Below are 112553 nucleotides of genomic sequence, written 5' to 3' on the forward strand. Positions count from 1 at the left end.
GCCGGGCATTCCGGCCGAGCATGTCCCGCGACTGACCGAGCGTTTTTATCGTGTCAGCGTTGCTGACAGCCGCTCCAAAAAGGGGACCGGACTGGGGCTTGCCATCGTTAAGCATATCCTTACCCGCCACCGCGCCCGCCTCATTATCAAGTCCGAGCTGGACGTCGGAACCGACTTTACCGTCAGATTCTGACATAAAAGACGCCGTGATTGTAGTTTAATTCAAGAAAATCATTAAAATTCAAAAGCATAGCGTGTCACAAATCTTTTATGCAAATGACATAAAAGGATGTGGCTACGGTGGTTAAGAAGAGGTCGCCGAGCGCAAGCTACGAGCGAATGCCGCTATCGGCTGCGTCCACAAACAAGCCCACGATGGGAGAGACAAATGAATATCGTTAAATTTTCCGCAGCAGCCCTGGTGGCCTCTGTCGCCTTTGCTGGCGCCGCCGCTGCTCGCGACCAGATCCAGGTTGCTGGTTCTTCCACAGTTCTGCCCTACGCAAAGATCGTTGCTGAAACCTTCGCTGAAACCTTCCCGAACTTTAAGGCTCCGGTTGTTGAGTCTGGCGGTACGGGCGGTGGTCTCAAGGCATTCTGCTCGGGCGTTGGCGAAGGCACGATCGATATTGCCAATGCTTCGCGCGCCATCAAGGCTGACGAACTGGCTGCCTGCAAGGCAGCTGGCGTGACCGACGTTCAGGAAGTCAAGATCGGTTACGACGGCATCGTTTTCGCCATGGACAAGTCCAACCCGGACGTAAAGCTTGAGCCTAAGGACCTTTACCTCGGCCTCGCTGCGGAAGTTGTGAAGGACGGCAAGCTCGTTGCCAACCCTTACAAGAAGTGGTCTGAAATCAACAAGGAACTGCCGGATGTAGCGATCGCCGCTTACATCCCTGGCTCCAAGCACGGCACGCGCGAAGTCTTCGAAGAGAAGATCATGGCTGACGGCTGCAAGGAAGCTGGCGCAACCGACGTTATCAAGGGTCTGGTTTCCGACGCCAAGCAGGCTGCCGCCAAGTGCGTAGCTGTTCGTAAGGACGGCGCTGCTGTTGATATCGACGGCGACTACACCGAGACCCTCGCTCGCATCGACGCCAACAAGACCGGCCTCGGCGTATTTGGTCTGGCTTTCTACGAAAACAACGCTGACCGCCTCAAGGTTGCGACCGTAAGCGGTGTTGTTCCGTCAACCGAGACTGTTGCCAGCGGCAAGTATCCGGTTTCGCGCCCGCTGTTCTTCTACGTGAAGAAGGCTCACCTCGGCGTTATCCCTGGCCTCAAGGAATATGTTGAGTTCTTCGTTTCGGACGAGATGATCGGCCCTGACTCTCCGCTCGCCAACTATGGCCTGGTTGCAGCTCCGGACGCAGAGCGTGAAGAAATCCGCTCGAAGTTCGGCGCCGGCTCCACGATGTAATAAGGCTGAAGGGCGCGGCATGTCCGCGCCCTTCGCTTCGTTTGTCCTCGGTTGACAGTTCCTATTCATCATTGCGTGCATGATTTCAGATGGATAGGACGTATCAACCTTGACGTCTGTCCGGCTTTCCTAGAGGGAGGCGGCAGGCTTTCAAAGGATGATCCAGCAGTCTCCTTTTTGATGACTTTAAATTTGCCCGATATCGCACCGTGCCTTTGAGGCACGCCGAGGGAACTCTAATGAACACATCCATTCTTTTGCTGGTACTGGCGCTGATCGGCATCGGCAGTTATCTGCTTGGCAGTCGCCGGGCCGTTGCGCTTTCTGGGGGGCGTCCCTCCAGTATGCATTCCCGTGCTGGCTATCACGGTTCTTACGCTGTCGTCTGGGCTGTTTTGCCCGCAGCGCTCATCCTCGCAGTCTGGCTTGTGATCAGCCCATTGGTGGTCACGTCAGCCGTGCGCGGCGGATTTCCTGAAGATGTGCGTGCGCAGCCTGAAGCGCAGCAGAGCCTGACCTATGGCATGGTAACGTCGATTGCACGTGGTCTGCAGAGATTGAACACTGAGGAACTGGCGCAGGTCGAAGCGGATACTGCCGCTACCCGTCCGTTGCTGGCGTCCAAGGGTGTCGCGATTGCTGGCGACCCAGAGCGCTACATGATCGATGCCGCACACACACTCAATGGCATGACGTCGACCAGCCGGTTGGTGATGATCGTTGTGGTGCTGGCAGCAGCATTGGCTGGCGGCGCATATGCGCTTCGGTCCATCGCGCCGCGTTTCAGAGCGCGCAATCAGGTCGAGAAGGTCATTCTTGCCTCCTTGCTGGTTGCCTCTTCGATCGCCATCCTGACGACCATCGGCATCGTACTTTCGATGCTGACGGAAGCCATCCAGTTCTTCACCATGGTCCCGGCGCACGAATTTTTCTTCGGCACGGTCTGGGACCCGCGTTTTGCAGCAGCTGGTGCCACGGATAGTTCCGGTCAGTTCGGTCTGATCCCGCTGCTCGCAGGGACACTTTATATCGGCTTCGTCGCGATGCTTGTCGCCGTTCCGGTTGGCCTCTTCTCGGCAATCTACATGTCGGAATATGCCGGACCGAAGCTGCGTTCGGTCGCAAAGCCCTTGCTTGAGGTTCTCGCCGGCATTCCCACGATCGTTTACGGCTTTTTCGCCCTGACGACGGTCGGACCGTTCCTGCGCGATATTTCCGCGCAGATCAACGGCCTTGCCACCGGCAACTACACGAACTTCATTCAGGCGCAGAGCGTTCTGACGGCCGGTTTCGTCATGGGCATCATGCTGATCCCTTACGTCTCGTCCCTGTCGGACGATATCATCACCGCCGTGCCGCGTTCGCTCCGTGATGGTTCGCTGGGCCTCGGTGCGACCCGCTCGGAAACGGTCAAGAAGGTTATTCTTCCGGCTGCTCTTCCAGGTATCGTCGGCGCACTTCTGATGACGGCCTCTCGCGCCATCGGTGAAACCATGATCGTGGTTCTCGCCGCCGGTGTTGCTGCCCGCCTGCAGATCAATCCTCTTGAGCCGATGACCACCGTCACCGTGAAGATCGTCAGCCAGTTGACGGGCGACCTCGAGTTCACCTCGCCACAAACGCTGGTCGCCTTCGCGCTCGGCATCACGCTTTTTGCCATCACGCTATGCCTCAATATCTATGCGCTCTACATCGTGCGCAAATACCGGGAGCAGTATGAATGACCGACATCGTTTCTCCCGCAACCGGCGGTGCCACAAGTGTACCGGCCCGGCGTGATATCGGCATCAAGCGCCGTTATGCCGCAGAACGTCGCTTCCGTGCCTATGGAATGGCAGCAATTTCCTTCGGTCTGATCTTCCTGTTCCTGCTTCTTTGGTCGGTTGTCGGCAAGGGATACACGGCTTTCCAGCAGACGATGATCACTGTGCCGGTGGAATTCTCCGAGCAGATCATCGATCCCAAGAACGAGCGTGCGACCAATCCGACGAAGCTCATGACCGCCAACTACCCGGTGATCGCCCGTGATGCGGTTGCCAAGGTTCTTGGAGTGGCTCCGACGGACCGCGCGGGTCTGCGTGCTGTCAACGCCATGATTTCGGACAGCGTCCGCACCCAGTTGCGTGACATTGTCACCGCTGATCCCTCGATCATCGGCACGACGCGAAATGTGACGCTGCTCGCCTCTGGCGATGTCGACAGCGCCTTCAAGGGTCAGGTCGACCTGACGGTGGACGAAAACAACCGCCGCGTTTCGAACCAGCAGCTTGGCTGGATGAATCAGCTCGTTGAGAGCGGCCAGCTTGCCAAGCATTTCAACACGGGCATTTTCGTCAACGGCGCGTCGAGCCGTCCGGAAGCTGCCGGTGTCGGCGTGGCGCTGATCGGCTCTTTCTACATGATGATGATCGTTCTCGTGCTGTCGTTGCCGATTGGCGTTGCAGCCTCGATCTATCTCGAGGAGTTTGCACCGAAAAACCGCCTGACGGATCTTATCGAGGTGAACATCAACAACCTCGCGGCTGTTCCTTCGATCGTTTATGGTCTGCTTGGTCTCTCGGTCTTCATCAACTTCATGGGCTTTCCGCGCTCGGCCTCGCTGGTCGGCGGTCTCGTCCTGACATTGATGACGCTGCCAACCATCATTATCGCGACCCGCGCTGCCCTCAAGGCTGTGCCGCCGTCCATTCGCGCCGCTGCCCTTGGTCTTGGCGCATCGAAGATGCAGACGATCTTCCACCACGTGCTGCCGCTTGCCATGCCTGGCATTCTGACCGGCACGATCATCGGCCTCGCACACGCCCTTGGCGAAACGGCGCCGCTGCTTTTGATCGGCATGGTGGCCTTCGTTGCGAACTACCCGACGACGCCGCTCGATCCTTCGACGGCACTGCCGGTACAGATTTACATGTGGGCGAACGAAGCAGAGCGTGCCTTTGTCGAAAGAACATCTGGCGCTATCATCATCCTGCTCCTGTTCCTCATCGTCATGAATGTTGGCGCAATCCTGTTGCGTCGCCGCTTCGAACGGCGCTGGTAAAGGGAGCTAGAAAGCTATGAACATGTTGTCGGAAGCAGCAGTTGAAAAGGCGCTGGACAAGAAAATGAATGAAGTTTCGTACAAGATGATTGGCAAGGACGTTTCGGTTTTCTACGGCGAAAAGCGTGCGCTTTACGACGTGAACCTGAATGTCCGCGAAAATACCGTTACTGCGCTTATTGGTCCGTCCGGTTGCGGAAAATCCACCTTCCTGCGCACCCTGAACCGCATGAACGATACGATCGATGGCTGTAAGGTCACCGGCAAGATCACGCTCGATACGGATGATATCTACGATCCGGCAATCGACGTGGTGGAACTGCGTGCTCGTGTCGGCATGGTGTTCCAGAAGCCGAACCCGTTCCCGAAGTCGATCTACGAAAACATTGCTTACGGTCCGCGTATCCATGGCCTCGCCCGTAACAAGGCGGATATGGACCAGATCATCGAGTCCAGCCTGCAGAAGGCCGGTCTGTGGAATGAGGTGAAGGATCGTCTGCATGAATCCGGTACGGGTCTGTCCGGCGGTCAGCAGCAGCGCCTTTGCATCGCACGCGCAGTTGCCGTGTCCCCGGAAGTGATCCTCATGGACGAGCCTTGCTCGGCCCTCGACCCGATCGCTACCGCCAAGGTCGAGGAACTGATCCATGAGCTGCGTGCCAACTTCACGATCGTGATCGTGACCCACTCCATGCAGCAGGCCGCTCGCGTCTCGCAGCGCACCGCTATGTTCCATCTTGGCCATCTGGTCGAGGAGAACGAAACGGACAAGATGTTCACCAACCCGGATGACCAGCGCACGCAGGACTACATCATGGGCCGCTTCGGCTGATTGTCCGCCCAGCGCCTCAGAGAAACCGAACAAGTTTGGCGCCTCCGTTCTGCCACCCGCCATCGGCGGGTGAAAACGGAAGGCAAAGCCCAGGGACGAGATCATGACACAGACAACGACGCATTCGCATATCATGTCGGTTTACGACGACGAGTTGAAATTCCTCAGCCGCCGGATTGCCGAAATGGGCGGCCTGGCGGAGCAGATGTGCGCGGACGCCGTTCGCGCCCTTGTCAATTCCGATGCGGCATTGGCGCAGAAGGTGATTTCCGACGACGCGATCCTTGACCACGCCGAGCGTGAAATCGGCGACAAGGCCATCGTCACCATCGCCAAGCGTCAGCCAATGGCTGCCGACCTGCGCGAAATCATCGGTACGCTGCGCATTGCGGCGGATCTTGAGCGCGTCGGCGATCTCGGCAAAAACACCGCCAAGCGCGTGATTGCCGTTGCAGGAACCGGTGTTCCACGCAAGCTGGCTCGCGGCCTCGAACATCTCTCCGAGCTTGCCCTCGTGCAGCTCAAGGAAGTTCTCGATGTTTATTCGACACGTTCGGCTGAGAAGGCGCAGGCCATCCGCGAACGCGATGAAGAAATCGACGCGATGTACACCTCGCTCTTCCGCGAGCTGCTGACCTACATGATGGAAGATCCGCGCAACATCACGACCTGCACGCATCTTCTGTTCTGCGCCAAGAACATCGAACGTATCGGCGACCATGCGACCAATATCGCCGAGACGATCTACTACATGACCACCGGCAGCCAGCCGGAAGGTGAGCGTCCGAAGGACGATAGTTCCAACACTCTCGGTTCCGTGACCGAGTAACAGACCGGCAGACCTGCGGAGTTCAGTATGGTACCGAAGATTGCAGTTGTTGAAGATGAAGAGGCGCTGAGCGTTCTGCTTCGTTACAATCTTGAGGCTGAGGGTTACGACGTCGACACGATACCGCGTGGCGATGAGGCCGAGATCAGATTGCAGGAGCGGGTTCCCGACCTCCTGATCCTGGACTGGATGTTGCCTGGCGTCTCCGGTATCGAACTGTGCCGCCGGTTGAGGATGCGGGCGGAAACCGAACGTTTGCCGATCATCATGCTGACAGCGCGTGGCGAAGAAAGCGAACGCGTTCGCGGTCTCGCCACAGGCGCGGATGACTATGTGGTGAAACCCTTCTCCACGCCGGAACTGATGGCACGCGTCAAGGCGATGCTGCGTCGCGCCCGCCCAGAGGTTTTGTCGTCAGTCCTGAAATGCGGCGACATCGAACTGGATCGGGAAACGCACCGCGTGCATCGCAAGACGCGTGAAGTGCGCCTGGGACCGACCGAGTTCCGTCTTCTGGAATTCCTGATGACATCGCCGGGTCGTGTTTTCTCCCGTTCGCAGTTGCTGGATGGCGTCTGGGGTCACGATATCTATGTGGACGAACGGACCGTTGACGTCCACGTTGGCCGTCTGCGCAAGGCGCTCAATTTTTCGAACATGCAGGATGTCATCCGCACGGTACGTGGCGCCGGTTATTCCATGGAAGCGGCATAATCCAACATCACATACCAGAAACGAAAAACGGGCCGTAAGGCCCGTTTTTTTATTCCGTGTTGTTCCACTTATGCCTTGCGGCGTTCGCTGACAGGCTGGTAGGCGAGCTTCGCATGAAACTTGCAGTAGGGCGAAGATTCCAGGGCTTCGCAGCCACAGAAATGGAAGTCGTCCTTCAGCGGATCGCCAACCGGCCACTTGCAGGTGCGCTCGGTCAATTCCGTCAGCGTCAGGCGGCGCGAGGCCGGCGTAACGATATCGCGCGAAGGAACGTATTCGAGCACCTGAGCTGTCTCGATATCCATCTCTTCGTGAAGGGCTGTCGCAACGCTGGCGCGTGCCACGGTCCGAACCGGCGTGGTGTTGACGCGGGCGGTGTAGGTTGCCGTACGAGGTGCCGCTGGTGCCGTACGCTTCGGTGCAGAGCGCGCCGATGTTACGGTTCCGCCAGCCTTGGCGCGGCCCGGGAGATTGAGACGGTGAACCTTGCCGATAACGGCGTTACGGCTTACACCACCCAACTGTGCCGCTATCTGGCTGGCACTGAGGCCCTCGGACCAAAGTTTCTTGAGTTTTTCGACTCGTTCATCCGTCCAGTTCATGCCGCTTCTCCGCTCGTCGCGTCTATTTCGGCAGAATCCTTCTCCATCTCGCGAGCGCACTCCGAGTGTCAATTCCGCCGGATTTTTGGTGACTAGTTCCGCCGCAATGCAGTCTAGTAATTGACGATTAACCTAGTGTGAGGCTGACTCCGTGGCAAGAGTCGCGGGAATCATCTGGAATCGATTTTCCGGTTTTCCCCAACTTGCTGTTCAGGAGAGTCCGAAAGGCAACACCTTGTGGTTCGGTCACGTGTTCCCACTATGACTTGGGAACGCCGGAAAATGAGGACTTTTGTTGACATCGGCAGTTGAAGTGACAATAGTGCCCCAGCCGCCGCAAGGCGGCATTTTTGATTTTCAGGCAAGGCATAACCTTGTCCACCTATTGACAACGATATGAAAGCGCATTTGCGCAAGGAGTGATGCAGCCATGGCCGACGCCAACGCGCCATTGTTTGATACGTTTTCAAGAGCGCCGCTGCGTTTCGAACGCGGTGAGGGCGTCTGGCTGTTCACGGAAAGCGGCGAGCGATATCTCGATTTTGCGGCCGGTGTTGCTGTCAATTCCTTGGGGCATGCCCATCCGCATCTCGTCGAGGCTATCAAGACGCAGGCTGAAAAGGTCTGGCACGTTTCCAACCTTTATGAAGTGCCGGGACAGGAAAAGCTCGCAAAGCGCCTGACCGAAGCAACATTTGCTGACAAGGTGTTCTTCACCAACTCCGGTGCCGAAGCGCTGGAATGTGCCATCAAGACTGCACGCCGTTATCACTACTCCAAGGGCCACCCGGAAAAGTTCCGCATCGTCACCTTTGAGGGTGCGTTCCACGGCCGTACGCTGGCAACAATCGCTGCAGGCGGGCAGCAGAAATATCTCGAAGGTTTCGGCCCCAAGGTTGAAGGTTTCAATCAGGTACCGTTCGGTGATCTCGAGGCCTTGAAAGCCGTTATCACCAATGAGACGGCAGCCTTGCTGATCGAACCGATCCAGGGCGAGGGCGGCATTCGCGCGCCCAGCAAGGAACTCCTGCAGACGCTTCGTGATCTGTGCAACGAACACGGCATGCTTCTGATCTTTGATGAGGTTCAGACGGGTGTTGGACGTACCGGCAAACTGTTTGCCTACGAGTGGACTGGCGTTGCGCCTGACATCATGGCTGTTGCAAAGGGTATTGGGGGCGGCTTCCCGCTCGGCGCTTGCCTTGCGACGGCTGATGCGGCTTCCGGCATGACCGCAGGCGTGCACGGCACGACCTATGGCGGCAATCCGCTCGCCATGGCCGTCGGCAATGCTGTACTGGACGTTGTTCTTGCAGACGGCTTCCTTGAACGCGTGCGTGATGTCGCGCTGGTGTTCCGTCAGGGGCTTGCTTCGCTCAAGGATCGCTTCCCCGACGTGATCGAGGAAATCCGTGGCGAAGGTTTGCTTCTCGGCATCAAGGCGCGCGTACCATCAGGCGAATTGCTGCAGGCGATGCGAGCAGAGCATCTGCTCGGCGTGCCTGCGGGCGACAACGTGGTGCGCCTTCTGCCGCCGCTTGTTACCACGGCGGAAGAAGCGCGAGAGGGTCTTTCGCGTATCGAAACGGCTGCCGCCTCTCTGACAGCGGCAAAGCAGGCGAAGATCGCCTGACAAGGGTTAAGGCGGACCTGCTTTGACAGGTCCGCAAGCATTGGGACAGGGTAGCATGGCTTCACCAAAACATTTTCTCGACCTCTCTGCCGTCGGCTCAGAGGATTTGCGGACAATTCTCGACGATGCGCGGGTGCGCAAGATCGCCACGAAAAACGGTACGGCAGAAAAGCCGCTTGCCGGCAAAATGCTGGCGATGATTTTCGAAAAGCCCTCTACCCGAACCCGTGTTTCCTTTGACGTAGGCATGCGCCAGCTCGGTGGCGAAACGCTTTTCCTCTCCGGTACAGAGATGCAGCTTGGCCGCGCCGAGACCATCGGCGACACTGCCAAGGTGTTGTCGCGTTATGTGGACGCGATCATGATCCGCACCACGGATCACACCCGCCTGCTCGAACTTGCTGAACACGCAACCGTTCCTGTCATCAACGGCCTCACAGATGACACCCATCCCTGCCAGATCATGGCCGATATCCTGACGTTCGAAGAACATCGTGGTCCGGTGAAGGGCAAGACGATTGCCTGGACAGGCGACGGCAACAATGTGCTGCATTCCTTCGTGGAAGGCTCCGCACGCTTTGGCTACCGGATGAACATGGCCGTGCCGATGGGCTCTGAGCCACACGACAAGTTCCTGAACTGGGCCCGCAACAATGGTGGTGACATCATGCTCTGCCACGATGCCGACAAGGCCGTTGCCGGTGCGGATTGCGTGGTCACCGATACCTGGGTCTCGATGAACCAGGAACACAAGGCGCGCGGCCACAACATCTTCCAGCCCTATCAGGTCAATGAAGCCCTGATGGCGAAGGCCGACAAGGATGCAGTCTTCATGCATTGCCTGCCGGCTCACCGTGGTGAGGAAGTGACCGACGCAGTCATCGACGGATCGCAATCGGTCGTTTTCGATGAAGCCGAAAACCGCCTGCATGCGCAGAAGTCCGTCATTGCATGGTGCATGGGCGTCATCTGACGTTCTCCGCACCGCTTGCATGCGGTATCGCAGCAGGTTCTTGAACTTTGCTGCGCCTATAACCATCTGAGGGACTTCAAAGGGCTCGCCGGAAATTACCTGGCGGGCCATCGTCACGTTTTGCACGATTTTGTCTGGCAGTGGTTTCTCTCTCCGGCAACGTGTGCGACAAGCAAAAAAACGAAAGTCGGAACGCCGGGCATTGTCCGGTTGCGGCGCATTTGGCTGCGCCAAGGAGTATGGATATGGCAGACGCAACAGTTGAACTGGATGATCTCGATTTTGCCGGCGACGATAAGGTCGTGCCGTTTCAGGTCGAAGGTCTGGACGTGCGCGGTCGCGCCGTTCAGGTTGGGCCGCTGCTGAATGCTATTCTTGAGCGCCATAATTACCCCGAGCCGGTTGCCCGCTTGTTGGCAGAGGCAACGGTCCTGACGGCTTTGATCGGCACCTCGCTGAAGTTTTCCGGCAAGCTGACGGTTCAGACGAAGGGTGATGGCCCCGTCGATCTGCTTGTCGCGGATTTCTCTGCGCCTGAGAGCATGCGCGCCTATGCGCGGTTTGATGATGAGCGGCTGGCCGAAGCTACGGCTGCTGGCGCAACCTCGCCGGAGCAGTTGCTGGGAACGGGCATTCTGGCCTTCACCATCGATCAGGGCGCGGGCATGCAGCCTTATCAGGGTATCGTGCCGCTCGACGGTTCGTCGCTTGAAGAGATTGCCGGTGTCTACTTCCGTCAGTCGGAACAGCTTCCCACACGGGTGCGGCTCGGTGTGGCGGAGTTCTTTGACCGTGATGCCAACGGCAAGCCACGCCACGGATGGCGGGCAGGGGGCGTGATTGCCCAGTTCCTGCCGCAGGCCCCGGAACGGCTCCGTTCGCGTGATCTTCATGGCGGTGATGGCGACGAGAACGGTCATGGTCATGTCGAAGACGATGCATGGACGGAAGCGGTGACCTTGCTGGATACGGTGGACACCGACGAACTCACCGACCCGCAGGTGCCGGTTGAGCGACTGTTGTATCGTCTTTTCCATGAGCGCGGCGTGCGCATCTACGAACCGCAATCGGTCGTCGATCGCTGCAATTGTTCTCGCGAAAAGATCAAGGGCGTGTTGAGCGGCTTTACGGCCGAGGAGATTGAGGTAAGCCAGGAAGACGGTGCGATTGCCGTGACCTGCGAGTTCTGCTCCACCACCTATCGGTACGACGTCAGCGAACTCGAGAACGCCTGACAAAAACAGCGAAGCCGCACCGGTCCTCTGGTGCGGCCTTTTTCAAATCTTAGTTCAGCACACGCAGAAGTCCTGGCGAATCCAGCGAAAACGCAGGTATCGTTACAGTGAACACTTCGCCGCTGTCTGCTTCCATTTCATAATGGCCAAACATCAGTCCCGATGGTGTGTCCAGCGGACAACCGGATGAATATTCGTAGGTGTCGCCCGGTTTCAGATGCGGCTTTTCACCAACGACGCCAGGTCCGTAGACCTCATCCACCTGTCCATTCTGATCGGTAATGTGCCAGTATCGGTTCACGAGCGTCACTGACAGGTCTGAGTTGTTGGAGATCACGACTTTGTAACCCCAAACATAGCGGTCGTCATCCGGATCGGATTGTTCTTCGAGATAATACGGATCAACCGTCACCTCGATGTCCCTTGTCAGAGCACGGTACATACGCGCCACCTCGAATATTATGCCTTGTGCCTGCATTCTACACTATAGGAGCTGCTTATCGTCAAGAAAATGAACGACTTGCGGAGGTCTTGGGGCTCCAGCCGCTCGGGTTTCGTCCATTAGGGATAACGATAAAGGTAAATTTCGGTTGCCCGAACCAGGCAGTTAAAATCTGAAACCCAATATGTGGACCCTGGCCTGACGTTGTCGCCGGGCCAGGGCAGGAGCTTAAGCGGAGACCGCTTCGAGAGCTTTCGCGAAGTCTTCCAGCAGATCGTCGGTGTCCTCGATGCCGCAAGAAAGACGCAGCGTGCCGCCGGAAATGCCGAGTTCAGCGCGCGCCTCGTCGGTCAGGTTCTTGTGCGTCGTTGTGCCCGGATGCGTGATCAGGCTCTTTGCATCGCCGAGATTGTTGGAAATCTTGACGACCTCCAGCGCGTTCTGCAGTGCGAAGGCCGCATCCTTGCCGCCCTTCAGTTCAAACGCCACCAGCGTCGAGCCGCCGGTCATCTGCTTTGCAATGATGTCAGCTTGCGGGTGATCGGCACGGCCTGGATAGATGACCTTCGCAACCTTGCTGTTGCCAGCCAGGAAATCGGCGATCTTGCCTGCGTTCGCCGTCTGTTGGCGTACGCGCAGCGGCAGGGTTTCGATACCCTTCAGCAGCGTCCAGGCGTTAAACGGCGACATCGCCGGGCCTGTATGGCGGAAGTAATCCTGCAGTTCCTCTTCGATCCACTTCTTGTCGGAAAGGATGACGCCGCCGAGGCAGCGGCCCTGGCCGTCAATGTGCTTCGTCGCGGAATAGACAACGATATGTGCGCCGAGTTCCAGCGGCTTCTGGAAAAGCGGTGTGGCAAATACGTTGTCGACGACAACCTTCGCGCCAATCTGGTTGGCAAGCTTGGCAACACCGGCGATGTCGACCACCTCAAGTGTCGGGTTGGTCGGGCTTTCGAGGAAGAACAGCTTGGTGTTCGGCTGGATCGCCTGTTCCCAGTTGGCCAGATCGCGGCCGTCGATCAGGGTGCACTCGATGCCGTATTTCGGGGCAAGTGTTTCCACCACCCAGCGGCACGAACCAAACAGTGCGCGCGCTGCAACGATATGATCGCCGGCGCGAAGCTGGCACATGATTGCTGCGGTGACGGCAGCCATGCCGGAGGCAAGCGCGCGGGCGTCTTCGGCACCTTCCAGCAGGCACATGCGCTTTTCGAACATGTCGTTGGTCGGGCTTGCGTAACGTGCGTAGATGAAGCCGTCAGTCTCACCCTTGAAGCGTGCTTCCGCAGCCTCGGAGTTTTCATAGACGAAACCCTGCGTCAGATAGATCGCCTCAGACGTCTCACCGTACGGGGAGCGTAGCGTACCGCCGTGAACCAGTTGGGTTGCCGGGCGCCATTTATTGCTCATGTGATCACCTTCAAAACAAAAAAACCGGCCGCAAAAGCAGACCGGTTACAAGCACCCGGTCTTTTTAGCCACTTGTTTAACGTGGCTGCAAGCCGACCGGCCAAATCACCACGGGATAAGCTTGCCTTACTGCCGTTACTGGCTTGCGTCAATGCTTTCCTTTTGGTTTTGTCGCCACAAAAGGGATGATGAAAATGACGAGAACGACAGGCATACTGGCAGATGGCGCAATCAAGGCATTGTTTGCCAGCGGTAAGCTGAAAAGCGAAGCGCCTCTGGATGCCGATCAGGTGCAGCCTGCCAGTCTCGATCTCAGATTGGGTTCGAAGGCTTATCGCGTTCGCGCCAGCTTCATGCCTGGCCCCGGCACACCGGTACTCGACAAGCTTAATCGCCTGAGATTGCACGAAGTCGACCTCAGTGAGGGGGCGGTACTGGAAACCGGCTGCGTCTATATCGTTCCCCTGATGGAGAGCCTCGCTTTGCCTGCCGACATGTCGGCATCGGCCAATCCGAAAAGTTCGACAGGCCGTCTCGATATCTTCACGCGCGTCATCACCGACAATGCGCAGGAATTCGACAAGATCCCGGCTGGCTACACTGGCCCTCTCTACCTCGAAATCAGCCCGCGCACGTTCCCGATCGTCGTGCGCCGCGGTTCGCGCCTGTCGCAGATCCGCTTCCGCATGGGGCAGTCCCTGCTCAACGAAAGCGAATTGCTCGGCCTTCATGCCGCAGAAACGCTGGTTGCCAGTGAAACCCCGAATGTTACGGGTGGCGGTATCGCGCTTTCCATCGACCTCAAAGGTTTCGGGGATGATGGCCTGATCGGTTATCGCGGCAAACACCATACCGCGGTTATCGATGTCGACAAGAAAGCCCAGCACGACGTTCTGGATTTCTGGGAGCCGCTTTATGCACGTGGCCGTGCCGAACTGATCCTTGACCCCGATGAATTCTACATTCTCGTGTCACGCGAAGCAGTGCATGTGCCGCCGCTTTTCGCGGCAGAAATGACACCGTTCGATCCCCTGGTCGGCGAATTCCGCGTTCACTATGCCGGCTTCTTCGATCCGGGCTTTGGTCATGCACAGGCGGGCGGCACGGGTAGCCGCGCCGTTCTGGAAGTGCGCAGCCATGAAGTCCCGTTCATTCTTGAACATGGCCAGATTGTTGGACGCCTTGTCTATGAACATATGCTGGAGAAGCCGGAAGGCCTCTACGGTTCCGGCCTCGGCTCGAACTATCAGGCACAGGGCCTGAAGCTCTCCAAGCATTTCCGGGCCGCCTAAATAGATCCAGTACCGCTTGACAGTTTTTACGAACTGTCGGAATTGTTGTGCAGCAGGCGGGTGTAGCTCAATGGTAGAGCAGCAGCTTCCCAAGCTGAATACGAGGGTTCGATTCCCTTCACCCGCTCCAGCTTATTTCTCAGGGCTTTCCGCTGTTTTTGGCCCTCAGAACAAACCGTGAGTTTTACAGCTAGTTTTACAACCAGTGTTCGCGTTTCGTGCGAAGCAATTCGCTGCCTGTTTTGCTGACCGTGAACCCGCGCGCACCTTGGTGTTATTCTTTCGTCATAATCTGCGCATTCAGGTTGAATGACTGACGAGACATAACCTATACAGGTGAGCTGATCAGCTAGTCCTTCGCGATGCTGCAAATATACAGATGGGGTGCAGTGTGCCGGACTGGTGGGAAAGAGCGGGATACACGAAGCAAGAAGCGTCGCTCCTTCAGCGCGCGTTACTGCGATTGGAGTTGCGATATCGAAGCCCGCATCGGTTTGCAAAAAAAAGCGGCGTTTCGGCAAAATTCAACCGGACTCGATTTGCCGCTCAGAAAAGGAGAAAGGTTCTCAAGTCTCTCCAGAGACCTTTGCCGAGAAATCTGCCTAAGGAGCTTTTGATAGCAAAACCGAGGGTAAACGACAGCCTCGGTTCACTCTGTCCTGACCGGCTCATGAGATGGGTTCCGATCCTGTCTAGGACCAAGGTGATTGACGTCGATCTGACCCACTTTTCCTTTCTAGATAATCCTATTGCGACTATGGAAGCCTTCGCGGAGATCGCCAGGGCTGAGCTAGAGGGAATAAACGTCAGCTTGAATTTCAAGGATCAGAATTGCCTAGACGTCGGGGCGATGTTACTTCTTGAAGAAATCTGGCCTCACCTTTGTCCCGTCTTCAACGGTGGGCAGATTCAGCCGATGGTCGCTCAAATGTTTGAGGCTGTTGGCCTGAGGAAGGTGATGGGATGGAAGCCGCTCACAGCGTCAGAGCGCAACATTGATATTTTCCCCTTTCCCTTCAGACGTCAAAACCGTAGCGGGCGCCCTACGTCCAAGGGCGTAGAACCGCAGACGTCTGCGATCGTAGCTACGCTGGTTGTCCGCTTTATTGATCAATCTCTTCGGCAGACCTCGCGAGTTTCCCTTACGCGGAAGGCACGGCAGAATTTTCATGGACTGATTGGTGAGATTTTAGATAACGCCGGTGCGCATTCCTCGCCAGACCAGAAGGGTGGTTACAGCATTTGTGGATTTCTTGAGCGTAGAGAGGGCGAGGATGGAGATATTTTTCGCTTCAACCTGAGCTTTTTAAGTATGGGCCAGACAATTGCTGACGGCCTTGCCAAGGCGCCGGCAGGGATTAGCAAGGGAATGACTGAATATGTCGATCTGCATAAGAGTGCCCCCGGCCTTACGGAGGAAAATCTTAGGACCGTTTATGCACTAAGGGATGGGGTGACAAGGCTTCCAGAAAAGCTCAATGTGGTAGGAAATAAGTCGCTTGGTGGAACCGGCCTCGCAGACATACTTGATTTTTTTGCTGGACTAGCGCTACTTGCTGATCCTAAGGACAGTCCAAAGCTCGCAATCGTAAGCGGCAACACCTACGTGCAAGCTTCAGGACGCTATTCTAGGGCCAAACGTTTTACTCCTGCGGGTATGACGGAGGTGAGTTCGGTAGTACCGCGTGAACTATGGTTTAACGAAATGAACGTAAAATCGGAACCGCCCGATGTTCGACACGTTTATTCGCTTCCTGGAAGGCTGCAGGGTACACTGGTTACGCTTGGGTTCAATCTTGACCCACATCTGGTAGAGAAGTTGAAAGATGCAAAGAATGGATCAAACGATGACAAAGGTTGATCTTCAGAGGCTTACAAAAGGTGAAGTTGCTGTTCTCTTGGGATTCGAGTACGGCAAGCGCGCCCGTGGGCACTTTAATCTTGATGCATTGGACGATGATGTCGAACCGGTCGAACTCGTCCTGCCTGAGGACTTGGACACCATTGCTCCGTCTTTTGTGCAAGGCTTCTTTGGGAAGAGTGCGCTGAAGTTTGGCAACAAGGAGCGGTTTTACCAGCATTATCTCTTCAGAGGCTGGCCTGAAGACATGCTTCTTCAAATCGATACTGGCCTGTCACGTGCGCTGATGGATCGTTCATCGGCAGTCTCTCATTGACCCAAGCAGACTTGTGGTCATGGCTGGAGACCTTTTGGTCTTGGATCGTGATCGCTGGAGAATATGTTAAGACTCTAGCGGTCGGGTTTTGGGAGCTGGAGCTCAAAGACAAACTGACAATCGGCGGCTTGGGGGTGACGTTCGGTTTCAGTTGCCTGAACTTCAGGCGTACATCACAAGCGCTGAAGGGTACAAAAGCCAACAACCGTGCGGCCAGCTTCGAGCGCGTCAACGGGCCGGCGCTCAATGAGTTTTTCAAAGAGATAAATGAAATCGGTCGTGAAATTTCGGTGGGCGTTAAAGGCTTCGACGATTTAGCTTCCGCTCAGACATTTTTCAAAGAAAAGGTAAAAACTCGCGTCATCAAGGCAGAGCATATGCTCGTCACCGAGATTTATCGAATTTCAGACAGTGCACTCGTGAAAGACGGCACGCCATGGAAGGCTGTGTCCAAAAGCGATAATTGGGAAGAGATTAATAGGGTCACTACGACCTTTATGTCCGCGTCTGATTTGGATGTTGCGATCGCTCATTTTGAGGTCATTAGACGAAATCTCAATGAAATTGCGAAAAGCTTGGAAAAGGTGCGGGGTGACGAAAATAATCTCTAACTATTTTTTTGAGCATTCAGGAGTCTGATCATTTCCTTCGTGGCGGACTGACGGCCAACGTAACGGCGAATAATCTTCTCAACCTCTTCTTCTTTCCAAGCCATGATTTCGGCGATCACGCGAATGGATAGTCCTGCCGTATAGAACTTGGTTGCAGCTGTTCCTCGCAGATCATGAAAGTGGAGATCGTGGTCGAGCATCTCCGCCTTTTCCTTTGCCCGCCAGAACGCCGTGTTGTAGCCGTCTTGTTTCCACGGCTTCTTCTTCGTGCTGGTTAGAACGATGGGAGATCTCTTTGGGATCTTGGCCAGGATCTCATTCAGTGCGTCGTAGCGCGGAATGATAGCCTGCCTGCGGTGCTTGCTCTTGCCGGTCGAGATCACGATGGCATCCGGCCCTATATGCGACCATGACAATTTGAGCAGGTCGCCAATTCGCAAGCCGGTATGGGCTGCGAGGTCGATCACCCACCTCGCTTCGTCTGATGAGCATCCCGCCTTCACCTGGTTGATGTCGGCATCTGTCCAGATAATCTCCGAACGATCAGAACTATATAGGTGTTTGATGCCCTCGGCAGGATTGGAGCTGAGTTTGCCCATGGGGTCGACGCCGTGCGACAGGATGCGAGACAGAACCTGCAAGCCTGTGTCCGCTGCGCGCGGGGTTTCGCTGTACTGGCCTCTCCACTGCCTGATACGAGGCCGGATTTTTTCGGATCTGTTGAACTGCGTTATGCTCAGATTGCCGAAATGATCCGTGATCTTGTCGATCCAAGGACTCCAAACACGCTTAGTGCTGTCGGCCAACTTTTTAAACTCGGTCGCTTTGTAGTTCGTGATGATTGATCGGAAGCGCCCGCTATCGGGCTCCAATCTATTGGCTACGGCTTCATTGTAGGAAGCCATGAAGCGCGTCGTTCCCGGCTCCCCGTCGAGCCTTGGGCCACCGCGCCACGCATAGTAGTAAACATTCCCTTTGACCCTGACGGTGTGGATGCCTTTGAGTTCAACTGTAACCATGCTTCTTGTCAAACTCCGCCAGCTCTCGGTCTAGTTCGTCTTCATCTGCTGCAGCAGGAGGGGTAAAATGCCACCGAAACGTGCCGTCTGGCAATGTGTCGAGTGCAGTGGGTATCAGGCCGTTCTTTTTGAGCGCTTCCAGCGTTGCGTTCACGTCGCTGGTGCGGACTGCTGGTCGACGGGGTTTCTTCTTTGAGGCTTCAAGGGCTGTCATCTTCCGTCCTTCCATGCGTAGAAATCCCCGCGAAGCTTTTTCCACCTCGCCGTGGCGTCCGGATCCGTGTTGAGATCGGCGCGGGAATTGATGTTGAGGATGTTCCGGACGCGGGTTTTTACGCGTTCGTCGTCTGATGCTTCGGCCAGAGCGTGGTTCTGGATGAGATAGCGGCGGAAGTCCTGCTTACCGCACAGCATGGCGCACTCTGCGGCGTGGTCCTTTTTCTTCTCCTGTCGCGCCGGCTGATGCTGTGCTTCAAGTCGGTGGATCTTCGTTGCCGCTGCCTCGATCAACATCACCATGGCGCGAATGTAGGTCAGCGATTTCTCGATGAGCTGGCCGTCGTGATATGGGCATGCGGGGCGGATGATGACGATCGGCGAGATCTCGCCCGTCATGTGGTCGCGCTGGCAGATTTCCGCTTGGGATTCCGCTGAATTGTAAACCCGTTCCCATCCATCTGACACGAGTGGTAATAAATCGCGTGCCTCACGATAGGCGGATTTAGCTTCATCGAAGTTCACTCGTCACCGCCTTTCCGGGAGTCACTTACGGAGTGCCCGATCCCCTCCATCGCGGCGGCCTCTCGGATCGCTGCAACCTCAGATTCAAAAAGCCTTGGTGAATGCCAATCAGGTATGTAGAAGATCGTGTCTGGTCCGGGGTAATTCTGCCTGAAGTATGCCGCGAATGACTGTTCAGTAGCTTGATAGCGAGGACTGTTTTGGCTGAAGATTTGGAAATCGATCTCGGTCGCGATGCCGGAGCAGAGCTCTTTGAGTACCTGGTTGAAGTTGCTGGTGCGCAGGCCGTCGTGACACACATCGGAGGTAGCCACCGTTTCATCAAAATAAAACTCGTGACCGATGATGCTGACGAGCGAGAGAGTCTCGTGAGTTCCATCGAAGTTGTGTGTTACATGAACTCCCTTACTTTTAAGTACCAAAAGTAAACCCGCCACCCTGATAGGGTAGACGCGCTTGTCGTGATCTGTCTTTTTCCTGCATGTGCGGCAAAAGTTCTGGACACTCATCGTCAACCTCAAACCCTCATCGGCATGACAAGGCGGGTCATTTCCGGATCTTGATCGGAGAGCGAAATCGGATGGCCTTTGTCGCTGAGTTTCAGGGTGATCGATCCCTGGCAGCGCTTCACCATGTCGGCCATGTAACGGCAATTGACGCCGATCTCGTCGAGGCCGTCTGGCCAGACTGACGAGGTAGATACCTTTGCCATTCCAAGCTCGGCGTTTTTCACCTCGACGTTAAGTCTGCCTGCAATGCCGTGAAGGCGGATAGCAGATCCTCGCCAGCCTCCGATGGCGGTCGCCTGTCGGATGGCTGACAGCATTTATTCCGTCCGGATCTCGACTTCATGCTGGAGATTTTTGGGAAGAACGCGCTCAATGTCGGGGTACGTTCCGTCGATTAGCTTGCTGCGAAGTGTGATGCCTGGCGCCTTGAAGTCGAGAACCGTGTCGACGATCTGGTTGCCCTTGGCGACGGAAAAGATCTCGATGTCGGCATTAGCAAGAAACTGCGAGATGACCGTCACAGTCTTGCGCGGGATGATGTAGGAGAACTGTGCGCCGTCTTCATTCTTGGCGTAACGGCACAGCGCAAGGCGATGTCCATCGGTGGCGGCCATACGCTTGCCATCTTCGGTTGACGCCCAGTTGACGCCGTTGAGGTAGTATCGTGTCTCCTCGGTCGAAATGCAGCCCGAGACCTTCTTCAATGCCTGGGCGAAATGGCCGTTGGTGAATTTCTCGACGATGCCTGCGCGATCACCGTGAATAACCGGGAAATCAGCGGCGTCGATTGTCTGGATCTCGTAAGACGCGACGCCGGCTGTGATGATGGCGCTGTGCTTGATGCTCGTTGCGCCCGTTTTCGGATTGGTCTCATCCGATTTGGTTGGCTCGATACGAACGCAACCGGTTCCAGCAGCGCCAGCGATCGCGGCGAGGTGACGAGCTGGGACGCAAAGCGCCCATTTACCTGCGCCGTCTATGTCGTCAACATTGATGATGGCGTGCAGATCAAGATCGGTCGCTTCGACAAGCAGTCCCTTGTTGCTGTAGGTCAGGCGCACGTCGTTCAACACGGGGATGGTGTTGCGGACTTCAATGATCGCGTTGGCCAATTTAAGCGCCGACGTAAGAGCCTTGGCTTCGACTTCAACGAAATTTACGGTTTCCATCTTCTCGAACCTTCGCAGTGATTGGTTAAAGGGCTTCGTTGCCGCATTCTGAGGAGCGATCGTGTTCGATTGCCCTCGCAGGATCGGTCGTGCGCCAATCGGGCCAGATGCGGGCCTCGTTGACCTCGTGCTTGCCGTGGATCTCGGCAATAATCTGAGCGGGTGTATGTCCTTGGCGAACAAGCCCGTTGATGCCGAGGAGGATGATGTCGACCCACTCTTTCGGGTCGTTCGGATTTGCCTCGATCTCACGGCATTCCTTGCGAATGTGATCGAGCGTTCCGGCTGTCCGCATTCCCGGTCCGAAGGTGCGAAGGTTCCATTCCGCAAAACCGGCGATCCAATCTTCGTCGATCGACGGCGTCGCGGCTGCGAGTTTTCCTGCCTTGAAGCCTTTTTTGTAAGCCAGCTCGCGCCGCTCTCTGTCTCTCATGCCCATCATGCTGCCCTTTCGATTTCGGGGAATGCGTTGTGCTCGACGCCGTCGAGGGTGCGGCCTGATTTGCGCTTGCCGACGCGGACAGCGCCGCAACCGCTCGGCCATTCGCTCTCGTCGAACCAGTGCGTATCGGGATTGCGGCGCAGTGAAACTTTCACGCTCGGCTCGTCAGGCTCGAACAGCGTCATGTCGCCGTGATCTTCAAAAATACCGGTCGCCCATTCGCCGTTCTGCTTGTGGTGAAACGGTCGGTCGGCGTCGGCTGCGGCGTCGCGGATCATCCGAAACCATTCCGGATGGGTAGGGCGGGCCTTGTGTGCGCCCTGGTCGGTTTCGCCGCCGGTAATGAGCCAATCCGGCAGGACGCAATGGTCAAAACGGATTGGTCCCAGCAAAGGCTCAAAGCTGACGAATGTGAAAATCGGACGTGTTGCGACCTTCGCAAGCTCCAGCTTGGACCAGTCACGACGCCATTCCTGCTGATTGCAGACGGTCGCGCCAATGGCGACGTTGCGAGGCAGTGCCGTGCCGCCATGTGCGGGGTTGGTCATTCTCTCCACGTTGCCAATGCGCTTGGTTAGCAACAACCAGATCAGGAACGGGGTGTCGTCTATCAGTCGGAAAAAGCGCTCCCGCCACGCGGCAGGAACGAAGTTGTCGAACGGATCGCAAAGCGACGGAAACACGAAAGGCGGTCGCTGCGCGTCAGCTTTCGCGGCCTTACGGTTCCAGCCAAGCGGCTTCTTCCAATAGCTTTCCGACATGAGGCTACGCGTGCCTTCACCATATCCCGGCGCGCCCCACTCGGCGCGATGCATGCGCGTGTCCATGAGCTGCGCGGCATAACATCCGTCGCATGCGGGGCTGATGCGTGTGCAGCCGGTCCACGGCGACCAGGTGTAGTCGGTCCAAGAGATCGCGGTCGTTTCAGCCATGGGGATTTTCCAACGCCAATGCGTAGATCTTCGGGCACGGCAGGGTGATGCTGCTTGCGTGCTTTCGGATGACGATCGTTCCGAAGTTGAACCGTGCCTCACGGTAGGTCTTGCCGGTCATCGGAACTTTGACCCTCAGACGGGTAAAGCGCGCGGTCACCTGTTTGACGTTGACGCCGTAGTAGTCGGCGATCTGGACGCGCCCCATGCCGGTGTTGGCGCACTGCAGAAGCCCGACGTTGTTTGGCAGCTTGGCGCGACCTGGTGCGTTGTTCTGCTTCATGTCACGCACCCCAGATCAGGAGGCCAGCCAGCAGCGCGACGGCGAAGAACATACCGACGCAGGTCTGAATGGTGCGCGCCTCGTGTACGATTGCGGCCTTAGTCATTGTTCATGCTCCCGTTGACCTGGAGCCACTGACGCAGGGCGCGCATAAGATCGCGGTCGCGGTTGCTGGCTCCGGAAATGTTGATGATGGGCAAGGCGGCGCGCAGGATGGATTCCAGCGTATCGCCAACCATGGTTGCGTCGTGGTCCGGCAGGTTTCGGCCTATGGTCACGACCTCGAAGGCGTGGGCGATATCGGCCTGTGCGCCGATAAGCTGTGTGTTCGCCTTTGCGAGTTGACGCTCGATGTAGGCGTCGCCTTCCGACTTGGTTGCGGTCGCATTTGAAAACACGAGGCGTACGGGCGGGCGGCGCTGCTGCAGGATGTTGATCTCCGCGCTCATTGCCAGATCCCTCCCTGATTGCGCAGGTCGACGACTTGCACAGCGGGTGCCGTGGGACGGAAGTGCGCGAGGGTGATAACCACGATCTCGATTGCGCAAAGCGCCTCGATGTCGGAGCGCATTGCCTCACTGGCGGCATCCATGCGGAAGCGGACAAAGAGAATACGGATCATGTGCGCGCGTCCTTCGCCAGGTGGCGCTCGTATTCGACGACGCGGGAACCGCAGATCGACGCGGCCATGAACAACGCAAGAAAGGCAACAGCAGTCACGCTGATGACAATCGTGCGGCACAGTGGCATCGGCTGCGCCTTGTGAAAGGTGCCGAGGTTTTTACAGGTTAGCGGGTAAGTGGGGGATATCTGGGTCACGTTGGCCTCCATCCGTTCGGGAAACCGCCTCCGCAGAGACGGAAACCGGAACGGGTGATTCAGGCCGCTTCCAAATGCGCGTCGTCGTTCGCCTTCATGCGTGCCTTTTCGTGCAGGCGGTCGATATCGGCGGTCGGAAAATAGAGATTGAGCTGCTCACGGGTGCAGCCTTCGCCAAACCGGCGCATCGCTGCGGCCATGGCGTTGATCTTTTCATTGTCGTTCATCGCACTGACGTTCATGTCGGTCTCCATCCGTTGAGGGGTGGACCGGACGGCGCGAGGCTGGTGGGGGTAGGGGTCGCCGTCCGGTCTTCTTCCAGATTGTCCAAGCCGTTAGGTTTTCGGCTTGAATGGAGCGTAAAATAATACGTATTAAATTACGTCGTCAATGGGGGTGCGTATAAAAATACGCCATAGCGGGCGTGACAATACGCATCGCCTCCCTGGGGAGCGATGTTTTCGTTGGGGTTTTAGGCCGAATCGATTGGTTGTTTTATTTTACGGAGAGGTCGCCAGCGTTCCACTGTGCAAGCAGTTTCTTTGATTTGTGGCTTCTGAACTGAATGTCAACGAGGACTTTGTTCGGGCCAACGATCGCGCACTGCAGATTCTTGGCGATTCCAACCTTCGCGTCATAGCTGCTGTTGGAGTACGCGTTTTCGTCGACGATCACGACGATAGCTCCGCCATCGTTTGCGAGTGTCTTAATAAGACCGAGGCGCTGCCCTTCGACAATCTTCTCCTGACACGCTTCCTGTTCCAGCGCAAAGGCAGGATGCGCGAAAGCGCATAGGGTTAGGAAGGCTGCGATGGTGTGCTTCATTGCCGTTGTGACCCGCTAGACTCCAAACAATTCGTTTGTCGTGAGTACTTTGTGAACGCTGACAATTGTCTCGCGAGATATTTGCACCTCTGCGAGTGGATTGTGCTTCTTGATGATGACGAATTTTTCTGTGCGCTTCAGGTAGATGCCAAGCGTGCCTTCGAACCCGTCTTCTTCGATGTTGCGGCACTGAATAATGACCGCATCGCCTGCTCTTGGCGGCTTATTTGGGTGGACGTAAATCAGATCCCCTGGGAAATACTGTGGTTCCATCGAAGTTCCCTCGACAAAGAGAGAGTAAATCCCTTTCGCTCCCATTAGGGCGGGAGGTCGTCTTACGTAATCAACCGGTCCAGGCATTAACTGAAAAGCACCCCTTGAGTGAGATCCTGCGGCCGTTCCCATGACCGGAACGTCGTTTGGCATAAAATCCCTTCTAGGGACAGGGATGTCTGTTTCGGATGTGTTCGGAACAGCGCGAGCAACTTGAGAATCGGATTGGCCTGTTAGCCATTCTGGAGTTGTCTCAAGTGCGATTGCAAGCTTAGCGATTGTGTCTATGCGGGGATTTTTCGTGCTTCCGTCTAGGATCTTTCTCAACGTCTCTTTGGCGCCCGTAGCCTCAAGAGAGACGCGCTGCACGGCTTTCCCCAGCTCGGAAAGTCTCTGATTAATTCGGTTTATCAATACGTTGCTCATGTTGCGTATTATATGACGCGCAAAGCGCCACCCAAAGAGTAATAAAATACGTTGACAAGGCGTAATTAAATACGCATTTTCCGCGTATGACCTTACGAGAACAGTTGATCACACTCGCTGACTGCTACTGCCGCTTCACTGGCAGATCGGAATCGCGCGTCTCGACGCAAGTTTTCTCGGGGGGCAAGCGCCTTCAGCAGATCCGTGAGGGGGGAGACATAGGCACTGTTGGTTTTGAGCGCGCAATGCAGTGGTTCTCGACCAACTGGCCAAAGGAGTCTGGCTGGCCGGACAATATCCCACGGCCTAACACTAATGACGATTTGGAGGCCGTTTGATGCTTGGCCTCTCACATTTTCAACGCAGCGTGGGGAAGTGGTCATCCCGCGTGGTTCATACCCACGATGTCGCAGGTTCAAATCCTGCCGCTGCAACCAATCCCGCCGTTCAAAGGCCAGAACACGAGCGGGAAACCGGACGGAAGAAATGCACGCCTGGCGCGGGTTCTTTCGTCCGGAACGTTTCAAGTGCTGCGCGCTGGGTCGTCCCCTTGTTGCCGCGCACCCGCCGTGACGCTCCTCCTCCCGGCTCCGGCGGCCTTTTTCTTTCGTTGTCATCATCGCTTCTGTTCCTTGTTGCGCCGTCGCTCAGATGGCGGGGCTACGGTTGATCTGATGAGCAACGAATAAGCCGCGCCCGCGCGGGCTTCACCGAATCCTTTTCCGATTTTCTTTCCTTGACGCGTTTTCAGGGGTGTTTTCGTGCGCACTATTTCCGAAGAAGAGATCCGCAGCCTGAAGGGCGCGACCGAGGCAAGCTACAAGCTGGGCGGTGGCGTCACTGATTTTCCGCTGCTGACACGCGTCAACGTTTCGACGCTCTCAAAGTATGCCAGCTTCAATGATGAGAACCGGGAAGCGCTTATCCCGATTGACGTAGCCATCGAATCCGACCGCCGCGCCAAAAGTCCGGTGATCGTTGGCGCGATGGCGCGAAAACTTGGCTTCAAGCTGGTTGTCGATGACGAACTGCAGCCTGAGGCGCGGCCCATCAATGAGGCCGACATGATGGACCTGATGTCCGAGTTTGCGGACGTCATCAAGGTTGTGCAGGAAGCCAAGATTACCGGCACACTGGGCACTGCTGCTGTTACGAAGCGCATCACCAAAGAAGTTCATGAACTGATCCGTGAACTGAAAGAGCTAATGGTCAACGCGCCGCAAAGGCCTGACCGATGACGCTTTTCATGGCCGAAACCAGCCGCTCAAAGCTCGTTAAGGACGCCCGCACCGCACGGGTTCTTGAGCTTTGGGAAAGCGGCAAATCCACCCACGAAATCGCAACCGAACTGGACCTTGCCGAGAGCGAGGTTTGCCGCATTCTTGAGGAGGCAGGACATTGAAACCCAACGAAAGCGTTATCGATTTTCCGTCTGTCTCCGACGCTGCTCGCGCGTTGCTGCGCGAGGTTCGTTTCGCAGGGCACAGGATGAGTATTTCCGGCGAGGCAAAGCCCCGCGCGCTCGCGCTCGAACTATGTGGGGCCGGTTATGTCCGCACCGGCGAAACTGAGTGCGATCTTCGTTTAACCGGCTTCGGTGAAGCGTACCTCGATCAACTGATGAGGGCGCACTAATGGCGGACGAATACGATCCTTACGCAATCCACGGTCAAGCGCCGGAAGAGAAACGGCGCGCTGGCGAACGTCCTGGCGACAAACTTGGCACTGAGACCGTCGCTGCCTCGCACCTTCGGTCTTTCGTCGAGAGAATGGAGCGCCTGGCCGAAGAGAAGGAAGTCATCAAGGATGACGAAAAGGCGGTGATGGCCGAAGCGAAAGCGATGGGCTTTGACAACAAAGCTATCCGCAACATTCTTCGCATCCGCAAGAAAGATCCACAGAAGCTGGCTGAGGAACTTTCGATACTCGACATCTACCTCGTTGCTCTCGGTATGGATGAGGGCTTGCGATGACGGTGGTTGGTGAGAGAAAGCGGGCGATTCTTGCCCATGCGTGCGAACATGGTCGTTTCGATGCAGAGAACCAGAGTGATGGTAAGTCTGCGGGTATTCTCCATATGGCAGGCTATTTGGCACGCGATCCGAAAGTCTCGGGACGATTTTATCCAACGACTGCCGCATTTGAAGAAGGAGGCGTAACGCCAAGCCGTCGCTTCGATGTCGAGCGAAAGATCTCATCAATCGTCGTTGGCAAGCGGTTGCGGACACTCGACGAGGACAAGGTCGCAGCGCTCATGGCTTCCATCCCTGAGCATGGCTTGCGTAATCCTGTTTCCGTTTACGGTAACGAGGCAGACGAGACAGTCGAGCTGTCTGCTGGAGAGCATCGACTTGAGGCGATGCGGCGACTTGGCAGGGAAACTATCCCGTGTGTTCATTATCAGGGTGATGCGCTTGATCGCGAGCTTTGGGAAATCGATGAAAACCTGATCCGAAGCGACCTCACGCCCGCTGATAGGGCACTGTTCGTCTTTCGGCGCAAGGAAATTTATCTCCTTAAGCACCCTGAAACCGCAAACGGTGGAGACCGCCGATCAGATCGCCAACTTGGCGAACTGAAATCCACTGATGCCAAGAGGTTCACTGCAGCAACCGCTGAGGCCACAGGGCAATCGGAGCGCGCTGTACAGAGAGACGCCGAGCGTGGTGAGAAAGTCTGCGAACGTGCCTTGCGAATGCTTTCTGGCACGCCGCTGAATACCGGCGCTACACTTGATCGTCTAAAGCGTCTCTCGCCCGAAGAGCAGGTTGTATGGATCGATGGCTCACTGCGTGAGCGTCGGCGGGTGCAGGATGAAGCCAAGCAGATCCGCACCGAGACCATGAAGATCAACAGGACTGTCCGGAATGAGATCGTCAGTGCCATTGCCTCAAAGGGGCGCACGTCGGTTGGCGAAATGCCGCGTGCCGCGTTTCCGGTTGGTTATGTCGATGCGCCTTGGCAGCAGGAAGCATGGTCGGATGTAACGGGGCAGGACAAGGGGCTGTTGTACCCCTCCATGCCCCTTGAAGAAATCATGGCCCTGTGCGCTGGCGAAAGATCGCCGTTTACGCCGGATGCTGTGCTGTTCTTCTGGGTGCCGATGAATCGGATCGATGACGGTATTGCTGTCATGCGCGCGTGGGGCTTTGAGTTCGTCACCGCCATCGTTTGGGACAAGGTAGACATAGGGATGGGCCGTTGGGTCCGTGACCGTGCAGAGCTGCTGTTGATCGGGAAGCGAGGCAAGATTTCTCTCGCGCCCGAAATGGGAACACAGCCTCCCAGCCTCTATGCCGAGAAGAAAACTGAACATAGCCGAAAGCCAGTATGGTTTGCTGAGCAGATTGACCGGCTCTATCCTTCTTTGCCGAAACTCGAAATGTTCCAGCGCAAGGAAAGTCTTGCCGATGGCGATATCAGGCTGACCGGAAACTGGTCGTTCTGGGGCAACCAGGCTGGCACGCCGGAAGGCGGTGCAGCATGAACGCCTACGCCGGAAACCTCTTCGACCTTCGCCAATCTGTTGCCGTTCCTGCTCTCGGTCCACATGGTCCATTCATCGTCGATAGCTTCGCTGGTGGCGGTGGCGCGTCTACCGGTATTGAACAGGCGCTTGGCCGGTCGCCTGACTTCGCCATCAATCACAACGCGGCGGCTCTGGCGCTGCACGAGGCAAATCATCCCGAGACAATCCACCTCTCGGAAAACGTCTACAAGATCGATCCGCTCGATCACTTGCGCGGCAAGCATATTGGCCTCGCCTGGTTCTCCCCCGATTGCAAGCATTTCAGCAAGGCGAAGGGCGGCAAGCCGGTTGAGCGCAACATTCGCGACCTGTGCTGGATCATTCCTGGCTGGATAGAGCGCATCCAGCAGAGCGGTGGCAAAGTCGATGTCGTCATCATGGAAAATGTCGAGGAGTTCAAGGATTACGGCCCGCTGATCCAGACCGACAAGGGATTGCGGCCAGATCCGGAGCGCAAAGGTCAGGCTTACCAGAAATGGTGCAAGAAGCTGCGGCAGCTCGGCGCGAAAATGGAGAGCCGCGAGATCCGTGGGCGCGATTACGGTGCCACGACCATCCGCAAGCGGCTCTTTGTCATCATGCGTTTCGACGGCCAGCCGATTGTTTGGCCGGAGAAAACGCACGGCGCGCCCGATGACGCTGACGTTATCGCCGGTCGTAAGTTACCGTGGCCAATCATGGCCGATGAGATCGACTGGAGCCTGCCGTGCCCGTCGATCTTCGACACCTCTGCCGAGATCTGGGAAAAATTCGGTGTTCGCTCGGTGCGGCCAATTGCCGAAGCCTCACAGGCTCGCGTTGCGCGTGGGTTTGACCGGTTTGTCCTGAAGGCAAAGCGGCCTTTCCTCGTCAATTTGACGCATGGTGGAAGGATCGAAGATCTCGACGACAGTCTGAAGACAATCACGGGGGCGCATCGTGGTGAGAAAGCGCTGATTTCTCCGTCCGTCCAGCGTTTCAATACTGGTGCGACCGGCGTTGCCATGGACGATCAGCTTCCGACGATCACGGCAAACAGCTACATCAAGCGTCCCGGTGGCGCAGCACCTCTCGGCTTGCTGGCGCCGGTTCTGACCTATGCTCAGCAGGGCGGCGCTTGCCGTTCCGTATATGGGCAGTCGCATACCATCACCGCCAGCAAGAAAGATCAGAATTCCGTTCTGGTCGGCTACATGGCTCAGGCCAATAATGACAGCCGGCGTGTCGGCGGCGTAAATCCGGGCCGTCCGCTGGATGAGGCGTTGTCGACCGTAACGCAGACCGGCAGTCAGCAGCAGCTCGTCTCCGCCTATATCGCGCGCGATTTCGGAACCTCAACCGGTCACAGCGTCACAGAACCTTCTGCGACGATCATGCCGGAAGGGCAGGGCAAGAGCCGCCTGATCATGCCGTACCTGCAATCTTACTACGGGACCGGCGAAGGCGCCCGTGAGGACGACGCCTGCCGCACGATCACGACGCGTGATCGCTTCGGGCACATCGAAGCGACCGTGGACGTTCCGCCCTTCACGGAAGCACAGGCCGCGCGGGCGCGGCAGGTTGCAGACTTCCTGCGGGCGCATGGCGTCTGGGATGAGCGTGAGTTCGTCACCATTGAAATCGACGGCGTAGTGTTCGTCGTTGTCGACATCGGCATGCGCATGCTGTCGCCGCGTGAGCTTTTCAATGCTCAGGGCTTCCCGCGTGACTATCAGATCGACGGTTATTTTGACCGTTCGCAGGGCGATGCGCCGGTATGGATGCCGTTCTCGAAGGAGGTGCAGGTCTCCTGCGTCGGCAACAGCGTTTGCCCACCTGTCGCAAAGGCTCTGGTCGCCGCAAACTGCGGCTACCTCGCAGTCACGGCGGTGGCGGCATGAACCTGCTCATTCCACGCATTGAACGGCTTGAGGCGGCGCGGACACGCGAGGAGCGGGCGGCGTGGCTGCTGACGTGCCCGCTCGACGTTCTTCTCTCCTGCGAAATGACCATCCGGAACCGGCTGCTCAATGCCCATTTCCGCGAGGGCCTCGACTATCTCGACATCGAACTGACAGATCTGCGGCGCGAGCGCGGCGCAGACGGGGACAAATCATTGCGCATGGAAGTCGGTGCAGCACGAGGGCGTCTGGAACGCATCGCGCTCGGCATTCCTGTGGTACGGTATTAAGGGGGACGGGCAGATGAATGAGCCCAGACTATCCATCATTCCCGGCTGGATCATCGCAGATCCGCGCCTGAAAGGGAAAGACCTGCAAGTGCTCTGCATGCTTGGCCGGAACGCGAACACGCGCCACGGGTGGTGTAGGCGTAGCCAGGTGAAGCTTGCGCAGGCGCTGAGCTGCTCGCGTTCGACGGTGCAGGCTTCCATTACGCGGCTCGTCGAAATCGGCGCGTTAGAACGACGTGAGGTTCTCAGCTCCAGTGGCCGCGACAGCGCACACTGGTATCGCGTGATCTACGATTCTGCCGTCGATAGCTCTGCGTTTGATGCATGGGACGAGGACGATCAAAAGGAATTTGATCCTAATTCTGAGGGTGATCATTCCGCACCCCCTGCCGGTATATCGGCACCCCCTGCCTACCCAGAGTCGGCACCCCCTGCCGACTCTAGACCGGCACCTATTAACGCCTATCCTTTAACGCCTGATGCTGAACGAAAAGAGAGAGACGCGCCTGCGGGCGGTGTTTTGAGGAATGAGGAAGAAAATCCGAAATTGATCGAAACGGCGTTCAAGCGGTTCTTCGTTGGTTGGAAAACCGCCATCAGCGACAGCGAGCCGGATGCACGCCGGGAATGGGCATTGCTCACGCCGGAGGAGAGGGCGCAGGCTCTGGAGCATTCCGACGCCTACCAGGCAGCAGCGTTGTCGATCGGACGCAAGCATCTCTGCTCCGCAGCAAAATACCTCAAGGAGCAGCGCTGGACGAAGCTTTCCGCCCAAAAGGTCGTATCTCCGCAGGCAGAGAGCAAGGAGGTCTTCACGGTGTTCTCTCGCGCTGGCCGCGCCCTGCTGACCTCAAAGCTTCTGCAGCCGGTCCGGGCATTGTCGTTGACGACGCTGGAGCAGCACATCATCGACAATAACCCGGAGAAGAGCGACCTCATCTGGCGGGACAAGAACGAGAAGCAAGGCTGGCCAGAGGCTGTGCAGCTCATCGAACGCAAGCGCTTCACTGTCGTCAACCGCATCGTTGAGATCAGCAAGGACTTTGAAAGGGTCTCTGTGGGTGGTGAGGTCTGGGAGGCTTGGAAGCGCGCCTATGCGGAGCGTTGCTGGCCTTGGCCTTCTGCTCCTGAAGTCTTGGAGTTCGCGCAGTTCCCACGTTTGCCACCTGATGTGAGCGACCTGGACGCTGCTGTCGCTGTGGCCATCGACAACTTCAATGCAAGACTGAACGAGGGACGGAACGATGATGCAGCATAAGTTTGGTGATATCTCGCATGTCTCTCTGATGGGTATAATGAAGCTTGAGCGCATTGCGAGGGACACAGCGCGGATCGCTCACGAGCGCGAATCGGCATCGAAAGTGAGGGCGCATAATTCAACCGAATCGGCGTGGGTGATCGCCCGAGTGGGCTATGGGCGAGAAAAGTCTGTTGAAAGTGCCATGATCGAGGCCGGTATTGAGGCTTGCGTCATCATGAGAATGGGGCCGGAAAGAAAGCGTCATGGACGGCGGTTGCCAGCCTCTAGCCTGCCTGTCTTCAACGGAATTGTGTTCGTTTACTGCCTGCCTGATAACCATGCTTTGCGCGGTATCCTGTCTTTTGAGGGTGTGAAAAACATCGTTATGGGCAGCGACAAAGCCATTCGAGTTAGTTGTGAAACTATCAATGAGTTCAAGGAATTGGCGCACAGCGGTGCTTATGACTTCAGCCGGAGCGCTGGCGCTATCAGGAAGGGCGACAAGGTCAGGATAACGAGTGGCCCGTTCGTTGGTTATGAAGTGTCGGTGGACGCATTCGGAGAGGGTGGGCATGGCGATGCTGTTGTCACCGTCGTGATCTTTGGAAAGCCAACAGTGTTCAATATGCCGCTTGCAATGCTTGAGAAGTTGTGAGTACAAATCTGCTCACGGTCGATGCGGTTCTTAGTGGCGATTACGTTTCACGCCCGCACCCAGTCCTGACAGTCTCCCAAGCGAGACACCGATTCAGGGCCAGTGCTACAGCTATGCGACCATGACGATGAGGCGACCAGCAGGTCGCCTTTTTGCATTGTGGGTATGGGCAGACTTACCACTCTCAAATCACGGATCGGCAAGCTGCCGCCTCGTCTTGGTCCAATGCCGGGCGATGAGCAGGATAGAAACCGTCAGCGCGACAACAGTCTTGCATACCGATCTTGGTACAAGACAAGCCGATGGCAGAAGCTTCGAATGTCAGTGCTGATCCGAGACCTCTTCACTTGCCAGATGGTTGGCTGCGGTCGCGTTGATGGCAATACGTCGAGATTGGTAGCTGACCACAAGATGCCGCATCGCGGTGATGAGCAATTGTTCTGGAATGAGAACAATCTGCAGTGCCTTTGCAAGCCTTGTCACGACCGATTGAAGCAAAAGCAGGAACGAGCCGCTGGTCGGTAGGGGGGGGCGGTCAAAAGTCTCGAAAGCCCTTCGCCTCTAGACCCGCGCCCCCCACATTCGGAGATTTTTTTTACCGTGGCAGACGATTTTTCCGGCAAGGATGTCGAATACGATCTGTTCGGCAAGCCGATCATGCCAATCAAGGATCGGCGCGGACGGCCATCGTTTGCGAAAAACCAAGAAAATCAGGAGCTTGTATGCCTCCTTCGGGCCGCAGGTTGGACACAGGCGCGGATTGCCGGTTACCTTGGATGCGATGAGAAGACTTTAAGAAAGAATTTTTCCCGAGAGCTTCAGGACGGCGCTGACCAGATCGAGGGTATGGCCCTTGAGGTCACGCTCAAAAAAATGAAGTCCGGTAATTCGGTCGCGATATCGCGGATCTTCGACATCATCGAAAAACAGGGCGCGCCCGCTGTACCGATCCCGAGAGCCCCGGAAAAGAAGCCGGATGAGAAGCTTGGGAAGAAGGAGGCCGCCGACAGAGACGCCCAAACGGCGCATGAAGGCACACCATGGGCTTCGCTTCTGCAATAAAGGCAGATTGGACCTTCTCTTGTCCGGATTGGGCGGATCGTCTGCGTGATGGAAGATCTATCGTTCCAGATCTTCCCATTGATCTGGAGGAGGGAAACAGAGCGGTCGGGATTTTCAACAATCTCCGGCTTCCGGACGTTCCTGGTCAGCCTTACATGGCCGACGCAGCTGGAGACTGGTTCCGCGACATAGTGAGAGCGATCTTCGGATCCATTGATGAGAACGGCGAGCGCCATGTGCGCAAGGTGTTCGGTCTAGTTCCGAAGAAGAATTCAAAAACGACCGGTGGCGCAGGTGTCATGGTCACCGCGCTTCTCATGAACAAGCGACCGCGTGCCGAGTTCCTTCTCATTGGTCCAACGCAGGATGTTGCAGATACTGCCTACCAGCAAGCGGCAGGGATGATTGAAGCTGATCCGTATCTCGACAAGAGATTTCACGCGATCGAACACAAGAAGATGATTGTTGATCGCCTGAACAAGGCGAAACTGCGTATCAAAACCTTTGACATGAAGGTGCTTACCGGCACCAAACCAGCCGGCGTTCTGCTTGATGAGCTTCATGTCATGTCGGCTTACTCTTACGCTTCTCGTGTTTTGGGGCAGATCAGCGGTGGCTTGATCCCGAACAAAGAGTCTTTCCTGATCATCATTACGACGCAAAGTGATGAACCGCCATCGGGGGTGTTTAAGTCTGAACTGCAATACGCTCGGGGGGTGCGAGACGGCACCATCACAGGCAGCACAACCCTTCCGGTGTTGTATGAATTTCCCGAGAAGATGCAGATCTCCAAGGAAAAGCCGTGGAAGGATCCGCAATACTGGCACATGGTACTGCCGAACCTTGGGTTATCCATCACCATCGACCGATTGATGGAAGAATGGTTGGAGGCTCAAAGGAAAGGGGAGGAGGAAGAGCGCCGCTGGGCCAGTCAGCATCTCAATGTGGAAATTGGCCTTGCGCTTCACTCTGATCGATGGATCGGCGCCGATTATTGGGAGGCTGCTGCCGACAGGCGAATAACGCTCGATTACCTCAAAGCCAATTGCGATGTGATTGTAGTCGGAGGTGACGTTGGCGGTTTGCTGGATCTCTGGGGATTGGCGACCATAGGACGGCATAAGGTTACAAGACGGTGGCTGCTTTGGGTCAAGGCTTGGGCGCAACCAACCGTTTTGAAGCGACATCCGGAAATCGTCGAAAAGCTCAATGACTTCCAGCGTGATGGCGATCTGGTTATCTGTGAGCGAGTGACACAGGACGTTGAAGAGGCCGCAGCAATCATTGCGGATCTGCGCAACTCGGGCATGCTCCCTGAAGTTGGGGCGGTAGGTCTGGATCCAAACGGCGTCACGGCCTTGCTTGAAGAGCTGGCGACCTACGAGATCGTTGACCCAATGGTGAAGGCAGTATCGCAGGGTTACAAGCTTTCGGCATCCATCTTCGGCATCGAGCGCAAGCTCGCCGATGGAACAATGAAGCATTGCGGGTCGGCTTTGCTGTCCTGGTGTGTGCAGAACGCAAGTGCGGAGCTGCGTGGCAGCAACGTCTATATCGACAAGAAAACAGCAAGTTCGAAAATCGACCCACTTGTCGCAGCGTTCAACGCTGGCGAGTTGATGAGCCGCAACCCTGAAGCCTCGGGGAGCGCGGGCATGGACGATTATTTCCGAGAGATGGCAGGTGGCTAGTGAACCCTATTCGCAGACTTGCGTTCAAGGCGGCTTCGACGATGGCGCGAATGCTGTCGATCGAAAACACGGACGGCTGGTATGCGTCAGGTATGGGCGATGCCGGGGAGCCGGTGAATGACACAAGTGTGCTGTCGATTTCATCGGCATGGGCATGCGTCAATCTCCTGGCGGGCACCATCGCCAGCCTACCGTTGATGGTTTACCGGCGCGATGCAAAGGGTGTGAGGGAGGTCTTTTCCGAGCACCCGCTCTATCGACTTCTGCATGACAGCCCGAACTATGATCAGACAGCGGTCGATTTCTGGGAATTCATCGCGGCGTCGATTGAAATGCGTGGCAATGGTTACGCTAGAATAGAGCGGGGAAGCCGTGGCGTTGCTTCATTGACGCCTGTTAATCCCGCTTTGATGGGGGTGCGTCGACTCCCGAACGGAACCTTGGAGTACCGGTGGTCGCAGGACGGCAAGCACTACATCGAGACCGACAAAACCATGCTGCATATTCGTGGCTTCGGTGGAAACCCTCTCGGTGGAATGTCGACGCTTCATTTCGGGCGGCACACATTCAGCCTGGCGCGCGCCATCGACAAATCGGCGGGCTCGACCTTTAAAAACGGCATGCGGCCCTCGGGCGTACTGACGTTCGACAAGTGGTTGTCTTCTGAGCAGCGCAAGCTGGCCGAAGAGAAGATGGCTACCAAGTTTCAGACAGCAGCCGATACCGGCAAGCCAATGATCCTTGAAGGTGGCACCAAGTGGGAGCAGCTGACGCTCGCACCTGAAGATGCCCAGATGCTGGAGTCGCGTAGCTTTTCCGTCGAGGAGGTTTGCCGATTCTTCGGTGTCCCGCCTTTCATGGTCGGTCATACTGAGAAAACGACAAGCTGGGGATCCGGCATCGAGCAGCAGACGCTGGGTTTTCAGAAATTCACCCTCCGTCGTCGTTTGAAGCGGATCGAGCAGGCGATTGAAAAGCAGCTATTGACCGCTGCGGATCGTGCAGCTGGTATTTCGGTCGAATTCAATCTTGAAGGATTGTTGCGTGCCGACAGTGCGGGTCGTGCCCGCTTCTACCAGCAGATGACGCAGATCGGCGCCATGACCATCAACGAGGTTCGCGACCTCGAAAACCTGCCGCCGGTCGACGGCGGCGACATCCCGCGCATGCAGATGCAGAACAGACCGATTTCCGAGATCGATCAGGAGGCCATCCGGCAACTGATCGCGCAAGAGAGGGAGCAATCGCAATGAACATGCTGATGAAGTTCGGCACAGCCTGCCTCTCAATCAAGGATATGAAAGAGAGCGGCGAAATCGAGGGCTACGGCTCAACGTTCGGCGGCGAACCGGACAGCTACGGTGATGTGATCGCGCCTGGTGCCTACAGCGACTCCCTTGCAGCCCATAAGGCTGCCGGAACGACACCGAAAATGTTCTGGCAGCATGACTCTCGCGAGCCCATCGGCAAATGGTTCGAAGCGAAAGAGGATGACAAGGGCCTCTTCCTTCGCGGAAAGCTGAACATGGGCGTTCAGCGCGCCAGAGAAGCCTACGAGCTTCTCAAGGCCAAAGATATCGACGGATTGTCGATCGGCTACCGGATCAAGGAATACTCGGTCGACACTGAAACCGGCATCTGGACCTTGGAAAAGATCGACCTGAGAGAGGTTTCTGTCGTGTCGATCGGTGCCAACGACAATGCAACCGTTGCCAGCGTCAAAGCCGCCAAGGCAGCACATGAATTATCAGATCGTCTGAAGGCCGGGGACCGGCTGACAGAGCGGGAATTCGAAATGTGGCTCAAGGGATTGGGCTTTTCGAATTCACAGGCGGAGCGTGCCGCGCGCGTCCACCTGAAAGGGCAGGGAGATCCTGCCGTTGCGGACCCCGGAACCGCGTTCATGCAAGCATTGCTGAGCGCGTAATCTTCAAGGCCACGAAAGGCAGATCCATGAAAAAGAAAACCTATATGCTGGCATCGTCCAGTATTCTCGGTGCCATGACCGCGAATGAACGCGCTGCGGGCCGCTACCTGCGTGATGGTGGCGGTCATCCCGACAGCAAGACTGCAGAGCAGCTTGCCAACCAGGTGAAAAAGCAGTTCGATGATGCCATCGATAAGGTCAAGCAGATTGCTGAAGAAGCAATCGGCAAAGCCAAGTCTGGCGAGGAGTTGTCGAAATCCCTGAAGGAAAAGGCTGACGAGGCGCTGCTCAAGATGAACGGCCTCAGTGAGCAGGTCGCCGAGATGGAGCAGAAACTTGCTCGTGCGGATTTCGGCGGTCGCGATGGCGAAAAGTCTTTCGGTCAGCAGTTCGTCGAAACCGAAGACCTGAAGGCTCTTGCTTCCGCACCACGCAGCGGGGCGTCTGCCAGCATGCCGGTGAAAGCTGACATCACCACGGCGCGAACCGACGCCGCCGGATCTGCCGGTGCGGCAATTACCGCAAACCGCCTGCCTGGCGTTCTGGAGCTTCCGCAGCGTCGCTTGACGGTGCGTGATCTCCTCACGCCGGGCAATACCGATAGCCCGGTCATCGAGTACCTTCAGGAAACAGGCTTTGCCAACAACGCCGCCCCGGTTGCGGAAGGCGCTCTGAAGCCGAATTCTGATATCAAGCTTGCTGACAAGACCGTCTCCACAAGGGTCATCGCACACTGGTTCCGTGCATCGAAGCAGATCCTGTCTGACTTCCCGCAGATCCGCTCGATGATCGACGGTCGTTTGCTGTACGGTCTGGCGATCAAGGAAGAAGGCCAGCTTCTGAACGGCGATGGCACGGGTGAAAACCTTCTCGGCCTGATTCCTCAGGCGACCGACTTCGCTATCCCGGCCGGCTATACCGGCCCCACACCGATGACGTCGATCGATGTCCTCCGTATCGCGATGCTGCAGGCTGCCCTGTCGGAATTCCCGGCAACTGGTCATGTTCTGAACGACATCGACTGGGCGTCGATCGAGACCCTGAAGGACGGCGAGGGCCGTTACATCATCGGCAATCCGCAGGGCACACTGCGTCCCACCTTGTGGGGTTTGCCGGTTGTTGCCACGCAGTCGATCGCGGTCGGCAAGTTCCTGACCGGAGCATTCCGTCTGGCAGCGCAGATTTTCGACCAGTGGCAGTCCCGGATCGAAGTCGGCTTCCAGAATGACGACTTCGTGCGCAACAAGGTGACCATCCTCGGCGAAGAGCGCCTGGCGCTGGCTGTCTACCGCCCTGAAGGCCTGATCTACGGTGACGTAGCTCCGCCTTCCGGTCCGTAACTTCAAGGCCCTGTCTTTTCGGCTGACTACAGAGGGCGGCGAGATCCGCCCTCTTCGTGAACCGAAGGAGTGAAGTCATGAGCAAAACGGTGAAATACGACGTGCTGCGAGAGCATGAGGGCGACCGGTTTTACCGGAAGGGCGAAAGCCGCGAACTGAAGGCAGATGAAGCCAAACAGCTCGTCGGTCTTGGCGTTCTCGCGGAACATGATCCGGATCGTTGGAAGAACACGAAATCTTCGACCGCGCTTCAGGCCGTCGAAAGTCGGAAAACGGAAATCGACAAGCTCATCGAAGTGGAAGATCAGCGTCTTGCTGACGCCCGGAAAACCGCTGACGAAGCTCTGGAGGCCATCGAAGACGAGGTGGCAAAAGCGAAAGCCGATGCGGACAACGAAACACTCGGCATCACACAGGCGGTCGCAGACGCCAAGGCAAAGGCTGATGAAGATCTGAAGGAGATCGAAGCCATGGTTGACAAGGCGCGCACCGACGCCGCTGCGGAGATCGACAAGGTTAAGGCCGAAGTCGAGAAGGTGAAGGCTGAACCTAAGGTTGCCAACAAGGCAGAACAGGTTCCGAGCAACAAGGCAGGCTAAAATGCATCGTCCAGTCCTTGTGACGCCCGCTGATGGATTGCCAGTTACCCTCAACGAAATGAAGATCGCACTTCGGATCGTCGAGCGTGACGGTGACGGCACCATTTTGTCGCACGAAGATGATGATTTGATCTCGGATGAGATCCGCTCGGCGGTGACGCATTACGAGGGCTGGACGGGCATACTCGGGATCGTTCTTTCGGAGCAGACCTGGCGGCAGTCATTTGACGGGTTCTCTGGCTGCCTCAGGCTTCCGTTGGGACCTGTGTCGAGTATCTCAGCGGCACGCTATCGTAATGCGGCGGGGCAGATCTCGACAATTGCGGCCAGCGAATATGCGCTGGATGTCTCCGCATCCGGCGAGGCCTCGATCTATTTTCGAAAATCGTATGAGCGTCCGTCAGATCTTTACGAGCGAGCGGCATTGCAGATTGATTATGCGGCTGGATGGCCTGTGATTGATCAGAAAAGCACTGTGCCTGCCGACATAAAGACGGCGATCAAGATCCGTGTGCAGCTTGCCTATGACGAGAGTGCACGCGCCGGTGCAGACAAGCTGGCTCAGGTCGAGGAAGCTCTTGTCGGCAAGTATCGCAGGTTTTCACTATGACGACGGCACAGGAACTGGATCGCTCGATCACTATTGAACGTCTCGGCGCCGAAGTCGGGCGCAATGAAATGAATGAGCCTGTCTATGACAAGGTTGTCACGAAATATCGCGCCAAGCGCGTCGATGTCTCGGACGGGGAGAAGTTTCAGGCGGGAGGCGTCGGCGGGTTTCTGTCGGCACGTTTTACGATCCGCTCCAGCGATCGCAGTCGAACCATCGTTGCCAGCGACCAGATGTTTCATGATGGCAAACGTTGGAACATCGTCGGCATTAAGGAAACGCAGGACGGTCGCAATCGCTTTCGCGAAATCACGGCGACGGCGGAGAATGATTGATGCGCAGCTCCACGACCAAAATCACAGGCCTGAAGGAACTTGACCGGGCTCTTGGTCAACTGCCTGAGGCCGTTGCAAAGCAAACGCTGCGACGCGTCCTTAAAGAGGCGGCGGAGCCATTGGCGCGACGAGCCCGACAGCTCGCTCCTCGTGACGAGTTCCATCTCTATGACAGCGTCGACGTGTCGACGAGACTGAGCAAGCGACAGTCTGCCCTTCACAAGAAGGAAGGTGGTCAGTCGTTTCAGGAAATGTTCGTCGGCACCAACAATCCTGCTGGCGTCCAGCAGGAGTTCGGAAACGACCGGCATGCTGCGCAACCTTTCATGCGGCCTGCATGGGACGGTGAGCAGGTGCCGACGCTGGACCGCATTGCGAATTCTCTCTGGACTGAGATTGAAAAGTCTGCACGGCGGAACGCCAAGAGAGGCTGACCCATGGAAGAGAAGCTTCTTGCGATACTGCTGGGCAATCCGGCGGTAGCGCTCCACTTTGGCCTCAATGTCTATTGGGTGGCGGTTCCTCAAAAGGAAAAGACCAAACCGAACTGCGTTCTGCAGGTTGTCGGCAATCAGCAGAACTACAGTTTTTCCGGTCAATCCAACCTGACGCGAACGCGTGTCCAGATCGATGTCAGGGCCAAGACATATCTTGCCTCGAAGGCAGCGGCACGTGCCGTTTCCAAGGCGCTGTCTGGATACCGGAGCGGCGCCATCAAAGGGATTTTTCTGGACACTGCGCGCGACCTGCCGGACACGGATGCAGGTGATGTGAACCAGCTTTTCCGTGTGTCGATCGATATCTTCATTTACCATCAGGAGAGCAGCAATGGCTGATACTGAAGTTTCCATTGGCTACGGCACGGTGCTTGAAATCGCGCTTGTGTCGACGCCGGATGAATTCACCTACATTCGTGAGGTGTACGCCCTGACGCCACCATCCGATACGGACGACAGCATCGAAGCAACTCACATGCAGTCTCCGAACAAGACGCGCGAGTACATTCCCGGCTTGACCGATTCTGGTGAAGCGTCTGCGGAAATGAACTACGTTCCAGGCTCTGTCACCGATCGCTTCATCCAGTCGATCAAGGGCAAGAAGCTGATCAATCGCGTCACTTTCGAGAACGGTATTCAGGTGATCTTTCGCGGAAACCGGCAGGGCTACGAAAAAGATATTCCTGTCGATGATCGAAAGACTGCAACGCTTACGCTCCGCGTTTCCGGCGATCCGATCATGACTGGCGTCACAGCGCCCCGAAACATCGATCTTCCGCTGATCGAAGGCGTCGCAAAGGTCGGCGCACCGCTCACTGTCGATTGGGGCATCTGGGCAGGTGCTGAGGATCTCTCCTATCAATGGAAGGTCGGTGGTGATCCCGTCCTCAATGCCAACACGTCGTCTTACGTGCCGGTCACGGCAGATATTGGCGAGGTCATCACCGTGGATGTGACGGGCGCGAATACGCTCTACAGCACCACCGTCTCCAGCGCGGCCACCACCGCCGTCGTTGCCTGAGGTTCAATATGGCAAACCCAAATCTCGGCCAGGTTCACCTGCAGGCTGGCGACGAGGAATACCGCATCAGCTTTGGTATCAATGCCTTGTGCGAACTCGAAGACGTGTTCGGCAAAAGTGTCCAGAAAATCGTCGAAGAAGATCTGAATGGCGATGATATCACCATGAAGGCCGTCCGGAATGTCGTCTGGGCTGGGCTTCTCGACCAGCATCCAGAGATTACGGTCAAGGAAGCTGGCAACGTCGTCAGCAAAGCGGGCATGCAGAACTGCATGGATGCAATCAGCAAAGCTTTCGCCCTGGCGTTTCCGGAGGCGAAGGGTTCGAAAAACCCTCGGAGGGGGAGAGGTTAGACCCTCTCCCACTGCTGAAGTCTTGGGTGGAGGCGGGGCAGGATGAGTCTCGCTTCTGGACGTTGACATTCCGTGTCGTCAATGCCGTGCTTGATGGAGCGACAGCGAGGCTTCGTCACCAGCATAACGAGAATGCTTGGCTGGCATGGCACATCGAAGCGCTGGCGCGAACTGAACGGCTGCCCTCGCTCAAGTCCATGCAGCATCAAATCGTGCGGACTAAGGCAAGCCCAGATCAAAACAATTCAAAACGAGAATTCAACGCGTGGTCCGCGTGGGTGGGGTCTCGGCAAAAGGGGTAGTGTCTCATGGGCTCAGCTGTCATCGGCGCGCTGCGCGTCAATCTCGGGATCGACACTGCACAATTTAAAAATGGCCTGACCGGTGTTCGCAAAGCGATGGATCAAGCTGGTCGCGCTATGCAGAACTGGGGGGCGTCGCTTTCGAAGTATGTCTCCGCTCCGATTACTGCCGCCGGGATTGCCGTCACTGCTGCCGTGACATCCATGGCGAAGGACGTTCAAGATCTGCAAAAGGCGGCGCAGATTTCGAATACTGCATTCGAGGAGTTTCAGCGTCTGGCATTTGCGGCAAAGTCCGTGGGTATCGAGAGCGACAAGCTTTCCGATATCTATAAGGATGTGAATGATCGCGTTGGTGATTTCGTCGCGACTGGTGGTGGCCCGATGGCGGACTTCTTCGAGAAGATCGCGCCAAAGGTTGGTATCACGGCCGACGCCTTCAAGAACCTGTCCGGCCCTCAGGCATTGCAGCTCTACTACGACAGCCTCGTCAAAGCCGGCGCTTCGCAGCAGGATCTGACTTTTTATCTGGAGGCGATGGCTTCGGATGCAACGGCGCTTATCCCATTGCTTGCGAAAGGGGGTGAGGGTTTCCGCAAACTCGGCGAAGGTGCTGCGGTTATTTCGGACGAACAGGCGCAGGGATTGAAGGCGTACAATGATGGCATGCGCGCGCTTGGCGAAGCCATCCGAGCAGTCACGATTGCCATTGCGACGAGCGGCCTTCTTGAGTGGGTAACAAGCATAGTCACGAAACTGGCCGAGTTGATCCGTTGGGTCGCGCAGACAAATCCGGAACTGCTGAAATGGGGAACTGTGGTCGCTGGTGTCGCGACCATCATCGGACCTGTCGTTGCTTCGATCGGGCTTTTCATTACGGTTCTTGCGGGGATCTCCGCTCCGGTTCTAGCTGCGGTCGCAGCAATTGCAGCGCTCGCGGCGGGTGCTCTCTACCTTTACGAAAATTGGGAACGGATCCGGGAGAGTTTCCCGCTTGTGGGTCAGGTTGTCGACGCCGCCGTGGCCGTCATGAGCGCAAGTCTCAGTGGGTTCCTCGAAAACGCCCGATTGCTTGCGACCGGTATCGCGCAGCTTCTGACCGGCGATTTTGCTGGTGCATGGAGGTCCGCGCAGGAGCTGGTGCATAACTTCTGGCAAACGCTCGCGACTGTCGTGGAGACGATCTTTCCTGGATTGATTGCCTCCATTCAAACGAAGGTGGTTGAGATCGTTACCACAGTTCAGCAAGTGTCGAGCGAGGTGCTTGCGGCTTTTCAGGCTCTGCCTGCACAAATGGTACAGGTCGGAACGGATCTGATGATGGGGCTTCTCAATGGCATCACCAGCGCTGCTTCCAGTGTCGTTGAGGGTGTAAAGGGCGTTGCGTCTAGCGTCGTGGATGGCGTGAAGTCCGTCTTTGATATTCATTCGCCTTCGCGCGTGATGCACGACATCGGCACCAACGTGATGCAGGGTCTGAATAACGGGATAACCAACTTCTCCGGAACGGTGGTGAATACGGCGACCGGCGTCGCTTCCAATGTCACTGGTGCATTTTCACAGATGGAAAGCATCGGCGATAAGCTCTCCAGCAGTCTGTCGAGCGCATTCAAAGGTGTGATCGATGGCTCGAAAAGCGTCAAGGAAGCCATTGCCGACGTTCTCGGAAGTCTCGCGGATATGTGGATGAACCAGGCCTTTCAGGCGCTGTTTGGTGGCGGTGTCGCAGGTAGCACTGGTGGCATTTTTGGAAGCATCTTCGGCGGTATCGGTAAACTGCTCGGATTTCAGAATGGTGGTTCGTTTCAGGTTGGTGGCGCCGGTGGCGTCGACAGCCAGCTCGTCGCATTCAAGGCAAGCCCAAATGAGCGAGTCACCATTACCAAGCCGGGGCAGGAGGGCCACAATGGTCGGGGTGGCGGCACTATGCGGGTGATCGTTGGCGTCGACCCAAAGAATGGTAGCATCCAGCCTTACGTGGACTCGAGCATTCAGCAGGCCGCCCCCGGGATTCAGTCTGGCGCTGTGGGGCAGGCTAATCGAATGGCACCTGGTGCCATGGCAAATTACCAGGCAACCCGTGCTGGGGGCGATTACAGAAATGGCTGATATCATTGTTTGGCCAAGGGATGTCCTTACTCCCTTGGCTTGTTATGCAAACATAGTGCCGTTCTCGCGTTCTGGTGGCCGATCGCTCGGCGGCCTCGACCCGGCTGTACGCACTGATCTCGGATTCTGGTCTGTGGAGCATGCTGATGTGCCCGTTTCTTCGGTCGCTCAGCGTCGTAGCTGGCTAGCAATCCGAAGCGCGCTTGGTGGTCGGTCGGGGCTGATTGCCGTTCCTGTCTGGTCACAGGATGTCGCGCCTTACGCATCGGGAGGTTATGAGGAGGGGTCGCTTGTTCCGCACAGTGATCTCTCAACCTTTTCAGATGGGACGGAGTATTCTCAGGGGGCGATGTCGATCAAGACGGTGGGCGTTTCCGCTATTGGTCAGACGACAATCCGACTCCGTGTAATTTCTGGGTCATCCGATCTTTCAGGTGTGCGCTTTTCGTATGAGCATGCGCTCTACGAGACCGGTCGGATTATTCAGGAAGAAGACGGAGTGATCACCGTCTCGATATCGCCGACGGTGCGCTCTCTGATACCGTCCGATGCAGACCTGGAATTTGATGAGCCAACTTGTCTTTGCCACCTATCGTCTGACGATCAGATGGGGGCTGGGGTCGATCCGGTCCCCTTCGAGCGACGTTCGGTGTCTTTCGTTGAGGCGACCGACTACTGGAATAAGCTCGCGTTGGGGCTGGTGTAATGGCAATTCAATCGCTGCGGGTATTGTGCCAGGTGGACCTTCCCTCCGGGGTCATCCGCTTGTGGGATGGTTCCGGTGGACCGTTCGTTGATGATGCGGGAGAAATCTGGAGAGCTTGCGTTCTCACGGAAGATGCCCTCAATCAGATCGAGATGGCAATCAACGCCGAGGCGTTCACTCTGGCGTTGGTTCTGTCGGGTATTGATGAGAAAACGTCTAACCAAATCTGGCAAGACTATCAGTCTGAGGCGATCAAGGGTTCTCGCTTTCGAATTCTTCTTCAGGAGTGCGATGAATTTGAGCAGCCTGCGGGCAACCCAGATGTGAAGTTCACCGGCAGGGTGGACAACCTCCTGTTCTCGGATACCGCGAATTCTTCGGGGATTCAGTCCACAGTGACTGTCGAAGTGACCAACCGCTTTACGCTTCGTACTCTCGCGAATGGTTCTGTGCTTTCCGATGTGGACCAGAAGGCTCGAGCGAAGGTACTCAACCCGTCAGCTCCGCTGGACAGGTTCGCTGAGCGCGTGAATACATTGCGAGACAAAACTATCAGGTGGCCGAACTGGTGATGGATCAAACGCTGGCTGCATTTCTTCACTCCTATAGAGATAAGCCATGGATGCCAGGTCGCGTTGACTGCTGCATGTTTCTGGCTTCTTGGGCAATCTGGTTGGGGCATAGCGACCCTGCCGAGCACTTACGTGGCACTTACGACAGCGACGAGGGTTTCCGTCGCCACATTAGTGAAGCCGGAAACGTTGCGCTGCTGGTTGGCGCTTGCGCTGCCAAGATCAATGCCAAGACCATCGAGACACCGGTGTGTGGGAGTATTGGTGTAATCGGAAGCAGCCGGAACATAGATCACCAGTTCGGCGCGATTTTTGATGGAGGTCGATGGTTGGTCCGCTTCATCAATGGAGTGGCGCCAATGAGCGCGAAATCCTTGGCAATCTGGGCGATTTAAAACAATGACAGGTCTGATCGAACTTGGCGCGTTGATTGTATCATCGCTCGCAACAACGACGCTTGCTGCAAACGCTCTGTATCTAGGCACTCTTGCCTTGGCGTACGGAGGGCTGGCCTATGGCGCCGCGCTCTTGCAAGGTTTGTTCGTCGATAAGCCGAGCGTACCGAAACCGGAGGACGGAAGCTACAACCTAAAGCAGAACGTCCCGTCTCTGGCCTATGTTTTGGGTCGAGTAAAAAAGGGGGGCGACTACGCTTTTCTGGAGGAAATCAACGGTTATGCCTTCCACATTATCGTCATGGCAGCGCACCAAATCCAAGGATACGTGCAGCATTATCTTCATGATGAGAAGGCCACACTCGATGGCCTGGGAAGAGTAACGTCGCCGTCGCATTTTGTTACCAGTGGGACGGATTACTATGTCATCTACAATACCAGGCTTGGCCTCAATGCAGAGACGGCTTATCCCGACATCGTGAGTAATTTCCCTACAATCTGGTCGAACGATCATCGAGGGGACGGATTAGCCACAATCCGGATGAGTTGCGCCACGGCTGGCAGTGAAAGCTACTTGTCGGTTTACCCAAACCAAATGCCAGTGCCTTCAGCTGTTATTGACGGTGCTCTGCTTTATGATCCTCGGATTGGTGATGTCGTTTTCCGAACAAACATAGCGCTGATGCGATTGTGGCACCTCACAAATCCAGTCGGCGGGAAGCTCAGCTTGGCTGATATGTATCTGCCGGACTGGTCTCATGCGGCCAATGTTTGTGACCAGATCGTCATTAACCGGTCCGGTGGAAGCGAAAATCGCTATCACGGTGGCATGTGGTTTCGGGCAGATAATGATCCTGTGCAAGTCGGCAGGATGATGGATCAGGCGGCGGAACTTGTTGTCTTTGAGCGCCCGGACGGCCTGATTGGTGTTCATGCTGGAGAATTCGTTGAGCCTGATGTCAGGCTTGTCAGAGAAGATGTTATCAGCTTTCAGCTGGATGGGAACACGAGAGATAGCTCAACGGTTCTCGCCGTTCGTGGTCGTTATACAGACCCAGGCAACGACTATAATTCTGCTGACGCGGCCATCTATGGAAATCCTTACATTGGTGAGGATACGGAACGCACTAAGACCTTGGATAACACGGCAATCCAGAGTCACAATCACGTCCAGCGCCTTCAGAAAATAACATACATCAGGGCGAATGCACCTAAGGTTTCAATCCTTGCTCACTATGAGCCTGCGAAAAAAGTGCCCTACAGACGCTTCGTTCGAGTGCATCTGCCGCCAAAAATGAATGAGGTCTTGGTGGAGATAACAGCGACACCAAAGTTGTCTCTTCGCAACATGACTGTCGAGTTTTCGGGGATAGTCGTTCCTGACAATATTTATGACTTCAATGCCTCAACGGAAGAGGGTGAGCCCGGCACGAATGTTGAACCTCTGCCGCGAGGTGGTGTACCACTGCCGGTGAACTTCAACGTCACTATACAAAACGAAACGTTGGCCGGCGGTCAAACGGCTGCCTATGCTCTCGCAACGTGGGACCTTGTATCGAACGCATTGATTTATGAATTGGAGTGGGAGACCGTATCAGGCTCGGAGCCTGCGAGGTCGACCAACTCTAAGTCGGGCGACGTACAAGTTCGTTCCAACTATCTCTCAGACGGCGCTCAATACCGTTTTAGGTTGAAGGCGTGGTCGAATGGCGCCAGTTCGGACTGGACAGACTACGAGATAAGGACGGCGACAGCCGATCCTTCACCGCCAGCTGCAGTCATCGGAGCTTCGGCTGCCGGCGGGAGTGGGCAAGTCAGTTTCTCTTGGACGGCGCCAAACAGCCCCAACTACGCAGGTGTCCGCCTATACCTCAACACCAGTAACACCTTTGTCGGCGCTTCGCTTGTGGCGACCGAATATGGCCCCGCAAACATCGCTGATGGCCGTGTTGTGACAGGCGTCACCGCTGGCACAAAATATGGCTTCATCGTTTCCATCAATGCGTCTGGAACTGCTGCAACTCCCGTAGCGACTGGCGTAATAATCGTAACTTGATAACGGAGAGCATCGCATGCCGCTAACAGCTGCCGAGGTATTTCGCGACTTCGAAACTGAGGGTGTCCCGTCGTCTGGACCGCATCAGCCGCGAAAGCCTGAAATTCGTACTCTTTTAAAGCAGTATGAGACGATCATTTCCGCATTCACCGCTTCTGGAGGGTTCGTTTTTGTCACGAAGGCCGCACTGGATGCGGATTTGACCCACGTAGCAAATAGCTCCGCATGGGTGATCGGTGATGCGGTTGTTGCGAACAACGGTGTATATCGGAAGATTGGAGCGCCTGGTTCCGGCTCATGGTCGCGCGTTGCCGATCTGCCGTATAGCTTCATCTTTGCATCTAACACTGGCGACGGCGACCCGAATGCGATTGAAGCGACCACGAGCATTCCTGTCAGCGCGTCCGCACTTGTCCTGCTGCCTGTATCAGAGACAAACACTGCGTCTCCGGTAACCGTAAGCTTCAATGACGGCGCAGTACTTACCATTAAGACCAACAGCGCAAACGATGTTGCTGTGGGTGGATTGGTCTCTGGCATGTTGGTTATGGGCGTCGTTACGGGTGCGTTTTTCAGGATCGTCACTGATCAGGTTGCGACCGCGATCGTTGCTGCCGCAGAAGCAGCACTTCAGGGCGCTCTAGATGCGCGCGACGCGGCCTTGACTGCAGTGCCCAACGTATTTCCTGCGACCGTTCCGGAGATGGCTGCGCTTGACCCTTCCAACAAGCTGGCCGCTTATCTTCTTGCCGCCGGCAGGGAGGGGCAGTTTAAAAAGGTGAACTGGTCTGATGTCTCGACTGTTGGTGCGGTTGATACGGCCAATGGTATGGTGGTTCGCTCGACCTCGGACAACACGAAGGCTTGGGCGCGCGTCAACACTGAGGGATGGCTTAATCCTTTATGGTTTGGTGCAAAAGGGAATGGCGTCGACAATGATAGTGCAGCGATCGAAGCGGCAATGGCGACCGTTGGAGATGGGCAGAGGGCGACCATTCTTTTGCCTCCCGGAAAGAACTTCCGTCTGACTGATGATGTCGATGTGCCTCCCGGTAAGATCATCAAGTTCATGGGACTGGGGGCGGAGACCTCTTTGGTTACCGTCAATGGCGCAATTGATGGATTCATTCAGGACAACACTGCGGGAACGACACTTACCTCTGGTATCGAATTTTCAAATTTCAGGCTGGCTGGTAGCGGCGGCGCTTTACGTGGCATCTGCGCAAAAGGAGGGGGTGTGCCTGGTGGCACGGATGCCCGCTGCCACCTCATCCATATCAACAATATGCACATCAGCGGCTTTGGGGAGGCGATCAGGCTTGAGAAGGCAACGAACTTCCTGCTCACGGACATGTTCCTGTTTGGGAATGGCTTCGGCGTCAGGACGTTGAATGCTGGTGATGGCAAGGTAACGGGCGTAAAGACCGGCTCCAACACCCTTGGCGCGTTTTACATCGAGGGCGGTGCAGGAGGGGCGTGGGACGAAGGTTTCAACATTCACGGATGCCACCTTAATGGCGACGTTGTGGGTGTTGTTTTTAAAAACATGTTCTACTGCTGGCTGGTGTCGACGCAAGTTGGATCTACGACAAACGGAACAGTGCAGATTGACAACGCCGACAACTGCACACTCATCGGGAACGAAATATCAAACACCCTTGGCAATGCTGATGGATTGGTATTTTTGAACAGCCCCGACCGCGCAATTGTGAAGGGTAACTTTATCAATGGCTGCAGGAACTACGGCGCGGTAATAACGGGCTCTCGGCACGTGATCAGCGGCAATATTTTCAATGGGAACGGGGCCAACTCCGGTCGTGACTTGCAGCTGAGTAATGTCGCTGGCGCGATCATTGATGGAAATCGCCTCCTCTCAACGCCCCTGGCTGCAAACTCCATCGAAGAAGCTGGGGCTAGCGATTACAACATCATCTCTCTGAATAACTGCGCCAAGGCTATTGTTAAGGTGGGTGCAAACACCATTACCCCCAATAATATCCAAAACGCTCCCTAGCGCGCCGCATCACCGTCGATATACTGCCGCCCGATTTCAAATCAAACGCCGGGGGGCGCAATGTATATCGACGGGTATGAGTTCGTGGCAGACACGGTCTCGAAATTTCATCATGCACTTTATATCTCGGGGTGGTTTCATCATCCCGAAGATGTCTTGAAATCGGTCGTCTTGCACAATGCTGGTGATCTTAAGTCGCTTTCCGACGTGCGGCAGCCGCATGGAGGCGTTTCGGCAACGCTCGGAGAGAACAAGGGTTTTTGGCTGCATGCATTCAGGGGGGATACGACGTTTCCGCAAGCTGCGGAAATCGAGTTCATCACCAAGAAGGGGAAGAGGATACGCGTCAACCTCGGCGAGCTGGCAAAGGACAGGGCTCAGAGGTATTTGACGGTGGACATGAGCAAACGGTTTGTTGAGACCGTGTCTGCAACATCTGGTGCCAAAGTCTTGGATATCGGAGGCCGGGCAAGAAGCAAGCTCGATCGCAGCAAGTCCTTTCCAAACTCGGAAGTGACGGTATTTGACGTCATGGCTGGAGACAACGTTGATGTGGTCGGTGACGCTCACGATCTGTCTCAGTATTTCGAGCCGGAAACGTTCGATGTTGTCTATTCAGTATCCGTTTTTGAGCACTTGCTCATGCCGTGGCGTGTCGTCACGGAAATGAATAAGGTTCTTAAGGTTGGCGGTATCGGTTACGTGCACACCCATCAGACGCTGGGCATGCACGACGCGCCTTGGGACTTCTGGCGCTTCTCAGACACGTCGTGGGACGCCCTGTTCAACGTTAAAACCGGGTTTGAAATCACCGAGCGCGCGCTGGACAGTGAGCAGTTTGTAATCCCCTTCGTTTACCGCCCATCGAAAGAGCATGCCGAAAAATCTGCCGGCTTTGAGGGGTCTGCGGTCGTGTTCCGTAAGACCGGGCCAAGCCAGGTAGAGTGGGCAACGACCTTGAGCGAATTGGTCGATACGACTTACCCTGACAATGACGATGGCAGAACGGGTGGAACGGACTACATCTGAGTCGTCAGTTCATCTTTACCCCGTCGGGAGAGCGAAGCATCGCGCCAATCTTGGTCGCGCTATCAGTGAAATGTAGCGCGGCCTCACGTTCGAAAACGAAATCGAACGCACCCGCCGTTGATACTACCCTCAATATGGCTGACTGCTTGTCTCTAGCGGCGGCGAGGCGAAACGCTGTCGCTTGAGCTGCCGGAAAGGACGCGACCTCTTCCTTCGCGGAATTCTCGCCCCACTTCATGACTTGGGCTTTACTTGCAGAGCGCATCAAGGCCTTGAGAGCACGTTCCATCTCTTCAGACGGGATTGAGATAGATTGTTGTTCGCCGGTCTCGCTCGTAGACGTCAGCGTGATTGTTTTGCCGTCAGTTTCTGACGACCATTCCTGTTTCTTGTTGCTCATCAAGTCCCTCGTGGATCAAACGACATCCCCCGTTTCAATAGCGAAGATGGAATGCCGCACAAGACTTCGTCTAGGCTTGAGAGTCAATAAAACGGATATCGAGTAGAAAGAGGCCCATCGCGTGCGGTTGGGATACGACGGGCCTCAGTACTGCGCGCCAGACCAACGCAGCGCTATTTTAATCAATTATGATGGAATTGGTTCCTTGTTAGGAGGCCCGGTCGTGCTACCGCCCCGGACCTCCTGAGTGGGTACGCGTGTAGCAGATACGCGGGCCGCACTGCCCTGGTATTTGGAGAAACCCAAGGCAGTAGACCAACCAACCGGCTTTGAAATTGTTCCACTTACAGGAGAAGCCTCATGACGGCTGTAACTGCCGCGCAGGTACGCGCGGCTGCGAAAACGCGCGTGAATGAAAGCAACCTCAACTCGGTGATGATTGTGCTGCAGAAGTACGGGCGTGATTTCGGTCTCGATCTTCCTCACCGCGCTGTACCGCTCCTCGCGCAGCTCATGCACGAAAGCGGCAACTTCCGGTATGATCGCGAAATCTGGGGTCCGACGCCAGCGCAGGAGCGTTACGATACCCGCACGGATCTCGGCAACACGCCGGAGAAAGATGGCGACGGTTACAAGAACCGTGGGCGTGGACCTATTCAGGTTACCGGCGGATACAACATCCGCAAGTTCTATGAATGGTGCAAGCGCAAGGATTTGAACCCGCCTAACTTCGTCGACAATCCGGACCGGATCAACACAGATCCGTGGGAAGGCCTTTCTGCAGTCTGGTACTGGGACGAAGGCAATCCGGACGGACGAAGCCTGAATGTCTATGCAGATCGCAATGATGCTGAGATGATCACCCGAAAGATCAATGGTGGTCTGAACGGTTACGCAGAACGCCTCGAATACTACACCCGTCTGGGGCTTGTGGTTCTTGGCTATGGCGTGACAGACATCCTGCCGTTCCAGGTGGCGTCTCGAAAAGCCGGTCACTACAAGGGCAAACTCGACGGACTGGATGGTCCGCAGACGCGCTCTGCGATCCATTTGACCTTGGTGGGCCTCGCTCCGCAGGCACGGGTTTCCTTTGTGAAGGCTGCTCCGGTCACCGAAGAAAAGCCGGTGCCAGTCACGCCACCGAGCCTCGACGCGCCCTGGTGGAAGTCGAAAGAGGTGCTTGTACCAGCTTTCACCGGCGGCACGGTCACGTCTTCGCTCGCTGCGGTTGGCAGTATTCCCTGGCAGAACCTTGCTATCATACTGCTTGCACTCGGTCTCGCCGGCGCATTCCTGCTCTGGCGGAAGAAGGTCGACGCCAAGGCGGTCAATGCTCAAGTGCGGGAGCTTTCCTGATGTGGGCCGTCATTCCCGATTGGCTGAAAGTCGGCGCTGGCGCTCTCGCGGGCGCAGCGCTTCTTGCTCTCGGATCTTTCTATCTCGGCAAGAGCGAAGGCCGCAGCGAGGGGCGCGCAGAGATGCAGGTCGAGGCGGCGAAAGAAGCCCTCGAACGGATTACCAAACTGGAGAAGAACAATGCGGCGTTCATGGATCTATCGGCTCGCCATCGTTGCCTTGTGTTCATGCGCGATAGCAGGCTGCCAGACAGCGCCTGCGACTAGCGGTTCCGGATATCAGGCCGTCACATTTTCAGATGCGGAAGCCGCACGCTTAGCGTCACAAGACGAAACGGCTGGTCCGGCCATCTATTCGAACAATCGCCAATGCAGCCTTGATGCTGCCTGCCGGAAATAAGGAGAAGCAGGATGACGGACACATTTCATGTTGCCGGATCTGACGAGTATCAGCTTGCCGTCGATGGAGCGAACTTCAGTCGCTTCGGTCTGCAGGTGGAATTTGGCGCGACGGCACGCGTCTTCATCGGGGCGGCTGCGCCTCTGAAAACAACAGCCAACTACGTGACTCTTTCCTACATCGGTTCGCGGGAGTTGGCGGCAAGTCTGGCGTCAACAGACAAGGTCTATGTTCGGTCGATGGAACAGCTTGCAAAAGGGGTGCGAGGCTTCAGGGAGAGCCGCACATGAGCGGCTTCTCGTTTAACTCCGTGCCTGATTCCGGGTTCCCGCCAGGGGTGAAAGCCTTCCCATTATCTCGCGCTCTTCGCGTGGGTGTCATCACAGACAGCCAAGGGAGTCGTGGTTGCGGCACTGGTCCATACAGCATGGATGGTGCACGTGCTCTTTCATATCCAACCCGGCTTGCCGCCTGGTTGCGCAAAATGGGCTTCCAGGCGTCGTCCGAAAGTCTGTCGGAATACAACAACAACGAGGCAGGAGCGGCAGCTCTGCCTTTGTATGATCCGCGCTATTCGGCGGGCACTTTTTCCGTGGCGGCCGGGACGGGCCTTGGTGGCTTGCTCATCACAAAAACAGCTGCTGCGGCATCCGGCGTCGGTCGGTTCGCTCCATCTACGCCGATCAATACATTCGAGGTATGGACCCCCGTTAACACATACGGGACTTTGAACTGCCGAATTGACACTGAGGCAGTCGTTCCCGTTGCCCAGAACGGGACGCCAGCATTCAAGAAAACACTTATCACCTCCACGGCGGGTGTCGGTCAGCATGCACTGACGATCGAGAAGCAGGGAGGGGCTGGGGCAACTGCTGTTTTCCTGAACACGATCATCGCCTACAATTCATTGATCAACGACATCCGCATTATCAATCTGGGCGCGCGCGGTTGGTCTACGACCGATTGGCTGGTGGCTGATCAGCCTTGGCGAGCCTTCCCCGGTTTGGCCGCCATGCAGTTCGATATCGTGATCGTGATGTTGGGAACCAACGATCGCCGGGTCGGAGGCTCAGGCAACAGCCTGGCCACTTACCTTGCCAACCTGCAATCCATTATAACGCAGTGCGCAGCGGCGAAGGTCATTCTTGCTATGCCAATGCCGATCAATCCTGCGAACGTTTCGACCTTCACGGATGCGCAGATGCTGGCTGGATTGAAGACCTTGGCAAGCGACAACAAAGCGGCGCTCTTCCGCTCTGATCTGTTCCTTGGTCCGTGGGTTGCAGAAAAAACTGCTGATGCGTTGCATTGGAAGGCGCCGGCATCGGACCTGGTCGGGGCTGGGTTGGCAACGATCGTGGCGCAGGCGGCAATAGATCTTGCGGCATGACGCCGTCGCGCCTTAGTCGTGGTTTGTTCCGTCTGGGATCGCGGGCGCTCTTGCAAAGACCGGGTGATAAGAGATCGCCCATTTCTGGCTCAGCGTCTGAAAGATCTTTGCGGCGATCTCTGCAGCGGCTGGCTGTGAATTGATGCCAAGCTTGTCTGCATATTTGAGGCGCAATTCCATCGGCACGGCGCTCATGGTGCCGTGGATCTCCGCTAGTAGTTCTTCTCCACCTACGCGCCTTCCGGCCTCATGGAAATGGTAGCTGCGATAAACTCGCTTGCTCACGTCTTCGGCTATCGTCTTCGTGGAGAACGCTGTGTCTCCGCGAGAGCCCGGAGATCTTCCTGCGTAACCATTGCGCATAGGCCTGCTTGGCAAGGCAAGGCTGACGCGGATATCCTTCTCTAAATCGTCGAACATGTCACGGTTCCTTGTGCGGATAGTGTTCCCAGCAGTGCCATGTGGATTTTTCAGCCTTGCTTCGGCTGAAGCCAAAGCCGCCCCACTGCTTGCAGCCGGGATGCTCGCACCAATGCTGGTCGATGACGCCATCTCCGGATTTGGTTTTCTGGTCCGTCACGCGTCTGCACCTCGTAGGCGTTCAAGGTTCCATCCACCAGCGGGCGGCGTCACGAAGAACTTGGCTGCTCTGTCCGTGAGTTTTTCTGCGGCCAAAATCTCTGCCTCTCGCATGGTCTCAGCCCGCACGGTGACGACAGATCGTCCCGTCTGAAATCGATAGGTTTCCATGTTGTCGTTGATCTTTCGCTTACCGATGTTCCTAATATGTTCTCATTCGGGGCGGAGTCAATGATGTTGTTCAACGCCCCATGATGAGGGTCCAACGCCTATGAAATCCAGCATCGCAAATCCCGGCTATAAAGGTGCGGCCATGTGGGTGCGTATTCGCCATCGCTTTGGGCCGCGCATGATGGAGTGGTTTCTTTCAGGTCACATGATCCTGTTTGGATACGTTCTCCTGCTTCCGTCGCAAACCTTCAATCAGCCGGCATTCTCAGCCTTTGCTGCCCTGCCGTCTTCCGAGACGGCCTTGGGCTGGACACTCTCGTTTATCGGATGCCTTCGTGTGGTGGGCCTTGCAGTCAACGGCGCACGAAAGGATGTAACCCCTCAGATCCGGCAAGTATCGGCTTTCGTCGGCTGCATGATGTGGGCAGGTATTTCGTATGGCTTCGCATCCTCTGGCGTCATCAGTACCTGGCTCGCCATTTATCCGCTCTTTGCGATAGGCGAGCTGGTCAACATTCATCGCGCCGCACATGACCAAGGGGAAGCTCGGAATGGAACAAATCGAACTGCTCAGTAAGCTTCCGCTTCCTGCGGTGCTGATGTTCGGGGCAACTCTGGCTGTCATCTTCTACGTAAGACACTACGGGATGGAGGCAGGGAAAAAATCATCTGGAAATGATAAGCAGTCCAAGGCTGAAGTCGCGGCGATGATTGTCGACCCGACAGCATTAAATCACGCGACGGATGCATTGAGGGCTCACACGGCTGAGGCCGTCAACATGAGAAAGTCATTTGAGCGGGGGACGGAAAAGATCTGCGATGCGGTCGATCGCCTGAGTGACCAGATCGACGAACTCGAAAAAGAAATGATCCGCCGAAAGGCGTAATAGGAAAAGCCGTCCGGTTTGCGCCGGGCGGCTTTTTGCGTTTAGAGCTGCTCGCGCTTATGGTTATAAAGAATCTCAGAAATTGAACGCAGGCTTGATGACGGAGATTCGCTCAAGGCTTGCCTTCACTTCAGGCGTCCCTCCTCTCGACGCAAGCCACTGCCTAACCCCTTCTGATATCTCTAGGCAAAACAGATCCACCTGCACCTGAAGGCATCCGTCATCTTTCATATTCAGATGCATGCTGCCCTTGCTCGGTGGCTCAGAAATATGGAACCTCGTCAGTATTCCTTTGGCGTTGTGATTCTCTAACTCGTGACTGTATTCATGACAGTAAGCGCATCGCAAAGCGTAGAGGTCACCAGCCGTCATAAGGCAGGTCTTCACCCTCGGCCCTGAAGCTAGGCTTTTCATTTTTCTCATGAAGTCACGCGGTGCATTTTGATTGGTTCGATCTCGAAGCGTTTCATACATCTCGCGCATGATGGCTGGAGGCTTTGTCGGCGCTTCTCTCAGATATGTTGGTTCAATCCATTCTTTCGCCCATGATACATAGCGCTCACCAACCTTTCCTTTGCGACCGTCTACCTTTGCTGAAACATCAGGCAGAGTGAGAGCGATCAACAAGGCGGCATACCAGTTTTTCTGATCAACAGCTTGTTCTACTGATCTTAGCAAATGTTCCATACTGCCACCTCAACCCCAGCTTACGCATCTTAAGTATCTAGCATACGAAATTGTTTTACAGCGCTATTGAAAACAATGTCGGATTTCCTTCGCGAAAAAGCGAGTTTTACAGGCAAGACTTTGAAACTCATACGATAGACGGAGCTTCCCAAGCTGAATACGAGGGTTCGATTCCCTTCACCCGCTCCAGCATCTTTTCACTGAAATCAACAAGCAAAAAAGCGCTGATTTCTCAGCGCTTTTGTTTGTCCGCGGTCACCCGGAATGGCAACCAGATGCCATTCCGAGTTTCGCGTTCTGGCTTCGGAGCACCCTGGCCGTCAGATCAGGTCGCGAGCGAAGCGCTCGTCCCACGCTTTCGTTTTAACGGCAACGCCATTTTCGAATGCCGACAGTTCCCCCGTCAGGTAGAAGTTGTCTTTGTCCGAGCGCATTTCGGTCCGGCTCTCGATCCTGATGCGCCATCCATCCCGGCCCATTTCATAGGTCTGGGTCAGAACGTATTTTGCGGAGAGTGGGTCGTTGTCGCGGATGGTCAGTTCCCGGCGCAGGCTGTGGCTGAGTTCGGTATCGATTTCGTCGAACCGCAGCACGCCCTCGCCGAACAGTCCCCCCACGCCTTCCGTGACATAGGTGTTGATACCCGTCTCGTGATCCTGTTCGGTCCAACGGCGGACCGAGCCGGGATCAACCTGCGTGATGGGTGTTGAGGGACCATGGGCGGGCGCCTCAAACCGGACGGGCATACCGTCTCCTGCAGCCCGCACCGGCAGGTCGAGCGCGCTTTCCGCAACGGAAACGCTCAGTGTGGCGTCGAAAGGCGATGTCCAGACCATCGGCCAGTAAGCAGTTGCGATGGCAAGCTGCAACTTGTGACCCTTCGCAAAGCGATATCCGCAGTCATTGAGCTTGATCGCGACATCATAAAATCTGCCGGGCTCGAGCGCTTCCGGATTTTCGTGGCTGTCGCGGTGCGTCAGATTGAACACCTGATAGCTGACGCGCGTGACACGTCCATCCGGCAAGACATCGTTCAGGCGCAGGGAAATCTGCGCAACGGGGCTATCGGCGGAAATGCGCAGCCGTGCAATCGGTGCACCGAGAATGTCGAGGTCGTCTTCGAGGCACGTTGTTTCGAAAACCAGTGCACCACCATTGTCCAGCCGTTGATCGGTCGGATGTTCACCCGGGCAGCCGGTTGCCATCCATTCGCCGCCGGCCTTGCCGTGGCTTTGGGGCGAACGGATGTTGAGAACCGCAGGTTTGCCTGCGGCGTTGCCGAGTTCCTTGCCGGCACCAAGATACAGTGACCTGGTGGAGATTTGCGGTGAAGGCCATGCTGTTTCGCCCACCCAACGGCCTTGTGTCGTCGTTCGTGTCCCGGTCGGCTCGATCGTATCGCTTACGAAAGCGCGCATCATCGGCTCGTCCATGACGCCGGTGTCCTTGCCCTTCAGCCAATGATCCCACCAGCGTGTTGCTTCCTGCAAGAAACCGATCGCCGGACCGGGAACACCGTCCTGCGGATAGATGTGGCCCCATGGACCGATGATGCCGCGTCGCGGAACCTGAAGGTTTTCGAGAAGCCTGGAGACGGGGTTGGTGTAGCTGTCTGCCCAGGCGCCAATGGCAAGGACCGGGCACTGGATCGCGCTCCAGTCCTCGCAGACCGAGCCGTGTTTCCAGTACTCGTCGTAACGCTGATGTTCGAGCCACAGCGCAGGGAAGAAAGGCAGTTTTTCCAGCCTCTCGATCCAGCGGTCACGCCATGCGTCGCCAACGATCTTCGGGTCGAGCGGGCGGCTCTGATAGGCAAGCATGATGGTTCCCCACCACAGATTGTCGTTCAGCAACAAGCCACCCATGTAGTGGATGTCGTCGGTATAGCGGTTGTCGGTCGAGTAGGCGGTAATGATGGCCTTCAGGGCCGGTGGACGTCGCGCGGCAATCTGCAGGCTGTTGAAACCGCCCCAGCTCTTTCCCATCATGCCGACATTGCCACTGCACCAGGGCTGGCGGGAAATCCAGTCGATGACTTCCAGAGCATCGTCCTGTTCCTGCTTCAGATATTCATCGGCCATGTGGCCATCGGATTCACCTGTGCCGCGCATGTCCACACGGATGGCGGCGTAGCCATGGCTGGCAAAATAACCATGCATCGGCTCGTCACGTCCGCGCGTTCCGTCACGCTTGCGGTAAGGGATATATTCGAGAACGGCAGGCACCGGCGATTGCTCGGCGTCTTCTGGCAGCCACAGGCGCGCACCAAGGCGCACGCCATCGCTCATGGTAATCCAGATGTGTTCTTCAACATGCACGGTCATTTGGGAGCTTCCAGTCAGGTCATTCGGTGCGGGTATCACCGCACGGGGCATTAACAACAAGGAGGAGGTGGCTCACATGCAGCGATGAGCCACCATGGAGATCAGGCGGAAATACCGCGCTTTGCCAGCACGCCATCCAGCCAGTCGCGGCGCAGTTCCGGAACCGAGGTGATGAGCTGTTCGGTATAGGGTTGGTAAGGCGGCGCAAAAACCTGCTCGGTCGTACCGGTTTCGACAATACGGCCGTGCTGCATCACCATTGTCCTGTCAGCAAGCCTGCGCACCACGCCGAGATCGTGGGTGATGAACAGGTAGGAAACACCGAGTTCATTCTGCAAGGAGCGCAAAAGCTTGAGAATTTCCTCCGCCACCAGAGGATCAAGTGCGGATGTCACCTCATCGCATATGATCAGGTCGGGTCGGGCGGCAAGTGCGCGGGCAATACAGACGCGTTGCTTCTGTCCGCCGGAGAGCGCTTTTGGCAGGCGCTCTGCAAACTCCCGTGGCAGGCCAATGAGGTCCAGCAATCGATTGACTTCGGACGCGCGTTCGTCGTCGTTCATTCCGAAATAGAACGACATCGGACGGCCGATGATCTCGCCCACGGTATGACGTGGATTGAGTGCCACATCGGGAAGCTGATAGACAAGCTGGATGCGTCGCAACTCCTCGCGGGAGCGCTTGGTGTAACTATCGGCAAGCCGGTGCCCGGTGAGTGAGATGACGCCGGACGAGTGTGGCGGCAGGCCGGCAATGACGCGGGCCAGCGTGGATTTTCCGGAACCGGATTCCCCCACAACAGCCAGTGTTTCGCCCTTGCGAATTTCGCACTGAATGTTGTCCAGCACCTTCTTGCGGCCGTAGTAAGCTGTGACGTCGCGCGCCTCAAGCAAAACTTCTCCACCCTTGCGATGAACGCCTTCACCCGACATGCTGGCTTCGCGTTCGGATACGAGACGGCGTGTATAGTCTTCCTGCGGCTGCTCTAGAACCTGCTCCGCAGAGCCAGCCTCTACCTTTTTTCCATGACGCAAAACCATGATGCTGTCGGCAATCTGCGCGACGACGGCAAGGTCATGTGTAATGTAAAGCGCGGCTGTATCATAACGCTGGATGAGGCTGCGCAGCAGCGCGAGCACCTCGATCTGCGTTGTGACATCAAGCGCCGTGGTCGGCTCGTCCAGCACGAGAATGTCAGGCCGGCAAGACATCGCCATCGCCACCATCGCACGCTGCAATTGACCACCCGATACCTGATGCGGATAACGGCTGCCAAAGTTCTGGTAGTCGGGAAGCTGCAACGCCTGCAACAATTCCAGCATCCAGGCCTGAGCTTCCTGCCTGTTCATGATGCCGTGATAGAGCGGCCCTTCCATGATCTGTTCGCCGATCTTCATGGCTGGGTTGAAGGCAGCGGCAGCACTTTGTGCCACATAGGCAATACGTGCGCCACGTACCGCTTCGCGACCGGCACGGTCGACCGTCATCAGGGATACGCCGTTGACGATGATTTCGCCCCCGACGATGCGGCAGCCATTGCGGCCATATCCCATTGCGGCAAGGCCGATTGTGGATTTTCCGGCGCCGGATTCGCCGATCAGACCTTTGACCTCGCCGCGTTTGAGGTCGAGATCGACACCGTCAACCAGGATGGCGCCATTGGGAGCGGCAACTTTCAGGCCGCGAATTTGCAAAACCTTGTTTTCGCTCATCGGTCGGCTCCCTGAATTGCACTGCGGCCAGCAAGCAGCCAGTCCACGACAAGATTGACGCCGATGGTGAGAATGGCGATGGCGGCGGCCGGGTAAAGCGGAGCATAGAGGCCGTACAGAATGGCTTGCTGGTTATCCTTCACCATGCCGCCCCAGTCGGCGAACGGGGGCTGAATGCCAAGGCCCAGGAACGACAGGCCGGCCACGAACAGGAAGGTGAAGCAGAAGCGCAGGCCGAATTCCGCAATCAGCGGCGGAAGGGCGTTGGGGAGTATTTCCTTGAACACCAGCCAGAACAGGCCTTCGCCGCGCAGACGCGCCGTCTCGGCATATTCCAGAACATTGATGCCCTGGGCCACGATACGCGCCAGACGAAACACGCGCGTGGAGTCCAGAAGCGCAATCGTCACGATCAGGACGGGAATGGACGAGCCAAGCGCCTGAAGCACAACCAGCGCCGAAATCAGCACCGGTATGCACATTACCGTGTCGACGATGCGCGAAAGGACCATATCCAGCCAGCCGCCGAAAATCGCGGCGATGAAACCGAGCGTGATGCCGATGCTGAAGGACAGCAGCGAAGCGGCCAGCGACACGCCGATGGACATTTGTGCGCCAGCCAAGAGACGCGAAAGCATATCGCGACCGTTCTGATCGAGGCCGAACCAATGGGCGGCGGACGGTGGATCGAACGGCGATCCAACAATTTCCTCCTGTCCGAATGGCGCAATATGCGGGCCAGCGACAAACAGGATGATGTTGAGCGAGATGATGAAAAGACCGACCCATGCGGTCGGGGTGATGGAACGCAGCATTTTCATCGGGGATGCCTCAAGCGCGGATTGAGCGCGATTGCCGAAACATCGGCGATGATGTTCAAAATGACATAGGCTGCGCCGAACACGAGGGCTGCGGCCTGAACCAGTGGAAGGTCACGTTTTGAAACGGCGTCGACCATGAAGCGGCCAAGGCCGTTATAGTTGAAGATGGCCTCCACCAGCACGACGCCGGTAATAAGATAGGCGATGTTGAACGAGACAACGTTGACGATCGGTGCTGCGGCATTGGGAAGCGCATGGCGAAGAACCGCACGTTTTGTCCGCAATCCCTTGAGATAGGCTGTTTCGACATAGGCCTGATCCATGACCGCGAGAACTGCGGTGCGGGTCATACGCAGCATTTGTGCTACCGTGACCAGGACCAGGGTAAGGGCCGGAAGCGTGGTAGCTTTGAGCCAATCCGCAAAGCCCATGCCCGGATAGGTGTCTGCGAGACTTGGCAAGAGATTGTAGTGAACGGAAACGAAGAGGATCAGCAGAAGCCCAAGAAAATATTCCGGGAGAGAGACAAAGCCGAGAGCCGCGATATTGATGGCACGATCAAACAGGCTGCCACGCCAGATGGCGCTGAACAAACCGAGGAGAACGGCGATCGGAACGGAAACGGCTGCGGCATAAAGCGCCAACGCCATCGTGTTCCAGAACCGTGGCCAGAGAAGATCGGCGACGGGCTGACGGTTTGCGAGTGAGTTGCCGAGGTCGCCGGTTACGAAACCGCCAAGCCAGGAGAGATAGCGTTGCAGAATGGGCTGGTCGAGACCGAGATCGGCGCGCAACACGGCGAGGGATTCAGGCGTCGCATTTTGTCCGAGTATTGCTGACGCCACATCACCGGGAAGAAGCTGTGTGCCGGCGAAAATAAGCGCCGACACCAGCAGAAGCGTCAAAATACCCAAAGCAACGCGCTTCAGGATAAGCTTAGTCATTATGCGTCCAACCACACCTTTTCAGCGAGACGGGCACCCATGAAGTTGAACATCGGATGCGTGGTCACGCCCTTCAGTTTTTTGGATGTTGCATCGAGGTAATCGCCGAACATCGGGATCATGGCGCCGCCCTCATTGGAGATGAGTGCCTGAAGCTCGGCGTAGATTTCCTTGCGCTTTGCATCGTCGAGCAGCGCACGTGCCTCGGTGAGTTTCTTGTCGAAGGTCTCGTTCTTCCAGTGCGTATCGTTCTGCGCTGAGGTTGACTGGTAGGCGATGGTCAGCATCTGGTCGGCTGTCGGGCGGCCGCCCCAGTACGACATGCAGAATGGTGCCTTCATCCATACATTGTCCCAATAGCCGTCGGCGGGTTCGCGCTTGATCGAAACGTCGATACCGCCCTTTGCCGCGCTCGTCCTGAAGATCGCTGCGGCATCCACCGCGCCAGAAAAGGCGGCGTCAGAAGAGGAAATTTCGATTTTCAGCGTGTCGAGACCAGCCTGCTTCAGATAAAACTTGGCTTTCTCTGGATCATAGGGACGCTGCGGCAAATCTGCTGCGTGGAAACGATCGGAGCTTGGTATCGGATGGTCGTTGCCGATGCGGCCGTAGCCACGCAGAGCGGTCTTCAAAAGCTGTTCGCGATCGATGGCATGCTTGATGGCGAGACGGATATTGTTGTCCGTATAGGGTGCCTGCGTGCAATCCATCAGGAACGTGAAGTGCTGGCCGCTGGCCGACTGTACGATGTTGAGATTGGGGTTGCGGCGCAGCAGATCGACTGTCTTGAAGTCGAGCTGGTTGATGGCGTGAACCTGTCCCGACATCATGGCATTCGTACGTGCGGCAATGTCGTTGATGACGATCACTTCAACAGCGTCAACGTGAGCGGCATTGGCCTTCCAGTAGTTCGGATTGCGGGTAAAGCGTGAGCGGACGCCGGGGTCATAGCTTTCGAACACGAAGGGTCCGGTACCGACTGGCTTGTTGAAATCCGTCCAACCTTCCGGAACGATAAGGAAGTGATAGTCGGAAAGAATGTAGGGGAGGTCGGCGTTGCCGCTTTCCAGCACAATCTTGATCTCGCTATCGGAGACTTTCTCGATGGCCTTGAGAGCAGAGGCAACGGAGCGTGCTGCAGATGTGGTGTCTCCACGGTGCAGGTTGATGGAGTAGATGACGTCTTCCACCGTCAGCGTCTTGCCATTGTGGAACGTAACACCTTGGCGCAGCTTGAAGGTCCACTCCACCGCACCCGGCTGGGCTTCCCAGCTTTCGAACAGTTCCGGCACGGCGTTATTGTTCGCGTCGATCTCGACAAGGCCGTTCATGATCATGAACGCCTGATTGACGGGAACCCAATCCTTCAGAATGCGCGGGTCCAGATTGTCTGTCGTGCTGCCGCCGCCAATACCAAGCTTCAGGACGCCACCCTTTTTCGGAGTTTCCGCGCTTTGCGCATTGGCGGTGGTGATGAAGCCGGCGGAAAGTGCCGTCAGGCTGGCCGCGCCAGCAAGGAAACGTCGCCGATCAAGCGAAAAGGAAAAGGGGGAGGATGTCATATTGGGGGTTCCCTGTTTTTATCGGGGCCAGAGGAGGCTCGGCTGGGGGACTGGCCTATCGTACTCGGCGGTTCGGCACTAGGTCTCGAGCGCGATACAGGGGTATGATTTTTGTGCATGGGGCCATGAAATCTGAGCGCGTCCGCTTGTTCGAGAAGCGGAGTAAAGGGGCGTGGCCGGACCAGATCCGGTTTACCCAAGCCCGCCGAGCGGGCGCGTTTATGGAGTGAACACAAATGGGGCTTGCGGACATTGTCGGCCTTGCGGGAGCCTTTTTTTATCTCTTTGCCTATGCCCTGTTGCAGTTACGCGTTCTAACCATTGATGACGGGCGCTACACGCTTCTTAACGTTCTGGGCGGCGTATCGCTGATCTATTCGCTGATATGGAATTTTAATCTTGGCTCCCTGATCTCGCAGGTCGCCTGGCTTCTGTTCACCATCATCGGTTATGCGCGCTTCATGCTGGATCGCCGTCGCAAGGCGCCTCCGGCACAGGCCTGACGATTGTCAGCGCGCGGTTTGCTGATTGTTGGCAATGAGCCAGTCTGAAACCTCGCGCACAATCCTTCGCTGGTGGCGATCGGCTGGCCGCATCAGGTAAAATTTGCCTTCTGAGCGCATCGTATGGGAATGGACCGGGACGAGGACCCCACTATCAAGCTGATCGCGGATCAGCCATGTCCATCCAAGCGTTGCGCCAAGCCCTTGCGACGCCGCCGCAACACAGAGACCGTAGTCTCCCAGCTTCCACTGAATTGCGTCCTGCGGTGGCGACAATTGTGATGACCGCCACCAGTCGCGCCAGTCCTGCCATTCTCGCATGGAATCTTCGATCGAGATCAGAACCGGCGCTTTCTGCTCCATGAGGTTGGCCATGCCTGCCGCTGACACGGGAATGACCTCTTCCTGGCCGAGTTCGGAAAGCCAGACGCCAATTGGTCGTTCCCTGCGATAGAAGATAGCAAGATCGAATTCGTCCAGACGCAAATGGGCCACGTCATCGGTGACGCGCAACCGCAGTTCGATGCCGGGGATGTCGCGTTTCAGCGTCTGAAGGCGCGGCATGAACCATTGATCGGCAATCCCGCGCGAACAGGCGATGGTGATCTGGCTGGGGCCGGTCCAGGAGCGTACGCCGTCCGTGACGCTTGCGATGTCGAGGATGAGCCGCGAAACGTCGATCGAGTAGTTCTCTCCGATGGTTGTTAGTCGCACACCTGTCGGCACACGCTCGAAGAGTTTGGAGCCGATAAACGCTTCGAGTTTGCTGATCTGGCGGCTGACAGCGCTTTGCGTCAGACCAAGCTCATTACCCGCCCTGGAGAAGCTGCCCAGCCGCGATGCAGCTTCGAAAACAACAAGCGCCTCCAATGGCGGCAATCTAAATGACGGTTGCATCCCGGTTCCCACAAAACAGTCTGCGCTCCGATACACCGACGCCATAAACTCTTCAATTTTTTTGGAATTCGATGCTGTGGTAATCACGCAATTTCCTCGTCCAAAAGGGTCGTCGGACATGATTCTCGTGTATAGTCGCCGACAAATTTGCATCCTGCCGCTATCATCATGGTAGCGCTGCCGTGACCTAAGCGGATAATTGAGATGAGAATGCCGGTTATGAGATCAAACCCTGGACGACTTTGCATCGCGGCAATTTTCGCGATTCTGGCTGGCGGCACGGGTGTTTCACCGGCACAGGGCCTGTCGGATGGTGGCAAGATGCCGGTGCTTTTCGATGCGCAGGAGCGGTTTGCCGGCGGCGATCTGTCTTCGGTGCCGCGTATCCGGTTCTTGATGTCTGTCGATTTTCCGCCCTTCAATTTTACCGATCAGGAAGGGCGGCTCGCAGGTTTTCATGTCGATCTGGTGCGGGAAATCTGCGCGCAATTGAAGGTCGAGAGCAAATGCCAGGTTCAGGCATTGCCGTTTGATGAGCTGGAAGCTGCGCTGGAAATGGGGGAGGGCGAGGCTGTCATTTCCGGTATTGCGTCATCATCGGACTTACGAAAGAGCTTCACCTTCTCACGTCCTTACCTTCTGTTGCCGGCACGCTTTGCAGTCAACAAGGCGGTCAAGCTCGAAGGGACGACGATCAATGCTCTCTCCGGCAAGAAGGTCGGGGTTCTGACCGGTTCGCGCCATGAGCAGATGCTCAAGGCATTTTTTCCGAAAGTGGCGGCCAACGGCTTTGATGGCTATGACGCCATGTATGATGCCCTGAAGACCGGCAAGGTGGATGCCGTTTTCGCAGATGGCCTGCGTCTGCCGTTCTGGGTGTCGGGCACTGCCTCCGAAGGCTGCTGCGCGTTGTTCGGTGGACCTTATATGTCTGATCGTTTTCTTGGCGAAGGCCTGACGATCATGGCCGTCGACCCGGACAACGTTCTCGTTCCGGCTTTCGATCAGGCGCTTGCGGCTCTGTCACGCAATGGCCGGCTAGAGGAAATCTACCGCCGCTATTTTCCTTATGGATTATACTGAACGGTGTTATTGGCTTGCCCAGATAATCCGGGCAATCCATTCCACCTCTGCCATGTCGAAACTGCGGTTGGGATGTTCCGGATTGAGGGAGAGCAACTCGATGTTCTTGGGGCTTTGCCGCGCCAGAACTTTTGCCATGACCTCACCATCCCGGCTTTTCACCACCACGCGATCGCCTCGGCGTACCTGTGCGCCGGGCTCGACGATGAGAATGTCGCCATCACGATAAAGTGGCATCATGCTTTCGCCCTGCACCTCTAGCGCATAGACACCCTGCTTGCGGTCCGGGGAGGACGGAAATTCGATAACGTCCCACCCTTGGCCGGCCGGAAAGCCGCCGTCATCGAAAAAGCCACCGGAGCCGGCCTGAGCGAAACCGAGCAGCGGAATGGCATTGTGCGCATCGGCAGGCTGGGTCGCCTGTCCGGTTTTTCCGAACGCATAGCCAAAAAATTGGTCGATACTCGCGCCGGTCGCCTCCAGGACTTTCGAGACGGATTCTGTGGAGGGCCAGCGTTTGCGACCGTCCGGACCGAACCGCTTCGACTTGTTGAACGATGTCGGATCGAGGCCTGCGCGCTTGGCCAGCGCCGAAGGCGTCAACTGGTGACGTTCTGCAAGCGTATCGATCGCGATCCAGATCGTTTCGTGTGAAAGCATGATTAAAAGCCCGCAGGTGGAGCCCGTGGAGGAAAAAGCTCCTGTCAGTAGAGGCTGTAATCTAGACTATATTCAGCCTGGAGTAAAGAAATAAGGAATAAAATCCTCTTCCTCAGGCCACCATTGCCGGACTGTTGATCTTGGAAAGCTGGATGACCGCCTGTGTGCGGCTATCGACCTTGAGTTTCAGCAGGATTGCCGACACATGCGCCTTCACGGTGGCTTCGGAGACATTCAGTTCATAGGCGATCTGCTTGTTCAGAAGGCCTTCGGCCAGCATGCCGAGAACGCGGCTCTGTTGTGGCGTAAGGGTCCTCAACCGCTGAATAAGATCGGCTACATCAGGATCTTGTTCCTTTGCGCCTCTGTGGCTGGCCGGTACCCAGACATCGCCTTCTAGAACGGCACGGATGCCGTCGCGAATATCGTCGATGCCTGACGATTTGGAGATGAAGCCGGAAGCACCCAGTTCTATTGCGCGGCGCACCGTGGTGGCGTCATCAGTGGCAGAGACAATGACGATAGGCAGGCTGGCGAATTCCGCCCGTAGCGCCATCAGCCCTGAAAATCCGCTGACACCAGGCATGGAAAGATCGAGAAGCATCAGATCCGCATCGTTCCGCTCAGCGGCGGCCTTGCGGGCGGCTTCGAAATCCCCGGCCTCTATGATGGTCTGCTGGCCCTCAATGCCGGATACGGCCTGCTTCAGGGCTCCACGAAAAAGCGGGTGATCGTCTGCGATGATGATGGCAAGTTCCGACATTGTGGCCCCCTCCCAAGGGCGTTGATGCGGTTCTTTTCTATTTTCTTACGTCTGCCTGCCGCTTGTCGAAAACGACTCCAGCGCCTCCATTGCCAAAAGTGCGCCAATCGATTGCGCATTACAAGGGAAAGCTTTTCACAGAAACAGCCTGAGACCATCCGAGGGCAAAAAAACCGGCAGAAACTGTGGACAATCGCACGGCTTTGCTGCAAACCCCGCTCTCAGAACACCCGTCGGAGACGCCTATGCAGGAACAGCCCGCGATCATTTATAAAATCGTCCCGGAGACGCTCTGGGCTGCCGCTAAGGTCAAAGGCGTTTTTGAAGGCGCGCCGATCGATCTGGCCGACGGTTTCGTTCACTTCTCGACAGCCAAACAGGCAATGGAAACCGCATCGCGGCATTTTGCCGGACAGGCCGGTTTGTTACTTGTTGCCGTGAGTGGAGAGGCTCTCGGCGAAAAGCTGGTTTATGAGCCTTCGAGAGGCGGCGATCTCTTTCCGCATCTCTATGCCTCCCTCCCCATGACCGCCGTGCTCTGGGAAAAACCTCTTGTCTTGGGCGAGGACGGTCGCCATCAGTTTCCGGAGAACCTGTCATGAACGGATTTTTTTCCTCTCTCGGCCGTAAAGGCGTGTTCTTGATCGATCCGGAAAAGGCGCATGGACTATCGATTACGGCGTTGAAGAGCGGCTTTTTGCCAACCTGCATGGTGCCGCACGATCCGCGCTTGCAGCAGACGGTGGCCGGGCTCGTGTTCCCCAACCCGCTCGGCTTGGCGGCTGGTTACGACAAGAACGCCGAGGTGCCTGGACCGGTCTTACGGCTCGGCTTCGGTTTCACCGAAATCGGTACTGTCACACCACGCGCGCAGGCGGGCAATCCCAAGCCGCGCATTTTCCGGCTCGTGGAAGATGAGGGTGTTATCAACCGCCTCGGTTTTAACAATGAGGGGCACGCCGCTGCACTTGAACGCATGAAGGCTGCCTCGCTGCGCGGCATCGTCGGCGTCAATATCGGTGCGAACAAGGACAGCGAAGACCGCATTGCCGACTATGTGAAGGGCATCGAGACCTTCTATTCGGTCGCGTCCTACTTTACCGTCAACATCTCGTCGCCTAACACGCCGGGACTGCGTGATCTGCAGGCACGTGAAAGCCTCGCCGCCTTGCTGGCAGCCGTACTGGAAAGCCGTGAGGCGGAGGCCTCCCGTTCCGGTAAACGTATCCCGGTATTCCTGAAGATCGCTCCGGATCTGACTGAAGAAGGGTTGGATGACGTTGCCGAGGAGGCGCTGGCGCACGATCTCGATGGTCTGATCGTCTCGAACACCACGCTCTCCCGCGATGGTTTGCGGGCTGGTCCGAATAAGAGTGAGTCCGGCGGGCTTTCAGGAAAGCCGATTTTCGAGCTGTCGACCACGGTTCTTGCCAAGATGCGCAAGCGCGTTGGCGCAAACCTGCCGATCATCGGTGTCGGTGGTGTCTCATCGGCAGAAACGGCGATGGAGAAGATAAAGGCGGGCGCCGATCTCGTGCAGCTTTACTCCTGCATGGTCTATGAAGGTCCGGGGCTGCCGTCTGCCGTGGTCAAGGGAATGTCCAAGATCGTGGAGCGCGAGCGCGTGGACAACATCCGCGATCTGCGCGACAGCACGGTCGACCGTTGGGCCGACCGTAAGCTCGGCTGATCGGTTCAGGCGCAGAGTACCATCGCCCAATAGGGGCGGTTTCGGTTTGCTGCATCGTAAGCGACGGCCACGCCAAGTCCGTTATATGACCCCAGCATGTTCTCGAGATGGTGGGGAGAGGTGATCCAGGCCTTGACGACGCGTTCAACGCTATCCTGACCGCTTGCGACGTTTTCTGCTGCGGGCAGAGGAACCTTGCCGTCTTTCATACGAATGAGGAAGCTGTCGGTCAGGCCGATCAGATGCGCCATCTTCTGCGCCTTGACCATGCGATCCGCCTGATAGGCGGCGGCGGTACTGGCTGCGCTGTTGACGGAGAGAGATGAAAGCCCTTTGGAGCGCCGCAGCTCATTGACCATCGGCAGCGCCGCAGCGGTTTCATCCTTGGTGCCCGAAGGGACGCCCTTGTTGGTTGGCATGGAAACGCAGGCAGATAGCAATGAGCCAGCGGAAACCAGCACGAAACCGCGCCGGGAAAACGTAATAAGCGATGTTTCGGTCATATCAGCGGCGGTAGCTCAGGAGGCGCAGGATGATGAAGACGGGAATGACGATCGTTGCGCCAAGGATCAGGTAGTCGCCGATTGCGCCAAGCGCGTGGAAACCGCTGCGCCACAGATCAACCACGAAATCGCGCGCACCATAGATGATGTTCCACGGCGTCAAGCCGAAGATCGCCATCAGAAAGCCGACGAGCAATGAAACCACCAGCAGTTTCACAACCGTACGGGCCACCGTATCACCCAGCATTTTGTTGACCTCACCGGCCATCAGCAAGTCTCCTGTTTCCTCTCACATATGAAGCAGGCTGCTTCGATGCAAGTTTCGGTGCACTATATCGCGCTATAGTCGCCGGTGCCATGAAATAGGACTTGAGTTTTTTTATGGCTTGATAAATGAGAGCCGACATCTTCTCAGGAAATCATGAATGGCATCAAACCAGTTTTCTTCCGGTGACGTGATCGCTGACCGCAGGGCAGATTATGCTCGCATGTTGGCCGAGAGCGGCGATCATGCGGCGGCTGCCGAACTGATCGAGCAGGCGCTCGAATTGACGCCATCATGGGCAGCGGGCTGGTTTCGTCTCGGTGAGTATGCCGAGAAGGCAGGTGATGAGGAAAAGGCTGTTGCCGCTTTCGAGAAAGTTGCCGGGCTGGATTCCGAAGGTATCTTCGCTGCCGAGTTGAAGCTTGCGATCTTGGGGGCTGCCGAAACCCCTGAGCAGCCACCAAGCCGCTATGTCGAAGGATTGTTCGACGACTATGCCGAGCGTTTTGAAACCTCATTGGTGAAGAAGCTTGGCTACAGCGTGCCGCAAAAATTGGCGGCGCTGATCGAAAAAGCTCGTCCGGCAAATGGCAAGTTTTGCTGCGTCGTTGATATAGGCTGCGGTACGGGCCTGCTGGGAGCGGAAATCAGCGACTGGTCAGAACGGTTGGAAGGTTTCGATATCTCCACCAACATGCTGGCCAAGGCTGAAGAGAAGGGCGTCTATCACCATCTGGCCCAGGCTGACTTGTCACTGGATGTTGCAGCCTCCGGTCTTTTTGACGGTCGTCTTGCTCAAGGCCGCGCCGATCTGGTGGCTGCGGCCGATGTCATGATGTATCTCGGCAGCCTGGAGACGGTGATGCCCCTGGTTGACGCGCTCCTGGCGCCGGGAGGTCTGTTCGCCTTCTCGGTCGAGGATGCGGGCGAGGAGGACGGCTTTGTGCTGCAGCCGTCATTGCGCTACGCTCATTCCGAACGCTACATCCGTGGTCTGCTCGCTGCGCATGGCATGGATGTGCTGGACATCGTCAAAACCACCATTCGCAAGGATGCCGGAAAACCCCTTTCCGGCATTCTTTTTCTTTCCAGGAAAGAAGGCTGATCTTTTCGTTTCTTGCCATTTTGCCAATAGGTCAGCCCTGCTTACATATCCGTATTGAAACGCTGTCTTTTGCAGTGCAAAATATGCTCGTAAAGCCGAACCACGATGAGACGTCGTCGGAAACCGGCGAAGCATTTTCACGACAATTCTGGCAGATCTCTTCGGGGGTACGGACATGGCATTCACGAGAAGCGTCTATGGCATGTGGAGTGCCGATCCGGCAAAACATGCACCGGTGGAAGATGTGCAGGGCATTGTTACTGGCGCGATCGTTTCTGCGCTCGGTTTTTACCTGCTGAACAAGGTGGGCCTTCTGACCGGGGGCACGGCGGGCGTTGCGTTCCTTATCCACTACGCCTTCGGCATCAGCTTTGGCCTTCTGTTCTTCCTTGTTAACCTGCCATTTTATTATCTCTCTTTCCGCCGTCTTGGTCTCGCATTCTCGCTCAAGACCTTTATCGCCATCGGCCTTGTCTCCGTGCTGACCGAACTGGAATCCCGCTGGATGGTGGTCGACAGCATCAATCCGCTCTGGGCGGCGTTGCTGGGTGGCCTGTTGCTGGGATATGGGCTTCTGGCGCTTTATCGCCACCGTGCCAGCCTCGGCGGTATCGGTATTCTGGCCATTTACATCCAGGATCGCTTTGGCGTCCGAGCGGGCCTTATCCAGCTTGCCTTTGACGCCTGTGTCATGGTTGCCGCCTTCGCGGTCATCGACCCCGAAACTGTCCTCTATTCGATTGTCGGCGCGTTCGTCCTCAACATGTTCCTCGCCATCAATCATCGCTCCGACCGTTATATCGTCGTGCGCTAACGCTTGAATTTTCAGGCGCTGAGGCGCAGAGAATGAGCCGGGAAAAACGGGAAACGACCATGAGCGAAGTTGCCGAACGCAAGCTGACCAGATTTTGGGCTTCCACGCCGGATCGGCATTCGCTGCTGGAAGACATTCAGGGCGTATTGGCAGGCAGCATGCTGGTCTCGCTGGGTGTGACGCTGTTTTCATCCGCCGGGCTTTTGACGGGTGGTACGGTCGGTTTGGCCTTCCTTGTCCATTACGCCACGGATGTGCGCTTCGGCGCGGTGTTCTTTCTCGTCAATCTGCCTTTCTATTATCTCGCGTTTCGACGCCTCGGACTGGCCTTTACGGTAAAAACCTTCTGCGCCATCGCCATGACTGCGGTCCTGTCGGATTACATGCCTGGGCTGTTTGCATTCGAGAGCATCAATCCCGTTGCCGCCGCACTGTTTGGAGGGCTGACGGTCGCAGCGGGTATGCTGGCACTGTTTCGCCACCGTACCAGTCTTGGCGGTTTCGGCATTCTGGCGCTTTATCTGCAGGACCGTTTCGGCTGGCGCGCCGGATTGGTGCAACTCGCCTTCGACGGCATGGTGCTCGTTGCATCCTGTTTCATTGCCACGCCTTTCGTCATCATCTGCTCTGTTCTCGGCGCATTGGTGATGAACCTGACATTGGCGATCAATCACCGCAACGACCGCTACATAGCGATGTAACGGTCGCTCGGCCAAGGTGGATCGAGATCACGCTGCCTTGGCGGTGGCGTCGACAGGATGTTGCGAGCGGAAGCCGACGGCAATGCGGTTCCAGGTGTTGATCGTGCCAATCGCAACCGTCACCTTGACGATATCCTCATCGCTGAAATGCGCCTTCAGCGCCTCATAGGCATCATCCGGTGCGCCGGTCTCGGCAATCTTCGTCACCGCATCGACCCAGCCGAGCAAGGCCCGCTCCTGCTCGGAATAGACGGTCGATTCCCGCCAGACACTCATCAGGTTAATCCACTGTTCCGACAGGCCGTCCTTGCGGCTTTCCTTGACGTGCATGTCGACGCAGAAAGCACAGCCATTGATGATGGAGGCACGAAGCTTGATGAGGTGAATGAAGCGGTGCTCCAGTCCGCTGTTTTGAACGTAGGTCTCCAGAGCCATCACGGCTTTGAAGGCTTCGGGAGATGCTTTGGCGTAATTCAAACGGGTTTTCATCGGTGTTTTCCTTTTTCGGATAGGTATCAGGGCATGCGTCATCGATCCGAAAAGCCATGTGGCTTTCCGGTGTCGTATCGGAATGTCGTCAGTTCAGCGTGCGGACTTGCGCTCGTTCATTTCAAGAAACGCGCAACCACGCGCGGCAATGCCGCCGTCGTCATTGGCGGCGAGATCTCCCAGAACATCGGCTATGGTGGTTTTGGCGAGTTCTGCCCGATAGGCTTTTTCGGCTTTCAGCATCGCTGCATTGATGCCGCAAGGTTTGGTAAAATAGCGTTTTGGCAAAGGATTTGGTCCCCGCTGGCGGATTTCCGCACAGCGAAAAGCAGGCTCTGGTCCCTCTACCGCCAGAACGATATCGAGCAATGTGATCTTGTCGGTCGGTTTCGCAAGTCGATAACCGCCCTTCGGTCCGGGAACGGTGGCGAGAATACCGGCACCGGAAAGAAGTTGCAGGTGTTTCAGGAGGTAGCTGGTGGAAACACCATGAAACTCCGCCAGCGCGGCGGCCGAAAGTACGCCACCATCGGAAAGCCCCGCCAGCATTCCCACGCTGTGAATGGCCTGTTCCACGCCGTCGCCCAGTTTCATTGTATCAGCTCCTTTATCGTGGATTAAAAATATCCATGATTAGGATTGCTGTCAAGACGAGCCTTCATGCCCTTCTTTTTCGCAGCTTTTTCACTACCTTGAAGAGATGAAACTCGCCGAGTCGTCCATTTCCGGCATTCAAGTCGGCGCCTTGCCTCTGCCGTTCCAGAAATGGTTTGCGCAAAAGGGGTGGCAGCCGCGCGCCCATCAGCTCGAGCTTGCCGCCCGCGCGCATGGCGGCGAAAACATGCTTCTCATCGCGCCAACCGGTGCGGGCAAGACGCTTGGCGGCTTCATGGCATCGCTGACAGACCTGGCGGAGCGCGGCAAGGTACCGCCCGGCTCGGGTTTTGTCGGTGTGCACACCCTGTACATCTCACCTCTCAAAGCGCTCGCCGTCGATATCGAGCGCAATCTGATGAAGCCTGTTTCGGAAATGGGACTGCCGATTTCCGTTGAAACCCGCACGGGCGATACGCCACAGGGCAAGCGACAGCGCCAGCGAATAAAGCCACCGGATATCCTGTTGACGACTCCAGAACAGGTCTCTCTTCTTTTGGCCAACAAGGAAGCCGAGCGGTTTTTTCGCGACCTGAAATATGTGGTGCTGGATGAGTTGCATTCACTGGTCACCTCCAAGCGAGGCCATCTGCTGTCGCTGGCTTTGGCCCGCATCCGCAAACATGCTCCTGCTATGCGAACGATAGGCCTTTCCGCAACGGTTGCGGAACCGATGGATTTGCGTCGTTACCTCGCACCGCAGGTGGAAGGTTCCAAACCTGCCGGTGTCATCACCGTTGAGGGCGGTGCAAAGCCTGACATTTCCATTCTGCAGACGGATGAGCGTATCCCGTGGTCTGGTCATTCGGCACGTTATGCCATGCAGGATCTTTATAAGGCGCTGAAAGAGCATCAGACGACGCTGATCTTCGTCAACACCCGCTCGCAGGCGGAGCTGATCTTCCAGGAACTCTGGACCATCAATGATGATAATCTGCCGATCGCGCTGCATCACGGCTCACTGGATGCCGGGCAGCGGCGGAAGGTGGAAGCCGCCATGGCGGAAAACAAGCTGCGCGCTGTGGTCGCCACATCCACACTCGATCTCGGTATCGACTGGGGTGATGTCGATCTGGTCGTCCATGTCGGCGCGCCGAAAGGTGCAAGTCGCCTGGCGCAACGCATTGGTCGCGCCAATCACCGTATGGACGAGCCATCAAAGGCCATTCTCGTGCCCGCCAACCGTTTCGAGGTGATGGAATGTCGTGCCGCGCTCGATGCGAATTATATCGGTGCACAGGATACGCCGCCGATCGCCGAAGGTGCGCTGGACGTATTGGCGCAACATGTTTTGGGCATGGCCTGCGCCGAACCGTTCGATGCGGATGAGCTTTACCAGGAAGTCACAAGCGCTTCGCCTTACGCGACCCTCTCACGCCACACCTTTGACCGGGTGGTGGATTTTACCGCGACCGGTGGCTATGCGTTGCGAACCTATGAGCGCTATGCCCGTATCCGCCAGATGAAGGACGGTCGCTGGCGTGTCTCAAACCCACAGGTCGCCCAGCAATATCGACTGAATCTCGGCACCATTGTCGAAGCCGCTGAACTGAACGTTCGAATGGTCAAGCGCAACGCCAAGGGAACCTTGGGCCGCGGTGGCATGTCGCTTGGCAAGGTCGAGGAATATTTCCTCGAACAGCTCGTGCAGGGCGATACCTTTCTGTTTTCCGGAAAAGTGTTGCGATTTGAAGGGATCAGGGAAAACGAATGCCTCGTTTCCCAAGCTTTCTCGATGGACCCCAAAATTCCATCTTACGCCGGCGGGAAGTTTCCGCTTTCGACCTATCTAGCCGATCAGGTGCGCTCGATGCTGGCCGATCCGCAGCGTTGGCACGCGTTGCCGGATCAGGTGCGTGACTGGCTGGCAATCCAGAAAGAGAAGTCGATCATTCCCAAACAGGATGAGTTGCTGGTGGAGACCTTTCCCTTCCGGAAGCGTTTCTTCATGGTCATGTATCCGTTTGAGGGCCGCCTGGCACATCAGACACTCGGCATGCTTTTGACGCGGCGGCTGGAAAGAGCGGGCGCCAAACCCATGGGCTTTGTCGCCACAGACTATTCCTTGGCCATCTGGGCCATGGAGGATATCGGCAGACGCCTGAAATCTCGTCGTCTCTCGCTGGCAGACCTTCTCGACGAGGACATGTTGGGTGACGATCTGGAGGCGTGGTTGGACGAGTCATTCATGCTGAAACGCACCTTTCGCAATTGTGCGGTCATTTCCGGCCTGATTGAGCGCCGCCATCCAGGCAAGGAAAAGACCGGGCGACAGGTGACCGTCTCGGCCGACCTTATTTATGACGTTCTTCGCAGCCATGAGCCGGACCATATCCTGCTGGAAGCGACCCGTCGCGATGCGGCTGCAGGGCTTTTGGACATTGGCCGACTTGGGGATATGCTGAGAAGGATCAAGGGCCACACCACCCATTGCGCATTGGAGCATGTCTCGCCGCTTGCCGTGCCGGTAATGCTGGAAATTGGACGCGAAACGGTAGCAGGCGAGGCGCAGGACGATGTCCTTGCTGAAGCCGCAGACGAACTCATCGCCGACGCGATGTCTTGACGAGGGAAATGAACGTGCTGAGCCGCCTTGCCCTGAGCGAGAGATTCTCAACCGGCTTCGAGTGCCTTGGCTCGGAGATTGACGTCAACGGTGTTGCCGCCTGGTGCGATCCCCTGGGTGGGCTGTTTTTGCCCGATCTGTCGTTATTGGTCGTGTCCGATCTGCATCTCGAAAAGGGCGCGGCTTTTGCTCGGCGGGGAAGACTGCTGCCGCCTTATGACACCATTGCCACGTTGAAAATCCTCGCTTCGCTGGTCGCCCGTTACGATCCCAAGATCGTCGTCAGTCTGGGCGACAATTTTCACGACCGCGTTGGCTCTGAATTCCTGCCGCTGCCCTTGCGCGAAATCATCAAGGAGATGGCGGCGGGCCGCGAATGGATATGGATCAACGGCAACCATGATCCTGATGGCACAGTCGATCTTCCTGGCTCCTCGGTGGATGAGATGTTTTTCGGAAACCTCGTTTTCCGACATGAGCCCAAAGCCAGGGCTGCGGACGCAATTGGGGAAATTGCCGGCCATCTCCATCCTGCGGCAACGGTTCGTCGCCGCGAAAAGACGGTTCGCCGTCCATGTTTTGCGACTGATGGCGCGCGCCTGCTGATGCCGGCTTTTGGGGTCATGAGCGGCGGTCTGGATTTGCGACATAAGGCAATTGCAGGCCTCTTCGATCGGAATGCACTGGTTGCGCATCTCCTTGGTCGGGATCGAATTTACGCCGTAAGGTTCTCGAACCTTCTGGGGTGAGCGCTGCTCTATTGCCGATAGACCAGAACCGGAATCTTCGAGTTTTTCAGCACTCTTGCGGTGACGCTGCCGAGCAGCATTTCCAGAAAACTTTTGCGACGATGTGAGGCCATGGCGATCAGGTCGCAGCCGCTCCTGTTTGCTGTTTCGATGATTGCTTCGTCAGGGCGGCCCGCTCTTGCCAGGAGGGCGTCGCATTCCAGCCCCATCGACACGGCGCGTTCTCGCGTGTTCTTGAGCAGGTGCTCGGCTTCCTCGCAGCGGTGGAATTCCTCTTCGGCAATGGCGGCGATGTCGTCGACATCGCTGGCGATCACATGAAAAGGTTCGGAGACCGTGACCACAGTCACTTTCGCGCCTGCGTCCTTTGCAAGGGCAAAGCCATTATCGACCGCAATCTGCGCCAGCGGCGAACCGTCGGTGGGAATGAGAATGTGCTTGAACATGACATTTCTCCTTTTCATCCCGGTTACAGCCGACGACGCGACACCACGTGTCACTGCAGCCGTAACGCTTTGAATTTTACTGCAAAGCGATAAAGGAAGCGAATGCTATCTTTGCGGCCGAAGCCTGATCAGTCCTTGCGGAAGATGATGCTGGCACCCCAGCCGGTGATGACGGCAAGCAGGACGCACAATGTACCGTAGGCCAAAGGTGTTTCATGCGCGGCATTGGTGATGGCCTGCTCCATGCCTGTCTTGACGACGCGCAGTTTCAACTCGCGTTGGGCAATGAAACGCCCGCTCTTGAAGAGGTAGGCATGGGCGGTATGTACACCATTCGGCACATTGGCGGGAAGGCGAAGGGTTGCCCAGAAAAGTCCTGTCCGCTCCAGACGCACACCCGTCGCGTCGTTGCGATAGATACCGCTGGTGAGCTTGAGCCGCCGGTAAGCCTCCTGGAAATCGAACACATTGTCAGGCACGCCGGAAAAGGCGGCGCTTTTGAGCGGCAGGTGATCGACGCCGAGCCCCATCGCCCGTAGCGTGCCTGCAGAGGCGATGGAATTAATGTCGCGCGTGCTCGCCATCGAATAGGATTCTGGCAGAGGCGTGAAGGTAATTGCACTGGTGTTGATCCATATGCCCGCAACGCGATCCTTCTTGCGCACGGTCATGTAGTCGTTCGGCCCCTCAAGCGTGACGATGATATCGTATTGACCGATCGCCAGCAGCAACTGGTCGGTGTTGTTCAACGCGCCAAAAAGCGTGAAATCCGCGCCGCGAAAATCCGATGTGATGGGAATTTCCGTTGTCGATGCGCCGATTTCTATGTTTTCCTGCAATGGCCCCTGCTGCGGAGCTATCGGGATTGCAAGTGGCGGCGTCTGGGCCAGAGCTGTGCCGGCAAACAGGGGTAAAAGCAGGCCAAGTATCGCTGCAACAGGGAGACGGCAAGTCAATAGCCCAACCCTCCCACGGCAACGGAAAACAGATCGTCGGGACGGACGACCAGCGAGACGGCAAGGCGAAGCGCCACCGCGAGCACCAGCAATGCCAACAATGCGCGCAACTGTTCGCCACGCAGCTTCTGCCCGACGCGTACGCCATATTGCGCGCCAATAACGCCGGCAACCATCAGAATGAAGGCGAGAACGACATCGACCGAATAGTTGGTCGCAGCCTGCACGATCGTCGTATATGCCGTGACGAAAATGATCTGAAACAGCGACGTTCCGACGACAACATTGGTCGGAATACGCAGGAGATAGATCATTGCCGGGACCATGATAAAGCCGCCGCCCACACCCATGATTGAGGTGAGGACGCCGATACCAAAGCCGAGCGTTATCACGGGGATGACGCTCAAGTAGATCTTCGATTTCTTGAACCGCATTTTCAGCGGCAGCCGGTGCACCCAATTGTGCTGGCCAGGTCTGCGCAGCACCACGCTTTCGTTGCGGGCGCTGCGGCGAAGCGCCGAAATGCTCTCTTTCAGCATCAAACTACCGACCGTGCCAAGCAGGATGACATAAAGCAGCGATACGATGAGGTCGAGCTGTCCGATGCTCCGCAGGAATGAGAATACCCAGACACCGACCGTCGCGCCTGCCAGACCCCCGACCAGCAACACACTGCCGAGTTTCACGTCCAGCGTTCCGCGCCTGAAATGGGTGATGGAGCCGGATACCGATGAGGCAACGACCTGGTTCGCGCCGGTGGCGACTGCGACGACAGGAGGAATGTTGTAGAAGATCAACAGCGGGGTGATCAGAAATCCACCGCCCACACCGAACATGCCGGACAGAAAACCGACAGCCGCACCCATGCCGAGAATGATGAAAATATTCACCGACAGTTCTGCGATCGGCAGGTAGACAGTCACGGCTCGGACCTCGGGCGCATGGTTCCGGGGCGGCATCGTCTGTCCGGGTGGGCAGCCGCGCCGCGATTTACATTTTCTGTCTGAAAAGGCCGCATGTAACGACCTTCTCACCTCATGCCCGCGAGGACTTGAGGTGTCAACATTCAACGGGAAATACGTTGATATTTTGGAAAGATAGAGGAGGTGTGAAGGCGCAATGACAAACAGTCATCCGCAAAACAGGGAAAGCGGCCTACAAGGCCGCTTTCTGTTGTTCGCTCGTCTTACTTGTTGCGTTCCAGCAAAGCCGTCACCAGTTCGTTAGTGATGCGACCATCGGGTGACTGCCCGACTGACTTCTGGAAGTCCTTGATGGCGGTAACCGTGTTCTTGCCGAGCTTGCCATCGGGCGTACCGGCATTGAAGCCATTGTTGTTCAAAATGGCCTGAATGTTGCGGATTGCCTTTTCCATGTCGACGGATGCTGTTTTGACGCCTTCTTTTCCAGCCCATTCATCGGGCGGATTAACACCATTCGCATCTTCATTCAGCGGGGTGGCCTTCCAGGCGTCAACCTTTGCCTGAGCACTTTTAAGCTGCTCAGGGCTCAGAGCCCTTGCCACTTCATCGCGTTTCTGGCCGGCGTCAGCATCGCCATCCTTGGCGGCAATCGCGAACCACTTGTAAGATTCCTCGATGTCCTGCTTCACGCCGCTACCGCGGGCGTAAAGGATGGCCAGGTTGAACTGGCTGTCGCGAACGCCGAGTTCCGAAGCCTTGATGAACCATTGCGTCGCAGCGGCGAAATCCGGCTGACCGGCGGCATCGGAGGCGAGCAGAACGGCGAGATTATGCATTGCGCCGGCGTTCCCCTGTTCCGACGCCATGGTGTAGTAGCGCTTCGCTTCAACAAGGTTACGCTCAACACCGTTCGCCTTTTCGTACATGTTGGCGAGGCGGTATTGCGCGGGTGCAAGGCCGCGATCTGCGGAAAGTTTGTACCATTTTGCCGCCTCAGCACGGTCTGCGGTAACGCCGCGGCCATCTGTGAAGCGTACGGCAACCTCAAACAGCGCGGTTGCATCACCTTTCGCGGCGGCATCGGCAAGCGAGGCTGGCTCGATACCGGCAGGAACGGCGATCGCCTCCTGTGCCTGGGGGGGCGCCACAACAGGTGTTTCGGTTTGCTGTGGTTGTGCTTCCGCGACCGTGTCGGCGGTTGCGGCATCGACGGTTGGCTTCTCGGCAACAGGGGCCTCTTCCGGCAGCGGTGCGCCGCCGACCACGCGTTCATCGATGACGTTTTCCGGCTGACCAGCGTTTTCAAGGCTGTCTGCGGCTGTCGCCTCTTTCTGGTCGATGACGAGGTCGGATGGAATGGTCACGCTCTGTTCGGCGCCATCAGGCAATGCGGAAACCGGAGCTTCGCCGGTCTTCTGTTCGATTGCTGCGGGAGCGGGAGCCTCTCCACCGCCGATCATCGACTTGACAAGCGGCATCGCCATCATCGCGAGAAGAATGGCACCGATACCAAGCAGGAGCGGACGACGATAACGGGAAAGTGCCGAAGCACCCGACTTGCCCGCTTTTTTGCCAGTCTCATTCTTTTCCGGGGCCGTTTCCATGGCGGCAGCCTGGGCGGCGCGGCGGGCGGCGGCAATGAAGTCTGTACGGCTATCGGCATCAACCGGCTTGCCGCTGGCGGCGATCTGATTTGCCCGTACCCGCTCAAGGATCTTCTTGATATCGGGTGCGCCGGAACCCGGCTCCAGCAGTTCGTTTTCCTGACCGGCTGGAAGAACATCGATCGGGTCGAGCGACGGTGCCGGTTCGACCTGCGTGCGGCCGGAGGTAGCAGGTACTGCCTCCTCTGAAGCGGTCGGAGCCTTCGCCGTGCCGGAGCGGAAGCGCTTCGTCAGACCGGCAAGCAGGCTCGTTTTTTCCTTCTTGGCGGGCTTGGCAGCCACTGGCGGCGCAATCGTTGCCGTCTCTGCGTCGGTATCGGCAAATGCTCGCGTATCGTTGAGGATCGCCTGTTCTTCGGCGATATAGCCCTCCTCGGGGAAGACTGCCGCGGGCATTTTCACATCGTCGCGAGCCGCCTGCGGCTCGGCAACAGGCGACATCATCTGCTGCGCAATGCTGCGAACAGGGTTTTCCTCGGCATAGACGGGCGAGGGCGCAGCCCTGCGGCCGAAATCACGCCCATTGTCACGACCCAGATCATGATTGTCGAGATTGTCCAGGCGCCCGGCGATCTGCACCAGAGTCTCGTGCAGCGCCTCGAACGTCCGGTGCGTCCGCTCCTCAGTGTTTCGGCTCAGTTCTTCCAGACTGCGCAGGTCATTTGCGAGGTCGTTCAGAGCCGTCACGTCGGTCAGGCTGGTGCTCGAACCGAGATTGTTTCGCGTATAGGCTTCCAGCACGGCCTCGGCCGCCTGTCGTGCTGCCTCGATGATATATTCGTCGTTCGACGACATGTAGTCTTCGATCGCTGCCATGCGCGCGTCGAGTTCCGGCGAAAGTCCAATTGCTTCCGTGCGGCTGGGCTGGCTGACCAGAGAAGACAGATGTGCGATCTGGCTTTCAAGGCTGAGCAGCGCATTGTTGTCGGTCGGTGCAGCGTAGGAGCTTTCGTCCAGACGGGCGGCAATGTCGCCAAGTCGCTCTTCCAGGCGCAGGAAGGCGCTGTCATCAAAAGCCGCTGCCGGCTGCTGCTGGCTGTAACGATAATCGAGGTCGTCGATCCGGCGGGCGATCCCGTCGAGCCGCTCCGCCAGTCCGTCATTGACGGCGCCGTGGTCAAGCGCATCGATCTTGCGGGAAATGTCGTTCAGGAAAGACGTCAGTTCGGCCTGCTGTGACGGGCGCTGCGAATGCTCCAGCAGCAGGGAAAGCTGATCCAGTCGCTCATGCAATTCGGTGGCTTCGCGTGCTCCGCCCAGTTCGTCGATCTTGCCGGCCAGTGTTTCGAGGCGAGCCGTCAGTTCGGAGGTCGGGTCAGGTCTTGCCGCGAGGCGATTGATATCGTCAAGTTGCTCGGCGAGGCTGCTCAGCCGGGTTTCCAGGCGCTGCGCCAGCGCAGTGTCCATGGCCTGTGTGTTGGAACGGTTGCCAGCGGCGGCAATGGCACGGCTGATTTCGTCGAGCCGTTGGTCGAGGCCTGAAAACTGCTCGGTAAACGCCGCCTCATTCGGCCGCATATGTTTGCCAAGTTGTTCGACTGCACCGGCAATGGCAATCAGCTTGTCTTCGAGAACGCGGACGGCAGGATTGTTGCTCATGCTGCCGAGTTGCGTCTTGATGTCGTCCAGACGATAGGCAAGCGACACGATCTCGTCCTGGAGGGATGCAGCATCGAAACCGCGCAGGCTGTCTTCGACGTTGTTCCAGCGGCTTTCGATCCGGTGAACGCTGTCTTCACGGGCGAGCTGATCCATCAGCAGGCGCAGTTCCTCGAACTCGCCTCTCAGTTCCTGCGCATCCGTCGGTGCGAGGCCGCCCAGTTGGTCGATACTGCTTGCCAGTCGCGAAATGTCGTCACGCAGATCGCCTGCAAATTGCTGGTCTTCCGCAAAGGAGCGAATGTTGCGGATTTCAGCACGAAGGCTGTGCATTTCGCGGGCTACACCCTCGGAAATGTCGTTTTTCAGTTCATGGCGCAAGTTGACCAGGGCCTGCGCAATATCCTGCAAGGCACGGTCATTCTGCTGCGGCTGCGGTTCAGCCAACGGGCGCTGACGGGGTGCTGGGCGAGCTGTATCGGAAGATGCGTCCTGTCGCTGGGATGCCTGGACAAGCGGTCGGCTGATCGTGCGCTCGGGACGTGCAACGGGCTCTTGCGCGCGTTGAAAACGTGCCTCCAGCAAGCGCTGGCGCTGGCGGATTTCGTTAACGGGATCGAGCTGCGGCGGCTCGACTGGGAGGCGCTGCTCTGCTTGTGTCGGATGTACTTCGTTTCTTGCTTCCAGGGGCGCGCTGCCGGCCCGCTGTTCGCGCGGAAACTTCTGGCTCATCAATCCTTCGATGCGGGCTTCCAGACCCTCAATGGTGCGATTGAGCGCATCAAGAGACGATCTGTCGCTTGGCTGTGGAGTTTTTGATCGCAATCCGTTCATCTTCTCGCTCGCTTCGCTTACCGTCCGGCGTATCCTGCTGGATGTCGTGATGGTGACCCATTGGCCGCGCCATCGCAGTGACATCAAGGAGTTTTCAAGCCGAGTCCGCCTATTTGGGGGTAAATGCACCGATTCACGAAGCAGTCACCTTTCGGGGAACAATTCACGAAACGTGGTAAAGAAGTAGTTAACTATGGTGAGAATTTTTTAACTTTTGCGGCAGAGCCGTGTCCTTCGGCCAAGCGCATACCTGAGGTAGAATTTTCGAGCTCGAATAAAGCAACCAAAATTATTTGACGTTTACGCGCACGTCAAATAATGTGCGTGCATTGCGCCGGATTGTCTCCGGCTTTCACGATGCGGAGGAACATCGGTAATGCCTGTTTACAAGGCCCCTGTCAAAGACACGCTTTTTATCCTGAACGACGTGCTCGGCCTGGAGCGATACAACAATCTGCCGGGCTTTGAGGATGCGACGCCTGACATGATCGAGGCAATTACCGGCGAGGCTGCCAAGCTTGCAGAGGAACAGCTTTTCCCTCTCAATCTTTCCGGCGACCAGCAGGGTTGCAAGCGTGCAGACGATGGGTCCGTTTCCGTTCCCGATGGCTTCAAGCAGGCCTATGACGCCTATTGCGAAGGTGGCTGGACAGGTCTTGCCGTCCCGGCGGAATTTGGCGGTCAGGGGCTTCCCTATACGCTGCATGCGGCGATCGGCGAATACATGTCGTCTGCAAACCTCTCACTGATGATGTATCCGGGCCTCACGCAGGGCGCGATTGCTGCCATTCTCGTTCATGGCACCGATGAGCAGAAGAAGACCTATCTGCCGAAGATGGTTGAAGGCACATGGTCCGGCACGATGAACCTGACGGAGCCGCATTGTGGCACCGATCTTGGTCTGTTGCGGACGAAAGCCGTTCCGCAGGGCGACGGTTCCTACAAGATTTCCGGTCAGAAGATCTTCATCTCGGCTGGCGAGCATCCGATGACGGACAATATCGTTCACCTGGTTCTCGCCCGCATCGAGGGCGCTCCGGAAGGCACCAAGGGTATTTCGCTGTTCATCGTGCCGAAGTTCCTTGTCAACGGCGACGGTTCGCTTGGTACCCGCAACGGTGTTGTCTGTGGTGCGATTGAGCACAAGATGGGTATTCACGGCAATTCCACCTGCGTCATGAACTATGATGACGCGACCGGGTATCTGATCGGCGCGGAGAACAAGGGCCTTTCGGCCATGTTCGTGATGATGAACGAGGCTCGCCTTGGCGTTGGCCTGCAAGGGCTTTCGATCGGTGAAATCGCCTATCAGAACGCTGCCGAATATGCCCGCGACCGCATCCAGGGCCGTTCGCTCACCGGTGCGAAAAACCCGGACAAGAAGGCCGATCCGATCATCGTTCATCCGGATGTGCGCCGTACGTTGATGACGATCCGGGCCTTTAACGAGGCAGGTCGCGCTTTCCTTCTTTGGACGGCGTTGCAGTCGGATATCGCCCATCGCTCACCGGACGACAAGGAGCGGCAGACGGCGGACGATTTGCTCGGTCTGGTCACGCCGATCCTGAAGGGTGTGTTGACCGACAAGGGCTTCGATCACGCAGTTGCAGCACAGCAGGTCTTTGGTGGCCACGGATACATCGAAGAACATGGCATGAGCCAATATGTTCGCGATGCGCGTATCACCATGATCTACGAAGGTGCCAACGGCATTCAGGCGCTCGATCTGGTTGGCCGCAAGCTCGGTCTCAACGGTGGCCGTGCCGTCATGGCGCTCTTCAAGGAGATCGGCGATTTCTGCGAGGAGAACCGTGCGGATGAAAACCTGGTGCTTTACACCAAGGGTCTCAAGAAAGGCTTGAACGACCTTCAGGCTGCAACCATGTGGTTCATGCAGAACGCCATGGCCAAGCCGGACAATGCCGGGGCCGGTTCGACCGACTACATGCACCTCTTTGGCCTTGTGGTTCTGGGCTATATGCACGCCCGCATGGCAAAGGCTGCGCAGGCTGCGCTCGCGTCCGGTGCCGCATCGGACGAGCAATATCTCAAGAACAAGCTTGTCACAGCGAAGTTCTTCATGGAGCGTATCCTGCCGGAAACGGTACTGCGCAAGGCCCGCATTGAAACCGGTGCCGATACGACGATGGAACTGGCTGCCGAAGCATTCTGATAAAGCTGGCGCCTGTGCGCCGCAGGGAGATTGAGAAATGACCGAGGTTTATATTTACGATCACGTCCGCACACCGCGCGGACGCGGCAAGAAGGATGGTAGCCTGCACGAAGTGCCGTCCGTTCGCCTTGCCGCCAAGACGCTCGAAGCCATCCGCGACCGTAATGGACTGGACACGACCACCGTCGATGACATCATCATGGGCTGTGTTGATCCAGTCATGGATGCCGGCGCCGTCATTCCGAAAGCCGCAGCTTTCGAGGCTGGCTATTCGACCAGGGCACCCGGCATGCAGATCTCGCGCTTCTGCGCGTCGGGTCTGGACGCCATCAACTTTGCTGCTGGAAAGGTTGCGGCCGGTTCCGACGATATCGTCATTGCTGGCGGCGTCGAAAGCATGTCGCGCGTTGGCATGGGCATGTCTGGTGGCGCCTGGTACATGGACCCGTCGGTCAACTTCCCGGCCTTCTTCATGCCGCAGGGCGTTTCCGCTGATCTCATCGCCACCAAATACGGTTTCAACCGTGATGACGTGGACGCCTATGCGGTGGAAAGCCAGAAGCGCGCCGCCCACGCCTGGGAAAACGGCTACTTCAAAAATTCCGTCGTTCCTGTGAAAGACCAGAACGGCATCGTCATTCTCGACCGGGATGAGCATATGCGCCCGGGCACGGATATGCAGGCGCTTGCTTCGCTCAATGCATCCTTCCAGATGCCGGGTGAAATGGGTGGCTTCGAAGCTGTGGGCATCATGGCGCATCCGGAAGTCGAGCGGATCAACTACGTCCACCACGCTGGTAATTCTTCCGGCATCGTCGATGGCGCAGCGGCAGTGCTGGTCGGTTCGAAGGCCGGTGGTGAATCCATGAGCCTGAAGCCGCGAGCACGGATCAAGGCGTTCGCAAATATCGGCTCCGATCCTGCTTTGATGTTAACAGGTCCTGTGGACGTGACGGAAAAGCTGCTGAAGAAGACCGGCATGTCGCTATCGGATATCGACCTGTTCGAACTTAATGAGGCCTTTGCGGCTGTCGTGCTGCGCTACATGCAGGCCTTCGATATCAGCCACGACAAGATGAACGTCAACGGTGGTGCAATCGCAATGGGTCACCCGCTGGGTGCCACGGGTGCGATGATCCTGGGCACGGTGCTGGATGAACTGGAACGCCGTGATCTCAACACGGCGCTGGTCACGCTCTGCATCGGTGCAGGCATGGGCACGGCAACCGTCATTGAGCGCGTTTGATTTCGGGAGGAAACCGATGAGCTATACCAATTTCACCGTCGAAACCGACGCAGACGGCATTGCCCTTGTTACCTGGGACATGCCGGAAAAATCCATGAACGTCTTTACGGCGCAGGTCATGGAAGAGTTGAATGCAATCGTTGACGCAACGGTCGCGGACACTACCGTAAAGGCCGTTGTCTTCACCTCCGGTAAGAGCACCTTCTCCGGTGGCGCTGACCTTTCGATGATCAAGTCAATGTTCTCCTTCTACCATGAGGAAAAGGCCAAGAACCCGGATCAGGCAGCGCAGAAGCTTTTTGATCTCGTCGGCAAGATGAACGGACTGTTCCGCAAGATCGAGACAAACGGCAAACCCTGGGTTTCTGCCATCAATGGCACCTGCATGGGCGGCGCATTTGAACTGTCGCTGGCCTGCCATGGCCGTGTGGCTTCGAACGCCAAAAGCGTCAAGATTGCCCTGCCGGAAGTCAAGGTTGGCATCTTCCCCGGTGCTGGTGGCACCCAGCGTGTTCCCCGTCTGACAGATGCACAATCCGCCCTGCAGATGATGACGACAGGCCAGTCCTTGACCGCGCAGCGAGCCAAGGCCATGAACCTCGTGCATCAGGTCGTGGAACCGGATCAGTTGATCGTTGCCGCCAAGCAGTTGATCAAGGACGGTCTGAAGCCTGTTGCTCCGTGGGACGAAAAGGGTTTCAAAGCCCCCGGCGGCGGCATCTGGACACCGGCAGCAGCGCAGCTTTGGCCGGCAGCCCCAGCCATCCTGCGGCGTGAAAGCGCCGGCAATTATCCGGCAGCGCTTGCCATCCTCAAATGCGTCTATGAAGGCCTGCAATTGCCGTTCGATACGGCACTGAAGGTCGAGCAACGTTATTTCACGGAAATTCTTCGTTCCAACGAAGCCTTTGCGATGATCCGCTCGCTGTTCATCTCCATGCAGGAGCTTGGTAAGGGCGCGCGTCGCCCGGCAGGCCAGCCGAAGAGCGACTTGAAACACGTTGGTGTTGTTGGCGCGGGTTTCATGGGAGCATCGATTGCTTATGTCACAGCCGTTGCCGGTCTCGATGTCACATTGATTGACCGTGACGACGAAGCGGCGGCCAAGGGCAAGGTGACTTGCGAGGGACTGGTCAAGGACAGCATCGGAAAGGGCCGCATGACACAGGAGGAGGGTGCTGCCATCCTCGCTCGCATCACGCCGACCTCTGATTACGCCGCGCTGAAAACCGCAAACCTGGTGATCGAAGCTGTGTTCGAAGACCGCGATGTGAAAAAGGCGGTGATCGAGCAGGTGGAAGCAGTACTGCCGGAAGGGGCAATCTTTGCCTCCAATACGTCAACCCTGCCGATCACCGGTCTTGCAAAGAATTCCAGGCGTCCGCTTGATTTTATCGGTATCCACTTCTTCTCGCCCGTTGAGAAGATGATGCTTACGGAGGTTATCCTTGGCAAGGAGACTGGCGACAAGGCTCTGGCTGTCGCGCTGGACTACGTTTCGAAAATCAAAAAGACACCGATCGTGGTCAACGATACGCGTGGCTTCTTTGTCAATCGCTGCGTTCTGCGTTACATGGCCGAAAGCTATGACATGCTGATCGAAGGCGTTCCTGCCGCAATGATCGAGAACGCCGCGAAGTTCGCGGGCATGCCGGTCGGTCCGCTGGCGTTGAACGACGAGGTGGCCATCGACCTCTCCTACAAGATCCTCAAGGCCACCGTTGCCGATCTGGGTGAAAAGGCTGTCGATCCGCGTCATATGGAGCTGGTCAGGAAGCTGGTGGAAGACGAAGGGCGTTTTGGGCGCAAGAATGCCAAGGGCTTCTACGACTATCCGCCGAAGCCTGCGAAGAAATCTCTCTGGCCGGACCTGAAGACGCTTTACCCGCAAAAGAAGCCGGAAGACGTGGACATGGACGTGCTGAAACAGCGTTTCCTGGTCACGGTTGCGCTTGAAGCGGCGAGAACGGTCGAAGAAGGCATCGTCACCGATCCGCGTGAAGCCGATGTTGGCTCGATCCTCGGTTTCGGTTTCGCACCCTATACCGGTGGCGCTTTGTCCTACATCGACGGAATGGGCGTGAAGACGTTCGTGGTTCTTGCTGAGAAGCTGGCGGTCATCTATGGCCCGCGCTTCCAGCCAACGCCTCTCCTGAAGGACATGGCGGCGAAAGGCGAGACCTTCTACGGCCGGTTTGACCCCTACGCCGATGCCGCCAAGGCAGCGTAATAAGATTGCTGATAAAACACACAGGCCCCTCGGGGCCTGTTTCTTTTTCAGGATGCTGCACAAACGCGCGATGAACAAAGTCTGAGAGCCTTGGGCGCGTTGTTCATTGCAAGTGGCTGGTTTGATTTATGTTCGGGGATTTCGCGGAAGCGATTTCCCAAAGAAAGACAGCTTTTTTCAGCCGTGAGCAGGCTCTCCGGGGCGGATATTATGGTCATCCACAGGCTGAATAAAAAAACTGTCAAAAAAGTTCGAAGGGGTGCTTGCCATGTTCGAACAAGATGTTATAACCCCGCTCACTTTCGGGGCAGCGAGCTGCTTCAAGTCGCGAAAGCGAAGGTTCTTCAAGAGCCTAAAGTGCCCGGATAGCTCAGTTGGTAGAGCAGCGGATTGAAAATCCGCGTGTCGGTGGTTCAAATCCGCCTCCGGGCACCATTATTATCGCATTAAGCGTATCTTCCTTATTTTCTGGTGACATAAAGCTATCGGTTGTAATTTCAACCGGTGCGGATAAGAAGCAAGAAAACTTGTCTGTACTTTATTGATTCTTATTCCGCTTCAGAACTGAAACATGTCTGAACTGTCCAGAGGGTGTCTGCCTGGCAATGGGACAGGGTTTCGCCAGCAATCACTCATTCAAAACCGCGAGGTGTTCGTGTCGCACGTCGAATCGCATAATCTGGAAGACGCAATCCGTCTTGATCAGTTGTATGCCGTGCGTAAAACGGTTTCGATTTCGATACCGGTCAACATCGTTCTCGGCATCGCTGCCGTTGTCATTGCAATCAACTCCGGCCGGACGACAACCGGTTTGGGCTGGTTTTTTGTCTCTTCTCTCGTCAATGTGTTCCGCTTCGGGTTTTGTCGTTATCCGATCAACACCGATAACGCCGGTCGTGCGCGCCTGCCGCAACTGAGCGTCAATCAACACCTGGTAATGCATGCTGTTTTCGCGCTGGCGTCGGGCATCGTTTGGGCCTCCATCCCCATTCTGTCTGACGGATACACCACCACGGAAAGCTTGTTTTATTTGATCCTCGGCTGCGGTATCACGGCTGGTGCGGTGACCTACGGTTATTCCTTCGCCCCTATCGCGATCTCCTTCATCACACCTCCGATCCTGTCGGCTGTTGGCTGCTTTATCTGGGCGGGCGGGCTGGAGAGGAACTTGCTTGCCGCGACGATGTTGCTCTATCTCGCCGCGCTAATTCGCGGGGCTATCGTCGGCCAGCGGCTTGTCAGAAGTGACAGTCGTCTGAAGCACGAGGCGACGCTTCTGTCTCGTTCGCTGGAAGTCGCCAATGCCAATGCGATCAGTTTTGCCAGCCTCATGCAGCAGAGGGCTGTCCACGACCAGCTGACCGGTCTTCTGAACCGCAGAGGATTTTCGGAAGCGCTTGAGCTTTTCGTTCCGGGCAAAGAGCGTGCGTGTTTGATGCTGCTCGATCTGGACGGCTTCAAATCGGTCAATGACGCCTTCGGACACAAGGCGGGAGACCGTGTTCTGATCGAAGTCGCAAGACGATTACGCGCTACGGTCCCGGATGACATTCTTGTCGCCAGATTGGGCGGAGATGAATTTGCGATCCTCCACGATGACAGGAGCGTTGAAGAAGAGCCGGAAATTCTGGCGACACGATTGATCGCTGCCATCTCCATTCCCTTTTCGCAGCTCGATGCTGGCCGCGTCGGTGTGAGTATTGGCATTTATCAAGGTCGGACGCAGGATATCGACGAGATGCTGATCTATGCCGATACAGCGCTCTATTCGGCGAAGAAGGAGGGGCGAAACCGCTTCCGCATGTTTGATGAGGAACTGCGCCGACAGGCATTGATAAGGCGGGACATCGAGCGGGATCTGGCCACTGCGCTTGCGAAAGAAGAACCGGAAATCTGGTTCCAGCCGATCATGCGGGACGGCGGCAGGAAGCTAGATACGCTGGAAGCACTTCTGCGGTGGAACCATCCTGAACATGGTTGGATTGACCCTATGGAGATCGTCGGCACTGCGGCGACATCGGGACTTTCCGAGACCCTGACCCGGTTTGTCCTGCGTGAAGTTATCAACATGATCCGTGTCCTCAAGGCACTGGGCATGACGGATGTTAGGGTGGCGATGAATGTGTCGCCACGCGAAATGGCACAGATTGCCATCGATGAACTGGTAATGAGGAAGCTTAAGGAAAAGGGTGCGCCTGCATCCATGCTTGAGCTTGAGATGACCGAGGAGGTTGCTGTCAATCCGCGTGCGGTTCAGGAGAAACTTGCCCGACTGAAAGCCGCCGGTGTCAGCCTCGCCATCGACGATTTCGGATCGGGTTATTCGTCACTCGGTTTGCTGCAGCAGTTTCATGTTCACCGCGTCAAGATCGACAAGTCCTTTATTGCTGGTGTCGCAGGCTCGGAAAAGGACCGCTCGCTGGTAGGCGCGGTTCTGGGTGTATCGAGAGCCTTTGGCTTTGATGTCGTCGCTGAAGGGGTAGAGCGCGAAGAGGACGTGGAAGCGCTTCGCGAGCTTGGCTGCTCGTTATTGCAGGGGTATTATTTCGCCAAACCCATGTCGTTCGAACAGGCTGTAAACTGGGCGAAGCGCCACCACGTCGGTAAACGGAATGGCGCTGCGCCGGAAACCTGAGCACCTGATGATATCAGAGATGCTCGCGGTTTTCGGTGTTTTGCTCGGAGCGATCACGATAGAGCGCGGAACGGCCGAGAAGCATCAGGGAAACCGGCGTTGTCACGGTCATGAAAATCCCGATGAAAATTTCATGGAAAACCAGGCGGTCGCCGGAGATCGAAAAATAGATCATCGAGGCCATGACGATGCCGCCCGTGCCCCAGCTCGTGCCAAGCGTCGGCGCGTGCAGCCTTTCGTAAAAGCTGTTCAGCCTGGCCAGGCCGATCGTCCCGATCAATGTCAGAGATGCGCCAAGCAGAACGAAGAACGCCACCAGAAGGGCGCCCCAGAGCGGAAACTCAGCAGCGTTGCTCATTCGATCACCTCGCCACGCATCAGGAACTTTGAGAGTGCAACAGTCGAGACGAAGCCGAGGATCGCGATCAGCAGCGATGCTTCGAAATAGATGTCGTTGCCGGTGCGAAGGCCGAAGGTCAGCAAGAGCAACATCGCGTTCACATAAAGCGTGTCTACTCCGAGTACGCGATCTTGCGCGCGTGGTCCGATGGCGATCCGGTAGACCGAGATCGCCATGGCGATGGCAAGCATCAACTGTGCGAGTGAAAAGGACCAGAAAAGGATAATCGAACTCATTCGAATATCTCCATCAGTAGTTTTTCATAGCGGGTCTTGATGAGGCTGATCCAGGCGGTTTCGTCAACGTCATCCAGAACGTGAATGAGAAGTGTTCCCTGGCTGGAATTGAATTCGAGCCATGCGCTTCCCGGCGTGGAGGTCAGGATTGTAGCCAGTACCGCCAGACCCATCGGATCACGGATTTCGAGTGGCACTGTCAGGAAGCCTGATTTGCGATTCTTTTCCCGTTTGAAAAGAATGATCGTCATCACCGAGATATTCGACCTGATGATGTCATAGAGCACGATCACGATCAGCTTGACGAGAAGATGCCAGTTGCGAATGCGGGGTTTTGCCGGCCGCAATGATGCCATCGACCGCGAGGCAATCAGGGCAACCCCCGTGCCGAGCAGCAGATGACCGGGCGAAAAGCTGTTGATTGTCATCCAGAAGATGACCAGCGAAACGGTCAGCAGTGGGTAGGGCAGGATACGACTTATCATGGCTGCGCCTCCGGATCGCTACCGGCACGCGGGGCAGAGATCACACCCTGGATGTAACTGCCGGGCAGATCGAGAATGCGTGCCGTCTCCTGCATGTAGCGCATGATCGAGCCCGCCTGCACAGTCATGGCAAGCGTGAGGAAGAGCAGGATCATCACCGGCGCGATTTCGATCACAAGAACGCGCGGCACAGTGCCCTCGATCGAGGCCCAGAAGGTACGGATGCCGGCACGCGTCATGGAAATCAGAGATGCAAAGCCGGAGAAGACGATCAGGAAGACGAGCCACCACGACAGTGTCGAAATGCTGTCATTGGCGCCCAACCCGGATGGGTTGAGAATGGCCGAGAGCATCGAAAACTTGGCGATGAAACCGGAAAGCGGCGGCAGGCCAGCCAGCAGGATGCCACAGGCGGCAAAACATGTGCCGAGTACTGCCATGGTGCCGGGCATGGTTGTACCGACTTCCTCTTCTTCTTCCTCTTCGTCGAGATCGCCGTAGGCTTCCATCGTCACGGCAAGAACGTTGGCGCCTGCGTCCTGGCCGCGCTCGACCAGTTCGATCAGCATGAAGAAGGCGCTGATCGTCAGCGTTGAACTGACCAGATAATAGAGCGCACCCGCGGCCACCATCGGATTTCCGGTGCCCATGGCAGCAAGCAGTGTACCGGAAGACACAAGAACCGAGAAACCCGCCAGTCGGCCAAGTGCCTGCGAGGCGAGCACGCCGATCGTTCCGAAGATGATGGTCGCAATACCACCGACAAGGAGGGCGTCATGGCCGAACCCGGCTGATTCTCCAGCCGTCTGGCCGAAGAGAAGGAAAGACAGGCGAGCAATAACGTAGATGCCGACCTTGCTCATGATCGCAAACAGTCCGCCCACGGGCGCGGATGCCGCGCCATAGGCGGATGGAAGCCAGAAATTGAGTGGCCACATGCCAGCTTTGACGAGGAACGCGACACCCAGGATCGCCGCACCCGTTTCAAGCAACATTCTCTGGTCGGTATTGAGTCCTTCGATACGATGGGCGAGGTCGCCCATGTTCAGAGTTCCTGTTACACCGTAGATCAGGCTCACGCCGATCAGGAAGAACAGCGCTGCAACAAGATTGATCGCGATGTAGTGCAGGCCGGCCTTCACGCGCTGCTGTCCGGAACCGTGCAGCAGAAGTCCGTAAGATGCCGCCAGCATCACTTCGAAGAAGACGAAGAGATTGAAAAGGTCGCCGGTCAGGAAAGCTCCGTTGACGCCCATCAACATCATATGAAACAGCGAATGGAAGTGCGCACCCGACTTGTGCCATTTCGCCAGCGCATAAATCAGCGATGGAATGGCCAGCAGCGATGTCAGCAGTACCATGAGACCGGATAGCCGGTCGGCAACGAGCACGATGCCGAAGGGGGCTGGCCAGTTGCCCAGAAGATAGACACCGGTCGAGATGACAGCCGCAATTTCGGTGTTCACCGTTGAGTTCACATCGATGAACAGCAGCGCCGCAACAATCAACAGGATAAAGGTCGAAGCCAGGCTGATGCCCGCCTTTATGGCGCGCTGGCGCTCATCGAAGAACAGCAGAAGCGCTGCGGTAATCAATGGCACCAGAATGGGAGCGATGACGATGTGGAAGGGGAATGAGCTCACTTGCTTTCCCTCCCGTCAACATGGTCCGTTCCGGTCAAACCACGCGCGGCAAGCAGCACGACCAGGAACAGCGCGGTCGTTGCAAAACCGATGACGATCGCCGTCAGGACAAGTGCTTGCGGAACAGGGTCTGCCAGGGTCGAGATGTCGGCACCGGTATTGAGCACTGGAGGGGCATTGGTCTTGATGCCGCCAACGCCAAAGATGAAAAGGTTGACTGCATAAGACAGCAGGGAGAGACCAACGATGACCTGATAGGTTCTTGGGCGAAGCACCAGCCACACGCCTGAGCCGGTCATGATGCCGATGCCGATTGCAAGAATAAGCTCCATTACGCGTCCTCCGCTCGTGTCGCTTCAGGCGTGCGAACGCGGTAGTTGCGCAACGATTGGTGGGCGATTGCTATGAGAATAAGAACAGTCGATCCGACGACGAGAGAAAATACGCCGAGATCGAACAACAAGGCCGAGGCTGTCGGCATTTTGCCGATATAGGGTATTTCCGTATACTGGAAATAGGACGTCAGGAACGGATAACCGAAGTACCACGATCCAATCCCCGTCGCCGCTGCCATCAAGAGTCCAAAGCCCATCCAGCGTAGCGGAAGAATGCGGATACGGTCTTCCGCCCAGCGTGCACCACCCGCCAGATATTGCAGCAGGAAGGCGATCGCCATGGTGATGCCGGCGGCAAATCCCCCACCTGGCTGATCGTGGCCACGCATGAACAGGAAGATCGAGAAGGTGATGATGACGGGGAACATCCACTGCATGACGATCGACGGCACGTAGAGATAGTCACGGACCGTATCGCCCTTGCTGCGCTCTGGACGTTCCGAATCGAAGGCGTTCTGCAACTGCTGCTGTTCGGGCAAGCCGATACTTTCGTGTGCCGGACGGAAACGTCTCAGAAGCGCAAAGACCGTCAACGCAACGATGGCCAGAACGGCGATTTCACCGAATGTATCGAAGCCGCGGAAATCGACCAGAATGACGTTGACGACATTGGTGCCGCCACCTTCCGAATAGGCACGCTCAAGGAAATAGGTCGCGATGGCGTTGGGCACCGGAAGCGTCATCACCGCATAAGCGATGACAGACATGCCGATACCGCTTGCTGCAGCCACCAGGAAGTCTCGGGCGCGGCGAAGCTGAGCGGGAAGCTCATTGTTGTTGTCGACCTTTTCCATACGCTTCGGCAGCCAACGCAGGCCGAGCAGGATGAGAACGGTCGTGACGATTTCGACAAGCAACTGCGTAATGGCGAGATCCGGTGCGGACAGCCACACAAAGGTCAGGCAGGTGACGAGGCCGGAGACACCGAGCATGACGAGGGCAGCAAGGCGGTGATATTTCGCCTGCCAGGCCGCTCCGAGCGCGGCGATCATGCCGATAAGCCACAGGATCGCGAAGATCGGATCGAAGGAGGTAACGCGCGGTAGCGTCAGCGAGAATTCCGAGAGGAAGAGGGGTGAGAAACCAGCCAGCAATGCCACCAGGATAAGCAGCCTGAGCTGCGGCTGAAGGCGGCGTGTGCCAAGCGTATTCTCAAGCCACCGCGCCCACTTCCAGGACACGGTGACGAGGATGCGCTCGAAAATGCGCTGTCCCCGCAAGTGCCTGAAGATCGGCGGGCCATCCTCGCATCTGGAGAAATAGCCACCGAGGGCCGCATAGATCGCCACACCGCCGGCCAAGGCCACGATGCTCATGATGAGAGGCAGGTTGAACCCGTGCCAGATGGAAAGGCTATAGGTTGGTGTCTGCGGTCCAAGAACCGACAGCACCGCCGAATGCAGGAAAGGCCCGATCGACAAACTCGGGACAATGCCGACCACAAGGCAGGCGAAGACGAGAAACTCGATGGGAAAACGCATCCAGCGCGGCGGTTCGTGGGGATGCGGATTGGGCAGGTCGACGGGCTTCGGCCCGAAGAAGACGGTGTGGATGAAGCGCAGCGAGTAGGCGACCGCAAAAGCACCCGAAAGCGTCGCAACATAGGGCAATGCCCGATCCAGCAACGAATCCGCATGGGTTTCGACCGCTTCGGCAAAGAACATTTCTTTTGACAGGAAGCCGTTGAACAGCGGTACCCCGGCCATTGCGGCACTCGCGGCCATGGCGAGCGTGGCGGTAGCAGGCATGTAGGTATAAAGCCCGCTCAACCGGCGCATATCGCGTGTCCCGGTTTCGTGGTCGATGATGCCTGCCGCCATGAACAGCGATGCCTTGAAGGTCGCGTGGTTCACCATATGGAAAATCGCTGCGACAGCCGCCAGCGGGCTGCCGAGACTGAGCAGGGTGGTAATCAGGCCAAGATGACTGATGGTCGAATAGGCGAGCAGACCTTTGAGATCCTGCTGGAACATCGCGAAATAGGCGCCAAGCAGAAGGGTGATGATACCGGCAGCCCCCACCAGCCAGAACCACTCCTGTGTGCCGGCGAGAACCGGCCAGAACCGCACCAGCAGGAACACACCAGCCTTCACCATCGTCGCGGAATGGAGATAGGCTGAAACAGGTGTCGGCGCCGCCATCGCATTGGGCAGCCAGAAGTGGAACGGAAACTGTGCGCTCTTTGTCAGTGCACCGCCCAGAATGAGGATGAGCGCTGGGAGGTAAAGCGAATGCGCCCGAATATCCGGCCCGGCGGCGATGATCTGGTCAAGATCGTAACTTCCGGCCATATGGCCAAGGATCAACAGACCGGCAAGCAGGCTGAAGCCGCCAATGCCCGTCACCGTCAACGCCATGCGCGCACCGTCGCGCGCTGCGGCGTTCTGGTGCCAATAACCGATCAGCAGGAAAGAGAAAACACTCGTCATCTCCCAGAAGATCGACAGCAGAATGACATTGCCGGAGACCACCACACCCAGCATCGATCCCATGAAGGCAAGCAGGAAGGCGAAAAAGCGCGGAATGGGGTCTTCTGCCGACATGTAATAGCGGGCGTAAAGGACGACGAGCAGCCCGATGCCGGTAATAAGGATTGCAAAAATCCAGGCGAATCCATCCATTCGCAGGGTGAAGTTCAACCCGAGTTGCGGCAACCATTCCACATGATACCGCAATACGCCGCCGTCGCTGACCTGGCTATACAGATAGAGGCTGCTGACGAGCCCAAAGAGTGAGACGGCGCCTGCGACAGAGGCAGGAATGGCGGCCGCGCCGTCGCGCGGCATGAATGCCGTTACGATGGCGCCGATGAACGGCAAAGCGACGAGAAACGGTAAAATAGTTGCGACGGTCATATGCGGTGGCGGTTTTCTTTCAGGGTTTGAAGCGGGCGGTGATTTTCCGACGACTCCAATCCGCAGGGCTCCAACAGGAACCGGTGGTGAGGACCGCCAGATGAACTACCAGATAGTGCGTGGTGGCGCTCTTGGCGCGGCACCGGAGAAATCTCGAGAGACGTGTAGCGTGACTGCAACAGCGACGATGGCAGGTCCCACCTCGTCAAACGAAAAATCGTTTGCGAAATGTGGCTCTACGCTGATCGGGCTGTTTACAGGGCTGGTCTTGCAATCATTGCCCAGGCCGTCTGTGCAGTCCTGGCGGTAGGGAGACAAAGGGTTTCGCGACAGGTCGGCTGTCTGTAACCGCTCAAGCCGGTTTGTCTTGGAAACGGCCTTGATGCTCGACGGCGTCTGAAAGCCGACCATGATAAGCAGGCTCGCAACGACAATGCCGATCAGAACTTGCGGATGGCGCGCGGAACAACGGCATTTTTCCATCCATTGCAAGTTCGCACCTCCCTTTTTGCATAACTCTCGTTAAATCATCACCGCGCAGCGAATATCTCGTTGATTTGTTTTAGGGGAAGGCCAGCGCGCTTGTCCAGCGCATCGGGTGGAAAAACCGTGCCGATGCGGCATTTCGCGCATCGAAAGTCTATTTCGGGTGTCGAAGCGAACGCACCAGTTAAAAGATTTCGCAAATTTTACCGTTTGACGCCGCGCCTGAGTTTTCTTAACTTTCAAGCAAGGAATTAACCATAAAGATTGATGGTATTTCCACGGCGGAATGGGATTCTCATCTCCTTCCAGGCATGACGCCGCACTGCCGTACCGGGACCGATCCGGTATGCTTCGTTTCTTGGTTCAAGAAGGTCTGGCAAGCGTCGATGCCGCATCGCAAACGATGTGCATGTTCGTTCAATAATCCCCTCTGGGTGCTGGCGTTCTGAACCGGGCCATTGACCGGTGGACGCCGGTTGTCATGTTTTTGGGGATGTCGGTGGGGCAGGATTTGCCATCGGATCAAACGCGTAGAGCCCCAGGCGGAAGCCTGGCGGGGCGATTGCGTTTTGCCGGCCTCGAACAGCCGCAGACGGATTTCCTGCGCAATTACCGCAGCATGCTGGAGCCTTATCTGAAGGCCGGTCTTCGCGATGTGATGAACCGTTTCCAGTCCATGCCAGACTGTTCGCCATCATTCGAAAGCGAAAGCCAGCTCGACCGCCTGCACGATTTGCAGACGTCGCACTGGAGCGTCCTGACAGACGCGCGGTTCGATGCGCTTTATGCTGAACGTGTAAAAGTTCTGTCAGACAATGCCAGCCGTATGGGACTGGACCCACGGTGGCAGATCGCAAGCCATGCGGTTGTTCTGGAGCATATGCTTGGCGGCCTGGTCACCGAGCACGCACCGCGGTCGATTTGGCCTGGCGCCAAGAAAAAGAGCCTTGAACTTGCCGACGCCGTTAAGAACGTCGTTCGCCTTGTCATGGTCGATACCGAAATTGCCGTATCCCTACGCTTCAACGAATTGCGTGTTCGCCACGGCCGCGAACTGGCAGAACAGCGCCAGAATGACAGGTCGGAAGCAGCAGCGCTGCTGGGCAAGGCTTTGACCGCTTTTGCCGCTGGTGATCTGAAGGCACGTATCGGTCATGAAGTCCCTGAAGCATACCGGGATATTGCCATTACTTTCGACACCGCGTTGGACAGGATCGGCACATGCCTGGTTCAACTGACGCACCGGATCAGCCAGGCTGGAGGTTTGAGCGCCGCTTTTGCCGATAAGGGCAATTCGATCTCGCAACAGGCGCAGCAGCAGGTAGAGGCGTTTTCGGGTGCCACGCGTACGCTCGATGGCATGATCGACGATGTCGTGGAAAATGCGGCCCTGATATCCAAGGTCGAGACGGCTGTTTGTCGCGCCCGCGATGCGGCGATGGAAAGCGGCAAGGCGGTCGGTGAAGCGATTAACGCCATGTCGGATATCGAGCAGTCTGCCGAACAGATCGGAAAGATCATCGGCACGATCGATGAGATTGCCTTTCAGACCAACCTGCTGGCGCTGAACGCGGGAATTGAAGCTGCACGTGCGGGTGAAAGCGGACGTGGCTTTGCGGTCGTGGCGCAGGAAGTCCGTGCACTCGCGCAGCGTTCGGCCGATGCCGCACGTGAGATCAAGAGTCTTGTCGGCACAACGAAGGCTCAGGTCGAAGGCGGTGTGCGGCTGGTTGATCGCACCCAACAGGCAATCGGGGACGTCGTAAAGCAGGTCTCGGGCATTAACGAAGCCGTTGTAGAGGTCTCTCGCCGCACCTCGGCGCATGCGGCCGGCCTGCGCTCTGTTGCCGTCGACCTTGGGGATATGGAACGGCAAGCCGGACGGATTGCCGGAGAGATCGCAGACGTCTCCACAGAGGCCGCCAGCCTTCACACAGTTATCCTCGAACTTGGCCGCACGGTCCGAGAGTTTCGTGTTGCGCGCCGGGATGAGGAAAGCGCGCGCATGGAAACGGAACATCAGGGTTTTTCCTATACGACCCGTGAAAGCGAGCAGACGCCTCGCGGAAATGACTATCAACAATTCAGACGCCAAGGAGTGATGTGATGGCAGCCAGAAAAGCAGCCGAGGCGACGCTGAAACTGTCACCGGTTCTGGATCTCAACGAAGCGTCGGCGCTGCATGCCAAGCTGATGACGATGAGAGGAGCACCGTTGTCGGTGGATGCGTCCGAGGTGGAACGTGTCGGCGCTCTGTGTGCTCAGGTTCTGATGGCCGGTGCAAAGTCTTGGGAAGAGGACGGCAAGGCATTCGGTTTTGCGAAAGTATCCGATGCATTCGACAAGACCATGAAATTGATAGGCGTCAACATCGATCATTTGCTCCCCAAGGAGATGCAACAGTGAAGAAAAAAGTCCTTACAGTCGACGATTCCCGAACCATCCGGAACATGCTCCTGGTGACGTTGAACAATGCCGGTTTCGAAACGATCCAGGCGGAAGACGGCGTCGAAGGTCTTGAAGTGCTCGAACAGAGCAACCCGGACGTGATTGTCACCGACATCAACATGCCGCGTCTCGATGGCTTCGGTTTCATCGAAGGCGTGCGTCGTAACGAAAAGTATCGCGCGATACCCATCCTCGTTCTGACGACCGAAAGCGATGCTGAGAAGAAAAACCGTGCCCGTCAGGCAGGTGCTACCGGCTGGATCGTCAAGCCGTTCGATCCTGCCAAACTGATCGATGCCATTGAACGCGTAACCGCCTGATACGGGACATTTCACGATGGATATGAACGAAATCAAGGAAATCTTTTTCCAGGAATGCGAGGAGCAGCTCGCTGAATTGGAATCGGGGCTTCTTAAATTGAACGATGGTGACCGGGACCCGGAAACCGTCAATGCCGTTTTCCGAGCCGTTCATTCCATCAAGGGCGGAGCAGGCGCTTTTGGCCTAGACGATCTCGTCGCCTTCGCGCACGTCTTTGAAACGACGCTTGATTGCGTTCGCTCCAACAAGCTGGAGCCCACGCAGGATGTTCTCAAGGTCATGCTCAAGTCGGCAGACGTGCTCGCAGACCTGACAAACGCTGCCAGAGATGGCGGCAGTGTTGATGAAAGCCGCACACGCGGACTGGTGAAAGAGCTGGAAGCGCTGGCGAACGGAGAAGCGGTTCACGCTTCCGCACCGGCTGCGGTTGCTGCAAAAGCCCCTGTGTTTGCCGCGCCTGTACCGACGGATGACAGTGGCTTTCAGCCGATCCCGTTCTCCTTTACAGAGTTTTCCGACGACGAGCCGATGATGGAGACACCGGCTTTCCAGGTCAGCTTCAAGCCGCGCTCATCACTGTATTCCAAGGGTAACGAGGCAGCGTTGCTGCTGCGTGATCTGTCGCGTATCGGCGAGATGAGCATCAATTGCGATCAGTCGGACCTGCCGTCCCTCGACAAGCTCGACCCTGAAGCTGCCTATTTCTCCTGGACCGTTTCGATCAAGACCGACAAGGGCGAAGAAGGCATTCGCAGCGTCTTCGAATTTGCCGAGTGGGATTGCGATCTGGAAATCACACCGATTGCTTCGCAGACTGTGGAAGACGAAGAACTTCCAATGATTCCCGTTCCGTTCGACCTTTCCATTCTTGGTGGAGATGACGAACCTGCCGTGCAGCCTGTTTTCGAAGAGGCGTCTGACGCCGTTGTTGCTGTCGAAACGGCCGTTGCCGCAACACAGGTCACGAAAAGCGTCAATGCTGCAATCGAAAAGCGCGAAGCCGCAGCTCCGGCTGCCGCAGCCGCTCAGGCCAACAATGCCGCAGCCAATGCGAGCGCCGGCCAGACGATCCGCGTCGATCTCGACCGCGTCGATCGCCTGATCAACCTCGTGGGCGAGCTGGTCATCAATCAGGCCATGCTTTCGCAGAGCGTCATCGAAAACGATGCCAGCGGAACCTCTGCCGTCAACATGGGGCTGGAAGAGCTCCAGCAGTTGACGCGTGAGATTCAGGACAGCGTTATGGCGATCCGCGCTCAGCCGGTGAAGCCGGTATTCCAACGCATGTCGCGTATCGTTCGCGAAGTGGCCGACATGATCGGTAAGCAGATCCGTCTGGTCACGGAAGGTGAAAACACCGAAGTCGACAAGACGGTGATCGACAAGCTGGCAGAACCGCTGACGCACATGATCCGCAACGCCGTCGACCACGGCGTCGAGACGCCGGAAAAACGCGAAGCTGCGGGCAAGAACCCGGAAGGCACGATCAAGCTTTCGGCCAAACACCGTTCGGGCCGCATTCTTATCGAACTTCAGGACGATGGCGCCGGTATCAACCGCGAACGCGTGCGGCAGAAAGCCATCGACAATGATCTGATTGCGGCAGATGCCAATCTGACCGACGAAGAAATCGATAACCTGATTTTTGCTCCGGGCTTCTCCACAGCCGACAAGATTTCCGACATTTCTGGTCGCGGCGTCGGCATGGACGTGGTCAAGCGCTCCATTCAGGCACTCGGCGGTCGTATCAGCATTTCGTCCCGTCCCGGTCAGGGATCGACCTTTACGATGAGCCTGCCACTGACACTCGCCGTCCTTGACGGCATGGTGGTGACGGTCGCCGGCCAGACACTTGTGGTCCCGTTGACGGCAATCGTCGAGACCTTGCAGCCGGAGGCGAAGAATATTCACTCCTTTGGTTCCAACCAGCGGCTGATCTCGATCCGCAACTCCTTCTGCCCGCTGGTGGATGTCGGACGTATTCTGAATTTCCGCCCGGTTCAGGCAAACCCGGTAGAAGGCGTAGCCCTTCTGGTGGAATCCGAAGGCGGCGGTCAGCGCGCCCTGATGGTCGATGCGATCCAGGGGCAGCGTCAGGTTGTCATCAAGTCGCTGGAAGCAAACTACACCCACGTTCCGGGTATTGCGGCTGCCACCATTCTTGGAGATGGCCGCGTAGCACTCATTCTGGATGTCGACGCGATTGTCAGCGCTTCGCGCGGGCAGCCGCTCAAGCAGGAAATGTCGCTCGCAGCGACGGGTTGAAAGCGGATAGTCAATGGCAGCACTTAGTTTCAGCGATCAGCGTCAATCTCCAGACGAAGTTCTCGCCAGCGGTGAATACCCGCTGACCCGGCGCGATCTGTCCGAAATTGCTGCGATGATCTACGCGGATGCGGGCATTTACCTGAACGACACCAAGGCGTCGCTGGTCTATTCGCGACTGTCGAAGCACATTCGCAATCTCGGACTGTCGGGTTTCCGTGAATATTGTGCATTGGTGTCGTCACCGGAAGGTGCACCCGCACGGCGCGAGATGCTGTCGCATCTCACGACCAACTTCACGCGGTTCTTCCGGGAAAACCATCATTTCGAGCACCTGCGTGACCACGTTCTTCCTGGGTTGGTGGCACGGGCTAAGGCGGGGGGGCGCGTCAGAATATGGTCTGCCGCCTGCTCTGACGGCCAGGAGCCCTATTCGATTGCGTTGACCGTGCTCGCCATGTTTCCGAATGCGGCCGATTACGACTTCAAGATCCTCGCAACCGATATTGATCCGAAGATATTGGCGCAGGCCCGCGCCGGTATCTACGACGAGAACGCGCTGGAAACCGTTTCACCCGTCATGCGCAAGCAGTGGTTCACGGAAGTGGATGCGGGCGGACGCCGGAAGTTCCGCATCGACGATAAGGTGAAACGCCTCATCACCTTCAACGAACTGAACCTGATGACGCAATGGCCGTTCAAGGGCAACTTCGACGTCATCTTCTGCCGCAACGTCGTGATCTATTTCGACGAACCGACCCAGGTCCGCATCTGGTCCCGTTTTGCAGGATTGCTGCCGGAGGGCGGTCATCTTTATATCGGTCACTCCGAACGTGTCTCGGGCGATCCGAAGAACCTCTTCGATAATACCGGCATCACCACCTATCGCCTCATCGGCCACAAGTCGGGGAGAAACGCATGAGCGTGCCAGCACGGGTACTCGTCGTTGATGACTCTCCCACGATGCGTGGACTGATTTCGGCTGTCCTCAAGGCTGACCCGGAGGTCGAGGTCGTGGGGCAGGCGGGCAACGCCATGGAAGCGCGCGCCGCGATCAAGCAACTCAATCCCGACGTTGTCACACTCGATATCGAGATGCCGGAGATGAACGGTCTCGAGTTTCTCGAAAAAATCATGCGCCTGCGTCCGATGCCGGTCATCATGGTCTCGTCATTGACGCATCGCGGTGCCGATGCCTCGCTGGCGGCTCTTGAAATCGGCGCCTTTGATTGCGTTGGAAAGCCGGCGCCCGGCGATGCGCGTCCGTTCGGCGATCTGGCTGATAAGGTGAAGGCTGCGGCCCGGTCGCAAAGGTCGGGTTTCCGTGCGGCGAGACCTGAAACGCCCGCGACACCGCAACAGGTCGCGGCAGCCGAATATCGGGCAGGTCGCAAGGTTGTGGCGATCGGTTCGTCCACGGGTGGCGTCGAGGCGTTGATCACCGTGCTTCAGAAGTTCCCCGTCAACTGCCCGCCGACCGTCATCACGCAGCACATGCCGCCGACGTTTACGAGAAGTTTTGCTGAAAGGCTCAACCGCATCTGTGCGCCCGTCGTCGAAGAGGCGACGGACGGTGCGCGTCTGCAGACAGGCAAGATCTATCTCGCACCGGGTGGCGAGCGCCATCTTCAGATCGCCAATCGTTCTGCGCCCTGCTGCAGACTTGTCGAGCGCGACCCTGTCAACGGCCACCGTCCATCTGTGGATGTTCTCTTTGATTCCGTGGCTGAGCTCGCCGGGCGCAATGCCGTCGGCGTCATTCTCACCGGCATGGGGCGCGATGGCGCGGCCGGTCTCTTGAAGATGCGCCACGCTGGCGCGCGAACGGTCGGCCAGAATGAAAAAACCTGTGTCGTTTACGGCATGCCCAGAGTGGCCCACGAACTGGGTGCCGTCGAACAACAATTGCCGTTGGGCTCCATCGGCGAAGAAATCCTGAAACTAACCACCGCCCGTAAAGAAGGTTCTGAATAATGTCTCTCGCAGAAAAAATTAAAGTTCTGATCGTTGATGATCAGGTGACCAGCCGGCTGCTGCTGAGCGATGCCCTGACACAGCTCGGCTTCAAGCAGATCACCGCCGCTGGCGACGGCGAGCAGGGAATGAAGATCATGGAGCAGCAGCCCCATCACCTCGTCATTTCCGATTTCAACATGCCGAAGATGGATGGTCTGGGTTTCCTGCACGCTGTTCGTACCAACCCGAACACCAAGAAAGCCGCCTTCATCATTCTGACCGCGCAGGGCGACAGGGCTCTGGTTCAGAAGGCAGCCCAGCTTGGTGCCAACAACGTTCTGGCCAAGCCCTTTACGATTGAAAAAATGAAGGCTGCCATCGAGGCTGTTTTTGGATCGCTGAAATGATCGAAACTGCGGCCAAGCGCGTTCATATTATACAGGGTGAGTATAAGGTCATCAGCGATCCCGATGTGGTCCTGACGACGTTGCTCGGTTCGTGCGTGGCTGCCTGTTTGAGAGATCCCGTTGCCGGTGTCGGAGGAATGAACCATTTCCTCCTGCCGGGAACCGGGGGCACGACGGGTGGAGATGCGACGCGCTATGGCGTGCATCTCATGGAGCTGCTCATCAACGGGCTTCTCAAAAAAGGTGCGCGCCGTGACCGGCTGGAAGCCAAGGTCTTCGGTGGGGCGAAAACGATCGCCAGCTTCTCCAATGTCGGAGAGCAGAACGCTGCCTTTGCCATGCAGTTCCTGAAAGACGAAGGCATCCGCGTCATCAGCTCCTCGACGGGCGGGGAGCATGGGCGGAAAATCGAATTCTGGCCTGTTTCCGGACGGGCAAGACAACATCCGCTGACCGGCGCGGAAGCTCAGAAGACGGTTGCCCTTGAGACACGTCCGGCTCCTGCGCCCAAGCCGGTCGCGAATGACATTGAGTTCTTTTAGTGCGGAGTTATTAATGCAGATTGCAGACCACCTGGTTTCCACTCCGTTTGAAGAAGCGTTGCCGGACGTCCTGATGCGTGTCGTGTCGGAACTGCACGATGTCGCCTATCTTATCGAGCGCATCGAACCGCAATTGCTTGATCTGGCGGATGGCGCGTTGTCTGCAGAGGGCGTCAAGCTGCTGCAGGGCATCGATCTTGCCGTGCAGAAGACCCGCGGGCTTGCTGAATTCATCGATACGGTGACCGGCTCCATTCCCGGAGACTGGATCGTCGACGTCAGCACCGCGCTCAGCCTCGTCAAACTTGCCGAAATGCAGAAAGCACTCGGTTCAACCATCCGTCATGGTCATTCGCAGCCGCTCGACAAAGCTGCCGGAGACTTCGACCTCTTCTGAAGCCTTCCACAATATCCTGTTTTAAAGCTTTCTAATAACACGCGGTAAGGCAACGCTCGCGCAAGCTTCGCATCCTAATGTGATGACGGGACCATAAGGTCTCGGACTCTATGAATGACGGTGCGGAACAGAATGAATCTGTTAAATCAACTCCCTCAGGTCTTGAAGAATTTCGCGGCACTGGGTCAGACACGGCTGCTGATGCTGGGTGGCGTCGGCATTTTGTCCATGGCGATCATCCTTGCAGCAGCGCTTTATGTGAACCGCCCTGCCTACGAGACCCTTTATGTGGGGCTTGAGAAAAGCGATCTGAACAAGATCAGTGTTGCTCTTGCTGAAGCCAACCTTGATTTCCAGGTGGGCGCCGACGGCGCAAGCCTGCAGGTGCCGGTGGGTGCGACGAGCAAGGCGCGTCTCCTTTTGGCTGAACGTGGCCTGCCGGACAGCGCTAATGCCGGTTACGAACTCTTCGATAACGTAGGATCGCTTGGCCTGACGTCCTTCATGCAGGAAGTCACCCGTGTTCGCGCTCTTGAAGGTGAAATTGGACGGTCCATTCAGCAGATCGACGGAGTGGCTGCCGCACGTGTTCACATCGTCTTGCCGGATGTCGGCAACTTCCGCCGTGGCGAACAGAAGCCCACGGCCTCTGTCATGATCCGCGCCAGCTCGTCTGCCGGCCGCAAGGCTGCTGCCTCCATTCGTCACCTCGTCGCCTCGGCTGTTCCCGGCCTTGAAGCCGATGACGTGACACTGCTTGATTCGACGGGGCAACTGCTCGCCTCTGGCGACGACGTCACCAATGCTGCCATGAACCGGTCGTTGACGCTCGCGCAGAACGTTCAGCAGGAAATCGAAACCAACATCGACAAGGCACTGGCACCTTTCCTTGGTATGGATAACTTCCGTTCCAGCGTGACGGCACAGATCAATACCGACAGCCGTCAGGTTCAGGAGACCGTCTACGACCCTGAATCGCGCGTCGAGCGTTCTGTTCGCACCACCAAGGAAGACCAGAAGTCTCAGGAAACGCAGCCCGACACGGCCGCGACAGTAGAGCAGAACGTTCCCCAGGCCGCGCCTCAGGGCGGTGGCGGCGGACCGCAGTCTTCCGACGAGTCGGCCAAGAAGGAAGAGCAGACCAACTACGAGATCAATTCCAAGACCGTCGCGACTGTCAAAAACGGTTACACTTTGGAAAAGGTTTCGGTCGCCGTTGTCGTCAACAAGGGTCGTATTGCGAAAATGGTTGGCGAGCCTGCCGATCAGGCAAAGATCGACGCCTATCTGGCGGAAATGCAGAAGATCGTTACCTCTGCCGCCGGTATTTCTTCAGATCGCGGTGATGTCATCACGCTGACGGCCATGGACTTCCTAGAAACACAGCTTCTCGACGAAGCTGTGGCAGGACCGGGCATCATGGAAGTTCTCAGCCGCAATTCGGCTGGCATCATCAACTCGCTTGCCTTCGTTGCCGTCGCATTCCTGGTCATCTGGCTCGGCGTCCGTCCCCTGGTCCGCACCGTGGCAGGCAATGGCTCCTCGGTCAGCGAACTCAGCCAGGATGCCGCTGGTCTGGAACTTCCGGATTTCGCACCGGCACTGGAAGCAGGATCGGGTGGTCTCATGGAAGGGTTCGGCGCCGACTTCGGGTTCGACAGCACCGACGATCTTCTGGCAGGCGACGACGGCGATGGCACCTTCAATCGCCGGGTTCGCGAAGGACCGGAACGCCGCTTGTCCCGCATGGTGGAAATCAGCGAGGAAAGAGCAGCGAAGATCCTTCGCAAGTGGGCCTTGGAAAAAGCTGCATGATTTTGACAAACGGTCGGGTAACCCCGGCCGTTTTCGTTTTTGGGCCGATCGGTGTTACGTTGCGTAGGGGGACACGGATTTTCGTTTTGGGACGGCGTTTACAAATTATTCAGCAACGTTGCACTTTGCTGGGAATAGTCCGAGAATGACAATTATGAATATGCCAGCTTTTCAGTATGTTTTCTTGGAATGGACAGATTCGGAAATGCGTGGAAATGCTGGGACCAAGGAATAGCAATTCCGCGTCGGTTCCATAGAATGAAGTGATTCGGTCTCCGGGGGCGCGCTGTTATGGTGGTGTGTTTCTTGAATGGAATGATTCCATCCCGATGTATAATCTCCCGCTGGGAGCAAGAGGGCGTAGGCGATTGAAAGTCGATGTTGATATCCGCAGGCTGTCGACCAGGCCTATGGAAGGCATGGGGAAGCCGTTGCCGCGTGATCAGCTTGCCAAAAATGTTGCGGCTTCGGCCGCGGCCGGAAACGTTGCAGGTGCTCTGGACCTGCTCGTAACCTATGCAGGTGCATCCCATTATCTTCTGGCACGGGACGATTTGCTCGAAGAGACCGGGTTGAAGTTTATCGTCACCTCGGATTGGCCTTTCGATCTGGTTCGCAGATTGGGCACTGAGCTTGCAAACAGCCAGAACCGATCCAGCGAGATGGAAAAATGCCTCTCACTGCTGAAGCCGCGATTGCTGCTGCTGCCGGACGACGTGTCGATCCCTTCTGGAATTGACCGGCAATATTCTGCCTTGTCGTTCTGTGTCGGCCGTATCCGCCTGTCGCTGTTGCTCCTGTTTCCGGAAGATGCGGTACCTTTGCCGGAGCGGTTGCGTGAAATCGCTCTCCTGACAGGTTATTGTGTCAGCTTCGGCATTGCCAGCGAAGCCAAGACGGTCCGTGATATCGACCTGACGGAGCGCGAACTCGAATGCCTGTTCTGGATTGCTGAAGGCAAGACCAGCGACGAAATCGCGATGATCCTTGGAATTTCGCGAAATACGATCAATAATTACATCACTAGCGTCATGCGGAAAACCGCGACGAAAACCCGCTCGGAGGCGATTGCCTACGCCGTGCGAAACAATCTCGTATAACGGTTGGACGATGGTACAGATGAAGGGCAGTGAGGGTATGGGACAGGCAGGGCCGTTTCACCGTGGGCCAGCGGTGACGAGCAGGTCGGATCTTTTTCCGAAACTCGTGTCCATGCAGAAAGTGCTCGGTGCTCGCAACTTCGTTGTATCGAAGGCTGCGGCCTCCGGTTTCCCGAATAAGAAAAAAATGACATGTGAGCTCGAAAACTGGGGCATGAATGCCGCCGAGCAGAGCACACAGTTCATTCGCTCTGTCGGCGATATTCTTCTCGATCATATTGAAACGTCGCTTTTGCCGGTGATCTGGCGAAACAAGAACGGTGGCGGTTTCGCGGACCTCCCCGATGTTCCTGCGTTGCTGCGCCGGATCGAAAACGACACCTTGCCCTATGCGGGTCTCGCGATGCCCGTTCGGCTTGGCACGATCGGCAATGGGTATATCGTTTTCTGCGGCAGCAATCTTGTCCTCGACAATGAGATTGTCATCGAACAGCACATCAAGTGCTGTGAGATCATGGTGGACATGCTGGCACTGGATGAGCGTAAGGCCGCTCCTTCTGAAGCGCTCAGCGAACGAGAAATCGCCTGCCTTCAACTGGCTGGCGACGGCCGTATCAGCGAAGAAATCGCTGTGAAGCTTGGCCTTTCTGTTCACACGGTCAACGCCTATCTGGGATCGGCAACGATCAAGCTTGATTCCGTCAACCGCATCCAGGCAATCGCAAAGGCCATCCGGCTCGGCTACATCCACTGATAGACGCCGACAGGGTTTGTCGACATCCGCCATCGGCCACTACAGCCGAGGGGCCGCGCTTTTTGCGCTTCGTCAACTTCGCCAAATTTTAACAGTTGCCCATTAAAACTATTTCAGTTTTGGCTCTGGGGAACTGTTTTCATGAACAACCGGCTCTTTAAGTCCGTTGCAGGTCAGGTGGTCGCTCTCACGATAGGCTTGATAGCGGTTGCTATCGCCGCGGTCGGCGTATCGACGTACCTGCGGTTGAAAGACAACATCATGGAAACGGCACTGCTGGATACCCGCGGGTCGCTTCGCAGCATGGCCATTCTCTACGAGATGAAAGTGGGTGGCGTGACCCTCAAGATGAACGAGGGCGATCTGACCACGGTCAATCGCGCCAGCATCGGTACTCTTCTCGATCATGATCTTGTTGACCGCACTGTGGCTGCCAATGGCGGCGTGGCGACGATCTTCGAAACCAAGAGCGGCGAATATGTTCGCATTTCCACGAACCTGAAAAATGAAAAGGGTGAAAGAGCTGTTGGCACCAAGCTTGCCAGCGATCACCCGGCTTTCGCGAAGGTGGCCAAGGGCGAGCCCTATTTCGGTGCGGCAAATCTCTTCGGCAAGAGCTATATGACAGGCTACATGCCGGTTCTCAACAAAACCGGTACGACAGTTGGTATTCTCTTTGCTGGCGTTCCGATGGACGTCTATAACGCCCAGATGGATGGCCTGCGTGATCTCATTCTGCTCTGTGGAGCAATTGCGATGATCGTGATGGGCGCTCTGGCGTACTTCATCATCAAGCGTACGTTGCAGCCTCTCGGCAAGCTGACCGAAACCGTCAAAGCCCTGTCGGAAGGCGATCTTGAAGCGCAGATCCCTTATACCGGCAACAAGAACGAGTTCGGCAACATTGCGCGTGCACTTGGTATCTTCCGGGAAAACGCCCATGAGAAGCTCGTCATCGAAGGTCGCAGCGTCGAGGAACGCGCTGCTGCCGACGCTGAGCGCAACCGGAATGATGCTGAACGTCAGGAAACCACGCGTCAGATCGAATTTGCAGTAACCGAGATTGCATCTGGTCTCGGCCGACTTTCTCGCGGTGACCTGACCCGGACGATCGAGACACCGTTCGAAGGCCGCCTTGACCGGCTTCGGGTCGATTTCAATGAATCCCTGCTGAATCTGCGCGATGTTCTCAGCCAGATCCATGATCGCACGTTGGTCATTCAGAACAGCGGTTATGAAATGCGCCAGTCCTCCGACGATCTGTCGCGCCGAACCGAGACGCAGGCCGCGTCGCTGGAAGAAACGGCTGCTGCTGTTGAGGAAATCACCGTGACGGTAAAATCCTCGGCGGAACGCGCCCGTGAGGCCAATGAGGCTGTCCGACTGACGAAACGCAGTGCCGATGATTCCGGCTCGGTGGTGAGCAATGCGGTTGAGGCGATGGAGCGCATTGAAGATGCGTCGCGCAAGATCGAACAGATCATCGAAGTTATTGACGACATCGCGTTCCAGACCAATCTGCTTGCACTGAACGCCGGTATCGAGGCTGCGCGTGCCGGCGAGGCGGGTAAGGGCTTTGCGGTTGTGGCGCAGGAAGTGCGCGAGCTTGCTCAGCGCTCTGCAGACGCCGCGCGTGAAATCAAGCAGCTCATCAACCAGTCGACGCAGGAAGTCAGCTCCGGCTCGATGCTGGTTCAGGAGGCCGGCAAGGTCTTGTCCGCCATCAGCCAGCAGATCGTCACCGTCAGCAAACATGTTGAAACCATTGCCACAGCCACACAGGATCAATCGTCTGCGCTGCATGAGGTCAATGGCACCGTCAA

120 protein-coding genes, 3 tRNA genes and 1 riboswitch (2 of these 124 only partly in view) are annotated in these 112553 nt (G+C 56.8%); of the genes, 78 read left to right on the top strand and 45 right to left on the bottom strand.

The features are described 5' to 3' along the window. The 7 genes from phoR to phoB all read left to right on the top strand — a co-directional run. Positions 1-193 carry the end of a phosphate regulon sensor histidine kinase PhoR gene (phoR, locus tag HWX89_RS10540; protein WP_138794436.1) on the top strand. The gene continues 1076 nt to the left of window position 1, outside the view, so only the last 193 of its 1269 coding nucleotides appear in the window; its start codon lies off the left edge, out of view; it ends in the stop codon at positions 191-193. A gap of 195 nt (positions 194-388) precedes the next feature. Next, positions 389-1423, top strand: a complete 1035-nt coding sequence (locus HWX89_RS10545; RefSeq protein WP_138794437.1) for a substrate-binding domain-containing protein — start codon at positions 389-391, stop codon at positions 1421-1423. A gap of 239 nt (positions 1424-1662) precedes the next feature. Further along, positions 1663-3147 carry a phosphate ABC transporter permease subunit PstC gene (gene pstC / locus HWX89_RS10550; RefSeq protein ID WP_138794438.1) on the top strand — a complete coding sequence of 495 codons (1485 nt, stop codon included), beginning with the start codon at positions 1663-1665 and terminating at the stop codon, positions 3145-3147. Then, positions 3144-4463: a phosphate ABC transporter permease PstA gene (gene pstA / locus HWX89_RS10555; protein WP_138794439.1), complete on the top strand. Its 1320-nt coding sequence runs from the start codon at positions 3144-3146 to the stop codon at positions 4461-4463. The genes pstC and pstA overlap by 4 nt, the downstream gene beginning before the upstream one ends. A gap of 16 nt (positions 4464-4479) precedes the next feature. Further along, entirely contained in the window at positions 4480-5295 is an 816-nt protein-coding gene (gene pstB, locus HWX89_RS10560) for a phosphate ABC transporter ATP-binding protein PstB (RefSeq protein WP_138794440.1), read from the top strand. A gap of 103 nt (positions 5296-5398) precedes the next feature. Further along, complete coding sequence (phoU, locus tag HWX89_RS10565; protein ID WP_138794441.1) at positions 5399-6124, top strand: phosphate signaling complex protein PhoU; 726 nt, start codon at positions 5399-5401, stop codon at positions 6122-6124. Between the two features lie 27 nt (positions 6125-6151). Next, on the top strand, positions 6152-6838 hold the full coding sequence (gene phoB, locus HWX89_RS10570) for a phosphate regulon transcriptional regulator PhoB (RefSeq protein ID WP_138794442.1): 687 nt from the start codon (positions 6152-6154) through the stop codon (positions 6836-6838). Positions 6839-6906: 68 nt separating this feature from the next. Here the strand turns inward: phoB and HWX89_RS10575 are convergent, their stop codons facing one another. Continuing rightward, positions 6907-7440, bottom strand: coding sequence for a GcrA family cell cycle regulator (locus HWX89_RS10575; protein ID WP_138794443.1), 534 nt, complete (start codon positions 7438-7440; stop codon positions 6907-6909). A gap of 430 nt (positions 7441-7870) precedes the next feature. Between HWX89_RS10575 and HWX89_RS10580 the strand changes: the two genes are divergently transcribed. The 3 genes from HWX89_RS10580 (at position 7871) to HWX89_RS10590 (ending at position 11281) form a co-directional block, all read left to right on the top strand. Next, positions 7871-9073 (top strand): aspartate aminotransferase family protein, encoded by a 1203-nt coding sequence (locus HWX89_RS10580; protein ID WP_138794444.1) that lies wholly within the window; start codon positions 7871-7873, stop codon positions 9071-9073. 55 nt (positions 9074-9128) lie between these two features. Next, on the top strand, positions 9129-10046 hold the full coding sequence (gene argF, locus HWX89_RS10585; RefSeq protein WP_138794445.1) for an ornithine carbamoyltransferase: 918 nt from the start codon (positions 9129-9131) through the stop codon (positions 10044-10046). A gap of 245 nt (positions 10047-10291) precedes the next feature. Beyond that, a complete protein-coding gene (locus tag HWX89_RS10590) occupies positions 10292-11281 on the top strand; it encodes an Hsp33 family molecular chaperone (RefSeq protein WP_138794446.1) in 990 nt (329 codons plus the stop codon). A gap of 49 nt (positions 11282-11330) precedes the next feature. Here the strand turns inward: HWX89_RS10590 and apaG are convergent, their stop codons facing one another. Both apaG and HWX89_RS10600 read right to left on the bottom strand, forming a co-directional pair. Continuing rightward, a complete protein-coding gene (apaG, locus tag HWX89_RS10595; protein WP_138794447.1) occupies positions 11331-11723 on the bottom strand; it encodes a Co2+/Mg2+ efflux facilitator ApaG/CorD in 393 nt (130 codons plus the stop codon). A 228-nt stretch (positions 11724-11951) separates the two neighbouring features. Then, positions 11952-13136: an O-succinylhomoserine sulfhydrylase gene (locus HWX89_RS10600; RefSeq protein ID WP_138794448.1), complete on the bottom strand. Its 1185-nt coding sequence runs from the start codon at positions 13134-13136 to the stop codon at positions 11952-11954. A 43-nt stretch (positions 13137-13179) separates the two neighbouring features. Next, positions 13180-13258: riboswitch (SAM riboswitch) on the bottom strand. A 72-nt stretch (positions 13259-13330) separates the two neighbouring features. Between HWX89_RS10600 and HWX89_RS10605 the strand changes: the two genes are divergently transcribed. The 5 genes from HWX89_RS10605 to HWX89_RS10625 all read left to right on the top strand — a co-directional run bounded on the left by HWX89_RS10605 (position 13331) and on the right by HWX89_RS10625 (position 17216). Continuing rightward, positions 13331-14428, top strand: a complete 1098-nt coding sequence (locus HWX89_RS10605; RefSeq protein WP_138794449.1) for a 2'-deoxycytidine 5'-triphosphate deaminase — start codon at positions 13331-13333, stop codon at positions 14426-14428. A gap of 56 nt (positions 14429-14484) precedes the next feature. Beyond that, positions 14485-14558, top strand: a tRNA-Gly gene (locus HWX89_RS10610). Positions 14559-15131: 573 nt separating this feature from the next. After that, complete coding sequence (locus HWX89_RS10615) at positions 15132-16289, top strand: hypothetical protein (RefSeq protein ID WP_138794450.1); 1158 nt, start codon at positions 15132-15134, stop codon at positions 16287-16289. Further along, on the top strand, positions 16276-16605 hold the full coding sequence (locus tag HWX89_RS10620; protein WP_138794451.1) for a hypothetical protein: 330 nt from the start codon (positions 16276-16278) through the stop codon (positions 16603-16605). The genes HWX89_RS10615 and HWX89_RS10620 overlap by 14 nt, the downstream gene beginning before the upstream one ends. Continuing rightward, complete coding sequence (locus tag HWX89_RS10625; protein WP_138794452.1) at positions 16602-17216, top strand: hypothetical protein; 615 nt, start codon at positions 16602-16604, stop codon at positions 17214-17216. The genes HWX89_RS10620 and HWX89_RS10625 overlap by 4 nt, the downstream gene beginning before the upstream one ends. Here the strand turns inward: HWX89_RS10625 and HWX89_RS10630 are convergent. From HWX89_RS10630 to HWX89_RS10700, 15 genes are all read right to left on the bottom strand, one after another. Continuing rightward, positions 17213-18235, bottom strand: a complete 1023-nt coding sequence (locus HWX89_RS10630; RefSeq protein ID WP_138794453.1) for a tyrosine-type recombinase/integrase — start codon at positions 18233-18235, stop codon at positions 17213-17215. The genes HWX89_RS10625 and HWX89_RS10630 overlap by 4 nt on opposite strands. Further along, positions 18222-18449, bottom strand: coding sequence for a VOC family protein (locus HWX89_RS10635; protein ID WP_138794454.1), 228 nt, complete (start codon positions 18447-18449; stop codon positions 18222-18224). The genes HWX89_RS10630 and HWX89_RS10635 overlap by 14 nt, the downstream gene beginning before the upstream one ends. Then, positions 18446-18976 (bottom strand): hypothetical protein, encoded by a 531-nt coding sequence (locus tag HWX89_RS10640; protein ID WP_138794455.1) that lies wholly within the window; start codon positions 18974-18976, stop codon positions 18446-18448. The genes HWX89_RS10635 and HWX89_RS10640 overlap by 4 nt, the downstream gene beginning before the upstream one ends. Then, a complete protein-coding gene (locus tag HWX89_RS10645; protein ID WP_138794456.1) occupies positions 18973-19485 on the bottom strand; it encodes a hypothetical protein in 513 nt (170 codons plus the stop codon). The genes HWX89_RS10640 and HWX89_RS10645 overlap by 4 nt, the downstream gene beginning before the upstream one ends. Positions 19486-19493: 8 nt before the next feature. Beyond that, entirely contained in the window at positions 19494-19802 is a 309-nt protein-coding gene (locus tag HWX89_RS10650; protein ID WP_138794457.1) for a hypothetical protein, read from the bottom strand. Continuing rightward, positions 19803-20654 (bottom strand): DNA polymerase III subunit beta, encoded by an 852-nt coding sequence (gene dnaN, locus HWX89_RS10655; RefSeq protein WP_138794458.1) that lies wholly within the window; start codon positions 20652-20654, stop codon positions 19803-19805. It lies immediately after the preceding gene. Between the two features lie 25 nt (positions 20655-20679). Beyond that, a complete protein-coding gene (locus HWX89_RS10660; protein WP_246705130.1) occupies positions 20680-21096 on the bottom strand; it encodes a dATP/dGTP pyrophosphohydrolase domain-containing protein in 417 nt (138 codons plus the stop codon). After that, positions 21093-22028: a DUF5131 family protein gene (locus HWX89_RS10665; protein WP_138794460.1), complete on the bottom strand. Its 936-nt coding sequence runs from the start codon at positions 22026-22028 to the stop codon at positions 21093-21095. The genes HWX89_RS10660 and HWX89_RS10665 overlap by 4 nt, the downstream gene beginning before the upstream one ends. Further along, positions 22021-22311, bottom strand: coding sequence for a hypothetical protein (locus HWX89_RS10670; RefSeq protein WP_138794461.1), 291 nt, complete (start codon positions 22309-22311; stop codon positions 22021-22023). Before HWX89_RS10670 ends, HWX89_RS10665 begins: the two co-directional genes overlap by 8 nt. A gap of 98 nt (positions 22312-22409) precedes the next feature. After that, on the bottom strand, positions 22410-22760 hold the full coding sequence (locus HWX89_RS10675; RefSeq protein ID WP_138794462.1) for a hypothetical protein: 351 nt from the start codon (positions 22758-22760) through the stop codon (positions 22410-22412). Then, entirely contained in the window at positions 22757-22933 is a 177-nt protein-coding gene (locus HWX89_RS10680; protein ID WP_178340699.1) for a hypothetical protein, read from the bottom strand. Before HWX89_RS10680 ends, HWX89_RS10675 begins: the two co-directional genes overlap by 4 nt. Next, positions 22930-23130, bottom strand: coding sequence for a hypothetical protein (locus HWX89_RS10685; RefSeq protein ID WP_138794463.1), 201 nt, complete (start codon positions 23128-23130; stop codon positions 22930-22932). The genes HWX89_RS10680 and HWX89_RS10685 overlap by 4 nt, the downstream gene beginning before the upstream one ends. Positions 23131-23189: 59 nt before the next feature. Further along, positions 23190-23372 carry a hypothetical protein gene (locus tag HWX89_RS10690; RefSeq protein WP_138794464.1) on the bottom strand — a complete coding sequence of 61 codons (183 nt, stop codon included), beginning with the start codon at positions 23370-23372 and terminating at the stop codon, positions 23190-23192. Between the two features lie 253 nt (positions 23373-23625). After that, the gene (locus HWX89_RS10695) at positions 23626-23955 is read right to left on the bottom strand and encodes a hypothetical protein (protein WP_138794465.1); all 330 of its coding nucleotides are present in this window, start codon (positions 23953-23955) and stop codon (positions 23626-23628) included. Between the two features lie 15 nt (positions 23956-23970). After that, on the bottom strand, positions 23971-24654 hold the full coding sequence (locus tag HWX89_RS10700; protein WP_138794466.1) for a LexA family transcriptional regulator: 684 nt from the start codon (positions 24652-24654) through the stop codon (positions 23971-23973). 361 nt (positions 24655-25015) lie between these two features. Between HWX89_RS10700 and HWX89_RS10705 the strand changes: the two genes are divergently transcribed. From HWX89_RS10705 to HWX89_RS10850, 30 genes are all read left to right on the top strand, one after another. Next, a tRNA-Met gene (locus HWX89_RS10705) sits at positions 25016-25091 on the top strand. 324 nt (positions 25092-25415) lie between these two features. Beyond that, the gene (locus tag HWX89_RS10710; RefSeq protein ID WP_138794467.1) at positions 25416-25892 is read left to right on the top strand and encodes a phage regulatory CII family protein; all 477 of its coding nucleotides are present in this window, start codon (positions 25416-25418) and stop codon (positions 25890-25892) included. A gap of 8 nt (positions 25893-25900) precedes the next feature. Further along, entirely contained in the window at positions 25901-26056 is a 156-nt protein-coding gene (locus HWX89_RS10715; protein ID WP_178340700.1) for a hypothetical protein, read from the top strand. Beyond that, positions 26053-26289 (top strand): hypothetical protein, encoded by a 237-nt coding sequence (locus HWX89_RS10720; protein WP_138794469.1) that lies wholly within the window; start codon positions 26053-26055, stop codon positions 26287-26289. Before HWX89_RS10715 ends, HWX89_RS10720 begins: the two co-directional genes overlap by 4 nt. After that, positions 26289-26627 (top strand): DUF2312 domain-containing protein, encoded by a 339-nt coding sequence (locus tag HWX89_RS10725; protein WP_138794470.1) that lies wholly within the window; start codon positions 26289-26291, stop codon positions 26625-26627. The genes HWX89_RS10720 and HWX89_RS10725 overlap by 1 nt, the downstream gene beginning before the upstream one ends. Further along, entirely contained in the window at positions 26624-28141 is a 1518-nt protein-coding gene (locus HWX89_RS10730) for an MT-A70 family methyltransferase (protein WP_138794471.1), read from the top strand. Before HWX89_RS10725 ends, HWX89_RS10730 begins: the two co-directional genes overlap by 4 nt. Next, positions 28138-30042, top strand: coding sequence for a DNA cytosine methyltransferase (locus tag HWX89_RS10735; protein ID WP_138794472.1), 1905 nt, complete (start codon positions 28138-28140; stop codon positions 30040-30042). Before HWX89_RS10730 ends, HWX89_RS10735 begins: the two co-directional genes overlap by 4 nt. Beyond that, complete coding sequence (locus HWX89_RS10740) at positions 30039-30332, top strand: hypothetical protein (RefSeq protein ID WP_138794473.1); 294 nt, start codon at positions 30039-30041, stop codon at positions 30330-30332. Before HWX89_RS10735 ends, HWX89_RS10740 begins: the two co-directional genes overlap by 4 nt. A gap of 13 nt (positions 30333-30345) precedes the next feature. Next, entirely contained in the window at positions 30346-31590 is a 1245-nt protein-coding gene (locus tag HWX89_RS10745) for a helix-turn-helix domain-containing protein (RefSeq protein WP_138794474.1), read from the top strand. Then, entirely contained in the window at positions 31577-32227 is a 651-nt protein-coding gene (nusG, locus tag HWX89_RS10750; protein WP_138794475.1) for a transcription termination/antitermination protein NusG, read from the top strand. Before HWX89_RS10745 ends, nusG begins: the two co-directional genes overlap by 14 nt. Positions 32228-32581: 354 nt before the next feature. Next, on the top strand, positions 32582-32752 hold the full coding sequence (locus HWX89_RS26645) for an HNH endonuclease (RefSeq protein ID WP_246705146.1): 171 nt from the start codon (positions 32582-32584) through the stop codon (positions 32750-32752). Positions 32753-32827: 75 nt separating this feature from the next. Beyond that, a complete protein-coding gene (locus HWX89_RS10760; RefSeq protein ID WP_138794477.1) occupies positions 32828-33289 on the top strand; it encodes a helix-turn-helix domain-containing protein in 462 nt (153 codons plus the stop codon). Next, positions 33268-34980: a terminase large subunit gene (locus tag HWX89_RS10765; protein WP_138794478.1), complete on the top strand. Its 1713-nt coding sequence runs from the start codon at positions 33268-33270 to the stop codon at positions 34978-34980. The genes HWX89_RS10760 and HWX89_RS10765 overlap by 22 nt, the downstream gene beginning before the upstream one ends. After that, positions 34980-36233 carry a phage portal protein gene (locus tag HWX89_RS10770; RefSeq protein WP_138794479.1) on the top strand — a complete coding sequence of 418 codons (1254 nt, stop codon included), beginning with the start codon at positions 34980-34982 and terminating at the stop codon, positions 36231-36233. Before HWX89_RS10765 ends, HWX89_RS10770 begins: the two co-directional genes overlap by 1 nt. Then, complete coding sequence (locus HWX89_RS10775) at positions 36230-36907, top strand: HK97 family phage prohead protease (protein WP_246705131.1); 678 nt, start codon at positions 36230-36232, stop codon at positions 36905-36907. Before HWX89_RS10770 ends, HWX89_RS10775 begins: the two co-directional genes overlap by 4 nt. 26 nt (positions 36908-36933) lie before the next feature. Further along, complete coding sequence (locus tag HWX89_RS10780; RefSeq protein ID WP_138794480.1) at positions 36934-38247, top strand: phage major capsid protein; 1314 nt, start codon at positions 36934-36936, stop codon at positions 38245-38247. A gap of 77 nt (positions 38248-38324) precedes the next feature. Beyond that, positions 38325-38846 (top strand): hypothetical protein, encoded by a 522-nt coding sequence (locus HWX89_RS10785; RefSeq protein WP_138794481.1) that lies wholly within the window; start codon positions 38325-38327, stop codon positions 38844-38846. A gap of 1 nt (position 38847) precedes the next feature. After that, positions 38848-39456 (top strand): head-tail connector protein, encoded by a 609-nt coding sequence (locus HWX89_RS10790; RefSeq protein ID WP_138794482.1) that lies wholly within the window; start codon positions 38848-38850, stop codon positions 39454-39456. Next, positions 39453-39791: a head-tail adaptor protein gene (locus tag HWX89_RS10795; RefSeq protein WP_138794483.1), complete on the top strand. Its 339-nt coding sequence runs from the start codon at positions 39453-39455 to the stop codon at positions 39789-39791. Before HWX89_RS10790 ends, HWX89_RS10795 begins: the two co-directional genes overlap by 4 nt. Next, on the top strand, positions 39791-40225 hold the full coding sequence (locus HWX89_RS10800) for an HK97-gp10 family putative phage morphogenesis protein (protein ID WP_138794484.1): 435 nt from the start codon (positions 39791-39793) through the stop codon (positions 40223-40225). The genes HWX89_RS10795 and HWX89_RS10800 overlap by 1 nt, the downstream gene beginning before the upstream one ends. A 3-nt stretch (positions 40226-40228) precedes the next feature. Next, entirely contained in the window at positions 40229-40627 is a 399-nt protein-coding gene (gene gp17, locus HWX89_RS10805; protein ID WP_138794485.1) for a tail completion protein gp17, read from the top strand. Continuing rightward, positions 40620-41309: a phage tail tube protein gene (locus HWX89_RS10810; RefSeq protein WP_138794486.1), complete on the top strand. Its 690-nt coding sequence runs from the start codon at positions 40620-40622 to the stop codon at positions 41307-41309. The genes gp17 and HWX89_RS10810 overlap by 8 nt, the downstream gene beginning before the upstream one ends. Before the next feature lie 8 nt (positions 41310-41317). Further along, positions 41318-41662 carry a GTA-gp10 family protein gene (locus HWX89_RS10815; RefSeq protein ID WP_138794487.1) on the top strand — a complete coding sequence of 115 codons (345 nt, stop codon included), beginning with the start codon at positions 41318-41320 and terminating at the stop codon, positions 41660-41662. Positions 41663-41970: 308 nt separating this feature from the next. Next, a complete protein-coding gene (locus HWX89_RS10820) occupies positions 41971-44073 on the top strand; it encodes a phage tail protein (protein ID WP_138794488.1) in 2103 nt (700 codons plus the stop codon). A 148-nt stretch (positions 44074-44221) separates the two neighbouring features. After that, complete coding sequence (locus HWX89_RS10825; RefSeq protein WP_246705132.1) at positions 44222-44779, top strand: hypothetical protein; 558 nt, start codon at positions 44222-44224, stop codon at positions 44777-44779. After that, on the top strand, positions 44779-45351 hold the full coding sequence (locus HWX89_RS10830; RefSeq protein WP_178340701.1) for a hypothetical protein: 573 nt from the start codon (positions 44779-44781) through the stop codon (positions 45349-45351). Before HWX89_RS10825 ends, HWX89_RS10830 begins: the two co-directional genes overlap by 1 nt. Beyond that, the gene (locus HWX89_RS10835) at positions 45336-45746 is read left to right on the top strand and encodes a DUF6950 family protein (protein WP_138794490.1); all 411 of its coding nucleotides are present in this window, start codon (positions 45336-45338) and stop codon (positions 45744-45746) included. The genes HWX89_RS10830 and HWX89_RS10835 overlap by 16 nt, the downstream gene beginning before the upstream one ends. Positions 45747-45750: 4 nt before the next feature. Next, entirely contained in the window at positions 45751-47802 is a 2052-nt protein-coding gene (locus HWX89_RS10840; protein ID WP_138794491.1) for a phage tail protein, read from the top strand. A gap of 16 nt (positions 47803-47818) precedes the next feature. Then, the gene (locus tag HWX89_RS10845; protein WP_138794492.1) at positions 47819-49816 is read left to right on the top strand and encodes a hypothetical protein; all 1998 of its coding nucleotides are present in this window, start codon (positions 47819-47821) and stop codon (positions 49814-49816) included. 60 nt (positions 49817-49876) lie between these two features. Continuing rightward, the gene (locus HWX89_RS10850) at positions 49877-50845 is read left to right on the top strand and encodes a class I SAM-dependent methyltransferase (protein WP_138794493.1); all 969 of its coding nucleotides are present in this window, start codon (positions 49877-49879) and stop codon (positions 50843-50845) included. 4 nt (positions 50846-50849) lie between these two features. Here HWX89_RS10850 and HWX89_RS10855 read toward each other — a convergent pair whose 3' ends face one another. Next, entirely contained in the window at positions 50850-51245 is a 396-nt protein-coding gene (locus HWX89_RS10855; protein ID WP_138794494.1) for a hypothetical protein, read from the bottom strand. Positions 51246-51605: 360 nt separating this feature from the next. Between HWX89_RS10855 and HWX89_RS10860 the strand changes: the two genes are divergently transcribed. The 4 genes from HWX89_RS10860 to HWX89_RS10875 all read left to right on the top strand — a co-directional run bounded on the left by HWX89_RS10860 (position 51606) and on the right by HWX89_RS10875 (position 54390). Beyond that, positions 51606-52601, top strand: coding sequence for a glycoside hydrolase family 19 protein (locus HWX89_RS10860; protein WP_178340702.1), 996 nt, complete (start codon positions 51606-51608; stop codon positions 52599-52601). Then, entirely contained in the window at positions 52601-52867 is a 267-nt protein-coding gene (locus tag HWX89_RS10865; protein ID WP_138794497.1) for a hypothetical protein, read from the top strand. The genes HWX89_RS10860 and HWX89_RS10865 overlap by 1 nt, the downstream gene beginning before the upstream one ends. Before the next feature lie 144 nt (positions 52868-53011). Further along, positions 53012-53290, top strand: a complete 279-nt coding sequence (locus HWX89_RS10870) for a hypothetical protein (protein ID WP_138794498.1) — start codon at positions 53012-53014, stop codon at positions 53288-53290. After that, positions 53287-54390, top strand: a complete 1104-nt coding sequence (locus HWX89_RS10875) for an SGNH/GDSL hydrolase family protein (RefSeq protein WP_138794499.1) — start codon at positions 53287-53289, stop codon at positions 54388-54390. The genes HWX89_RS10870 and HWX89_RS10875 overlap by 4 nt, the downstream gene beginning before the upstream one ends. 12 nt (positions 54391-54402) lie before the next feature. Here the strand turns inward: HWX89_RS10875 and HWX89_RS10880 are convergent, their stop codons facing one another. Next, positions 54403-54810: a hypothetical protein gene (locus HWX89_RS10880; protein ID WP_138794500.1), complete on the bottom strand. Its 408-nt coding sequence runs from the start codon at positions 54808-54810 to the stop codon at positions 54403-54405. 1 nt (position 54811) lies between these two features. After that, positions 54812-54970 carry a hypothetical protein gene (locus HWX89_RS10885; RefSeq protein ID WP_178340703.1) on the bottom strand — a complete coding sequence of 53 codons (159 nt, stop codon included), beginning with the start codon at positions 54968-54970 and terminating at the stop codon, positions 54812-54814. A 270-nt stretch (positions 54971-55240) separates the two neighbouring features. Between HWX89_RS10885 and HWX89_RS10890 the strand changes: the two genes are divergently transcribed. Both HWX89_RS10890 and HWX89_RS10895 read left to right on the top strand, forming a co-directional pair. After that, on the top strand, positions 55241-55717 hold the full coding sequence (locus HWX89_RS10890) for a hypothetical protein (RefSeq protein WP_138794501.1): 477 nt from the start codon (positions 55241-55243) through the stop codon (positions 55715-55717). Continuing rightward, positions 55692-56027: a hypothetical protein gene (locus HWX89_RS10895; RefSeq protein WP_138794502.1), complete on the top strand. Its 336-nt coding sequence runs from the start codon at positions 55692-55694 to the stop codon at positions 56025-56027. The genes HWX89_RS10890 and HWX89_RS10895 overlap by 26 nt, the downstream gene beginning before the upstream one ends. A gap of 75 nt (positions 56028-56102) precedes the next feature. On the opposite strand, the gene HWX89_RS10900 is transcribed toward HWX89_RS10895, so the two are convergent. The 6 genes from HWX89_RS10900 to HWX89_RS10925 form a co-directional block, all read right to left on the bottom strand. Further along, complete coding sequence (locus HWX89_RS10900) at positions 56103-56714, bottom strand: hypothetical protein (protein WP_138794503.1); 612 nt, start codon at positions 56712-56714, stop codon at positions 56103-56105. Between the two features lie 320 nt (positions 56715-57034). After that, positions 57035-59038 carry a CocE/NonD family hydrolase gene (locus HWX89_RS10905; RefSeq protein ID WP_138794504.1) on the bottom strand — a complete coding sequence of 668 codons (2004 nt, stop codon included), beginning with the start codon at positions 59036-59038 and terminating at the stop codon, positions 57035-57037. Between the two features lie 101 nt (positions 59039-59139). Further along, positions 59140-60750, bottom strand: coding sequence for an ABC transporter ATP-binding protein (locus HWX89_RS10910; RefSeq protein ID WP_138794505.1), 1611 nt, complete (start codon positions 60748-60750; stop codon positions 59140-59142). Continuing rightward, complete coding sequence (locus HWX89_RS10915; RefSeq protein ID WP_138794506.1) at positions 60747-61571, bottom strand: ABC transporter permease; 825 nt, start codon at positions 61569-61571, stop codon at positions 60747-60749. Before HWX89_RS10915 ends, HWX89_RS10910 begins: the two co-directional genes overlap by 4 nt. After that, a complete protein-coding gene (locus HWX89_RS10920; RefSeq protein ID WP_138794507.1) occupies positions 61568-62515 on the bottom strand; it encodes an ABC transporter permease in 948 nt (315 codons plus the stop codon). The genes HWX89_RS10915 and HWX89_RS10920 overlap by 4 nt, the downstream gene beginning before the upstream one ends. Continuing rightward, complete coding sequence (locus HWX89_RS10925; RefSeq protein ID WP_138794508.1) at positions 62515-64077, bottom strand: ABC transporter substrate-binding protein; 1563 nt, start codon at positions 64075-64077, stop codon at positions 62515-62517. Before HWX89_RS10925 ends, HWX89_RS10920 begins: the two co-directional genes overlap by 1 nt. A 236-nt stretch (positions 64078-64313) precedes the next feature. On the opposite strand from HWX89_RS10925, the gene HWX89_RS10930 reads away from it, so the two are divergent. Next, entirely contained in the window at positions 64314-64580 is a 267-nt protein-coding gene (locus HWX89_RS10930) for a CBU_0592 family membrane protein (protein WP_138794509.1), read from the top strand. A 6-nt stretch (positions 64581-64586) separates the two neighbouring features. Here the strand turns inward: HWX89_RS10930 and HWX89_RS10935 are convergent, their stop codons facing one another. Then, positions 64587-65477: a LysR substrate-binding domain-containing protein gene (locus tag HWX89_RS10935; protein WP_138794510.1), complete on the bottom strand. Its 891-nt coding sequence runs from the start codon at positions 65475-65477 to the stop codon at positions 64587-64589. A 321-nt stretch (positions 65478-65798) separates the two neighbouring features. On the opposite strand from HWX89_RS10935, the gene HWX89_RS10940 reads away from it, so the two are divergent. Beyond that, on the top strand, positions 65799-66560 hold the full coding sequence (locus HWX89_RS10940) for a transporter substrate-binding domain-containing protein (protein ID WP_138794938.1): 762 nt from the start codon (positions 65799-65801) through the stop codon (positions 66558-66560). A 6-nt stretch (positions 66561-66566) separates the two neighbouring features. On the opposite strand, the gene HWX89_RS10945 is transcribed toward HWX89_RS10940, so the two are convergent. Further along, positions 66567-67220, bottom strand: a complete 654-nt coding sequence (locus tag HWX89_RS10945; protein WP_138794511.1) for a S24 family peptidase — start codon at positions 67218-67220, stop codon at positions 66567-66569. A gap of 112 nt (positions 67221-67332) precedes the next feature. Further along, a complete protein-coding gene (locus tag HWX89_RS10950; protein ID WP_138794512.1) occupies positions 67333-67983 on the bottom strand; it encodes a response regulator in 651 nt (216 codons plus the stop codon). Positions 67984-68228: 245 nt separating this feature from the next. Here HWX89_RS10950 and HWX89_RS10955 point away from each other — a divergent pair, with 245 nt between their 5' ends. Next, positions 68229-68585: a DUF952 domain-containing protein gene (locus HWX89_RS10955; RefSeq protein WP_138794513.1), complete on the top strand. Its 357-nt coding sequence runs from the start codon at positions 68229-68231 to the stop codon at positions 68583-68585. Further along, positions 68582-69673 carry a quinone-dependent dihydroorotate dehydrogenase gene (locus tag HWX89_RS10960; RefSeq protein WP_138794514.1) on the top strand — a complete coding sequence of 364 codons (1092 nt, stop codon included), beginning with the start codon at positions 68582-68584 and terminating at the stop codon, positions 69671-69673. Before HWX89_RS10955 ends, HWX89_RS10960 begins: the two co-directional genes overlap by 4 nt. Before the next feature lie 5 nt (positions 69674-69678). On the opposite strand, the gene HWX89_RS10965 is transcribed toward HWX89_RS10960, so the two are convergent. Together HWX89_RS10965 and HWX89_RS10970 are read right to left on the bottom strand one after the other, a co-directional pair. Continuing rightward, positions 69679-70176, bottom strand: a complete 498-nt coding sequence (locus HWX89_RS10965; protein WP_138794515.1) for a CAP domain-containing protein — start codon at positions 70174-70176, stop codon at positions 69679-69681. 1 nt (position 70177) lies between these two features. Further along, positions 70178-70444, bottom strand: coding sequence for a DUF6460 domain-containing protein (locus tag HWX89_RS10970; protein WP_003493739.1), 267 nt, complete (start codon positions 70442-70444; stop codon positions 70178-70180). A 157-nt stretch (positions 70445-70601) separates the two neighbouring features. Between HWX89_RS10970 and HWX89_RS10975 the strand changes: the two genes are divergently transcribed. The 3 genes from HWX89_RS10975 (at position 70602) to HWX89_RS10985 (ending at position 73061) form a co-directional block, all read left to right on the top strand. After that, on the top strand, positions 70602-71546 hold the full coding sequence (locus tag HWX89_RS10975) for a class I SAM-dependent methyltransferase (protein ID WP_138794516.1): 945 nt from the start codon (positions 70602-70604) through the stop codon (positions 71544-71546). A gap of 202 nt (positions 71547-71748) precedes the next feature. Next, positions 71749-72360, top strand: a complete 612-nt coding sequence (locus HWX89_RS10980) for a YitT family protein (RefSeq protein ID WP_138794939.1) — start codon at positions 71749-71751, stop codon at positions 72358-72360. Positions 72361-72419: 59 nt separating this feature from the next. Then, on the top strand, positions 72420-73061 hold the full coding sequence (locus HWX89_RS10985; RefSeq protein WP_138794517.1) for a YitT family protein: 642 nt from the start codon (positions 72420-72422) through the stop codon (positions 73059-73061). Between the two features lie 27 nt (positions 73062-73088). Here HWX89_RS10985 and HWX89_RS10990 read toward each other — a convergent pair whose 3' ends face one another. Together HWX89_RS10990 and HWX89_RS10995 are read right to left on the bottom strand one after the other, a co-directional pair. Continuing rightward, the gene (locus HWX89_RS10990) at positions 73089-73550 is read right to left on the bottom strand and encodes a carboxymuconolactone decarboxylase family protein (RefSeq protein WP_138794518.1); all 462 of its coding nucleotides are present in this window, start codon (positions 73548-73550) and stop codon (positions 73089-73091) included. A gap of 93 nt (positions 73551-73643) precedes the next feature. Further along, positions 73644-74144 carry an RrF2 family transcriptional regulator gene (locus tag HWX89_RS10995; protein WP_138794519.1) on the bottom strand — a complete coding sequence of 167 codons (501 nt, stop codon included), beginning with the start codon at positions 74142-74144 and terminating at the stop codon, positions 73644-73646. Between the two features lie 106 nt (positions 74145-74250). Between HWX89_RS10995 and HWX89_RS11000 the strand changes: the two genes are divergently transcribed. Both HWX89_RS11000 and pdeM read left to right on the top strand, forming a co-directional pair. Beyond that, positions 74251-76770, top strand: coding sequence for a ligase-associated DNA damage response DEXH box helicase (locus HWX89_RS11000; RefSeq protein WP_138794520.1), 2520 nt, complete (start codon positions 74251-74253; stop codon positions 76768-76770). Between the two features lie 14 nt (positions 76771-76784). Continuing rightward, positions 76785-77519 (top strand): ligase-associated DNA damage response endonuclease PdeM, encoded by a 735-nt coding sequence (pdeM, locus tag HWX89_RS11005; RefSeq protein WP_138794521.1) that lies wholly within the window; start codon positions 76785-76787, stop codon positions 77517-77519. A gap of 8 nt (positions 77520-77527) precedes the next feature. Here the strand turns inward: pdeM and HWX89_RS11010 are convergent, their stop codons facing one another. The 4 genes from HWX89_RS11010 to HWX89_RS11025 form a co-directional block, all read right to left on the bottom strand. Further along, on the bottom strand, positions 77528-77965 hold the full coding sequence (locus tag HWX89_RS11010) for a universal stress protein (RefSeq protein WP_138794522.1): 438 nt from the start codon (positions 77963-77965) through the stop codon (positions 77528-77530). Between the two features lie 128 nt (positions 77966-78093). Further along, complete coding sequence (locus HWX89_RS11015; RefSeq protein WP_178340704.1) at positions 78094-78921, bottom strand: TIGR02186 family protein; 828 nt, start codon at positions 78919-78921, stop codon at positions 78094-78096. Then, positions 78918-79844 (bottom strand): sulfite exporter TauE/SafE family protein, encoded by a 927-nt coding sequence (locus HWX89_RS11020; protein ID WP_138794941.1) that lies wholly within the window; start codon positions 79842-79844, stop codon positions 78918-78920. The genes HWX89_RS11015 and HWX89_RS11020 overlap by 4 nt, the downstream gene beginning before the upstream one ends. Positions 79845-80107: 263 nt before the next feature. Continuing rightward, positions 80108-83941 (bottom strand): peptidoglycan-binding protein, encoded by a 3834-nt coding sequence (locus HWX89_RS11025; RefSeq protein ID WP_138794523.1) that lies wholly within the window; start codon positions 83939-83941, stop codon positions 80108-80110. 376 nt (positions 83942-84317) lie between these two features. On the opposite strand from HWX89_RS11025, the gene HWX89_RS11030 reads away from it, so the two are divergent. From HWX89_RS11030 to HWX89_RS11050, 5 genes are all read left to right on the top strand, one after another. Beyond that, positions 84318-86114 (top strand): acyl-CoA dehydrogenase C-terminal domain-containing protein, encoded by a 1797-nt coding sequence (locus tag HWX89_RS11030; protein ID WP_138794525.1) that lies wholly within the window; start codon positions 84318-84320, stop codon positions 86112-86114. A gap of 37 nt (positions 86115-86151) precedes the next feature. After that, on the top strand, positions 86152-87360 hold the full coding sequence (locus HWX89_RS11035) for an acetyl-CoA C-acetyltransferase (protein WP_138794526.1): 1209 nt from the start codon (positions 86152-86154) through the stop codon (positions 87358-87360). A gap of 16 nt (positions 87361-87376) precedes the next feature. Beyond that, entirely contained in the window at positions 87377-89590 is a 2214-nt protein-coding gene (locus tag HWX89_RS11040; RefSeq protein ID WP_138794527.1) for an FAD-dependent oxidoreductase, read from the top strand. Positions 89591-89949: 359 nt separating this feature from the next. Further along, positions 89950-90025, top strand: a tRNA-Phe gene (locus HWX89_RS11045). 136 nt (positions 90026-90161) lie between these two features. Further along, the gene (locus tag HWX89_RS11050; RefSeq protein ID WP_210271346.1) at positions 90162-92225 is read left to right on the top strand and encodes a putative bifunctional diguanylate cyclase/phosphodiesterase; all 2064 of its coding nucleotides are present in this window, start codon (positions 90162-90164) and stop codon (positions 92223-92225) included. A 13-nt stretch (positions 92226-92238) separates the two neighbouring features. Here the strand turns inward: HWX89_RS11050 and mnhG are convergent, their stop codons facing one another. From mnhG to HWX89_RS11085, 7 genes are all read right to left on the bottom strand, one after another. Then, a complete protein-coding gene (gene mnhG, locus HWX89_RS11055) occupies positions 92239-92583 on the bottom strand; it encodes a monovalent cation/H(+) antiporter subunit G (protein ID WP_138794528.1) in 345 nt (114 codons plus the stop codon). Then, a complete protein-coding gene (locus HWX89_RS11060; RefSeq protein ID WP_080791409.1) occupies positions 92580-92861 on the bottom strand; it encodes a K+/H+ antiporter subunit F in 282 nt (93 codons plus the stop codon). The genes mnhG and HWX89_RS11060 overlap by 4 nt, the downstream gene beginning before the upstream one ends. Continuing rightward, a complete protein-coding gene (locus HWX89_RS11065) occupies positions 92858-93346 on the bottom strand; it encodes a Na+/H+ antiporter subunit E (protein ID WP_178340705.1) in 489 nt (162 codons plus the stop codon). Before HWX89_RS11065 ends, HWX89_RS11060 begins: the two co-directional genes overlap by 4 nt. Further along, positions 93343-94989, bottom strand: a complete 1647-nt coding sequence (locus HWX89_RS11070; protein WP_138794529.1) for a monovalent cation/H+ antiporter subunit D — start codon at positions 94987-94989, stop codon at positions 93343-93345. Before HWX89_RS11070 ends, HWX89_RS11065 begins: the two co-directional genes overlap by 4 nt. Continuing rightward, the gene (locus HWX89_RS11075; RefSeq protein WP_138794530.1) at positions 94986-95321 is read right to left on the bottom strand and encodes a Na+/H+ antiporter subunit C; all 336 of its coding nucleotides are present in this window, start codon (positions 95319-95321) and stop codon (positions 94986-94988) included. The genes HWX89_RS11070 and HWX89_RS11075 overlap by 4 nt, the downstream gene beginning before the upstream one ends. Next, entirely contained in the window at positions 95321-98239 is a 2919-nt protein-coding gene (locus HWX89_RS11080; RefSeq protein WP_138794531.1) for a monovalent cation/H+ antiporter subunit A, read from the bottom strand. The genes HWX89_RS11075 and HWX89_RS11080 overlap by 1 nt, the downstream gene beginning before the upstream one ends. 105 nt (positions 98240-98344) lie before the next feature. After that, on the bottom strand, positions 98345-98722 hold the full coding sequence (locus HWX89_RS11085; RefSeq protein WP_138794944.1) for a hypothetical protein: 378 nt from the start codon (positions 98720-98722) through the stop codon (positions 98345-98347). A gap of 565 nt (positions 98723-99287) precedes the next feature. On the opposite strand from HWX89_RS11085, the gene HWX89_RS11090 reads away from it, so the two are divergent. From HWX89_RS11090 to HWX89_RS11150, 13 genes are all read left to right on the top strand, one after another. Beyond that, positions 99288-100832, top strand: coding sequence for a globin-coupled sensor protein (locus HWX89_RS11090; protein WP_178340706.1), 1545 nt, complete (start codon positions 99288-99290; stop codon positions 100830-100832). Then, positions 100832-101131, top strand: coding sequence for an STAS domain-containing protein (locus HWX89_RS11095; RefSeq protein ID WP_138794533.1), 300 nt, complete (start codon positions 100832-100834; stop codon positions 101129-101131). The genes HWX89_RS11090 and HWX89_RS11095 overlap by 1 nt, the downstream gene beginning before the upstream one ends. Continuing rightward, complete coding sequence (gene cheY1, locus HWX89_RS11100; protein ID WP_004439870.1) at positions 101128-101493, top strand: chemotaxis response regulator CheY1; 366 nt, start codon at positions 101128-101130, stop codon at positions 101491-101493. Before HWX89_RS11095 ends, cheY1 begins: the two co-directional genes overlap by 4 nt. Positions 101494-101509: 16 nt before the next feature. Next, positions 101510-103759: a chemotaxis protein CheA gene (locus tag HWX89_RS11105; protein WP_138794534.1), complete on the top strand. Its 2250-nt coding sequence runs from the start codon at positions 101510-101512 to the stop codon at positions 103757-103759. Between the two features lie 13 nt (positions 103760-103772). Then, positions 103773-104681 (top strand): protein-glutamate O-methyltransferase CheR, encoded by a 909-nt coding sequence (gene cheR, locus HWX89_RS11110; RefSeq protein ID WP_138794535.1) that lies wholly within the window; start codon positions 103773-103775, stop codon positions 104679-104681. Continuing rightward, a complete protein-coding gene (gene cheB, locus HWX89_RS11115; RefSeq protein ID WP_138794536.1) occupies positions 104678-105733 on the top strand; it encodes a protein-glutamate O-methylesterase CheB in 1056 nt (351 codons plus the stop codon). Before cheR ends, cheB begins: the two co-directional genes overlap by 4 nt. Then, positions 105733-106122, top strand: a complete 390-nt coding sequence (gene cheY2, locus HWX89_RS11120; protein ID WP_138794537.1) for a chemotaxis response regulator CheY2 — start codon at positions 105733-105735, stop codon at positions 106120-106122. The genes cheB and cheY2 overlap by 1 nt, the downstream gene beginning before the upstream one ends. Beyond that, positions 106119-106664, top strand: coding sequence for a chemoreceptor glutamine deamidase CheD (gene cheD, locus HWX89_RS11125; protein WP_138794538.1), 546 nt, complete (start codon positions 106119-106121; stop codon positions 106662-106664). The genes cheY2 and cheD overlap by 4 nt, the downstream gene beginning before the upstream one ends. A gap of 13 nt (positions 106665-106677) precedes the next feature. Further along, positions 106678-107061 (top strand): chemotaxis protein CheT, encoded by a 384-nt coding sequence (gene cheT / locus HWX89_RS11130; RefSeq protein ID WP_138794539.1) that lies wholly within the window; start codon positions 106678-106680, stop codon positions 107059-107061. A 132-nt stretch (positions 107062-107193) separates the two neighbouring features. After that, positions 107194-108876: a flagellar basal-body MS-ring/collar protein FliF gene (gene fliF, locus HWX89_RS11135; protein WP_178340707.1), complete on the top strand. Its 1683-nt coding sequence runs from the start codon at positions 107194-107196 to the stop codon at positions 108874-108876. Positions 108877-109244: 368 nt separating this feature from the next. Beyond that, positions 109245-109976 carry a transcriptional regulator VisN gene (gene visN, locus HWX89_RS11140; protein WP_178340708.1) on the top strand — a complete coding sequence of 244 codons (732 nt, stop codon included), beginning with the start codon at positions 109245-109247 and terminating at the stop codon, positions 109974-109976. Between the two features lie 10 nt (positions 109977-109986). Next, complete coding sequence (visR, locus tag HWX89_RS11145; RefSeq protein WP_138794541.1) at positions 109987-110730, top strand: transcriptional regulator VisR; 744 nt, start codon at positions 109987-109989, stop codon at positions 110728-110730. A gap of 141 nt (positions 110731-110871) precedes the next feature. Next, positions 110872-112553, top strand: partial view of a methyl-accepting chemotaxis protein gene (locus tag HWX89_RS11150; protein WP_138794542.1) — the 5' portion only. The gene runs 166 nt beyond the window's last position; only the first 1682 of its 1848 coding nucleotides appear in the window; it begins with the start codon at positions 110872-110874; its stop codon lies beyond the right edge, outside the window.

It is taken from the genome of Rhizobium sp. RM (assembly GCF_013390595.1).
Classification (GTDB): Bacteria; Pseudomonadota; Alphaproteobacteria; order Rhizobiales; family Rhizobiaceae; genus Agrobacterium.

Excerpts from the sequence above, each read along its gene's own strand:
- HWX89_RS10960 (WP_138794514.1), top strand. The coding sequence starts at position 68,582 with ATGAACGGATTTTTTTCCTCTCTCGGCCGTAAAGGCGTGTTCTTGATC.
- HWX89_RS10605 (WP_138794449.1), top strand. The coding sequence starts at position 13,331 with ATGACGAGAACGACAGGCATACTGGCAGATGGCGCAATCAAGGCATTG.
- HWX89_RS11000 (WP_138794520.1), top strand. The coding sequence starts at position 74,251 with ATGAAACTCGCCGAGTCGTCCATTTCCGGCATTCAAGTCGGCGCCTTG.
- HWX89_RS10670 (WP_138794461.1), bottom strand. The coding sequence starts at position 22,311 with ATGAAGCAGAACAACGCACCAGGTCGCGCCAAGCTGCCAAACAACGTC.
- HWX89_RS11030 (WP_138794525.1), top strand. The coding sequence starts at position 84,318 with ATGCCTGTTTACAAGGCCCCTGTCAAAGACACGCTTTTTATCCTGAAC.
- HWX89_RS11105 (WP_138794534.1), top strand. The coding sequence starts at position 101,510 with ATGGATATGAACGAAATCAAGGAAATCTTTTTCCAGGAATGCGAGGAG.
- HWX89_RS10660 (WP_246705130.1), bottom strand. The coding sequence starts at position 21,096 with ATGATGGGCATGAGAGACAGAGAGCGGCGCGAGCTGGCTTACAAAAAA.
- HWX89_RS11040 (WP_138794527.1), top strand. The coding sequence starts at position 87,377 with ATGAGCTATACCAATTTCACCGTCGAAACCGACGCAGACGGCATTGCC.
- HWX89_RS10845 (WP_138794492.1), top strand. The coding sequence starts at position 47,819 with ATGCCGCTAACAGCTGCCGAGGTATTTCGCGACTTCGAAACTGAGGGT.
- HWX89_RS10700 (WP_138794466.1), bottom strand. The coding sequence starts at position 24,654 with ATGAGCAACGTATTGATAAACCGAATTAATCAGAGACTTTCCGAGCTG.
- HWX89_RS10870 (WP_138794498.1), top strand. The coding sequence starts at position 53,012 with ATGACGGACACATTTCATGTTGCCGGATCTGACGAGTATCAGCTTGCC.
- HWX89_RS10900 (WP_138794503.1), bottom strand. The coding sequence starts at position 56,714 with ATGGAACATTTGCTAAGATCAGTAGAACAAGCTGTTGATCAGAAAAAC.
- dnaN (WP_138794458.1), bottom strand. The coding sequence starts at position 20,654 with ATGGAAACCGTAAATTTCGTTGAAGTCGAAGCCAAGGCTCTTACGTCG.
- HWX89_RS11025 (WP_138794523.1), bottom strand. The coding sequence starts at position 83,941 with ATGAACGGATTGCGATCAAAAACTCCACAGCCAAGCGACAGATCGTCT.
- HWX89_RS10745 (WP_138794474.1), top strand. The coding sequence starts at position 30,346 with ATGAATGAGCCCAGACTATCCATCATTCCCGGCTGGATCATCGCAGAT.
- apaG (WP_138794447.1), bottom strand. The coding sequence starts at position 11,723 with ATGTACCGTGCTCTGACAAGGGACATCGAGGTGACGGTTGATCCGTAT.
- HWX89_RS10955 (WP_138794513.1), top strand. The coding sequence starts at position 68,229 with ATGCAGGAACAGCCCGCGATCATTTATAAAATCGTCCCGGAGACGCTC.
- HWX89_RS10970 (WP_003493739.1), bottom strand. The coding sequence starts at position 70,444 with ATGGCCGGTGAGGTCAACAAAATGCTGGGTGATACGGTGGCCCGTACG.
- HWX89_RS10865 (WP_138794497.1), top strand. The coding sequence starts at position 52,601 with ATGTGGGCCGTCATTCCCGATTGGCTGAAAGTCGGCGCTGGCGCTCTC.
- cheT (WP_138794539.1), top strand. The coding sequence starts at position 106,678 with ATGCAGATTGCAGACCACCTGGTTTCCACTCCGTTTGAAGAAGCGTTG.
- HWX89_RS10790 (WP_138794482.1), top strand. The coding sequence starts at position 38,848 with ATGCATCGTCCAGTCCTTGTGACGCCCGCTGATGGATTGCCAGTTACC.
- HWX89_RS10815 (WP_138794487.1), top strand. The coding sequence starts at position 41,318 with ATGGCAAACCCAAATCTCGGCCAGGTTCACCTGCAGGCTGGCGACGAG.
- HWX89_RS10925 (WP_138794508.1), bottom strand. The coding sequence starts at position 64,077 with ATGACATCCTCCCCCTTTTCCTTTTCGCTTGATCGGCGACGTTTCCTT.
- argF (WP_138794445.1), top strand. The coding sequence starts at position 9,129 with ATGGCTTCACCAAAACATTTTCTCGACCTCTCTGCCGTCGGCTCAGAG.
- HWX89_RS10715 (WP_178340700.1), top strand. The coding sequence starts at position 25,901 with ATGGCCGAAACCAGCCGCTCAAAGCTCGTTAAGGACGCCCGCACCGCA.
- HWX89_RS10600 (WP_138794448.1), bottom strand. The coding sequence starts at position 13,136 with ATGAGCAATAAATGGCGCCCGGCAACCCAACTGGTTCACGGCGGTACG.
- HWX89_RS10975 (WP_138794516.1), top strand. The coding sequence starts at position 70,602 with ATGGCATCAAACCAGTTTTCTTCCGGTGACGTGATCGCTGACCGCAGG.
- HWX89_RS11050 (WP_210271346.1), top strand. The coding sequence starts at position 90,162 with ATGTCTGAACTGTCCAGAGGGTGTCTGCCTGGCAATGGGACAGGGTTT.
- phoB (WP_138794442.1), top strand. The coding sequence starts at position 6,152 with ATGGTACCGAAGATTGCAGTTGTTGAAGATGAAGAGGCGCTGAGCGTT.
- HWX89_RS11035 (WP_138794526.1), top strand. The coding sequence starts at position 86,152 with ATGACCGAGGTTTATATTTACGATCACGTCCGCACACCGCGCGGACGC.
- cheD (WP_138794538.1), top strand. The coding sequence starts at position 106,119 with ATGATCGAAACTGCGGCCAAGCGCGTTCATATTATACAGGGTGAGTAT.
- HWX89_RS26645 (WP_246705146.1), top strand. The coding sequence starts at position 32,582 with ATGGTTGGCTGCGGTCGCGTTGATGGCAATACGTCGAGATTGGTAGCT.
- HWX89_RS10855 (WP_138794494.1), bottom strand. The coding sequence starts at position 51,245 with ATGAGCAACAAGAAACAGGAATGGTCGTCAGAAACTGACGGCAAAACA.
- HWX89_RS10850 (WP_138794493.1), top strand. The coding sequence starts at position 49,877 with ATGTATATCGACGGGTATGAGTTCGTGGCAGACACGGTCTCGAAATTT.
- HWX89_RS10880 (WP_138794500.1), bottom strand. The coding sequence starts at position 54,810 with ATGTTCGACGATTTAGAGAAGGATATCCGCGTCAGCCTTGCCTTGCCA.
- HWX89_RS10995 (WP_138794519.1), bottom strand. The coding sequence starts at position 74,144 with ATGAAACTGGGCGACGGCGTGGAACAGGCCATTCACAGCGTGGGAATG.
- HWX89_RS11080 (WP_138794531.1), bottom strand. The coding sequence starts at position 98,239 with ATGACCGTCGCAACTATTTTACCGTTTCTCGTCGCTTTGCCGTTCATC.
- HWX89_RS10725 (WP_138794470.1), top strand. The coding sequence starts at position 26,289 with ATGGCGGACGAATACGATCCTTACGCAATCCACGGTCAAGCGCCGGAA.
- HWX89_RS10935 (WP_138794510.1), bottom strand. The coding sequence starts at position 65,477 with ATGCAACCGTCATTTAGATTGCCGCCATTGGAGGCGCTTGTTGTTTTC.
- HWX89_RS10965 (WP_138794515.1), bottom strand. The coding sequence starts at position 70,176 with ATGACCGAAACATCGCTTATTACGTTTTCCCGGCGCGGTTTCGTGCTG.
- HWX89_RS10590 (WP_138794446.1), top strand. The coding sequence starts at position 10,292 with ATGGCAGACGCAACAGTTGAACTGGATGATCTCGATTTTGCCGGCGAC.
- nusG (WP_138794475.1), top strand. The coding sequence starts at position 31,577 with ATGATGCAGCATAAGTTTGGTGATATCTCGCATGTCTCTCTGATGGGT.
- HWX89_RS10820 (WP_138794488.1), top strand. The coding sequence starts at position 41,971 with ATGGGCTCAGCTGTCATCGGCGCGCTGCGCGTCAATCTCGGGATCGAC.
- pstB (WP_138794440.1), top strand. The coding sequence starts at position 4,480 with ATGAACATGTTGTCGGAAGCAGCAGTTGAAAAGGCGCTGGACAAGAAA.
- HWX89_RS11095 (WP_138794533.1), top strand. The coding sequence starts at position 100,832 with ATGGCAGCCAGAAAAGCAGCCGAGGCGACGCTGAAACTGTCACCGGTT.
- HWX89_RS10735 (WP_138794472.1), top strand. The coding sequence starts at position 28,138 with ATGAACGCCTACGCCGGAAACCTCTTCGACCTTCGCCAATCTGTTGCC.
- HWX89_RS10930 (WP_138794509.1), top strand. The coding sequence starts at position 64,314 with ATGGGGCTTGCGGACATTGTCGGCCTTGCGGGAGCCTTTTTTTATCTC.
- HWX89_RS11075 (WP_138794530.1), bottom strand. The coding sequence starts at position 95,321 with ATGGAGCTTATTCTTGCAATCGGCATCGGCATCATGACCGGCTCAGGC.
- HWX89_RS10580 (WP_138794444.1), top strand. The coding sequence starts at position 7,871 with ATGGCCGACGCCAACGCGCCATTGTTTGATACGTTTTCAAGAGCGCCG.
- HWX89_RS10980 (WP_138794939.1), top strand. The coding sequence starts at position 71,749 with ATGTGGAGTGCCGATCCGGCAAAACATGCACCGGTGGAAGATGTGCAG.
- pstC (WP_138794438.1), top strand. The coding sequence starts at position 1,663 with ATGAACACATCCATTCTTTTGCTGGTACTGGCGCTGATCGGCATCGGC.
- HWX89_RS10950 (WP_138794512.1), bottom strand. The coding sequence starts at position 67,983 with ATGTCGGAACTTGCCATCATCATCGCAGACGATCACCCGCTTTTTCGT.
- HWX89_RS10830 (WP_178340701.1), top strand. The coding sequence starts at position 44,779 with ATGGCAATTCAATCGCTGCGGGTATTGTGCCAGGTGGACCTTCCCTCC.
- HWX89_RS10780 (WP_138794480.1), top strand. The coding sequence starts at position 36,934 with ATGAAAAAGAAAACCTATATGCTGGCATCGTCCAGTATTCTCGGTGCC.
- HWX89_RS10915 (WP_138794506.1), bottom strand. The coding sequence starts at position 61,571 with ATGAAAATGCTGCGTTCCATCACCCCGACCGCATGGGTCGGTCTTTTC.
- HWX89_RS10875 (WP_138794499.1), top strand. The coding sequence starts at position 53,287 with ATGAGCGGCTTCTCGTTTAACTCCGTGCCTGATTCCGGGTTCCCGCCA.
- HWX89_RS11085 (WP_138794944.1), bottom strand. The coding sequence starts at position 98,722 with ATGGAAAAATGCCGTTGTTCCGCGCGCCATCCGCAAGTTCTGATCGGC.
- HWX89_RS10545 (WP_138794437.1), top strand. The coding sequence starts at position 389 with ATGAATATCGTTAAATTTTCCGCAGCAGCCCTGGTGGCCTCTGTCGCC.
- fliF (WP_178340707.1), top strand. The coding sequence starts at position 107,194 with ATGAATCTGTTAAATCAACTCCCTCAGGTCTTGAAGAATTTCGCGGCA.
- HWX89_RS10695 (WP_138794465.1), bottom strand. The coding sequence starts at position 23,955 with ATGAAGCACACCATCGCAGCCTTCCTAACCCTATGCGCTTTCGCGCAT.
- HWX89_RS10650 (WP_138794457.1), bottom strand. The coding sequence starts at position 19,802 with ATGCTGTCAGCCATCCGACAGGCGACCGCCATCGGAGGCTGGCGAGGA.
- HWX89_RS10920 (WP_138794507.1), bottom strand. The coding sequence starts at position 62,515 with ATGACTAAGCTTATCCTGAAGCGCGTTGCTTTGGGTATTTTGACGCTT.
- HWX89_RS11010 (WP_138794522.1), bottom strand. The coding sequence starts at position 77,965 with ATGTTCAAGCACATTCTCATTCCCACCGACGGTTCGCCGCTGGCGCAG.
- HWX89_RS10985 (WP_138794517.1), top strand. The coding sequence starts at position 72,420 with ATGAGCGAAGTTGCCGAACGCAAGCTGACCAGATTTTGGGCTTCCACG.
- HWX89_RS10730 (WP_138794471.1), top strand. The coding sequence starts at position 26,624 with ATGACGGTGGTTGGTGAGAGAAAGCGGGCGATTCTTGCCCATGCGTGC.
- pstA (WP_138794439.1), top strand. The coding sequence starts at position 3,144 with ATGACCGACATCGTTTCTCCCGCAACCGGCGGTGCCACAAGTGTACCG.
- HWX89_RS10860 (WP_178340702.1), top strand. The coding sequence starts at position 51,606 with ATGACGGCTGTAACTGCCGCGCAGGTACGCGCGGCTGCGAAAACGCGC.
- HWX89_RS10840 (WP_138794491.1), top strand. The coding sequence starts at position 45,751 with ATGACAGGTCTGATCGAACTTGGCGCGTTGATTGTATCATCGCTCGCA.
- cheR (WP_138794535.1), top strand. The coding sequence starts at position 103,773 with ATGGCAGCACTTAGTTTCAGCGATCAGCGTCAATCTCCAGACGAAGTT.
- mnhG (WP_138794528.1), bottom strand. The coding sequence starts at position 92,583 with ATGAGCAACGCTGCTGAGTTTCCGCTCTGGGGCGCCCTTCTGGTGGCG.
- HWX89_RS10945 (WP_138794511.1), bottom strand. The coding sequence starts at position 67,220 with ATGCTTTCACACGAAACGATCTGGATCGCGATCGATACGCTTGCAGAA.
- HWX89_RS10800 (WP_138794484.1), top strand. The coding sequence starts at position 39,791 with ATGCGCAGCTCCACGACCAAAATCACAGGCCTGAAGGAACTTGACCGG.
- gp17 (WP_138794485.1), top strand. The coding sequence starts at position 40,229 with ATGGAAGAGAAGCTTCTTGCGATACTGCTGGGCAATCCGGCGGTAGCG.
- HWX89_RS10690 (WP_138794464.1), bottom strand. The coding sequence starts at position 23,372 with ATGAACGTCAGTGCGATGAACGACAATGAAAAGATCAACGCCATGGCC.
- cheY2 (WP_138794537.1), top strand. The coding sequence starts at position 105,733 with ATGTCTCTCGCAGAAAAAATTAAAGTTCTGATCGTTGATGATCAGGTG.
- phoU (WP_138794441.1), top strand. The coding sequence starts at position 5,399 with ATGACACAGACAACGACGCATTCGCATATCATGTCGGTTTACGACGAC.
- HWX89_RS11060 (WP_080791409.1), bottom strand. The coding sequence starts at position 92,861 with ATGAGTTCGATTATCCTTTTCTGGTCCTTTTCACTCGCACAGTTGATG.
- HWX89_RS10810 (WP_138794486.1), top strand. The coding sequence starts at position 40,620 with ATGGCTGATACTGAAGTTTCCATTGGCTACGGCACGGTGCTTGAAATC.
- HWX89_RS10620 (WP_138794451.1), top strand. The coding sequence starts at position 16,276 with ATGACAAAGGTTGATCTTCAGAGGCTTACAAAAGGTGAAGTTGCTGTT.
- HWX89_RS10680 (WP_178340699.1), bottom strand. The coding sequence starts at position 22,933 with ATGATCCGTATTCTCTTTGTCCGCTTCCGCATGGATGCCGCCAGTGAG.
- HWX89_RS10905 (WP_138794504.1), bottom strand. The coding sequence starts at position 59,038 with ATGACCGTGCATGTTGAAGAACACATCTGGATTACCATGAGCGATGGC.
- HWX89_RS10795 (WP_138794483.1), top strand. The coding sequence starts at position 39,453 with ATGACGACGGCACAGGAACTGGATCGCTCGATCACTATTGAACGTCTC.
- HWX89_RS10775 (WP_246705131.1), top strand. The coding sequence starts at position 36,230 with ATGAACATGCTGATGAAGTTCGGCACAGCCTGCCTCTCAATCAAGGAT.
- HWX89_RS10785 (WP_138794481.1), top strand. The coding sequence starts at position 38,325 with ATGAGCAAAACGGTGAAATACGACGTGCTGCGAGAGCATGAGGGCGAC.
- visR (WP_138794541.1), top strand. The coding sequence starts at position 109,987 with ATGGTACAGATGAAGGGCAGTGAGGGTATGGGACAGGCAGGGCCGTTT.
- HWX89_RS10665 (WP_138794460.1), bottom strand. The coding sequence starts at position 22,028 with ATGGCTGAAACGACCGCGATCTCTTGGACCGACTACACCTGGTCGCCG.
- cheB (WP_138794536.1), top strand. The coding sequence starts at position 104,678 with ATGAGCGTGCCAGCACGGGTACTCGTCGTTGATGACTCTCCCACGATG.
- HWX89_RS10575 (WP_138794443.1), bottom strand. The coding sequence starts at position 7,440 with ATGAACTGGACGGATGAACGAGTCGAAAAACTCAAGAAACTTTGGTCC.
- HWX89_RS10740 (WP_138794473.1), top strand. The coding sequence starts at position 30,039 with ATGAACCTGCTCATTCCACGCATTGAACGGCTTGAGGCGGCGCGGACA.
- HWX89_RS10990 (WP_138794518.1), bottom strand. The coding sequence starts at position 73,550 with ATGAAAACCCGTTTGAATTACGCCAAAGCATCTCCCGAAGCCTTCAAA.
- HWX89_RS10635 (WP_138794454.1), bottom strand. The coding sequence starts at position 18,449 with ATGACAGCCCTTGAAGCCTCAAAGAAGAAACCCCGTCGACCAGCAGTC.
- HWX89_RS10675 (WP_138794462.1), bottom strand. The coding sequence starts at position 22,760 with ATGAGCGCGGAGATCAACATCCTGCAGCAGCGCCGCCCGCCCGTACGC.
- HWX89_RS11065 (WP_178340705.1), bottom strand. The coding sequence starts at position 93,346 with ATGATAAGTCGTATCCTGCCCTACCCACTGCTGACCGTTTCGCTGGTC.
- HWX89_RS10910 (WP_138794505.1), bottom strand. The coding sequence starts at position 60,750 with ATGAGCGAAAACAAGGTTTTGCAAATTCGCGGCCTGAAAGTTGCCGCT.
- HWX89_RS10630 (WP_138794453.1), bottom strand. The coding sequence starts at position 18,235 with ATGGTTACAGTTGAACTCAAAGGCATCCACACCGTCAGGGTCAAAGGG.
- HWX89_RS10895 (WP_138794502.1), top strand. The coding sequence starts at position 55,692 with ATGGAACAAATCGAACTGCTCAGTAAGCTTCCGCTTCCTGCGGTGCTG.
- HWX89_RS10940 (WP_138794938.1), top strand. The coding sequence starts at position 65,799 with ATGCCGGTGCTTTTCGATGCGCAGGAGCGGTTTGCCGGCGGCGATCTG.
- HWX89_RS10645 (WP_138794456.1), bottom strand. The coding sequence starts at position 19,485 with ATGAGTGTCCAGAACTTTTGCCGCACATGCAGGAAAAAGACAGATCAC.
- HWX89_RS10765 (WP_138794478.1), top strand. The coding sequence starts at position 33,268 with ATGGGCTTCGCTTCTGCAATAAAGGCAGATTGGACCTTCTCTTGTCCG.
- HWX89_RS10890 (WP_138794501.1), top strand. The coding sequence starts at position 55,241 with ATGAAATCCAGCATCGCAAATCCCGGCTATAAAGGTGCGGCCATGTGG.